This window comes from Microcoleus sp. T2B6, from assembly GCF_036700475.1.
In the GTDB taxonomy this organism is placed as follows: domain Bacteria; phylum Cyanobacteriota; class Cyanobacteriia; order Cyanobacteriales; family Microcoleaceae; genus Microcoleus.
This window is the reverse complement of record NZ_JAUBOZ010000025.1, coordinates 1-84,533: the sequence shown is the minus strand read 5'-3', so window position 1 is coordinate 84,533 and position 84,533 is coordinate 1. Positions and strand designations below refer to the sequence as shown.

Genomic DNA, 84,533 nt, shown 5'->3' with positions numbered 1-84,533 from the left:
TTTAGTAGGCATTGACTTTTTATAAATATCATCATATTATACTATGCAATATGCGTTTTAGATGCTGAACAGCTTATTTTGTTATCTAAAAAGTTATAAAAAATAAGTTATAATCAGTAAAAGTTACCCCAAGCGCGATCTATGGAGCTTAAGGAAGTCTTAAGATTTGCCGATGAAAAAGTTTTTTCTAAAACAGGGAAGCACTTAGACGACCTGCAAGAAGCTATTTTAAAAGAAACGCTCCAAGGTCGAAAATATGCAACAAAAATAGCGCAAGACCGTGATTGTAGTGAAGGTTATGTTAGGGTGGCTGCTTCTGAATTATGGAAGATATTATCAGATGTCTTCGACGAAGACGTTACTAAAGTAAATGTTAGAGCGATACTGGAAAGGGCAAAGTTTTATAATTCTCCATCAGCTATTGGTAGAGATCATGTAACAAATAACGTCAATATTTGTCAAGAAAGGGCGAGAAGTCCAACAGAACCGCAAAATCCCCAACCAACTCCCAAACAACTCCAAATAGACTTAGGCGACGCACCGGAAATATTCACCTTTTTCGATCGCACTTCTGAACTCTCCACCCTCGAAAACTGGATAACACAGGAACACACACGCCTCATCGCACTCCTCGGAATCAGCGGCATCGGCAAAACAACCCTCTCCCTAAGCCTGATCGATCGCATCAAAACCCAATTCGATTACGTCATCTATCGCAGCCTGCGCTTTTCCCCAACCCTCGATGCAACCCTCACCAACCTGCTGCAAATCTTTTCCCAACAATCTGAAATTCCCCAAAACATCGAAACCAAAATTTCCCAAATCCTCGATTATTTGCGAAAAAACCGATGTCTGATTGTCCTTGATGACGTACAGATGCTTTTGGGCAGCGGGCAACTAGCGGGACAATATAAAACTGGATATGAAGATTATCAGTTATTTTTTAAACTAATTGCCGAAGTTTGTCATCAAAGTTGTTTGATATTGAATAGTTGGGAAAAACCCAGAGAAATTGCCAGATTATCAAAAGATAATCATCCCGTGCGATGTTTTGTATTGGGAAGTTTAGGAGTAGCAGCTAAAGAAATTTTGAACTCACAAAAGTTATCCGATGAGGAAACATGGTCAACTTTGATTGATATTTATCAAGGCAATCCTCTGTGGTTGGAGTTCACTGCAACGCTGATTCAAGAGTTGTTTGGGGGGAGAGTTTCTGAGTTTTTGCAGTGCGAGATGCCGATTTTAGATGAAGGGTTGCAATCTGAGTTATCTCAACCTTTTGGGCGTTTGACACAGCCAGAATTGGCAGTGATGACTCACCTAGCTAATCAACCTGAACCCGTTGCTGTGTCGCAAATTTTCAACAAAATACCATTTTCTGCGTCAGAAATAGTCAATGCGGTGCGATCTCTTGGAAATCGGTTTTTATTGGATACGCAGGAACAGGAAAAGATAACTTTGTTTAGTTTAAATCCTGTGCTGAAACAGTATGTAAAAACTCAGTCTTCTTAGTCCGCGTAGGCGGACTTTGTTTGTGTAGACGCGGTTTCAACCGCCGTCTTTATTTTTCCAGACAGGGTTATTCGTGGGGGAGGGCGGGTTTATTTAATCTGTCTGCAAGCTTTCAGGCTATTGGCGAACCCGCCCCTACAGGTTATTAAAAATCGTGCAAAATGTCGAGGTAACAAACCCAGATTTAATTTAAGTGCGATCGCGCCCACTCTCTAAACTCTCTAATTCTCGCATTCTCTCCCTTTTCTGAGTCGAGGTTCATAAACTGTGCGAGTTCTTTGACAGGAAAGGAGGCAAATGCCAAACTGGTTTCGGACTCGACATAACCCGTATCATTTAAAATGTTAATTATTAGTTTCCCCTTCTTCCAAATCCAAACCTCCGGCACTTTAAGTTCCGCATAAACCGCCATTTTATTGATAGATGAGCTAGTCAAATCCATTTCTACAGCTAAGTCTGGCGGCGGGTCATTTTTGAGATCGATAGTTAACTTTCCCCGCATTAAAGCTTCATTTTGGATATAAAAACATTCATCAGCTTCGTTGCCAGCTTTTTTCGGTTCCGAACGCCAAGTAGATGATTTTAATCCGATAATTTCAATTCCAATTTCCTCAGAAAGTGCTACAATTAGTCGTCCGAGAGTCCAGCTATACCTTTCATGTTCTGGTAAAGGTACCATAAGTTCTAACGTTCCTTGGTAGTAAGTCATGCGCGGCGTTGAACGTTCGGCAAATATTTCTAACAAGTGTTCGTAGGTTTCCCAACTGATATCATGTAAAACCAGGTGAGAACCTGTAAGCTCTTCTTTACTGTACGCCAGGGTTTGAACCATTGCAAATACTCCACGAGAACTTTAACTGTATTTTATTTACTCTATTGAACATTGGACAGGTGCGATTCCCTGCGGGATAGCTTCGCACGCGCGTACATTACCAGATTGATTCAAGATTCAAAATAAATCCGGGGAGAACATCTTCACCTGATACAGTGGCTGGAGATTCTAACACTTCAACTTCTCGATCCTGACGATAAATCTCTACTTGCCGTGATTTGCGATTAATCAACCAACCTAAAACAGCACCGTTATCTCGATATTCTTTCATCTTATCCTGAGTGTCTTTCAAACTATCGCTGGGAGACATTAACTCAACGACAAAATCAGGACAAATGGGAGGGAATTTCTTTTGTTGTTCGGAAGTTAGTGCATCCCAGCGTTCTAATTTTACCCAAGAAGCATCAGGCGCTCTATTTGCATTATTAGGAAGTTTGAACCCTGTTGAAGAATCAAAAACTTTACCCAGTTTACTCTGCTGATTCCAAATCCAAATCTGTGCTGTTAATCCTGCATTGCTGCTTCCAGTTTCTCCTCCTGCTGGTGACATGATAATTAATTCTCCTTTCGCTGTGCGTTCCAATCTAATATTTTCATTTTCTTGACAGAGTTCAAAAAACTGATCGTCTGTCAGCTTAATAATTGGGTTGAGGTTGAGGGTGAGGGTAGTCATAGCGGTATTTTATCGTGGCTAAACGACCTTTATTAAGGATTGTAGCATATTGAGTGAGTTGTGAGGGCGATCGCTTCCTACTCATCAAAAACCTCGCAAAAATATAAGGACACAGCAATGCTGTGTCCCTACAGATTAAAGGTGATTCTCCGAAATTGGGATGTTTATTCTACCCCCTCAATCCGGTCTTCCACCTCCTGATAAAGTTCACGCAGACGATCCAAATTGTTCTCCGACGTTTCCCAATAACCCCGGCCATTCACCTCAAGCAAAGTGCTGACAATCTTGCGGAACGAATGAGGATTTAAGTTAAGCAAACGCTTCTGCATCTCCTCATCTTGGATAAACGTAGTGTTGACATCCTCATACACCCAATTATCCACAGCGCCCGCCGTCGCACTCCATCCAGTCGTATTCACCAGACGCTTAGAAATCTCCCGCACGCCTTCATAACCGTGCGACAACATCCCCTCGTACCACTTCGGATTCAGCAGCTTAGTCCGCGAATCTAAACGCACGGTTTCTGATAGAGTCCGCACCTGGGCGTTCGCTGTCGTTGTATCAGCAACAAAGGATGTCGGTTTCTTCCCATCTGCGCGCAAACTGCCGATCAATTTAGTCGGATCGGAGTCGAAATAGTGCGACACGTCGGTTAGGGAAATCTCGGCAGAATCCAAGTTCTGGAAAGTGACTTCCGCAGTTTTCAAGGATGATTCAAAAATCTGCCTGTCTTGTTCCATTGTTCCCGGATTGTCGGAAGAAAAGGCGAAGGATTTGCGAGTTAAGTACATTTCCTGCAACTCGGCTTCGCTTTCCCAAGTGCTGTTTTCCACCGCCAAGTTGATGTTAGATGAATAGGAACCAGAAGCATTGGAAAATACCCGGGTTGCTGCTTGTCGCAGGTTGATTCCCATTTCTTCCGCTTGCTTCAGGGCGTGTTTGCGGACGAAGTTCATCTCTAAGGGTTCGTCGGCTTCCGCTGCCATTTTCACGGCTTTATCTAACAAATTCATTTGGTTGATGAACAAGTCGCGGAATACGCCGGAACAGTTAATTACTACGTCGATCCGAGGGCGTCCCAACTCTTCTAAAGAAAGCAATTCGAGTTTGTTTACCCGGCCCAATGCGTCGGGAACTGGCTTCACTCCCACCATCCACATTACTTGGGCGAGGGATTCGCCGTAAGTCTTGATGTTGTCGGTTCCCCACAACACAACGGCGATGGTTTCTGGATAATTTCCGCCGTTATCAACGCGCTGTCTTTCTAACAGCCGATCGACTACAAGCTTAGCAGACTTAACCGCCCCCGTTGTAGGGATTGACTGCGGGTCTAAAGCGTGCATATTCTTGCCAGTCGGCAAAACATCCGGGTTGCGAATCGGATCGCCACCGGGGCCAGGCAGAACATACTCGCCTTCTAACGCGCGCAACAAAGCGCCTAATTCGTTGTCGGCACAAACTTGCTGCAAGCAGAATTCCAGATACTCAAACAGCGGTTTAATCGGTTCTGGATCGATTTTTTTGTAACCTGCAGCGTGCAAGGCTTCAACCCAAGGTGTTTTCTTGCCCATGTTGAAGAAATTCAACTTAGAAACAAGGGAAACTCGGCCCTCAGCGTCGGTTTGTTCCTTCACCAAAGCGCCCACTGCTTCCCGACAGGCCAAGGTGATGTTTTGCAGCAATTCAACATCTGTTAAAATGCCTTTGTCGCTGTTAGTGTAAATTTCGCCGATATCGCGTCCGAGACTGTTAGCGATAATTCGCGGCAAGCTGATCAGCCCGTCTTCTTCCCGGTCTAAATTGGCGATATTCACCAAAGTTGCGATCGCCTCTTCAGCAGTCGGCGGCTTACCGATCACGTGCAAACCGCAAGGTAACAACCGCGACTCAATCTCCATCAACTTGCGGTAAACCAAGCCAACTAAATTATCCCGTTCCTCGGCAGTCATATCCGCAGCAACCCCTCGTTCTTGTTCGGGAGGTAACGCGATATCCTTATCCAAATTCACCAAACGGCATTTTTCGACGATCGCATCCACAATCGGCACACCGCGCCCAGTCTCTTTCAAAGTTTGATAAGAAGCAATTAACTCGCTGAGTTCCTGCAAACCTTTGTACAAACCAGCATTTTCAGCCGGAGGAGTCAGATAGCTGATTGTTTCAGCATAACTGCGGCGCTTAGCAATTGTTGCCTCGCTGGGATTGTTGGCGGCGTAATAATAGAGGTTAGGAATTTTGCCGATCAAACTGTCGGGATAACAATCCCCAGACATTCCCATCTGCTTACCGGGCATGAATTCTAGCGAACCGTGAGTGCCAAAGTGCAGCACCGCATCCGCACCCCAAATGCGCTCCAAATATGTATAGTAAGCAGCAAAACCGTGGTGCGGGCTGGCGGAACGAGAGAATAACAACCGCATCGGATCGCCTTCGTATCCAAAAGTAGGTTGCACTCCGATAAACACATTGCCGAAATGTTTGCCGAAAATCAGCAAATTTTGTCCGTCGCTGTTCAAATGTCCCGGAGGCGGGCCCCAATTTTCTTGCAAGCGTTCCGAGTAAGGAGTGAATTCTTCGTATTCAGCTACAGACATCCGGTAAGCAACATTTAATTCCGGGCTTTGGTATTGGGCTGTTGCGTCGTGGATGACTTCTTGCATCAGTTTTTCGGCGGAATCCGGCAATTCTGGCAAGTCGTAACCGTTGCCTTTTAAGGCTTTCAATACTTGGTAAATCGAGCCGAAAACGTCCAAATAAGCGGCTGTTCCGACGTTGCCTTTGTCCGGCGGGAAACTGAAAACTGTGATCGCAACTTTTTTATCTAATTTTGGTTTGCGGCGCAGCATTGCCCACTTCATAGCGCGCTGGGAAATTGCTTCGATCCGGTCTTGTAGGGCGATCGCCTTGCCAGTTGCGCCATCACGTCCCGACAATATAATCGGTTCGATCGCGCCATCCAACTCGGGAATGGCAATTTGCAAAGCAACTTGAATCGGGTGCAAGCCTAAATCGCTATTTTCCCACTCTTCCGTCGTTTGGAAAACCAGCGGCAAAGCCACCATGTAAGGGCAATTTAATTTTTTCAAAGTCTCGATCGCCTTTGGGTGATCTTGTTTCGCCGGGCCGCCCACCAGCGCAAAACCAGTCAGAGAAACCACCGCATCAACTATCGGCAGTGGCGCAACACCTTTGGTTCCAACTTCCAAGAAAAAAGTTTCGACTGGTTTCGAGAAGTCCAAACCGCCGGCAAAAATCGGCACCACCCGCGCCCCCATTGCCTCCAATTCCTGCACCATTGCTACATAGTGCGCGTCATCTCCCGTGACTAAGTGAGTCCGCTGCAACACCAAGCCGATGCAAGGTGCGAGGGGGTCTTTGAGGTCTGCGGAAATATCTTTGCGGGCGTTGTACCAGGTGAGATATCCTTTTACATCCTCAAACATCGACGATGCCAAAGGATGCCAAATTCCCATATCCGGGTAGACAACGGGCTCTTGGTATTGTAGGGGCAATCCCCCCGTGGTTGCCCCCTGGCCTTTGAATACATATTTATGTGACAGCATCAGCAAGAAGTTTTCCAAGTTTTCTTGGGAACCGCCCAGCCAATACTGGAAACTCAGCATGAAGTTGCGCGCATCTTGGGCTTTGTCGATGGGCAAATATTTCAGCACTTTCGGCAAAGTTTGCAGCAGTTTCAGCATTCCGTCTTGGAAGGAACTCCCGGATTTTTCCTTCCGTTTTTTCATGAATTCGCCGATCGCACTTTTGCTTTGTCCCAACTGTGCCATCGAGAAACTGCCCATTTTATTGAGTCGCATCACCCCCGGCATCGACGGGAAGACGACGGCGACATCCAAGCTGTCGCGCAGCGGTTCAACTGCCGCTACCACTTTTTCGGCCAAATCTTCGATGAAAATTAGAGAAGCAATAAATACATTGGCATCCGCCACATCCCGCTTGAAGGCCTCGTAATTTTCCGGGCTGCGGAGTTCCTCGATCAGGTAGCCACTGATTTCTATTGCCAAATTCGGATTTTTCTGGTTTATCGATCGAACCGCTGCCGACAGGGCGCTTTGATACTGCGGTTCCAGTACGACATAGACCACCTTCATTAGCGATCGCCCCTGCAAGTTTTCCGGCACGACGTGGCGAATGGTGGGCTTGACGTGAGTGAACATCCGGTTAGGCTCCTTTAAGATGCTGTTTTCGGGAATCGGGAATTTTTTTATCCCATAAGCATTTTTACCAGAAAACGCTTGCCATTAGGCGATTTGAGCCTGCACATGACACAATTCGACAAATTTAGGTCAAATTTTCGTTACATTTTTTTATAAATTCCTTGAGCAAATACTCCAGTTTTTGTTTACAAAAATTTACTTGACATAAAGCTATTTGTATGTAACTAAGTAATAACAGGGAGAAAAATAATTAAAAATTAACCAACGATTGAGAAAGAAATCCTGAAAAAAGTTCCAAGTTTTGTAGAAGTGATCAAACTTGCGATCGCTCAATTAACTGACGAAAAAAAGGCAGAAATTCTGAAGGCAGAATCGAGCCTTCGATAATTGCTGAGTTACCAAAATAGATATGTTCCTAGGAACTTAAAAATATTTCATAACGTCTGTTTTGTGTAAGTTCCTGATTGGCGATCGAGTTCATGGAAAGCTAATTGCTATAAACTATCAAGCTCATCAAAACATTAGGGGGAAAACATGGCTAACTACGCAGTTTTCGACGAACAATTTTACCTTGCCTCATATCCTTGGATCAAACCAGCCATTGATGCAGGAGTCATCAAATCAGGACTAGAACACTTTCAAAAATTCGGTCAAGCCAGCGGTCTAACCAAAGTATCGCGTTATTTTGACGAAAATGCTTACCTTACTGTCAACACAGACCTCAGACCGTTCGTCCGCACTGTCAATCCAAACGCGCCGTTTGCGAGTGGGCTCGATCACTTGATTCAGTTCGGTTACGAAGAAGGACAGCGCCGTAGCGCAGTATCGCCAGAGTACAGCGAAGATTTTTATTTAGCAAATAACTCGGATTTGCGACCGTTTGTCGGCCCCAATGCACCTTTCAAATCGGGATACCAGCATTTCATTCAATTCGGCTCAAAAGAAGGTCGTTTTGGAACTTCATTTTTTGAACCGGAATACTTAAGAGAAAACCCCGACATTGTGCCGTTTATAAACTCTGGAGCCCTGAGAACTGGTCGGGATCACTACTTCAATTTCGGGAAAAACGAGCCAAGCCGCGACGCAACTTTTGTTGGTAGCCGCAGCACCGATATTCTCACTGGTGTTGGTGTGGGGAATACCGAACTGATTGGAGTGGAAGTAGGTATCGATCCCAGGGGCAACCGGCAGTATGAAAGCTTTGGCACCAATGAATTCGATGTCCTGATTGGCAGTCCGGGAGCTGATACATTCGTACTCGGAGTTCCTCCTACAGCGGGGAATGTCACCCCGACCCCGCTGTATTTGGGTAACGGTCAAGCTACGATTCGCAACTTCAACGTAGCAGACGATTTGATCCAACTGCAAGGAAATTCTTTAAACGACGGCTACAGCCTGACTCCCGTTGGCAACAATTTGTCAATCCAACGTTTTGGAGATGTGATCGGCGTGATTGAAGGAGGAGCAAATTTTAATTTGACCTTCCTAGAATCTAACGGGAACGGTACTTTCTCGATTGGATAATCATTGGTCATTAGTCATCAGTCATCAGTCATCAGTCATTAGTTAATACTGAGGATTGATGACTTTTTTATTTGTTGTGGGCTAATGTGCTATGAAAAAGTACGATCGCATTTTACGTTCTTAAAGGAGCAACAATGAATTACGATATCTTCGACGAACAATACTATCTTTCGCAATATCCGTGGCTGAAACCAGCCATTGATGCAGGAATCATCAAATCTGGAAGAGAACACTTTGAAAAATTTGGTCAAGCGGCCGGCCTCACAAAAATATCGCGGTATTTTGACGAAGATACTTACCTTGAGGGAAATCCAGACCTTAAACCCTTTGTCCGCACCCCCAACAACCCAAACGCGCCTTTTGCGACCGGATTAGACCACTTTATCCAATATGGTTACGAAGAAGGTCGCACTCGCGTATCGCCTGAGTATGACGAAGCGTTTTATCTCGCAAATAATCAGCAGTTGCAGCCGTTTATCCAGAATGGAACTTTTAAAAATGGCTACCAGCATTTCGTTCAATTCCGCCTCAAAGAGGATCAGTTTGGGACTTCATTTTTGGAACCACGATACTTAGAGAGCAACCCCGATGTTCGGCGGGTTGTCGAATCGGGAGCCTTGAAAACTGGTCGCGAACACTACTTCAATTTCGGGAAAAACGAGCCAAACAGGTCCGCTACTTTTGTCGGAACTCCCGGCAATGACATCCTCACTGGTGTAGGGGTGGGGGATACCGTATTAATAGGAGTTGAACTAAATGATGTTACAAGAATTAATGGCTTTCCCGACCCCAGGCCATCTTATGGAAGTGACGGCAGCAATGAATTCGATACTCTAACTGGCGGTAGCGGCCGCGATACATTCCTGTTGAGCCGTACATTTTCCAGTATAGGAAGTGGTAGACGGACGTTTACCACGTACCCGTCCTACATCGGGCCGGGTTTTGCTACAATTCGGAACTTTACCCCAGGTCAGGATATCATCAATATAGGGCTTTCCTCAGATGAATTATTGGTATTTCCCATCAACAATAATCGAGATTTAGCTATTCAAAAGAAGGACTTCATCGCCGTTAACAATGGAGTTGCCTTCACCACTCCCCCTGACACGATCGCTGTTATTGAAGGTGGCGGAAATCTCACTTATAATCAACTAATTACAAGGATATAGTGTTATTAGCTCTTTACTTGGGTAGAAATCTCGAAGCTATTCAGGGTTTGCCTTAGTCCATCATGGGGAGACTTATTAATTTAAAAATCGGGAGATACACTTGCCAGAATTCAGGGGGGAGCTAATCTAAATCTGCAATTGATTGGAATTATAAATCTATTTAATCCTCCCGATTTTACCGCTTTTTTTGGTTATAAAGCATAGAGATTAAGTGAGATTTTACAGTGGGGTAAAATCACCCGATCAGGTAATTGTCTCAGTTCTGGATTATTGATAAATTGCATAAATACCTCATTAAAGCCGCAGTAGGAAAACATGGCTAGTTACGCAATTTTTGACGAACAATACTACCTTTCGCAATATCCGTGGCTGAAACCAGCCATTGATGCAGGAATCATCAAATCTGGAAGAGAACACTTTGAAAAATTTGGTCAAGCCGCCGGCCTCACCAAAATATCGCGGTATTTTGACGAAGATACTTACCTTGAGGGAAATCCAGACCTTAAACCCTTTGTCCGCACCCCCAACAACCCTAACGCGCCTTTTGCGACCGGACTAGACCACTTTATCCAATACGGTTACGAAGAGGGTCGCAGCCAAGTATCGCCTGAGTATGACGAAGCGTTTTATCTCGCAACTAACCGAGTTTTGCTGCCGTTTATTCAGAATGGAACGTTTAAAAACGGCTACCAGCATTTCATTGAATTCGGCCTCAAAGAGGAGCAGTTTGGGACTTCATTTTTTGAACCGGGATATTTACAATTCAACCCCGATGTTCGGCTGCTTGTCGAATCGGGAGCCTTGAAAACTGGTCGCGAACACTACTTCAATTTCGGGAAAAACGAGCCAAACCGATCTGCTACTTTTGTCGGAACTTCCGGCCATGACCTCCTCACTGGTGTAGGGGTGGGGAATACCCGATTAATAGGATTTGAAGTAGGTTACACTACAGAAAGTAACGCATTTTTAGCCTCCCCCAGGGAATATTATGAAAGTGACGGCAGCAATGAATTCGATACTCTAACTGGCGGTAGCGGCCGCGATATATTCGTGTTGACCCGTAGAACTCGCACTCTAGCGGGTGGTAGATCGGCGGTTTACACTGACCTGTCCTACATCGGGCCGGGTTTTGCTACAATTCGGAACTTTACGCAAGATCAGGATACGCTCGATATAGGGGTTTTCTCAAATCAATTATTGGTATTTCCCATCAACAATAATCGAGATTTAGCTATTCAAAAGAGGGGCTTATTCGTCGTTAACAATGGAGTTACCGAAACCACTCCCGGTGACACGATCGCTGTTATTGAAGGTGGCGGAAATCTCAGTTTGAATCTACCAGTAGCCTATGGTGGGATCTAGTGTTATTAGCGCTGTATTTGGGTATAAATCTTGCAGATATTCAGGGTTTCCATTAGTCCATCATCGAGAGACTTATTTATTCAATAATCGGCAGATACAATGGCCATAATTCATAGCGTAGCCAATCTAAATATGCAATGGATTGGGATGATAACTCCCTTTAATCGTCCAGTCGGCATCACTTTTATGGGCGATAAAGCATAGAGCTTAAGTGAGATTTTACTCTTGGGTAAAATCACCCGCTCAGGTAATTGTCTCTGTTCTGGATTATTGATAAATTGCATAAACAGCTCATTAAAGCCGCAGTAGGAAAACATGGCTAGTTACGCAATTTTTGACGAAAAATACTACCTTGCTCAATATCCTTGGGTCAAGCCAGCCATTGATGCAGGAGTCATCAAATCTGGAAGAGAACACTTTGAAAAATTCGGTCAAGCCGGCGGCTTAACCAAAGTATCGCGGTATTTTGACGAAGCTACTTACCTTGCTGGCAACCCAGATATCGCTGCCTTAGTCCGCACTCCCAACAACCCAAATGCGGCTTTTGCTACAGGACTAGACCACTTTATCCAGTTCGGTTACGAAGAGGGTCGCACTCGCGTATCGCCTGAGTATGACGAAGCGTTTTATCTCGCAAATAACCGACAGTTGCAGCCGTTTATTCAGAATGGAACTTTTAAAAATGGCTACCAGCATTTCATTGAATTCGGCATCAAAGACGGTCAGTTTGGGACTTCATTTTTTGAAACAGAATACTTACTAAAAAACCCCGACATCGTGCCTTTTGTCAACTCTGGAGCCTTGAAAACAGGTCGCGAACACTACTTCAATTTCGGCAAAAACGAGCCTAACCGCTCTGCGACTTTTATCGGAACTTCCGGGAATGACATTATTACTGGTGCTGGGGTGGGAAATACCGAATTAATTGGAGTTGAAGTAGGTTATGTTACAAACAGTGATGGCTTTACCATCCCCGGCCGAAATTATGAAAGTGAGGGTAGTAATGAATTCGATACTCTCACTGGCGGTAGCGGCCGCGATAAATTCATGCTGGGAGACCTTTTAGTAGGCAGTGGTGGTAAGGGATTCAGTTTCCCAACAAACTTATATATCGGGCCGGGTTTTGCTACAATTCGGAACTTTACCCAAGGGCAGGATAGTATTCAACTAGCAACAAGAGATATCCAACCTTCCTTAGATAAATTCTTGATATTTCCCATCAACAACAATCGAGATTTGGCTATCCAAACGAACGGCTTGTTCGTCTCCCTTGCAGATGGAAGTTCGGGAATTAGTAGATTTGACACGATCGCTGTTATTGAAGGCGGCGGAAATCTCAAGTTGAATCTATTACCAGAATCTAGAGGTTCTCTACCTTTACTTGGCTAGAAATATCGAAGCTATTGGGATTTGGCTGATTGCTGCTGGGAAGTGCGATCGCACATTCACAAAAAGGGCGATCGTACTGTTGTGTTTGCCCTAAAAATAATAAAACAGGCTTAATAATAATTAACTTGACATAGTGAGTTCGTAGAGTTATTTATAGTGGGTCAAGTTTAATCGACAAGTAAGCAGACTAAGCTTAGAGTACAACTTATGACTAATTATGAAATTTTTGACGAACCATACTACCTGGCGCAATATCCTTGGGTGAAACCTGCTATTGATGCAGGAATTATAAAATCCGGCAGAGAACACTTTGAAAACTTCGGTCAAGCCGGCGGCATGACCAAAGTATCGCGTTACTTTGACGAACAAACCTATCTAGCTCAAAATCCAGATATTGCTCCCCTGGTTCGCAGCCCAAACAATCCAAACGCGCCTTTTGCGTCTGGTTTAGACCAATTTATTCAGTTTGGCTACGAAGAAGGCCGCACCCGCGTATCGCCTGAATATAACGAAGATTTTTATTTAGCAAATAACTCAGAGTTGCGATCGTTCGTTCAGAACGGAACTTTCAAATCAGGCTACCAGCATTTCATTCGATTCGGACTCAAAGACGGTCGTTTTGGGACTTCATTTTTTGAACCGGAATACTTAAAAGAAAACCCCGACATTGTGCCGTTTGTCAACTCGGGAGCCTTGAGAACCGGTCGAGAACATTATTTCAAATTTGGGCAATTTGAGCCTAGTCGCTCCGCTACTTTTGTCGGAAGCCGCGGCGATGATACCCTCACTGGTGTAGGGGTAGGGAATGCCGAATTAATTGGAGTTGAAGTAGGTATTGATCCCCAAGGCAATCGGCAGTATGAAAGCTTTGGAAATGAGGAATCTGATGTCCTGATCGGTGGCCCTGGGAGGGATACATTCGTACTCGGAGTTCCTGCTACCTCGGGTAATCCCACATCCCGTCAACTCTATGCGACTACCCCCGGTATAGTTAGAATTCGGAACTTTGATCAAGACAATGACAAGATCCAGTTGGCAGGAAGTCCCGATATCTACACAACAATGGAGGATGCTAACGAGTTCATAATCCTCAGCCCAAGATATGAAACAATTGGTATTATTGAGGGAAAAAATTTATCTTTTTCTACAACTCAGCCACAGGGGGACGGCACTTTCTACCTATTCCTTAAATAACCGGAACCTCGGTTATCTCTTTCTCGGTTAACATGGTAGGTGCGTTAATAACGCACGCTACTTAACTTTACCCAAAGTCAGGATAGCATCCAGCTTGCAGGGACTTTCTGAGAGTTCTTCTTGGTGTTTCCCATTAACAATAATCGACATTTAGCTATCCAAGCTAATGGCTTCTCTGTTGTTAAAAATGGAGGGGTCGAAACCAACCGCGGTGACACGCTCGCTGTTATTGAAGGCGACCGCAATCTCAGTTTGAATTTATTACATAAATCTCTTTCTTTACATCTTTCCTTCGATAGAAATCTCGAAGCAGTTAAGGATTTACCTTTGGCTGCTGGGGAGTGCGATCGCACATTCGCAAAATGGGCGATCGCACTTTTGTGTTTGCCCTAAAAATAATAAAACAGGCTTAACAATAATTAACTTGACATAGTGAGTTAGTAGAGTTAGTTATAGTGGGTCAAGTTTAATCGACAAGTAAGCAGACTAAGCTTGGAGCCAAAATTATGACTAATTATGACATTTTTGACGAACAATACTACCTTTCCCAATATCCTTGGGTGAAACCGGCTATTGATGCAGGAATTATAAAATCTGGGAAAGAACACTTTGAAAAGTTCGGTCAAGCTGGCGGCCTCACAAAAATATCGCGGTACTTTGACGAAGCTACTTACCTTGCCGGCAATCCAGACATCACACCCTTTGTCCGCACTCCCAACAACCCAAACGTGCCTTTTGCGACGGGCTTAGACCACTTTATCCAATACGGTTACGAAGAGGGTCGATCGCGCGTATCGCCAAATTATGACGAAGCATTTTATGTAGCAACTAACCGAGATTCGCGGTCGTTTATTGAGAATAACTTTAAAAGTGGCTACCAGCACTTCATTCAATTCGGCGGCTTCAGCAATGGTACTTCTTTCTATGAAACAGTATACTTAAATAGAAACCGTGATATTGGACCTCTTGTCTACTCTGGAGCTTTGACAACTGGTCGGGAACACTACTTCAATTTCGGAAAAAACGAGCCAAACAGGACTGCTACTTTTATCGGAACTTCCGGCAATGACACCCTCACTGGTATAGGAGTGGGGAATGTCGAATTAGTTGGAGTAACAAGCTCTGCAGGCTTTGGCGCCGGAGTGTCTGGAAGTGACGGCAGCAACGAATTCGATACTCTCATTGGCGGACCCGGCGCCGATACATTCGTGTTAGCGCAGCCTGTATATACCAGTAGAGTGTTTGTGATTGGATATAAATCTTTCTACCTTGGACCGGGTTTTGCTACAATTCAAAACTTTACCCAAGGTCAGGATACGATCCAGCTCGGCTCTACATCATTCGATAAATACATTGTGTTTCCCATCAACAATAATCGAGATTTAGCAATCCAAACAAACGGCTTGCCGTTCTTTACACCAAATGGAGGCGACCAACTTAGTTATGGTGATACGATCGCAGTTATTGAAGGTGGCGGAAATCTAAAGTTGAATTTATTACCTTCAGAATATAGTTGGTCAACTTCTTTAATTGGGTAGAAATCTCGCAGCTATTCAGGATTTGCTTGATCGCTGCTGGGGAGTACGATAATTAATTGTACCATCCAGAAACCGGGTTTCTCGAATAAACCCGGTTTCTAAGTCTTTAATGCCGATCGCGCGCTAGCTTCAAAACCTCAACCGCATCTTTGTGGCCCTCCGAAGACGCCCAAATTAACGCAGTCCAAGTATTATTATCATACGCTTTGATATCAGCTCCTTTATCAATTAAAAATTCCACAACTTGAGTGCGCCCGCTACCTGCAGCACTCATCAAAGCCGTCAAACCAAAATTAGTTTTAGCATTCACATCCGCTCCCGCCTCCAGCAAAAGCTGTACAATCTCGGTATGTCCGGCAGCAGCGGCACTCATTAACGGCGTCCACCCGTCATTATCTTGACTGTTGGGCCCGGCACCTGCAGCCAGCAATTTTTTGACGATCGCCGAATTGCCAGCCTCAGCCGCAGCCGTCAAAGCCGTCCCGCCTTCCTCATCTTTAGCATTGATATCTGCACACTGTTCGATCGCACTTTCTACAGCCGCAACATCACCCGTCTTGACGGCATTAATTAAATCTGTCATAAAATCTCCCTTGCATCCTTTCAAATCTTAAATCCTATGGCAGTAGATATTTTAATCCTCTCCAACGGCCCCGGAGAATTGGCAACTTGGGTGCGTCCCGCCGTGCAAGCTTTGCGTGAGCAATTGGGAAACGCGGGGACTCAAGCCCGAATCTCTGTGGTGCTGTCCCCCTGTCCGCACGCCACCGGGAAAGAAGCAGAAATCGCTTGTTCCTACCCAGAAGTTGACAGAGTGCAGGCGCCGGAGCATTTTTTTCCATTCTTATTGTCGGGCAAAACGGCTGAAAATTGGGATTGGTATGAAACAGGAGTTGTTTTGTTTTTAGGCGGCGATCAATTTTTTACGGTTGTTATTGGCAAAAGGCTAAAATATCGCACTGTTATTTATGCTGAATGGGACGCGCGGTGGTATCGCTGGATTGATAAATTTGCGGCGATGAAACCAGAAGTTTTTGCTAAAATTCCCCAAAAATATGCTAAGAAATTTACAGTTGTCGGAGATTTGATCGCGGAAGTAGGGAACGGGAAATCGGGCAGGGCGGGCACGGGGGCACCGCCCCTACGGAAAATAGAATTAATTGGATTGTTGCCCGGTTCTAAAGCGGCCAAATTAGCTTTAGGTGTACCGTTATGTTTGTCGATCGCCCAATCTATCCATCGCCTCCGCCCTGAAACTCGCTTTGTAATTCCCGTTGCTCCTACCTTAGATGTGCAAACTCTAGCACGTTTTGCCGACCCAAAACACAATCCTTGCCTGCATTTATTTGAGAACGCCAGCGCCGAACTTCATTTAACAGAAACGCCGTTTTTGCAGACAGCAAATAAGTTGCAAGTAGAACTTTGGACGCAGACGCCAGCTTACGATTTGCTATCAGAATGCAGCCTGTGTTTAACTACTGTGGGAGCGAATACTGCCGAATTGGGTTCGTTAGCTGTACCCATGATTGTTTTGATTCCGACGCAGCAATTGGATGCGATGAAAGCTTGGGATGGTTTGCCGGGATTGCTGGCAAATTTGCCGTTAGTCGGTTCAGTTTTTGCGACGGTGATTAATTGGCTTATCTGGCAATTGGGAAAGGGAAAGCTTTATGCTTGGCCGAATATTTGGGCACAGGAGGAGATTGTGCCGGAGTTGATTGGGAAGCTGGAACCAGAAGTAATTGCTCAATTGGCGATCGACTATTTGAGCCATCCTGATAAATTAGCACAAATGGGCGATCGTTTGCGTGCGGTTCGAGGAGAATCGGGGGCGGCGAAAAAAATTGCTGAATTGGTTTGTGAAGAAATTGAGGTGCAATAATCAATAAAACCTCGTAGGGGCGGGTTCACCAACAATCTCTGACTGTAATTCATAATCTAAATAAACCCGCCCCCGCCCAACAGTAAATATCAATCTGCATTATTCCCGTATTTTATAAATAAAATAGGAAATAATTTGATTTGTATCGTAGGGGCGGGTTCACCACAAATCTCTGACGGTAATTCACGATCTAAATAAACCCGCCCCCCCAACTCAATCTGCATTATTCCCGTATTTTATAAATAAAGGTTGATACAGGCTATTAGTTGGGTGGGGGCGGGTTTTTGAGATTGTCGGTTTTTGGCAATTATTGTTGGTGAACCCGCCCCTACAGGAACTTAACCTCGATTTCAATTTAACTTCACTGACTGACAGAGCCTTTCCCGAAAAACTTAGGCGGTGCTGCCATAGTGTAAACTTCGGTTTCAGCGGCAATTACCTGCCGCAAGTGACCGGGAACTTGCATCAATCCCAACAGCGTAATCCCATCCAACATCCGCAACCCGCCAGTTGTTTTCTCGGCGAGTAATTTGTCAGTAACTTCGGGTTCGGGGCGCGTATTTATTTCTTGATTAGAAGCTATGGCGAAACCCCAAGGAGCTCCATAAGTAGAAATAAAGCTGGTGCAGGATTGAACATTGGGGAAAACAGATTTCAGGGTATTTACAATGCGAGCGTGCATTTTCATTTCTGCTGGAGAAACTGGGCCCGCTTGCACTACGAAATATCCGTTAGGTGACATTACCTTGCGAACTTTCTCAAAATACTCTTTGGTAAACAACTGGAAAGATGGGCCTTCTTCAATGGGATCGGACAAGTCAGAAATGACAATATCCCAATCATTGTCAGTGTTATCTAAATAGTCCAAAGCATCGCCGATTACTACTTCGCAGCGGGGGTCGTCAAAGGCATTTTGGTGCATTTCGGGCAGGTGTTCGCGGCAAGCTTCTACTACTTCGCCGTCAATGTCGATCATCACGACTTTTTCAACTGTTTTCCAGCGCAGCACTTCTCTAATTGTAGCTCCTTCTCCGCCGCCGAGAACGAGGACTTTTTTGGGTGAACCGTGACAAATCATCGCTGGGTGCACCAGGGGTTCGTGGTACAGAAACTCGTCGCCTGTACAAGATTGCCACTTACCGTCTAAAACTAAGCCTTTCCCGTAGGTACCGGTTTGAACTACGTACATTTCTTGATAGGCAGTTTTTTTGTAAGCGAGCACGGCGATGACGCCGTGAACGTAAATATCCCAAGGGGTAATGTACTCGCTCATCCAAAAGTCTGCACGAACTTCGCTACCTGACATCAATTACTCTCCAAATATAAACTGCTGTGTCGATGTTGTCACAAGTAGTAGTTATTAGCACAAAATGGTGCGGGTGTGTGAGTACGATCGACACACTAAAGTGAGATTTCTCAGCAATGGTATAGTGTGATTGCGTTCTGGGATAGAGCAAGTGGCTTGGTACTTGAGATTGCTTGTGGGATCTCGCGCCCAGTCGAGATCACTTTTCCCGTCGCCCCCACTCGATCGCACTCACATTTAATATTTTCGCTTTGCCTTGCCGGCGGGTTTTGTACAAAGGTTGTCTGAATCGGGCAATTTTTCGCGCTGGGCCCGCCTTTATAAGTTTGCGATCGACCTGCTTATTTATCAACAATCGGATGAAAACCCCGCAAATGCGAGAGGGGGAATAAAAGTAGCGATCGGTTTTAACCAGACTTGTTATTAATATCTTGACATTGAGAATCTATATTAGATAAGATTTTTAGACCTAGCAAAATAAAGGAAGTGTTAAATTCTTCTGACCAAATTGCCGAGGCGATGTGCGACGAAATTATCACTAGGTAAAGGGTGCAACTAAATTTCCTAATAAAACTGTTATGACACTATTTTTAGGTTCAAAATAATAGCCGATGGAACCAACAGACTGGGAAAACAGAATCAAAGAGCTGGAAAAGGAAAATCGAATCCTGCGGGAAAAACTTGAAACTTCGGAAACCGAACGCAGCCAATTACAAGCCCTTAATCAAAAAAAAGAATCTTTGCTAAAAAAGCTCACGCAGGAATTTAGAGATTCCGAAAATATTTTAAAAGCCAAAATGTCTACACTAGAAAAAGCTCTGGAAAACCAGCAAACAATGCAGCTCAAATTGATCGAAGCCGAAAAAATGTCGGCTTTGGGCATTTTGGTAGCTGGTATTGCCCACGAAATCAACAATCCCGTCAACTTCATCTACGGCAATATTACCTATGTCAATGACTACGCTGGCGACATTTTAACATTGCTAGCAATGTACCAGGATAGGTATCCCGAAACAGATGCAGAGATTGAAGCTTTTCTGGAAAAAATTGACATCGACTTTTTGCGCGAAGATTTGTTGAAAACTCTTTCGTCAATGAAAGTGGGTTCCGAGCGCATCCGCGAAATAGTGCTGACTTTACGCAACTTTGCGCGGGTAGATGAAGGTGAAAAAAAACCAGTTAACATTCACGAAGGAATTGACAGCACATTGTTAATTTTGCAGCATTTAACTAAAGAAAAGCCCGGTCATGCCGCTATTAGTGTTATTAAAGATTATGGAGATTTGCCCAAGGTCGAGTGTTATGCTGGGCAATTAAATCAGGTGTTTATGAACATCATTAATAATGCTGTTGATGCCCTGCGAGAGCGAGAGCAAAAGTCTTCACAGGAGGAGATAGAATCCAACCCTATCCAGATGAGCATTACTACTTCTATTATTTCCGGAAAATGGGCAAGAATTAGCATCAAAGATAATGGTATGGGAATGAATGAATCTGTAAAAGCGAAAATTTTCGATCCGTTTTTCACCACCAAACAAGTTGGTCACGGGACGGGTTTGGGATTGTCAATTAGCTATCAGATTGTTGTGGACAAACACGGCGGGAGGTTGGAGTGCATATCCGCAATTGGAGAAGGGACTGAATTCGCGATCGAGATTCCGATCGCCAATTCCCGCAGCTAAGAGCGATCGATCGAGCTAAACTGAGGGATAATGAAAACTCCCTTTGACCGCGGCTCCTCCTAGTTTGATGTGCAACCTTATGTCTACTGTCACTTTTGGTTTGTCAACCCCTATAGCGGCAGAAGCCGGGGCATCCTACGGCAGCAGCGAACAGCCACAGCGCCCCACCGTGCGGGTAGAGTGGATCGAGGTATTGGTGGACTCTCCTTTCAGGGTGGCGGGGGACTCCCCAGGGGAGGAAAACAAGTTATTTACCTATCGTTTACCTGCGGAACTTACCGTGCAACCAGGGGATATCTTGAGTGTACCCTTTGGCAGTCAACAGGTAGGGGCGATCGCAATTCGGTTCATTTCTCAACTGCCGCCCGACTTAGATCCGGCGCGGGTTAAAGATGTCGAAGATGTTGTCAGTGCGGGTTTTTTCCCGCCTAATTACTGGGAATTGCTCGATCGCACTGCCACCTATTATTGCACACCTTTAATTCAAGTAATTAGAGCCTCACTGCCGCCCGGTTTGTTAAGCCGTTCCGTGCGCCGAATTCGCTTAATTAAGGACGCTATTTCTCCGAATGCCGAAACATTTCTCAATCCCGCAGCCCGTCAAATTTTGCAATTGCTGCAAGCTCAAAAAAACGGCGATTACACTTGGCAATACCTCCAGCGACAAGTCAAGGGTGCTGACAGGGGATTGCGAGATTTATTAAAACGGGGTTGGGTAGAAAATTATTTAGAACCTCCCAATCCTTCCAAACAAAAACTCCAATTGGCAGTAACATTAATTGTAGGTGATTTTGTGACCGATTTAACTGATCGGCAGCAAGAAGTATTGGCAGCTTTGCGGCGCGGTGGCGGTGAAATGTGGCTGAGCGATTTACTAAAAATTTGCAGTGCGAGTTCCTACGTTGTCAAAGTTTTAGAACAGAAAGGTACCGTTGTGATCGATAAAAGGGAAGTGCTCAGGGGCGATCGCGGAATTTCTCAATTGCCCGATGCACCGAAAACTTTAACTCATTTTCAAGCTCAAGCCTTAGCGTTTATTAACTCTTTTTCGGGATTCCGTCAAGTGCTGCTGCACGGCGTTACAGGTTCCGGGAAAACCGAAGTATATTTGCAGGCGATCGCCCCCATCTTAGCCAGCGGCAAATCCGCCCTCGTACTCGTTCCCGAAATCGGCCTCACACCGCAACTTACCGATCGATTCCGCGCCCGTTTTGGCGAGCAAATTTGCGTCTACCACAGCGCCCTATCCGACGGCGAACGTTACGATACATGGCGTCAGATGCTGACTGGAACCCCGCAAATTGTCATCGGCACGCGATCGGCTATTTTTGCGCCTTTACCTCACCTCGGCTTAATTATCCTCGATGAAGAACACGACAGCAGCTTCAAACAAGACCAACCAGCCCCCTGCTACCATGCCCGCACCGTTGCCAAATGGCGCGCCGAATTAGAAAATTGTCCCTTAATTTTAGGTTCCGCAACGCCAGCTTTAGAGACTTTTGTCGGGACGCGCCGAGATTATTACTCATTACCAACTATCCATTATTTATCCTTGCCCGATCGCATTTATTCCCGCCCCATGCCGCCTGTGGAAATAGTCGATATGCGCCAAGAATTGCGGCAAGGAAACCGCTCAATTTTCAGCGCTTCCCTGCAAAACGCGCTGGAACAATTGCAAGCAAGACAACAGCAAGGTATCCTGTTTATTCACAGAAGAGGACACAGTACCTTTGTCTCTTGTCGAAGTTGCGGCTATGTGATGGAATGCCCTAATTGCGATGTTTCCCTGTCTTATCACCACGTCGGCGAAGGGACAGCAGAAGTGTTGCGGTGTCACTACTGCAATCACACGGAACGACACCCTCAAAACTGCCCGGAATGCAGTTCTCCTTACTTCAAAAACTTTGGCAGCGGCACTCAGCGAGTCGAACAGGAATTAACGAGATTGTTTCCAGAATTGCGGGCTATTCGGTTTGACAGCGATACGACTAGAAATAAGGGCGACCACCGCAGATTGTTAACGCAATTTGCCAATGGGGAAGCTGACATTTTGTTGGGTACGCAAATGCTGACGAAAGGGTTAGATTTAGCTGGAGTCACATTGGTGGGAGTTGTGTCTGCTGATGGGTTGCTGAACTTATCAGATTATCGGGCAAGCGAACGAGCGTTTCAAACTTTAACTCAAGTCGCGGGCCGTGCGGGCAGAGGCGACGATCCGGGGCGGGTAATTATTCAAACTTACACTCCAGAACATCGGGTTATTCAAGCAGTTAGGCGGCACGAATATGCGGATTTTGTGGAAACAGAATTAGCAGAAAGAGCAGCGCTGAATTATCCACCTTCGGGGCGGCTGATTTTGTTGCGTTTGAGCAGTGTAGATGCGGCGGAAGTTGCGGTGACGGCGGTACAATTGGCGTCGGTTTGTCAGGAGTATATTGAGCGATTGTCTGTACCGGGGTGTGAGTTGTTGGGGCCTGCACCTGCGGCGATTATGCGGGTGGCAAATCGCTATCGGTGGCAGATTTTGCTGAAGTTGCCTTTTGATGAGTCGGTGGATTTGTCGGATTTGATCGGATTGCGCGATCGCACGCCGCGTTCTGTTAGTTTAACTATTGATGTCGATCCGTTGAATTTTGGTTGATTGGTGGGGCTACAGGCCGTTGTAGGGGCGGGTTTCACCAACAATCTATGTCGGAAACCAACAATATAATAAACCCGCCCCCACGAACACGACAAATCCGAATCTACATTTTTTGAATTCGATCGAACATCAGGTTAATCTGGGTTATGGGTTGGTGGGGGCGGGTTTTTATAGATTGTTTGTCAGCTTCAAATATTGTTGGTAAAACCCGCCCCTACAGCCCATCGTAGGGGCGGGTTTTACCAACCATTTATGTCATAAATCAACAATATAATAAACCCGCCCCCACCGAACGAACAACTGTTTTATGGAAACAAAATTATGAAATACGATCGTAACAAACACCACCGCCGCTCAATTCGCCTGCCAGGATATGATTATAGGACTCCCGGTGCGTATTTTATCACTATTTGCAGTTGGCAGCGCGAATGTTTATTCGGCGACGTTATTAATGATCAAATGCAATTGAGTCCCTATGGGAAAACTGTTTTATTCAATTGGAGCATTCTTCCCAAACGTTACCCAAACGTAGCATTAGACAATTTTATTGTGATGCCAAATCACGTTCATGGAATTATTGTTTTGAAAGGCAGCCCCGAAATAAATTCTACAGAATCCGATAAATTTGGCCTGATAAAATCAAAAATCCATCCTTTGTCGGAAATTGTGCGGGGTTTAAAAACATCTTCGGCGCGGCGAATTAACCAAATGCGATATTTGACAAGCATATCGGTGTGGCAGCGGGGTTATTACGAACATATCATCCGCAATGAAGAATCATTAGTTGCCATTCGTGAATATATTGTTAATAATCCTTTATTGTGGGGAAAAGATGAATTGTATCCTCATAATTCAGTCAAAATTAATGAATCTAGTCCGCTGGCGATCGAATGGAATGGTAAATCTTATATACAGTCGATCGTCCTCTAATATTATGCCGATCGATTTGTAGGGGCGGGTTTCACCAACCATCTCTGCCATAAACCAACAATATAACAAACCCGCCACCCCCAACGAGAAATCCAAATGAACCGATTCGTAGGGGCGGGTTTCACCAACCATCTCTGTCATAAACCCACAATATAATAAACCCGCCCCCCCAACGAGAAATCCAAATGAACCGATTCGTAGGGGCGGGTTTCACCAACCATCTCTGTCATAAACCCACAATATAAGAAACCCGCCCCCTACCTTTTTGGGCTGCTCTCAAACATCACGTTAATCTGGGTTATTTGTTGGGTGGGGGCGGGTTTTTATAGATTGTTTGTGAGCCTCAAATATTGTTGGTAAAACCCGCCCCTACAGGCCTAATAAATTATCGGAATTTATTCACGAAAATCATCCCAAATCGAGAGATTTGTAGGGGCTGGTTTCACCAATAATAATTGCCTAAAATCCATAATCTCGTAAACCCGCCCCCACCCAAAGGTAAATCGCAATCTACCTCTTTCAAGGTACAAAGGGCGGGTTTACAATATTTTTGGTTTTTAAATCAAAATATTGTAAACCCGCCCTTACGGGCCTAATAAATTATCGGAAATCAAACAATCTCGATCGACTCACACCTACCAACTAAGGCAAATCAGTGCTCCCCATCAGATAAAGGTCGCACTCCCGGGCCACGCCGCGCCCTTCATTAATCGCCCAAACCACCAAACTTTGTCCCCGGCGACAGTCCCCAGCCGCAAAAACTCCCGGAATGCTGGTTGTATATTTTTCGTGCTCGGCTTTCACGTTGCTGCGCGCGTCGCGTTCCAATCCCAGCGCATCCAGCAAGGGCTGTTCGGGGCCCAGGAAGCCCATCGCTAGCAACACAAGCTGTGCGGGCAACACTTTTTCGGTGCCGGGGATGTGGTTCGGAATGAACTGCCCTTTCTCGTTTTTCGCCCACTCCACCTCAACGGTGTGCACAGCTTTGACATTGCCGTTTTCGTCGCCCTCGAACTTTGTCGCCGTGGTGAGATAGCCGCGGGGGTCGTCGCCGAATTTGGCTGCGGCTTCTTCTTGGCCGTAGTCGAGGCGGTAGACTTTCGGCCATTCGGGCCAGGGATTGTTGGCCGCGCGTTCCGATGGCGGTTTGGGCAGGATTTCTAGCTGTACCAGGCTTTTGCAGCCGTGGCGGATGGAGGTGCCCACGCAGTCGGTGCCGGTGTCGCCACCGCCGATGATCACGATATCTTTGCCTTCGGCGGAGATGAAGTTATCGTTGGTGCTCTTGTCTAAAACTGCTTTGGTGTTTGCTGTCAGGAAGTCCATTGCGAAGTGGATGCCTTTTAATTCCCGGCCGGGGATGCCTAAGTCGCGGGGTTTGGTGGCGCCGGTACAGAGCACAACTGAGTCGTATTCTTTTAGCAGTTGTTCTGCTGGTAAGTCTTTGCCGACTTCGGTGTTGCAGACAAATGTCACGCCTTCGTCTTCGAGGACTTTGAGGCGGCGCATTACGACTTGTTCTTTGTCTAGCTTCATGTTGGGGATGCCATACATTAGCAGGCCGCCAGGTCGATCGGCTCTTTCGTATACTGTTACCCAATGACCGGCTTTATTTAGTTGCGCGGCGGCGGACAAACCTGCGGGCCCGGAACCGATGACGGCGATTTTTTTGCCGGTGCGTTTGGCGGGTGGTTCGGCAGTAACCCAGCCTTCATCCCAGCCTTTGTCGATAATTGCGGCTTCGATGTTTTTAATCGTCACCGGCGGGTTGTTGATGCCGAGCACGCAAGCGCCTTCGCAGGGTGCGGGACAGACGCGGCCGGTGAATTCGGGGAAGTTGTTAGTTTTGTGGAGTCTGTCGAGGGCTTCTTTCCAGAGTCCGCGATATACTAGGTCGTTCCATTCGGGGATGAGGTTGTTAATCGGGCAACCGCTGGCCATGCCACTGATAATTGTCCCCGTGTGGCAAAACGGAATGCCGCAATCCATGCAGCGCGCGCCTTGGGTGCGGAGTTTGTCCTCATCCATCGGTAGGTGAAATTCGTCCCAGTTGTGGACTCTCTCGACTGGTGAGAGTTCGGAGGGCAATTCGCGCAAGAATTCGATAAAGCCTGTTGGTTTTCCCATAGTGGTGTTCTGGTTAGAATTTACTATTCTGGTAGTTTGTCAAAGCTGAAGCCTGTATGCTTATGAACTAACTATTGTCATATAAATTGTGGGCGATCGCACCTCAGATTGAGCAATTTGTACATGAAATCTTTAATATCGCCGGGAGTCGGGGAATTGTTGGCTGCGGTAAAATATAGATACATCGACAGCAAAGAAACCGGGTTTTTTACGGAGATTAAAGGTTTTAAAGGTGATGATGCAGTATTTTCGTCCATCGGGAGCATCTCACCTTTGCAGCCCTCCGCTAGAAATTGGAGTTTTGAGGCAGGAGGCAGGAGGCAGGAGGCAGAAGGAAAGAGGCAGAAGGAAGGAGCCAGAAGGAAGGAGCCAGAAGAAGTATTTTTACAAATATGAGATGCTCCCCGTCCATCAAACCCGGTTTCTACGTAATTTCCGCATGGCTTATTCTCCGACGATCGCATTTACCGATAATCCCACATCTGGAAACCCTCGCGGGTTAACTCGGACGGCCCGCCAGCGTCAACTTTCAAGCGCCGTTCCCATCAGGAGGGCTCGAAATACAATACAAAAAGTTACAGGCCTTGCCAAATATTAATTTCAGGATATACTACTGTAAATCGGTCAGATATATGGAGTTAATACCGTCAACTCCTAAAATAGGTACACAAAGTCATGAGCATTACAATTGAGAACGTATCGAAACACTTCGGCTCCTTCCACGCCATTGACAACGTGAGTTTGAAAATAAACAACGGCTCTCTAGTCGCGCTTTTAGGGCCTTCCGGTTCGGGGAAATCGACTCTGCTGAGGATGATTGCGGGACTCGAACCGCCAGACAGCGGTCATATTTACTTGATCGGCGAGGATGCTACTCAGCAGTCGGTGCAGGAACGGCATATCGGTTTTGTGTTTCAGCACTACGCTTTGTTCAAACACATGAGTATTCGGAAAAATATTGCTTTTGCAATGGAAATTCGCAAAGTTCCTAAAAACTCTATTAGCAAGCGGGTTGATGAACTTTTGGATTTAGTGCAGTTGACAGGTTTGGGCGATCGCTATCCTTCGCAACTTTCCGGCGGCCAGCGGCAGCGGGTGGCTTTGGCGAGAGCTCTAGCAGTTCAACCAAAAGTGCTGCTGCTAGACGAACCTTTTGGAGCATTAGATGCTAAAGTCCGCAAAGAATTGCGATCGTGGCTGCACAACCTTCACAAAGAAGTTAACATCACCACAGTTTTTGTGACTCACGACCAAGAAGAAGCTATGGAAGTAGCCGATGAAATTGTGGTAATGAACAAAGGTAGAGTCGAACAAGTTGGCACTCCTGCTGAAATTTACGACAAACCGGCATCAGCTTTTGTGATGAGTTTTATTGGGCCGGTCAATGTGCTGTCGAATGCTGCAGGTTTGTTCGCCAGCAACGCCACAACGGCTCGCAATAATGGAGCCGCTCATTCGGACGTAGTGTTTTTGCGCCCCCACGACGTGGAAATTAAAACTAAGCCAGAGTCGGGTTTTTCATTAGCAAAAGTCAGTCGCATCATTCATTTAGGGCGGGAAATACAAACCGAGTTAGTGTTAGAATCCGAGCAGGTAGTAACAGCTTACGTGAGTCGCGAGCGCTTCGATTCTCTACAGTTAAAGCGAGATCAGCAAGTTTACGTCAAGCCCAAACACGCGATGACTTTCCCTGCTTATTCAATTTAAATCAGCGGCTGCATCTTACTCAAAATACTATTGGGGAGCTTCTACAAAACACTGCTGCCACATCGTTACCAGGCTCGTGCCTGGTAATGCTGTCTCGTGGCTCTCCATCGGAGGCAGAGCCTCCTGAAATTCATTCCCAGGCAGAGCCTGGGAACGAGAAAATGGGCAGAGCCTGAGAACCAGAAAACGAGAAAAACGAGAAATCTCAGGCAGAGCCTGGGACGGAGAACTAGAAACAAGATAGGTGAAGAATATGACTGCTAACAACTTCTTGAATTTAGCAACTAGCACTTTACTTAGTTATCGCCGTTACATCCAGGCAGGATTAACACTTTGTGCAGGATTAGGGCTGTCTGCGATCGCTTCTTCAGTCGCGTACAATTGGGAATATAAATCCATGCAAGCCGAACTGCAAGACCGCCTGGACAAAATAGCTACAGACATTCAGAAAGATGTTAGCGGTAATTTAGAAATCATTCGGGCTGCGGGAGCATTTTACAGCGTATTTGACGGCGTTAAAAAACCCGAAATGAAGACATTTGTTGGTTCTGCCCTCTACCGCCATCCGAGCCTGAAGGCGATCGCTTGGCTGCCGCGTTTTTCAGGCTCTCCGCAATTTATGACAGAGGAAATAGCTTTAAGCTTAGATTTAACTGCCAACCGGCTAGCGTTAGAAAACGCCACAAAAAGACAAGAAATTATCGCGACAGATCGCCAAAAATTGCCCTCAGAAAATCACCCTGGCGTCTTCGTCTTCCTGCCAATTTTTAGTCCAACTTATCCGGGCGATACCGCCGACTTCCCGGAAAATTTAGCTGCTACAGAACCAGAAAATTTGAAAGGTTTTGCTTTCGGAATTTTGCTCGTTGATGCTATTGTTAAATCCGCTTTGCAGGAAAATCAGCTCAACTTTGTTAATGTGTATCTTCAAGATGCTATGGCTCCTGAATCAGAAAAATTTCTTGCCTTTTACGAAGCGAAGACAAAAAGGATAATTACCGACGAAAATATCAAAAATCAACTCCAGCTTGGGGAAAGAGCTTACTGCCCAGACGGCAGCAGTTGCACCCGCATTATCAATATTGAAAATCGCAGGTGGTTGCTGCAACTACGGCTAACGCCAGAGTACATTAATCCTCTTAATTTTGGGCGTTCTTTGACTGTTTTAATTTTTGGGATAGTCTTGACTTTTGCGGCGACCATTTATCTAATGTGCTTGTTAGATTATACCGAAAAAATTGAAAAAGTAGCCGGAGAACGCACGGCTAAATCTCAAGAGCTAGAGCAAACTTTGCAAGAGTTGCAGCAAACTCAAGCTCAACTGATTCAGCAGGAAAAAATGTCTAGTTTGGGTTTATTAGTTGCTGGTGTAGCCCACGAAGTTAACAATCCTATTAATTTTATTTACGGCAATATCCACCACGCCCGCGAATATACTAGGGATTTGTTGGAGTTAATAGAACTCTACCAAAAACACTATTTATACCCTCCCTTGGAAATTTCACAGCATTTACGAAATATTGAGTTTGACTTTCTGTGCGATGATTTGCCGGAAGTGCTGTCATCGATGAAAATAGGAGCCGAGCGCATTGTTCAAATCGTCCAATCTTTGCGGAATTTCTCTCGCTTAGACGAAAGCGAAATGAAACCTGTCAACATCCATGAAGGCATTGACAGCACTCTGCTAATTCTGCAAAGTCGCCTGAAAGCTACAGCCGATCGCCCGCCGATCGAGATTGTTAAAAACTACAGCAATTTACCTTTAGTAGAGTGCTATGCCGGACAATTAAATCAGGTGTTCATGAATATTCTGGCTAATGCGATCGACGCCCTTGAGAGTTACAACCTCGATCGCGGGCCCAAAGCAGCGAAAGCTAATCCGATCGCGATCGCCATAACCACAGAATATTCCATCCCGGATAAAATAATTGTGCGGATATCTGACAACGGCCCCGGTATGGCAGAAAATGTCAAAAAACGGCTGTTTGACCCGTTTTTTACTACTAAACCTGTGGGAAAAGGGACAGGATTGGGACTGTCAATCAGCTATAAAATTGTCGTAGAAAAGCACAAGGGTATGCTGCGCTGCGATTCGACACCGGGATTGGGGACGGAATTCTCGATCGAGATTCCGCTGCGGCAAGAAGTCAGACAAGCTGTACCGTTTGTTTCGCGGAAAATATCCGAGGCAGCTTAGAAAGGGCTGGGGAAAGAAAAATTTTTTTCTCATTAACTACTGTAATTCGGTCGGATTATAGTATTATAAGTAAGAATGCCACAACCAATACTGCTTTATGCAGCTTAAACCGTCGGCACTGCCGATACTGTATAACCGAAACACGGCGGGACTAAATATGTTCAGTGACTTGCAAATTATTTACGAACGTGACCCCGCGGCGCGCAACTGGCTGGAAGTATTATTTTGCTATCCCGGACTGCAAGCACTTTTTTTGCACCGGATAGCACACTGGCTTTATTCCGCTGGCCTGCCGTTTGTACCGCGCTTGATTTCCCAACTGAGTCGCTTTTTAACAGGTATTGAGATCCACCCAGGAGCGACAATTGGTAGGGGGGTGTTTATCGACCACGGCATGGGGGTGGTAATTGGCGAAACTGCGATCGTTGGAGATTATGCTGTAATTTATCAAGGAGCGACCATTGGCGGCACGGGTAAAGAAATAGGAAAACGGCATCCGACGCTGGGAGAAAATGTAATCGTGGGAGCCGGTGCTAAAGTTTTAGGCAATATTCAAATTGGCAATAATGTTCGGATTGGTGCGGGTTCGGTAGTGCTGCGGGATGTCCCTAGCGATTGCACAGTTGTGGGAATTCCCGGCCGCATCATCTCTCGGAAAAAGCAGGTGGAAGATGCTCAAAATTCTCAAGGTCTACCGGATTTGGAAGCTCAAGCGATTCGAGCTTTGTTCGATAGAATTAAGGATTTAGAAGAGCAAGTTAATTTCTTAAAATCTCAATTATCTCCGATCAAAACACATCAATCAGAGCAAGCAGAGGTCGAAAAACATGAATTATTTCAGTCTTCGGATTTATTCATTACACAGTTTTTAGACGGTGCAGGAATCTAGTAAAGCTTTAATTTATCTAGAGTTTGGCCAGCCACACTATCCTGCTGCCATTGGACAAGCTAACTTTTATTCTTTCAGTAACTGGCTATGACTATTGCTTCTCTTTCCACTAAAACTTTTGATGAAACGAGCCGCCATATATTTCCTCGCCGCTCGCACTTGCCCAACAGAAGCAATGCTCTGTGGCGGATTGAAACTGGAGTAGTGCGAACTGTAACGTGGCTTGAAGATGGCACAATTATTACCTTGGGATTGTGGGGGCCTGGTGATACGATCGGCAAACCAATCTCAAAATGCGATCCTTTTCAAATTGAATGCCTTACTAAAGTCGAGGCAATTTTACTATCGGGCGATCGCTGGCTAAATAGAGATATTTTGCTCAATCACATTCAGCAGGCTGAAGAGTTTATGGTAATGCGAGGTTACAAAAGAGTTGATTTTATGCTCTATCAACTATTAACCTGGCTGGCTAAGAGGTTTGGTTCTGAGGTAGAGCAAGGACATCTAATCGATATGATTTTAACCCATCAGGACATTGCAGAAATTATCGGTACAAGTCGCGTAACTGTCACTCGTACCCTCGGTCATTTTGAGCAGCAAGGCTTGATCGATCGTCTGCCGCTCCACCGGATTATTCTGCAACCTTCTGAGGTGTGGCACTACGAAATCTAAGGGTAGAATCAATGTCTCGCACGCGCGTGCGAAGCTATCCCGGAGGGAATCGCCCCAAAATTCCTGTATCCTTCGCTACTAAAAAAAACTATTGACTTTCTGAGACTGTCTGTGCAACAATCAACAGCTATACCTATAATATACGGTAAATCGATCGAGTTTAAGATGATTGCTAGAGAGCGATCGGCTCTCTAGCAGCGAGGAGCTTTTTGTGCTTTTCGACAGAGACAATGCAAGAGGAAAGAAAATGAAAACTAAATGGCTGAAAGCTCGATTCAAAAGAAACAAAATAGGGGCATTAATTGCCGTCCTAGCGGTGCTGGCGATCGCAATTCCTCTGTTCCCATTTTTCCCAACCCAAGCAGCGGAATCAAAAACTAAAATTCAATTCGTTTCCCCCGCGTGGGTTGCCCAAAACGCCAGCGACAAAAACCTGCGAATTCTCGATGTCCGCACCAATCCAATGGACTACTTTATCGGGCATCTTCCCAACGCAGTCAACATCGCCGACAACACCTTGCGCGGGCCGGACAGCGGTTTGCCAGTACAGTATCTAACGCCGGATAAACTGGGGCAATTACTATCGCGGGCAGGAGTAACAGACAACAGCCGCGTCGCAGTTTATTCCGACGGCAGAGACATTCTCGGCGCGACAATGGTTGCTTACGTATTGGAGCGATTGGGACACTCGGACATAGCAGTTATCGACGGAGGTTATGCGGGTTACAAAGCAGCTCAAACTGTGACGAAAGAGTTTCCCAAATACGCGGCAGGTACACTGACTGTGCGAGACAACAAATCAATTCGTGTCACCCTGGATGAAGTCAAAAATTTAATTGGCAAAGCAGGCGTCACATTCATCGATCCCAGACCGGAAAAACTATTTCAAGGGGAAGAAAAAATCTGGACGCGCAACGGACACATTCCCGGCGCTCGCAACATTCCCTGGCCGACTTTTACCGATGCTGAAAACCCGCACAAGTTGAAGTCTCTCGACGAAATCAAGCAGATTTTGGCAGCTAAAAAGATCGATCGCAACAGCGACATCATCGTTACTTGCAGTACGGGGCGGGAAGCAACGCTGCAATATGTAGTTTTGAAACACTTGCTGAACTATCCGAAAGTCAGAATCTACGAAGGTTCTTGGACTGAATACAGTCAGACTAATTTACCTGTAGAAACTGGTCCGGAACAAGCAGTGTAGAAAACAAATCTGTAGTTAACAGCAATTTTGGCTAAAAATTGACCGAAGAGGTAGAATGAAAACAGTAATTATCTCGATATCAATGCTCGGAATAATCAGCTCGATTGGCTTTGGTTTATCAACAATAGCTGAGCACCGACAAGCAGATAATTCCGTTGCTTGCACTCCTAGCGAACAACCCGAGGAAAAATCGGAGACTTCCCCGCGAAAAACTTAGCGCTAAAATGGAGGCTCTGCCTCGCTTTACAGTTGTTTCTGGAGTCAAGTATTTTATTGTGAATAACACCGCAGAAATTGCTTTTTCACCGCTGACAAAAACTTCGCCGCCCCGATCGCAGCGTCCGATTTTAGCTCTGATACTGACGCTATTTGCTGCTGGTGCGGCCGGTTTGAGCGCCTACGGCTGGCGGCAGAGCGTTTTATTTCTGATTGGAGGCTTGCTGGGCGCGAGTTTGTATCATGCAAGTTTTGGCTTTGCTTCTGCTTACCGCAAATTATTTGCCGATCGCGATATTACAGGTGTTTTAGCGCACTTGTTGATGTTAGGAATTGCTACTGTACTTTTTGCTCCCGTACTTGCATCAGGAGAGGCATTCGGACACAAAATAGCCGGGGCTGTTGCGCCTGTGGGCTGGCAAAATGCGATCGGCGCTTTTATATTCGGAATTGGAATGCAATTGGGCAGCGGCTGCGCTTGCGGCACGCTTTGGACAATTGGCGGCGGCAGCGCGTCAATGCTATTAACGCTGCTGACTTTTTGCATCGGTTCTTTTGCAGGAAGTTTGACCAGACACCTGTGGCATTTGCCCTCGCTGCCACCGATATCTTTAGGAAAAACTTTGGGATGGATGCCCGCAGTCATCTTGCAGCTAAGCGTATTTCTGTTAATTGCGATCGCCCTCTGGCAGTGGAATCGCACCAACGGCAAGCAACCCGTAACTGCAGATTCTCTCCTCAAAAATCCCCAATCCCACATCAAAAATCGATGGCTTTACGGCCCTTGGCCTCTGGCTGCCGGAGCTTTTGCCCTTGCCTTTCTCAACTGGGTAAAACTGTTAATTGACGGCCGGCCTTGGGGAGTGACTTGGGGGTTTACTTTGTGGGCGGCAGAACTTGCTACCGCTTTCGGTTGGAATCCCACAACTAACCCGTTTTGGAATACTCCAGACAAATTGGAATCCCTGCAAAAAGGCATCTTTGCTGATGTTACTTCCGTGATGAATTTTGGCATTGTTTTGGGTGCAATTTTAGCAGCGGCCTTGGCTGGCAAGTTCGCCGTCAAAACAAACCTGTCGTTACCCAAAGTTGCAGCCGTTTTGAGCGGCGGTTTCCTGATGGGTTACGGAGCGTTGCTGGCTTTTGGCTGCAATGTCGGCGCTTTTTTTAGCGGTATTGCTTCTACCAGTTTGCACGGTTGGCTGTGGATTGCGACTGCTTTGTTGGGCAGCGTTGCGGGAATTAAATTGCGATCGCTCTTGCGACTTGAGAATTAATTTCCAGCATTCATGGGCGATCGACCTCTGTAGGGACAAAGGCAAAGCCTTTGTCCCTACCCGCAGGTCGCGTTTTCCCGCCAAGCGCGCCTAAAACAACAAACTACTGTTTATCTGTAGACATTAAGTATTTAATAGTTTAATGTATTAGATTAAGTAGAGAGAGGTGGCGATCGCACCCAAAGATAGAGGGAGCATCTCATATTTGTAAAAATACTTCTTCTGGCTCCTTCCTTCTTCTGGCTCCTTCCTTCTTCTTCTTTCCTTCTGCCTCTTTCCTTCTGCCTCCTGCCTCCTGCCTCCTGCCTCAAAACTCCAATTTCTAGCGGAGGGCTGCAAAGGTGAGATGCTCCCAAGATAGATCGCCAAACTGCTAGCAAAACAGTCTCTCAATCTTGCCACTGTTGCCATTAATAAGAATTGCCACATCAGCGAAATCTTATAGATTATCCGGGCAAATCTCATCAGGCTGCATTTGCCCTATATCACAATACGGTTCAGTTAACACTGCTAATCCCCCGGAGATCCCCCTAAATCCCCCTTAAGAAGGGGGACGCAAGAGCAACCTCTTGTCCCCCCCTTCTTAAGGGGGGCTAGGGGGGATCAGTCTTATCTGATAAGAAGGGGGACGCAAGAGCAACCTCTTGTCCCCCCTTTCTTAAGGGGGGCTAGGGGGGGATCGGTCTTATCTGATAAGAAGGGGGACGCAAGAGCAACCTCTTGTCCCCCCCTTTTTAAGGGGGGCTAGGGGGGATCGGTCTTATCTGATAAGAAGGGGGACGCAAGAGCAACCTCTTGTCCCCCCCTTCTTAAGGGGGGCTAGGGGGGATCAGTCTTATCTGAACCGTATTGCCCTATATCAAGCGCATTAAACTTAATTATGCGCTCAATCGACCTGAGAAAAACAAGAGGAACTAACAAGCATCAATGCGGAATCATCATCTCGCAGATATTGTCTTGCAGCCATTTAAGAAAAAAACAGGTTTGCCAGTATTTTCTCTTAAATCAGCCGCTCTGTTAAAATCGTGCCTGTTCAAAGGTGACGGTGCAATCTTCGATCAAATTCAGAATGGTCTGGGCAACAGATAATTTGTATCGAATTTGCGTTAATTAAATTTAATCATCGACTCGTCAATAAGTTCAAAAGCAAGGGCAACAATCGCACTTGTTTTTTTCTTTGTGTTGATTTCTGTCTTCTCACTGCCAACAGATGCGATATCTCGCACCTGTTGACTACCCTTAAGAAGGTGAGTATGAAGAAACTTAACGATGACACAGTATATATCCGCCTACCTACTTAGCCCTTACTTTAAGGCGGCGGTATTGCCTGTAAAATACTCGCTCCCTGCAACATTTGAGACTCTCCTGCTCTACCCGCTTCGGGGTATTCCCAAGACGGTGCAAAGGGCCGAACCAAGAAGGGGCAAGCTTTCCACCCACCCTGTACCCCCACGCCGAGCATCAGGCAGTTTCCGCCCCTGTGCCCGTGCTGCTCGTAATACCGACAGTGCCGACAGCTTAAACCTAAATTTACGTTGCTCACGGGGTTTCTCCAACCGTTTTTGTAATAAAGATATATTAACACCTGTACACCTACCGGAATTGTGTACTATGATATAATGTACAATTTAAACTCGATCGCCAGTGGGGAATGTGGAACTATCTTCTAGAGTACAATATGCCCTGTTAGCGCTCTTGGAATTGGCGAGCCACTACCCCAAGGATTCGCCCCTAACAGTAAGCGAACTTACTGCTTCTGGTGAGATACCCGAACGCTATCTAGACCAAATTCTTGCCGTGCTGCGGCGTGCAAGTATTGTCCAGAGTCTGCGGGGTGCCAAAGGCGGTTATTTGCTCGCGAAAGAGCCTTGGCAGATTACTTTGCTAGAGGTGTTTTCGACACTCGAAGGATCCGGCAGTGGCCCGACCCAAAAAGTTTCGGAATCTGTAACAATAGAAAAAACTGCGGTGCTAGAAATCTGGCAGGAAGCTCAACAGGCATCTTGGTCTGTTTTGGGGAAATACACATTACAAGATTTGTGCGAACAGCGGGATGTTCGCAAACAAGCACATCCCATGTACTACATTTAAAGGGAGAGAAATTAAGCCATGAGAATTGCTAAGGATGTTACAGGAATAATTGGTAGAACTCCTTTAGTTCAGCTCAATAAAATTCCCCAAGCCGAAGGAGTAGTTGCTCGAATTGTGGCAAAATTGGAAGGGATGAATCCGGCTGCTTCGGTGAAAGATCGGATTGCGGCAAGCATGATTCAGGCGGCAGAAGATGCGGGGTTAATTCAACCGGGAAAAACTATTTTAGTTGAACCGACTTCAGGCAATACTGGAATAGCTTTGGCAATGATTGCGGCGGCGAAAGGCTACAGTCTGATTTTAACGATGCCGGATACGATGAGCACGGAACGCCGATCGATGCTGAAAGCTTACGGAGCTCAGTTGGAATTAACTCCGGGACATGAAGGGATGTTAAGCGCGATCGCCCGTGCGGAAGAAATTGTAGAAGAAACGCCCGATGCTTTCATGCTGCAACAGTTTCGCAACCCCGCTAATCCAAAAATTCATCGGGAGACAACGGCCGAGGAAATTTGGGAAGATACAGAGGGTAAAGTAGATTTTTTAGTTGCTGGAGTTGGCACCGGCGGTACGATTACTGGAGTTGCTGAAGTAATTAAACCGCGAAAGTCTAGTTTTAGGGTAATTGCAGTTGAACCAGCCAGCAGCCCTGTACTTTCTGGAGGCAAATCTGGTGCTCACAAAATTCAAGGGATTGGTGCAGGATTCATCCCGGAAGTGTTGAAACCAGAGTTAATTGATGAAACAATTGCAGTTAGCGACGCAGATGCGATCGCCTACAGCCGCCGACTAGCCAGAGAAGAAGGATTATTGTCAGGAATCTCAGCAGGCGCTGCTTTGTTTGCTGCAATTGAAGTCGGCAAGCGTCCCGAAAATGCAGGAAAATTGATAGTTTTTGTGCAGCCTTCTTATGGCGAACGCTACCTCAGTACAGCCTTGTTCAAAGATTTAGAATTACCGACTGTCAGCGAACTCGAAGCATTAGTCAGCAAGTATTAAATTGTAGGTTGGGCGATCGCCCCTCCTGCGGCATTGATATCAGCTTAACCCGAAAGACCGCCAGGGAATTAATTCCCTGGCTCAAAGCGAAAGTCCTCGCTATGAGGACTCATGAGTTAATAGTCCTCATAGCGAGGACTTCAGCTTTGAGGCAGGGGTTTAAACCCCTGCCGGACTGCAGCGAAAGCGCATATTTGTTGACAGCAATACTCCTGACCTTACCCTACGTTTCAGACTTGATACAACTTCCAACTAGCCATCGCCAACATTCCGTAAATAACAAACTTTAGCGGGCGTTGAGGCATAATTTGGCATAATTTAGCACCTACTAAAACTCCCGGCACCGAACCCAACCAAATGGGCAAAACTAAACTCCAGTCTACCGTTCCGAGGCTGAGGTGTCCCAGAGATGTAAACATCAACAAAATTGCCGCCTGCGAAATATCTGTACCCACCAATTTAGAAGTATCCAGGCGGAAAAAAGCAATCAGCAACAGTGCAAACATCGCACCGGAAGACACGCTAGTGATTCCCACTATGCAGCCTAAAATTGCTGCCGCACTCACTGTACAAATACGGCCATAATTAGTATTTAAGTCCCATTTAGCGGGGGAAGGCAATTTAAAACTAGGGAAAAATGTTTTGACCACTAATTTGGTCAGCGATAAAGCGACAATTAGTGCGATCCCTACTCCGAGACAGCGCAGCAATATGCTGTCTAAGTCCTGACTTCCGCTGGATTTGATGCAGTGTAAAATCCACACGCCAGTCAGCGAACCGGGCACGCTGCCCAAAGCCAGCCACTTAACTATTTGCAAGTCGAGGGTCTTTTGCTGCCAGTGTTTGAAGCCGCCAACAACTTTCATCAGTGTGGCAGCTACGACATCCGAACTAATAGCAATTGATGCTGGAATTTGGAAAACAAAAATTAACATTGGGGTGATGAGCGACGCTCCGCCAACTCCGGTCAAACCAACGATAATGCCCACGAAAAAGCTGAGAAACGATAGTAATAAGTAGTTCACGGTTATGCCCAAAAACTGTGTATTTAAGCGCTGCCAACCAACAAATAGATAACTTGGGTGGCTAGAACAACACAGCTACACAGGCTAAATATCGCTTGCATTTCAATATGCGTTGCCAGGAATTTTGCTTTTAAACGCTTGAGATTTCTCGCGTCTTAAGCTACAAAAATCTTGGTTAAAGTAAGTAAATGCAAATCAACAAAACTACAAAAAATGTAGTGTAAAAGCTCCCTGATTTTCTTATAGGTACCTGTGTAACTGATGAAAAACCCTGGATTTATTTATGGGGTTTATATTCGGCTTTCTACCTTGAAGTGACGAGCGTCACAGGTAAAGCATAGCTGAGGTTAACCGAGTCCTTGCCGGAAAAGAAATCGGGAGTTTCGAGAACATTAAAATGAATCAATGCCACAATGACAACAGTGAAGGCGGTTGATGATACTAAACCCGTCAATAACTCTTTTTTGAGGTTTTTTTCCTTGGGTTTGTCGGCAAAAACATCTAAAGTTCCTAGCTGCATCAACAGAATTCCCACAATATTGGAAAGCCAGTAGCCGACAATTGTGCAAGGAAACAGTAAATCTGGGGAAAGCCAGCTACAGATATACCCAAAGGCGTAGGCAATTGGCAGATTGAAAAATATGTCGTTCCACCAACACAGGGGTGATAGCAAATATCCAATTGCCAGAAGCAACCCGCCTCTGATCTTTTTAAACCAGACTTCGTTAAAGCCCTTAGCTTCGGGCAACTGTTGGCTTAGTTGTCCTGCAAGCTGGTACTCTTCAATGACTTTTTTAGCGTTTTCCACGTTAATAGCTCATTACTCGATCGACTTACCGTAGTTTAACAGCACAAATCAGTTATGTCTAGTAAGTCAATCTAGTTACCGTATTTTGTGGAATCGGCTAAATATACTTTGTTTGCGGTACTAAAATATCTATCCGAGAGAGGTTGTTGAGAATGCTGGCTGGTGATAATTTAGGCGCCGATCGACAAATTGAAAGTTTCCGGCAAATGCTTGACTGTTTGCCAAAGATATGCGGTGTCGATTCCCCAGTAAAATTGCAGGTAAACGAGCAAAAGCCCGATCGCGACTGTCACGCCCAGCAATTTCGGGACTATTTTCGCGACTGTCTCAAGCACTACGAATGCTGCCCAGATAGCAGCAGCTAAGATGAGAATGGAAGCGATCGTGGCAACTGTATCGCTGTTCATGATTAACTCCTGTTGACAATCAATCGGGTATTACAAAACTACTTGGGCTCAGGGCGGTTGCCAAAATTGAATAAATTACTCCAATCCCCAATAAGCCCACAGCGGAACTGAAAAATAAAACCATGCCGTCTGGGGGATTGTAGGTATCGTGGTCAATTTGGTGGCGAACAGTGAAGTAGTGCTTAGTTGAGATTAAGACTGTCACCCAACCTATTAGAGAGAAAATTAAACCCAACTTCCACCCCATCGCCTGACGGTAATGTACGGGCATTTGCACCACGCGAAGTCGGATGATGACGACGCCAAAACCCATGAGTGCGATCGCAGCCCGCATCCATGCTAAGAAGGTGCGCTCATTTGCCGATCGATCGATCGCCCGCGACAGATTTTGCAGGTTTGGTTTCTCATCATCTACTTGCATCGGTGGGAGCTCACATCTTGCACCATTCTCGATAAGCCTTTTTTGGGCGGGCAGGATGCCCAACCCCCTACTCCCCACAAGAAAATGCACTTTTTGTGGAACAGGCCGGAAAGCCTGTTCTTGACAATGGTGCAACATCTCAGTTGGAACGATAATTGCACGCGATCGAACTCTTTAATATTCATATTAAACCGCCACCATTATTCAGGTGCCATCAAACCAAATGAGCTAGAAGGAACGGTGAACATATAATAAATTACCCCAGCCCCTAGGAGGGCGATCGCGAGGCTGAAAAGAATTACCCAGCGATCGGTAGGTTCATAAGTATCGTAATCGATATCGTGACGGACGCCAAAGTAGTGCTTAGTTGAGAATAACACCGTCAGCAAACCCACTGCTGAAAAAAGCAAACCCAACTTCCAGCCATTGCCGGGAGTTGGGAGTAGAGGGGGATGAAAGGTGCGAAGGCGCACGATAACTACGCCAAAACCCATCAGCGATATTGCTGTCCGCATCCATGCTAAATAAGTGCGCTCGTTTGCCAAGTGATCCCGCACCCGCGACGGATTTGGTCGCTTAATTTTTTCTGTATTTACTTTTGTGGATTTCCAATTTAATAGCATAGATAAACCTTTTAATTTTAACGGGAAATGAGAAGGTAAACCGATATATTTGCGCTGGGATGATTATCCGCCGGGGATTGCTCCCCGGCGGGATTTTGCGTTGCAACGGGCTTTAAACAGCCGATCGCATTACAACTTCACCAAAACTAATCATTTTCCTCAGTAGGTGCGTTGGGAACTTGCGTATCTATGTAAGCCTGAGTCACATCAGGAACAAACCAATTCGCATCCCCAGGCTGGAAAACCTTAGCAGTAGGAACGTTGAATTCTACAGCCCCCGTATCGGGATTAGCTCTGGCTACAACTTGAGTTCCGTCAACTATCTTAACAGCTAGACCGCCCGTCAATTCTTCTGAAGGTTGATCGGTCGTTCTTAAATCGGTTGCTTTGACATCGCTGGCTAGATAAATTCCATCGCAATCCCATTTATGTTCAGTTGTTTGGCCGTCAGCTAGAAAATAAAGGGCATTCTCGTAAGAAGACTCCGCTGCTTTTTTGCGTTTCGGGCCGTAGACAGCCAGGGTTTTTCCTGTCTCGTTGCGGCACTGACCCCAAGGTTTTCCCGTTTCTAAAGTGTATTTTTGAAACTCCAATTGAGAGATTTTTTTCTGGAGTTCTTCAGGGGTATAATTCTGGGCGATATTGGGTGCGTCTTTCGCTGCCTTGAGAGTGTTCAGAGCTTGAGTCACCTCTATGTAGTCGGGATTGCTTGCATATTTCGGCGTTTTTGGAGCGTCGGCCCAGGATGGGGGAACAAATAGTAAATTGGCGGCCATTACCAAGAGCACTAAAACAAATTTGAAGATTTTCACAATTTTTCTCCTTTTCTCGATTGTCAGGTTTTTTCCAACTTTCTTTTTGCTTGCTATTTTAGGACTTAGGCAAAAACGATATCTCTTTAACTGGTTTGCCTGAAAAACCAAATTTTGCCGAAGCGAAAAATCTGTTTTTTTAGCATTATACCTATTGTCAAAGTCGCTCGGCGTGGGGTAGTGGCGAAGCGAGCGGGCGAGCGTTTAGGGATTAATCCTCAATTTTTTAGCTCGGTTTGATTCACCACTACAGGATTTCTTGAGACAAGAGGTATATTGTTGCCTAAGTCTGGCAATTGGCTAGCTCAAAAGATGGTTTCAAGTTTCGTGACTACTTGAGGCTAAATTAGTTTGAAGCTGGTTTTAGCTTGGTCACTCACTTCATTATTAACTTAGCATATTTGTTGATAAATTTCAAGCGATTTAGCGCAACTTTTTAGCAAACAATTGTTAAGGGAAAAGTGATGAGTTAGGACTTATGACTTATGGCAAATTATCTACCTATAGAGGGATGAAACTAGCGGAACCTTGGCTGATTATTAGTTAGATTAAAATGGCGGGATCAGCCGATAACTACCACTTTCAATCAGGATGAATATTCCCAAACCAATCAATACAAAAGGGACAGCAGCCTTGGTATAGCGAGTCAAAATATGGGCGATCGCCCTTTGGCGAGTTAACCGGTAAGCGACATAAGACCAAACACCTACCATCACCGAGAAAACCGCCAAAATCACCAGCAAGCTCGGCAAATCGCTGCTAGCAAACAGCGGCAAGTAAATACCGATGTTGTCACCCCCGTTAGCCACTGTTACCGCAGCCACATTCAAAGTTTGGGGGTTGAAAAGATTTACTAGCTTTGACACAGGTGAATTAGATTTCCGGTTAAATTCGCCCGATACTGCTTGTACTTCATCTTCATCATTTTCTCTCTTGACCAAGTGACTGATGCCGATCGCGATCGGAACCAAACCCAGCAAACCAATCCAAGCTTTCGGCACAATTAACCCACCAAAAAAACCGGGCAAACTAGCAGCGATGAGTGCTGCAAATCCGAGGTACTTACCGACAAAGATATGCCGGGGGCGGAAAGTATCATTTACTTGGGCGAAGAACAGCATCGAAAGCACCATATCGTCGATATTGGTTGCGGCAAAAGATGTAATCCCGGCAATAATCGCTGCTGCAATCCAATTCATGTGCTGTCCCTGCAATTTTTCTAAACTTCAGTTCCGCTGGCGTTACTTCTGCTCATCGTTATCAAACAGAAACCGCAACCCACTAAAGATATTATACTTAAAGTTGGGCTTGCCAGAGTGCCGCTTTTAACCAGAATCGCCATTCCCAATCCGATTAAAACAAAAGGCACAAGCTGATTGCCGTAGCGAGTCAAAGTATCTGCGATCGCCCGCATCTGAATTAACCGATAAGCAGCGTAGCACCAAACGCCCACCATCGCGAAGAATACGCCGAGAATCACCGCCAAACTTTCTAAAGTATTGCTAGCAAAAAGCGGCACATATATCCCGATATTGTCGCCGCCATTGGCCACCGTCACCGCTGCTACGCTGTAAGTTTGAGGAGACAGAAAACTGCTAAAAAAAGATTTCTCAGATTGCTCTAATTCTGCCTCAACTTCCGAATCGTCAGTTTCGGAATTCAGCAAGCGGCTAAGCCCGATCGCAATTGGCAGCAAACCCAGCATTCCGATCCAATCTGGGGGAAAGATTAAGCGGCCAAAAAACCCCGGAAGGCTAACAAAAACCAGTGCAGTAAAGCCCAGAAACTGACCGAACACGATATGCCTGCGCCGAAATACTGCATTCACCTGCGAAAAAAACAGCAGCAGAATCAGAATATCGTCCAGATTCGTAGCCGTAAAAGCTGTCATTCCCGTCGAAATAGCTGTTAGTAATTCATTCATTTCTGTGTCTCCTCAGATTTTTTATTTGGTTGTACTCGCTGGGATCGTATCTTCGGAACGGGCAAGATGCCCGTTCCACAAAAATTAAATTTTATTGTGGGTTCTTGATTCTAGCCCGCCATTGAAATGCTGATTGACAATGCTGCAATATCTCAGTAAAAACCCAGTTGCTAAAAACTATTAGTCCTGACTGTGAACTGGTAACTGTTAATCAAAAACGATCACTGTCAAAGGGAACTGCTTTCAATCGAACACCACCGTAAATTGCATTTTCTTCCTCGAATCTGGCATGAATTGCGTCAATACCCTGCTCCATCGAACCCACAAGTCCCGGAGAACGCAGCCGTTGCCAGAAAAACCATCCGCAAGTAGCCACCAAGTACATCAAGAACAAGTAAGGAAAGGCATTGTAAGGAGCTTCTGGAGGTGGGAACATAGTGCTGCCTGGAATGCCCACGCTGCCCGCAATCGGAATCATCATAAATGCGATCGCCGCCACCGAGAACACCACATCCCGCACGCGCAATTTACCAATTTTGTGCAGGTACATCGGTGCGGCGATCGAAATTAAGACGTACACGGTTAAAAATCCGTAGCTGCAAATTGCCCCCAAATAACCCATACAATCGAACAGTTTGATGTTAAACATAGACATCACAGCAGGCACCAAAAATGTCATAAATGTACACATCGTTACTGCAACGTGGGGAGTTCTATTAGACGAATGCGCTACACCTAATGAAGAGTGAAACAAACCGTGCCGCGCCATCATAAAAAACACTCTCGCGGCTGGATTGATGCTGCCGAGCACGCAAGCAAAAAAGCTAAATAAAGCGCCGAAAGCCACTAACTCTCCCAGCCAACCCATGCCCACTTGTTGCGCCAGAAAAGTCAGAGGTTCTTCACTATTAGTAATAGAAACTCCTGTACCGCTAAAACCCAAAACCTCAATATAGGTCATCAAAATGAAGAATAAGCCTGCCATGACAGCACTGCCCATGACAGCCCTGGGGATATTTTTTAAGGGTTTTTTCGCTTCGTCGCCCAGAGATGTAGCGCTTTCAAAACCAGAGAAACCAAACATGACTAATACAAGTCCCGTCGCTATATTGCCGGGAGTTACGCCTTCCAAAGTTAATTGCGACATATCCAGGGCAAAACCTTTGTGCGCCCAGATGATCATTCCCAAGATAAAAATCGCTGCCACTGATGCCCCCTCCAGCCACAGCATCGCCATAGCTGAGAGTTGGATATCTTTATAACCTGCATACCAAGCAACGCCGGCCCCGATCGCTAACAGCGTAATCGGTGACGGATGGATGCCTAAATGACCGATGAAAGTACCAGTAAAGTTGGCAAAACCACACAAAACGGCCATCGCAGTAAATAGATAAGCCAGTACCAAACTCCAGCCGCAAATTACGCCGGCAGTCGGGCCTAGTCCTTTAACAATATAAGAATAAAGAGAACCGGCAGAAGCCGATCGACTTGCAAATTGGTTGATATTGATGCTGACAAATACTAGGCCTATCAAGCCGATGAGAAAGCTCAGCCAAGCCCCGTTACCCGAAAGAGCGACGATTAACCCTATATTAGATGCTGGTATCGTTGTAGGTGCAATGACGGCAAAGGATTGAGCTAAAACCTCTCCAAACGAGAGGCAGTCCGGCTTTAAGCCGTGGGGACTGTGATTTTTTGGCGTTTTCTTAGTCATTTATCTTCTCTCTTGTTGCCGATCGACTTTTGGCGATCGGCTTAAACTTGTCGGTGCTGCTTCAGCATCGGGCCCTGCGTTAGAAGCTTAAGTATCACCTTAAGGCTCTTGACAGGTAGAATCAAATGGTATTTTTTATCGAATTAATAAATACAAGTGATGCAATGCTGCAGCCAAAGAACTGTTGGAAGACGACACCTATCTGTCGCCACCAGCCCAAACCCTTGATATTAAAAGGAAAATTTAAATAGCGGCTGGCAACCGTCCTTTTTTGGTAATTCCAACCTGTACCAGAGACTCGATCGAAAAGTTCACGTCAAAGCTTAGCCGCAAGAGATTTTAATCTCAAAAAATAACTGTATTTAGTAAAGGAACCCTCAGCATGGCCGGAATGACGCTTGACCAACTGCGAGTTTTTCTAGCTGTCGCGGAACATCTGCACTTCAGCCGCGCAGCGGAGGAACTTTACATCACCCAACCCGCTGTCAGTGCGACAATCCAAAGCTTAGAGGCGCAATACGGAGTAAAACTATTCCACCGCATCGGCCGCCGCATCGAAATCACAGATGCTGGGAAGTTGCTGCAAGTTGAAACGCAGAAAATTCTAGACCAAGTTGCTTTGACAGAGAGAGGTTTGCGGGAGTTGAACGACTTGCAGCGAGGCGAATTAAACTTGGGTTGCAGTCTGACCATTGGCAATTATTGGTTGCCTGATAAACTTAGCAAGTTCAAACAAAAATATCCTGGTATTTGCGTGAATTGTACTCTGGCAAATGCCGAAGAAATTTGTGCGGGGACGGCGACGGGAACATTTGATTTGGGTTTAGTGACGGGAGATATTAAAGCTTCACTTAAGAGCACTCTGGAGGAAGAAGTTGTAGGCAGCGAACGCTTGCTGATTGTAGTTGGCAAATCTCACCCTTGGTTTGAACGTGCAGAGGTGAGTTTAACGGAAATTGCGAAAACGGATTGGGTGATGCGAGAAGCTGGTTCTGGAGTTCAGCAAATGTTGGAACAAGCTTTGCAAAGTTGGGGCATTAATCCCCAGGAATTGAATGTAACTTTAGTTTTGAACAGCAGTGAAATGGTAAAAGCAGTGGTGGAAAGCGGCACAGGTGCAGCGGCTATTCCTGAATTGATGGTAAAAAAAGAATTGCAGCTATCTACACTGCGAGCAATAAAAATTTCAGCTAGCGAACCGAGTTCAAATGTATCTTTTGAAATAATTAAACCTGTTTTGAAACTGAAACACCGACAGCGCTTTCAAACGGGAATTGCTAAAGCCTTTGAACAGATATTAACTTAAGGTGCTGGTAATATCATGTCTGATCGATCGCCCATAATACATAAGCCAGGGCGGGTTTGTGAGATTGTCCGTTAGGGGCAAATATTATTGGTGAACCCGCCCCTACAAGAATCATGGTAATCGACCGGACATGATATAATTGGTAATTCAGGACTTATACCAATTTAATGTGAAGTTGCACATATCTCGATCCCCCTCGCATACCCCCTACTCCCCCTGGTTGTTGGGGAGTAGGGGTTGACTTTGAGAAGAATCTTGTCCCCCCCTTAGTAGGGGCGGTGCGACCCCTACTCCCCGTGCCCGCCCTCTTGGCTAGGGGGGATCGGATTCTATGCAACCTCATAAAAAATTGGTATTACGCACCAATACTCAAGAAACCGGGTTTTTTACCGACATAAAAAGCTAAATTCCCTGTATTTTTGTACGGGACTTGTGCACCGATAGTCAGAAACCGGGTTTTTTTCCGAAAATCCTTCGTTGTAGGTCACAGATTAGGTAAAAAACCCGGTTTCTTTGGGCTGATGCGTCCAGGGCTGTTATCTCTCAACCAATTTCCTCAAGTCCAATAAATTTTTCCCCCCATCACCAACAATCAGCGGCAATTTCCCATCCCATTTTTCTATAGCCTGCCTTTCCAAAAGTTCGGGAGTCAAATTGTCCCGCAGCAACCTTTGCACTTCGGCTTCTCCCTTGGCTAAATTCACCTTAGCCTCGGCCTGTTTTACTGCCTTCAGCGCTAAAAACTCCCCTCTTTTTGCCTCCTGTTCGGCAATTTGTTTCGCCTCCACCGCCTCGCTAAACCGCTCAGAAAAGTGAACGTGTACTAAAGAAATATCGTCTACTGCAATGTGATATGTAACCAGCCTCAAGGTCAAAGAATCATCAACTGCGGCTTTAACTTCTCCCCGTTTAGTAATTATTTCTTCAGCCGTGTATTTGGCCATAACTGCTTTTAATACTTCTTCAACTGCCGGATCGATAATGCGAGCCACGACTTCTTTTTCGTCACCTATTTGTTGAAAAATAGCATTTGCTTCTTCTGGGATAATGTGCCAATTGAGCGCTACATCCGTGAAAACATCTTGCAAATCTTTTGAGGAAGCTTCAGCGGAACTTTCCTGTTTTTGTACCCTGACGCTCAACTTTTTTACAGTATAAACTGTGGGAACTATTACGTGAATTCCTTCTCCTAGTACCTGTTCTTGCACTTTGCCAAACTGCATCAGCACGCCCCGTTCTCCAGCGTTGACTATGATAAAAAATTTGGACAAAATAGCTAGAAATACTATTACTATAGCTAGTTGAACAGCTAGGTAAAACTCTTTATTTTTTTTATTGCTGGATTTGAGTGAGTCAACGTTACTGCTGGATTCTAAAACCATATTCCACCCCGATCGCACTTAATTCAATGACCAATATTGATTTAACCAATCTTCTATTTTCCTGCCATCAACAACTGTTCAAAATCCGCTGCCGCCAAAGGAGGACTGAACAAATATCCTTGCATTATATCGCACTTATAGCGCCAGAGAAAATCTTTTTCGGCTTCTGTTTCAACTCCTTCGGCAATTACCTCAAGACAGAGACTGTGCGCCATTTCAATAATAGCTTTGACAATCGCTGCATTTGTGCAACCATCGGTGATATTGCTGATAAAACAGCGGTCTATTTTTAAAGTATCGAAGGGGTATTGCGTCAGATAGCTTAAAGAAGAATACCCAGTTCCGAAATCGTCAAGAGATATACAAACTCCCAAATTTTTCAAATGTTGCAAAGTCGCGATCGCACTTTCCGCATCTTCTACCATCAAACTTTCTGTCAGCTCTAATTCTAAACTGCTCGCTTGCAAACCAGTCTCTGCTAAAATTTGGGCAACTCTGGTGCTGAGATCCGGTTGGTGAAATTGGCGTGGCGACAGATTCACCGCTACCCGCAGCCCCGAAAAACCAGCATTTTCCCAAACTTGCATTTGCCTGCAAGCTGTCTGCAAAACCCACTCCCCTAACTGTACAATGAAGCCAGTTGCTTCGGCATGGGGAATAAATTCTGCGGGCGAAATCAGCCCTTTTTCTGGATGCAGCCAGCGCACTAAAGCTTCGGCGCTGATAATTTTACCCGTGTGGACATTGACCTGCGGCTGATAATAAACTTGGAATTCTTCTCGTTCCAGTGCGTCGCACAAACTTGTTTTTATCCGCTCTAATTTGTCGGCGGCATCTTGGATCAATTCGCTGCTTTGCGATCGCAAAGTATTGTACTGTTCGGCGACAGCTTCTTGTTTTTTCAAGCGGCTCGATATCGCCCCCACAAGCTCAGCTTTACTAAAAGGTTTAGTCAGGTAATCATCGGCGCCCAATTCCATACCTTGCCGCATTTCAGAGCGATCGGCTTTACCGGTGAGAAAAACAAAAGGTACTGTAGCAGTAACAGGATTAGATCGCAAGGCCACCAGCACCCCATACCCGTCAAGTTCTGGCATCATCACGTCGCAAATAATCACGTCGGGAACATTTGACACCGCCGCATATAAACCTTGCGATCCATTTTCTGCACCCGTCACGTCGAAACCTTCAGCTTTAAGAAGTTTGAGAATATTCTCGCGAATTACTTGCTCGTCCTCAATCACTAGAATCTTTTTCATACGTCATTCCCTGAAAGCGGTATAATTGATAGGCGTTACTGAACGCGATCAGCGTCCCAATAACTGAGAACGCACAGCTCGATCGACCAAACAGCGGAATATTTTCCGACACAAATAGCAAACACCTGAAAAACGCTAATTTTTCAAGCACAACTAGATTAATGTTTCTGTGCTTACTCAGTGCCGTCCGTATTATTACGAGGTTAATTGATAATCTCTCAACTAATTCTAGGCGATCGACAGTTAGCAGCGCCTTAAATAACTGCTAAACTAATTGTGCCGCCTGAACGATTGTCTGCAAACAATCTCAGCCTATTTATAGCAGTTGCCAAAAACCATGCAACTGTAAGCAAGTTCCAAACCCTTGCAGAGTCAGTCTTTCCCCCTTCTTGAATGTAAAATCTCAACTTTTAAATCTCAAATGGTATTACCTACTGGATTCCCTGAACCCGCACAGATTGGGGTGATAGAAGTTAAGCAATATCCTCAGTACCGCGCTGTCACCTACACCCACGCGGGCGATTTGCGACAAGCAACTGGCATCGCCTTCAATCCCTTATTTCAACACATCAGCAACAACCAAATTGCGATGACAACACCAGTAGAAGCGCGCTACACGGAAACTTCCGGGCAAATCGATGCAGTTCCCCAAGCAGAAGTTTCGTTCCTCTATCCCGCACCAAATATCGCCCCCAGTAGCGTTAACTCCGCTGTAGAAATCACGGATACTTCGCCGATGACGGTTGTCAGCATCGGCGTGCGCGGGGCCTACACTTGGGAAAGCTACGAAAATAACCTCCAGAAACTTAAAGATTGGCTTCAAGAACATCCCGAATATGAAATAGTCGGGCCGCCGCGTCGCTTTTTTTACAATTCCCCGATGACGCCGGAAGCAACTAAAATCAGCGAGGTACAAATTCCGATCAAGTGCCGCTGACGTGAACAACTAATTCGCGAATGTGACCCCGCTGGCGGTGTTCCCACAGGTAAATTCCCTGCCAAGTTCCTAACAGCAACCTGCCGCGATCGATCGGGATTTGTTCAGAAGTATGAGTCAGCGCCGTGCGAATGTGCGCCGGCATATCGTCTGGGCCTTCGGCATCGTGAATGTAGCGATCGTCCTCCGGTACCAGTTTAGCCAAAAAGTTAGCCAAATCCTTAAGTACATCCGGGTCAGCATTTTCTTGAATCACCAAACTAGCAGAAGTGTGACGCAAAAACAAGCTACAAAGTCCTGTTTTAATACCTGAATTCGCCACCGCATCTTCTATCTTAGGAGTGATTTTGGACAGAGATTTCCCGGTAGTTTGAATCTTGAGTATCTGTTGATAGTGATTCATTCGATTGTAGATTGTAGATTTTAGATTTTAGATTTTGGATGAGACTGATGCCAAACTCTTCTGTTGGCGGAGGTAGACTTTGTTTGTATAAGATCGATTTCTAATCGCACTTATGAAAAATAGTCTACAACAGCTTGGGCGATATCCTCCGTACCATTTTTATCCAATTTATCCGACAAACAGGGCGGATGCAGCGGTTGTCGCAAAAACTCCCAATCCCCCTCAAAAAACTCCGTCGCCGTCAAAATTTGATGTTCCGCATAATTTTGAATCCCTTCCAGCAACACCGCAGCTTCTGCAAAACCTTCTCTCCTTATAGAAACAACAGGTATTTCCAAACGCAAAGCTTCCGCAAAAGTGCTGTATCCCGGTTTAGAAACTAAGCGCCCGCAGACAGGCATAATATCAACCGGACGCGGTAAAATCGGGAAAGATTGTGCAAACTCCTGATTTTTGACTTTAATCAAATTCGGCAAATCGGGAGATCCAGCATCAAAAGTAATAAATTGCCAGTCGCTAAATTGCTGTAAATTTTGATAAGGAATTTCCTCTAAACCCAATCCGCCGAAAGTCAGCAATACAGTTTTTTCCAGCGGTGTTTCGATGCCGAATACTTCCCGAATTTTTTCGTTAGTGTAGCGAGGATTACCGCCAGTCAAGCCCACATCTTGAATATTTGGGAAAGCTGGCATCGGTTCGTGCAAAGGAAGACGAAAAAGTCGATCGCACATTCCGAAACATTCACCAATCCAATCTGCCATTTCTACAAATTCCCCGCCCCAATCGCGATAGATAAAATCCCACCCAAAATTGCTCATCATCCAGCAGGGAACCCCAGCCGCTGCCGCCATTCGCGTTGCCAAAGGAGGAATATCTGCCAGCACCAAACCCACCCGATTTTGCTTGATAAAAGTAACTTCGCTGGCGATTAGGGAATTTTGCTTTTTCCGAATTTCCCGCAATTTTTCCAGCGTCGCATCTTTATCCATATTCAAACTGTCAGCTTGCACGACTCCGACATCAAAAGCGCGGGGACGGTGGATAAAGTCGCCCGTAATATAAGATTCTAGCAGCCAGCGAGGTGCTGTTGTTGTGATAATTAGTAAGATATCTGGATTTAATTCTTGAATTTTTGCAGCTACGGAGGAGACTCGGACAGCGTGCCCGAATCCGTGATTTGTGATGGCAATATATAATGTTGGTCGAGACATTGATAATAGGGAATTAGGAATTGGGAATTGGGAATTGGGCATCGGGCATCGGGCATCGGGCATCGGGAATTGGAGGTAGAGACGGGAAGGCAACAAGGCCAAGCTTCAAGGGACGCACAACCAACAATGACACAATTAATAACTAATGACTATCGAATATGCAAGAACCCATCAATCGGACGCACCCTCAGACCAAACAGGCAATTGATTAATCTTGTCGAGGGTTATATCTACATACTTTTTACCGTCCGCTGCTAGATTTTCCCCAAAATATCCCTCATCGCCGTCGTGCTTGTGAGGGCCGCTCAAAGCTGCTGCATAGCGGCCTTGCAAACGAGCTTGGTTGAAAGGAGAAGTCGCGTACCAGTACCAGCGACTCGGAAAAACTATGCCGCCAATATCCTCAATTGAATCGCGGGTGCCGCGAAAGTGGAAAATGCGATCGGCCTCTGCAAAACCATTTTCTCCCGAAAAGACGCCCCCAACCGAAACAACCGTAATTTCTGCCTTCAGCCATTCTTTAAGATAGCGAGTAGCACCCAAAGCAACTTGTGCGCCGCCGCTAGTGCCAATTAAAATAACTTTCAAAGGCTTTTGAGGATTAACTGAAATGGGAGATTGAGCATTCATGCGCTCTATAATTGCCTTAGCCATTCCCTGATTGTATGCAAATCCGTAGCGATAATCTAGAGAAATTGCAAACCTCCAGAGATTGCGAATTTTGATGAATATATCCCCCGCAATCGGCCCGCTTTTTGCCTGTTCTGCAAACCGCCAAAAAGGAGCTAGCCACCGCTCTCCTCCTAAACTTTTGTTAGACGCTGAATAAGGAAAAACATCGCCCACTGCTACGCACTGCGGGTGACTTTTAACTAAACGCTTGAGAAAAAACTCTTCACCAGGGGTTAATTCATCCCCCGAAAAATCGCCAACTCCCGGTAAAAAGATGATATAACAATTGATCTGCGAAGACTTGCGGGCTTCTAAATTGCCCTTGTTTGAGGGCAATATCTCCGGCGGATTTTTCTTGATACCAAACGTTTCGGCACTTTGATTCAGCCACCATATAACAGTTCCCACCGGCGAAAGAATGCCCCAAACTAACAGGATTACACCTGCGATGAGCAACAAATTTAAACTTCCCCCGCGCAGCCATGCAAGTATCCGTAAAATCAATCTTAGCATTTAATAAAATCTGGTAGAATGCCAATTAATTACCTAATTATCTAGAAATAGTTCGGTGATTCTGCTGTATTAGAGCTTATTTTGTAAAAGTTGTCAACTATCTTGAGGAGCAGGAGTTCAACGTGAAGGGAGAAGATTCAATTGCAGGCTTGGGGGCAACCCTTTGGAACGCACTTTCTTTGAATGGCAATTTTTACGAAAAAACTCCCTACACTCGCAGAACTAAGCGGATAGCTTTAACAATTGTAATTTTAGCTGCGCTGTCCCGCGTGTTGGGCAGCGCTGTCATTTTGTTAATCAATCGAACTGAGCTATCAGTGTTATTTTTAGCACTTTGGATAGATGGTTTGGCAATCGCGGGGGGTTATTATTTTTGGACTTTCACTATCTTTAAAATCGGAGAGTGGCTGAAGCAGGGGCACGTAACTTATGGGGAGTTGTTGGTTCCGATCGGCTTTGCTTACGCGCCACAAGTGCTGAATTTTTTAACGCTAATTCCCTTGCTGGGAGAAGGAATTGAGCGGATATTAGCTGTGTGGAGTTTGCTAGCTGTAATTGTGGCGGTTCGCCAAGGTTTGGATATTCAAACTCGCTGGGCGGTGTTAATTTGTTTTGTGGGTTGGCCGTTGATTCAAATTGCGATCGGCTTTGTGAAAGTAGTTGAACAGTTGCTTTCACGATGGCTTTAATTCATCAATACGGAAGGAAAATACTAACCTCGCTTCCCTCTCCGGGTTCCGACTTGCAAATTAGCTTTCCTCCATGTTGTTCTACCACAATTTGATAACTGATAGACAATCCCAAACCCGTCCCCTTACCTACCTCTTTAGTAGTAAAAAACGGGTCAAATATTTTACCCAATACCTCCGAACTCATCCCCACACCATTATCTACAATGCGAATTGCTACTTGATTTCCTTCGGCGACTTCAGTGCAAATCTGAATTGTCGAGTCAACTTCCCTCCCTCTTTTTTCGCGAGACAAAGCATCAATAGCATTAGTCAGTACATTCATAAAAACCTGATTAATTTCTCCCGGATAGCAGTTCACTAAAGGCAAATTGCCGTACTCCTTGAGCACTTGAATATCAATTAATTTGTGATCCAAAATCATCAACGTGCTGTCGATACCTTCGTGGAGATTAACCCATTTTCTATCTGATTCATCTAGCCGAGAAAAGTTTCGCAGCGACAGCACGATATCGCGAACTCTCGCAGCACCAACTCTCATTGAATCTATCATTTTAGTGAAATCAGTCATCAAAAAATCTAAATCTATTTGCTCTGTTTCATTGACTATTTCTTGCACGGGATTTGGGTAATGATTTTGGTATAAACGTAGTAAATCTAGTAAGTTTTCAGCGTATTCATTGGTGTAATGTAAATTTCCATAAATAAAATTAATCGGGTTATTAATTTCGTGAGCAATTCCCCCGACGACTTGCCCTAAACTGGACATTTTTTCACTTTGAATTAGCTGCAATTGAGTGTGGCGGAGTTCTTCCAATGCAGTTTGCAATTTCTCAGTTCTTTGCGCTACTCGCGTTTCCAGAATAGTATAAAAACGGGCATTTTCTAGAGAAATAGCTGCTTGTGCAGACAATATTCCCAAAATTTCTAGCCTGTCGCTAGTAAAAGCACCTTTTGTTAAATTATTTTCTAAATAAAAAATTCCCGTAAGGTTGCCTTGATGGATAATCGGCAATACCAGGATAGATAGGGGTTTATTGGTGGCAATATACGGGTCAAATTGGAATTGATCGGATCGGGTAGCATCGTCTAAAACCAAGTATTGTTGGGTTCTTTCTACATAGTTAATTAAGGAAATGGGCAGAATCTCGGATTCGGCAATCGGGATAGATTGTAACAGAGTTACATCATTTAACTCACCTGTAACTCCAGCTTCTATGAATAATTGATTACCTGTCTTGGCAAGAAATAATACTTTTTGAGCGCCTGCGTTTTCCTTCACAAGCTGTACGAGTTTCTCTAGCAAACGGCTGAGGATAATTTCGCTCGAAACAGCTTGAGATGCTTTGACAACTGTTGGTAAATCCAGCATCAAGCTATTGTCAACAGTAGTGGTAGCAGTCATGAGATCAACATTTTTAGATATTGCTCCTTGATTGCGATCGACTAAATAATGATAACGGGATTCTAAGTATTTAACTTTTGCTATAGCTCCCCAGCGGATGTAGGCATAATAAGCTTTGGTCAGATAAGAGCGAGAAATTATCTCTTTATCCAAAGATTGATAAAACTCTCCAGCTAATTCATATGCTAATGCTTCTTCTTGGATGTAACCGTTAGCAGCAGCTCCTTTAATAGCGAAGTCATAATAATCCATTGCTGCAAGTTTATCGCTAAAAATTCTAGCTTTCTCAGCTTCAACTAAGTCGTACTTGTGCTGATAATTCATGGGTGCATGGTAGGCCCACTTTTTCATGATTTGCTGATTATAGTTAACAATAGCTAAGTCTGCTTCTTGATTGTCACTGTCAGGATAGTTAGCCAGGAGGGCCAGCGAATAGTAGAAATTGTGTACCCCAACAGTGATTAAGCCGATCGCCCCATCTGCGTATTCTGCCGCTAATTTACCGCTGGCAACAGCCCCAGCATAATCTTTAAGTAAATAAAGCAGCATCAATTTAGCAACATAAGCTGCAAACAGCGACATTCGATTATTTTCTTTGTGCCAACGCGACATCACAGCAGGTTCATCCAACCTGTCGCTAACTAACCGTACTTGCTCTGATGTTTTGCTTCTTAAGCTTGAAGCAATTACTTGCCAAATTTTAGCATAACCTATGGCAAATTCGTGTCTATTTTTTAGCAGAAAGTCCATATAAAAGGTTTGCTTTTCTTTGACCGACTCTAGCGGTTCTCCCACCAAAAATAAATTGGTAATATAGTGCATAGAATTATAAACTGCCCATTCTAAATCCCCAGTCTCGACACCAACTTTCATTCCTTCTATAAAGGAAGTAAGTGTATTTTTAGTAGACTCTTTCCAGATTCTTATATGAGCATTAAATATTACATAAACCTTAGCTTTTTGTTGGCTAGCATTAAATTGTTCTAGCAGCTTTAAAGCGATTAATCCAGCGTAGTAGCCAGCTTCGATGTCGCCTTCGACGCCGCACAGCATCATTCCATAAAGAGTATAGGGAAAAGTAGCTAATGCTGAATGACCGCGTTCGATACAAAGATTGACCATAGTCAAGACGAGGGAGGAGACAATTTCTGGTTTGGCAATATAAGCAGGAGGATAGAGGGCTGTCAGGATTTCCATAGCTGCCAGTTGATAAGGATCTGTCATAACTGGCAGGTTCTCTAATTCCTCAATTCGCGGCAATTTTGGCACTGCAATAGTTGGGCTGTCTAAGAGGTTTATTCCCAGCATTTTCAGCACTTCTAGACCAGTTTCAACAGCTTGTAGCATCTGGCTTTGAGCCTGATAAAATATGATTTTTAGCTGATACACTTTTATTATGTCAAGCTGGTTTTTAGCCGATCGCAAAATCACTGCCGCCAAATTTTCTGCTTGCTCGAAATTGGTGTTTAAATATTCCGCTTCCAGCGTCTCTACATACAACCGCAGCGTCATGCTATAGCTGCAATCCCAGCTATCCGGTGCTAATAAGGAAATTCCCACATTCAAATACTTAACAGCGGGTTCATAAGCGTTAGCTGCTTTTGCCTTATGTCCAGCAATTAAATTTAATCCTGCTAACTCATCTTTTTCTGATTGCAGGTTGAGACAATCAATGCCTACATTCAACTGGTTGATAATATCAAAAATTTTCTCTTCTACTTTATCGGGTGGCGTATTTTCCAACAGCAATTTACCGATGCTAAGATGAGTGGTTTTCTTTTGATCATCAGGAATCAGCGAATATGCAGCTTGCTGGACACGATCGTGCAAAAATTTATAGCTGATTCGCGAAGAATCGAAAGTTAAATTAAATCCGGCTTCTCCATCTAAAAATAAAGGAATGAGGTAACTCTCATTCAATGGAAGTATTAACCCCGCTTGCAAAGCATCCCAGAGTTCAGTCGCAGTGACTGACGGAGATTTTTCGTTGACAGTAGATAGAACATCTAAAGTGAATTTGTCCCCAACACAAGCCGCCAATTTCAAAACTTGTTGTGTAGTCTCTGGCAACTGTTGAATCCGACTGGCTACCAGTTCAACTACACTCTTATCTATGATGCCAATAGCGTGAATATCCTCAATGTTCCACTGCCACTGCCCTTTTATTCCGGGAGACAGCAGCCCGGTAAAGTCAAATCTCAAAAGTTTTTCTTGATAAAGAGTGTTGAGCAATTGCGTCAAGAAAAAAGGATTGCCACCACTCTTATTCCAAATTAACTCCGCTAAAGGTTGAATTCTTTCTGAGTCATTCAATGTCTCAGAAATCAACTCAGTCACCTGGGCTAAAGAAAGAGGTTCCAGAACTAAATTGTTGAGAATAATCCCCGTTTCTTGAAGGTACTCTACTGTTTGCATTAAAGGATGTGTAGAGCTAACTTCATGGTCTCGATAGGCTCCAATTAATAGTAAATATTTGCTATCTGGGTCAGTCGCCAGCAATTCCATTAATTTCAATGTCGCTGAATCTGACCACTGCAAGTCATCGATAAATATGACTAAGGGATGCTCTTTTCGCGCGAATACGTGGATAAATTCTTTGAATAGCCTGTTAAAGCGGTTTTGTGCTTCTGTGGGGGGAAGTTCCGCAACCGCAGGCTGTTTGCCAATTACCAATTCTAGTTCGGGAATCACGTCAATAATTACTTGTCCGGCATCGCCTAGTGCGGCTAAAAGTTTATCTTGCCAATCTTGTAATTTTTTGATATTTTCCGTAAGTAACTGCTGGATCAAAGATTGAAAAGCTTGAATTAAAGATGCGTAAGGTATATTCCGCTGGAATTGGTCAAATTTACCTGAAATAAAATAACCCCGCTGTCTGGTGATGGGTTTTTGAATTTCGCTAACTACGGCCGATTTCCCTATACCTGCATAACCAGAAACTAGAATCACTTCAATTTGGGAAGGGGAAGAATCTTCGTCGCAAGGATTAGCTACACGTTCAAATGCTGCCAATAGTTCGCTGACTTGTGTTTCCCGCCCGTACAATTTTTGAGGAATCAACAACTGACTCAATATATCTAAGTTTCCTGGCGTAAAATCGACTATCTTCCCTGTAGTTTCTAACTGATATAAACACATTTCTAAATCGGCTAACAAGCCGCCGGCTGTTTGATATCTATTTTCGGCATTTTTAGCCATTAACTTCATCACAATTTGTGAAATTGCTGGTGGAATGTCGGAATTAATTTGCTCCGGCAAAATTGCTTGAGAAGCGATGTGACTGTAAACTATTTCTAAAGGGTCGTTGCTCATAAATGGCAATTGACCTGTCAGCATTTCATATAAAGTGATTCCTAGAGAATAAAAGTCGGTGCGGTAGTCGAGGGTGCGGTTCATTCTCCCGGTTTGTTCGGGAGACATATAAGCAAAAGTACCGACTATAGAGTTAATATTATTTATTTGGGGATTTTCTTTGGACAAGCGTGAAGCAATCCCGAAATCTGTCAGTTTAATAATTCCTGTTGCGCTGTGTATGATGATATTGCTTGGCTTAATATCTTTGTGAATAATTTTTTGAAGGTGCAGATATTCTAAGGCTTTTATGAGTTGGATGCCAAACGTCAAACAGGTGATGACTTCGAGCTTTTGTCTCGACAGGAGGCGATCGAGAGATTCGCCCTCAAAGTCTTCTAAAAGCAAGCCGAGACGGTTGTCAAAGGTTTCTAGGCTAAGGACTTTAACTAGGCCCGGATGGTCTAAATGTTGGCGAATGCGATACTCATGCTTGATCCGGGTAATTGCATCAAGGGTGGGATATTCAGCTTTCAGGATTTTGAGTACGGTTGTATCCTGGTGGGTGGGGATTTTTCCTCGATAAATAATTGTTTCGATACCTTCGTGGAGAGTGGAGTGGATTTGGTATTGCGAGAGAAATTGCATGGAGTTCTGCAGAGAGTTGAAAATATATGTGATTCTAGTCTGTGTTCGCTGTTGACTGTGGGCTGTTGGCTGACGGCACTACCACCCTCAACCGTCAAAAGTCTTGACATGGCAACTGTTATATGCTTCATTCAACCATGTACTTAGGCAAACAAAAATCAAGCTTAATTTACTGGAACAAGAATATGATTTATACATAACAATGATATTATTCATGCAATCAAGCCATTTTGCTACTATTATTCTCAATTAATATCCGATCGACAGCGGACGGCAACCACACCCCTACTATTCGGGTCTCCCCACTGTCCCTACCTCCTTAGCAAGATACATTGTTAAAGAAGGAAATACACAAAAATTTACATCTATAATTTGTGTAGTGTTCCAAATCGCTCCTCACCAGCAGCGATACAGCCCTCGCCAAGACAGTAGGATAGAAAAAATATGTTTGAACGCTTTACAGAACAAGCCATTAAAGCAATCATGCTAGCCCAAGAGGAAGCGCGACGCCTCGGTCACAATTTTGTAGGCACCGAGCAAATCCTCCTGGGACTCGTCGGCGAAGGCACTGGCATCGCTGCAAAAGTATTACTGGATATGGGCCTCAACTTGAAAGAGGCGCGCAATGAAATTGAAAATATCATCGGTAGAGGTTCCGGGTTCCTCCCGCCGGAAATTCCTTTTACACCCCGCGTCAAGCGCATTTTTGAGACGGCCCTCAACGAAGCGCGGCAGTTAGGGCACAATTACATCGGCACCGAGCACATCCTGCTAGGGCTGATTCAGGACGATGAAGGGGTGGCGGCGAAGGTGCTGCAAAACTTGGGAATCGATCGCCAGAGAGTCCGCACCCAGGTAATTCGTGCCGTGGGAGAAGTCGCGGCGGTACCCGGAGGTAGGGGAGATAGCGGCGATCGCAAAATCCCGACTTTAGAAGAATTCGGCACAAACCTCACCAAGTTAGCAGCAGCCGGCAAACTCGATCCCGTAGTGGGCCGCGAAAATGAAATCGAGCGCGTGATCCAAGTGCTCGGCCGCCGCACGAAGAACAATCCAGTGTTAGTCGGCGAACCGGGAGTCGGCAAAACCGCCCTCGCCGAAGGCTTAGCCCAGCGGATTGTTAATAGAAACGTCCCGGAAATTTTAGAAGACAAACAAGTAATCAGCCTCGATATGGGTTCGCTGATTGCTGGTACAAAGTTCCGAGGCGAATTTGAAGAACGGCTGACGAAAATCATGGCCGAAATTCGTGCTGCCGGCAACATCATTCTGGTAATCGATGAAATTCACACCTTAGTCGGTGCAGGCGCAATTCAAGGTAGCATGGACGCTTCCAATATGCTCAAACCAGCCCTTGCTAGAGGCGAATTGCAGTGTGTCGGCGCAACTACCCTGGACGAATATCGCAAACACATCGAGCGCGACGCTGCCTTAGAACGGCGCTTCCAACCGATCAAAGTCGGTGAACCGAGCGTGGCTGAAACAATAGAAATATTGTACGGGTTGCGATCGGCTTACGAACAGCATCACAGACTGACAATTTCCGACGCAGCTTTAGAAGCAGCGGCCACACTGTCAGACAGATACATTAACGATCGGTTTTTGCCAGACAAGGCGATCGACTTAATTGACGAAGCAGGTTCCCGCGTCCGCGTGATGAATTCACAAACCCCGCCCGAAGTTAAAGAGCTCAAAAAGCAACTGCCTGCAGTAACAAAAGAAAAAGATGCAGCAGTGCGCGAGCAAGACTTCGACAAAGCTGGAAAATTGCGCGATCGCGAATTAGAAATTGAAGCCGAAATCGCCGAAGCTACGATCAACAAAAGCCAACTCAAAACTTCTCCCATCGTCACCGAAGAAGACATCGCCCACATCGTGGCTAATTGGACGGGAGTACCAGTCAGCAAGCTGACAGAATCCGAATCGGAATTGCTGCTGCACATGGAAGACACTTTGCACCAGCGCTTGATCGGTCAAGAAGAAGCTGTCAGCGCAGTTTCTAGGGCTATCCGCCGCGCGCGGGTAGGCTTGAAAAATCCCAATCGCCCGATCGCCAGTTTCATCTTTTCCGGCCCCACAGGCGTCGGCAAAACGGAACTTACAAAAGCCCTAGCAACATATTTCTTCGGTTCCGAAGAAGCCATGATTCGGTTAGATATGTCCGAATTCATGGAACGCCACACGGTTTCCAAACTCATCGGTTCGCCTCCGGGTTACGTCGGCTACGACGAAGGCGGCCAACTAACAGAAGCAGTCCGGCGCCGTCCTTACACAGTCATCTTGTTCGACGAAATCGAAAAAGCTCACCCAGATGTCTTCAACATGATGCTGCAAATCTTGGAAGACGGTCGCTTAACTGATGCTAAAGGTCGGACAGTAGACTTTAAGAATACACTGCTGATCATGACATCAAACATCGGTTCGCGAGTAATTGAAAAAGGCGGCGGCGGTCTCGGTTTCGAGTTTGCTGACAGTGCCACAGACGTTCAGTACAACCGCGTTCGCAGCTTGGTAAACGAAGAACTGAAACAGTTTTTCCGTCCCGAATTTATCAACCGCTTGGATGAGATTATCGTCTTCCGCCAGTTGAACAGGGAAGAAGTCAAGCAGATTGCGGACATTATGTTGCAGCAAGTCTTCAGCCGCTTAACCGAACAGGGTATTACTTTGTCGGTGACAGACCGGTTCAAGGACTTGTTAGTTACAGAAGGCTACAATCCCAGCTACGGTGCTCGACCTTTGCGCCGCGCAATCATGCGGTTGTTGGAAGATGTACTGGCTGAGGAAATGCTGTCTGGGAAGCTAAAAGACGGCCAAAAGGCGATCGTTGATGTGGATGAAAACGGTCAGGTTAAGGTAGTACCCGATGGTTCATCTGAGCCGAAATTGCCCGAATTCGCATTAAGCCATTAATGCACTCTAAAAACGGATAAATACTGTTGATTAAAAACCCGGTTTCTCGGAGAAGCCGGGTTTTTAATTAAATGAAACCCGTTTAAAAAAAGCAACTTTAGGCAAGCTCCAAATCCTTATATAATCAGTCATATCAAATTCGGTAGCATCGGAATTATTCCTCTCTGTATTCTCTCCCTCTGCGTTCTCTGCGCCCTCTGCGGTTAAATCATTCAGATACAACCGATATCTTGCACCCTTCTCAAGTAGCCATTTATGAACAGGCCATATGCCTGTTCCACAAGAACATTGAATTTTTGTGGAACAGGCATCTTGCCTGTTCTTGAGAATGGTGCAAGATATGAGATACAACCGGAAACGATATCATTCCCAATTATAAAATCTAAAATGGTATGAGTTATGACTCTGTTATCCCAACACATTATCTACAGCAATTTCTACATCTGGAAAAGCTAGAATTGATAAAACCTGACCCCGCTGAAATCTTTGAATATTTTGATATCCCAAGGGAGAAGGTTCGCGATAAACTACTACACATTGCTCGTTAATATCTACCAGCCAAACTTCTACAGTATTGTCTTCCGCATAAAGAGGAATTTTGATAATTCTGTCAGTTTCAGCGGTTGCATCCGCTACTTCCACAATTAGTAAAATATCCTCAGACTGAGGATGTCCCGATTCGTAAAAATCATCGCGCCGCCGCAGTAAAGAAATATCCGGTTCAGGTTCCGAGCGATCGTCCAATTCTACCGGATCTTGAACTCCAATGGTTACTCTCGATAATAAGCAGATATAGAATAACTCTGTCAGACGCTTGACATGAGATGTATGCCTTCTACCGACGGCGGCCATTTGAACAATTTCTCCTCGAATCAATTCAACTTTATCATCTTTTGTCAAGATGCCAGATTCAATCATCTGATGATATTCTTTTACTGTGAACAGGCGCTTCATAAACTGAGTTGTCATAATTTATTTATTTGGCGCTCCTTTTAGTTGCCCTTTTTCTGTTTCATCGCCTTTGCTGCTTTCACAATCTCAAATCGCGGCGCAAAAAAAGGAATTTTTACCTATTGATCTTAGTTTGCTTTTAAGGTATATTTTAGATAATGGGAGTAGTAACTTAATTTTTAAAATTGCCACTATTTCCATTATTAAATAATACAGTGTCAAGCTAACAGTGTCAAGCTTTTTACCCAAAAAAAAAGGGCGATTTTTCAAAAGTTCATCAACAAATAATCATAGGGTTAGGGTTTTGGTAAACCCACCCTAACCACCCAACAAAAGTTGATTAAGGGAAAATTTAATCCCACGATTGCAATTGTACAACCCAATGCTGCACGACAGCAGAAATGCGATCGCGCCGCGTTTCAAAAGTAGCAGCAATCCAGATAAACGCAATGCCAAAAGCCAAACCCATTGCCCATTTAATCAGCGGATAATCGAAGATTAGAACCACCAACTGATAGAAAACATTGATTAAAAAAATTCCCGTTCCCACAAACAAAAACGCCCGAACTCGCAGCGCCAAACCCGCTGCAATAGCCGCCAAACTAAAAGCCCCCGCAACTAAACCGTGGTTTTGCTGAGTAAAAAGAGGCATCCCGCAAATCAGCGCAGTGGCGAGCATTCGCAGAGTGTGGCGCAGCGGTTTTTCTGCTGGTAATTTGAGAGTGCCATCGAACTGAGCAATGTAAAGTAAAGAAAGTCCTAAAGGAGTAACATAAAACTCTGGCTGAGTCAATCCTATTTGCCAGAACCACCGCAGCAATATCCAGTCAATTATTGCCACACTCACATAGGTAAAACGGGATTCTTCCCTTTCCCAAGCCAGGAAAAAATAGAAGGTAGCAGCTATCAGCAAGCTAATCGGATAAAACTTAGCCGGACTTTCCAAAATAGTAACTATTGGAATCAGCGAAGCAATTACCTGCCAAGGTTTTTTTGACCAACCCCAGTTGTCCCAAGGCAAAATGTAAATGAAATAGGCAAATAGAGAAGCGAGGGCAACTTTCCAAGGCCCCAGCGGCCCGGAAATATACTTAACTAAAGGCGTATTGATCCAATAAAGCCGGATGCCAAAGGCTTCTAGCCAGCCCAAGTAAATCCAAATTTCTGCCCATTGGCGATCGAGATTATTTCGCCCTTGCAAGAAAGCATATTGAACTAATAAAGCACCAGTGACTAATCCTAAACTTAAGCCGGATTTAATATCATTCACAGAAGCCCAAATCAGCAGCAAACTGCTCAAAACCCAGTGCAGGTGAGCAAATATTTTTAACTCTGCATTAGTTAAATGTAAATAATTGCTGAGCCAAGGAGATAAAATGCGATAGATATATGTTAAAGTTGTGCCGAGAGTTGCCAGGACAATTAAGCCATCTCCAAGAGTTCCTCCTGGTGTTTGAAAAAGTCTATAGAGTAGCGATTCGTAAGCAGCAACGGAGACGCCAATTAATCCCAAATAAACCAAAGGTTTGAATTCTGGTTCCCGCCTACCAATGCCGATCGCAATTAAAGACGCACCCAACACAGTTAAACCAGTCCAATTCGCAAAACTGTGCGATCGGAAAGTTAAACCCAATACGCCGTAAACCAAAGGTATAAAATGAATGCTAGGTAAAATTGTTCGATCGCGGTGGCGGCGCCGCCACACATCACCCAATAATTGAGTAAACAATCCGAGAGCGATATTAGCAACTGCCAAATTAATCGTAGTGCGATCGACAAAACTCAAACCCACTGCTGTCAATAACTCCAAACTCCAAGCCAAAGCATAAATTGCCAGAGGGGAAAGTTGCCGTAAACTTCGGAAAATAATCGCAGCCATTATCACCAAAATAGCAGCCAAAACTTCAGTAGAGGGCGGGAAAGTCAAGCTACTGGCTGCGTAGAGTTCATAGGAATAAAAAGTAATAGTTGTTAACAGTAAGCCGGCGAGTAAGATGGCCCACCCATCTAAAGCTCGATCGTAAATTTCAGCTAATTGAGAAGACTCAGGTAAACGGCTGGAAAAACGAACAATCATGCTGCGAAGCAACCACAGACACAAAAGAGCGATCGCCCCGGCAATTCCCCAATCCCAACCCGACACAAAACCTAATTGATCGATCGCCGCAGCTACGAAACTCAAGCCAAACCCCACTCCAATCGCAGCCGCTGGTATCTCGACTAAATAGTAAGTATTGACCAACATTAATCCGGCCGCAAAACCCAAACCAATTAACCGATATCCCGGAAAAGTAAAAATTAGAACTTGTGCAAATATTAGGGCGATCGTACTAAAGGTACTGGCAACTTTTTTGTGAGGAACCTCAGTATATTTAGCAACAGTAGTCAAAGCCAAAGGAGTCGCCAGCCAGAGCAACCTCCACTGAGGGCGATAAGTGGCAGTACCCGCAATCACATAATTTTGCAACAAGATAAAGCTAAATCCTGCTAATACTAAGCCCAGATACCAGGAACTTTGGAACCATGCAGGATGCCAGCGAAAAAAGGCAGAGCTTTCTCGGAAATTGGCCGCTTTCATACCGACAAAAAATACCCATTCACTCGCCATGAATATTAATAATATTGCAGACCAAATATTTGGTGTCAGGTTTGGGAAAAATAAGTCAATTGCCGATGCGATCGCACCTAAACCCATAATGTGAGTTAGGGGAACCAAAATTGCCGGATTTTCCGGTTGTTCAGCAGCAGAAGCCGGCCTCGAAACACGCCGGGAATTATCGGAAATTACGTATTTCCAAGTGATCCAACCTAAAATTAAAGTAGAGACTAATAAATTGAGCGATCGCCAAAACGGATTTACAAAACTAATAACAGTTAAAACACTCCCCAAACCGAGAGCAAGGTTTTCCCCAAAACTGGCAAGTTGAAACTTTCGCTTGCGGTAGAGCCACTGCGCCACACTTACCATTAAAATTAAATAAGGCAACAGCAGAAAACTCCAAAAAGCCCAAGGAGTTTCCTGAGAGTTTGTAAGCTGAGTTAAAAATGCCACAACTTGTGTTTTAATCCCTAAAGGAAGCACTCGCCAAAACAGCCAAATACTCTGAAGTCCCACCGCCTCCAGCATTACCAAATCAAACTCTTGCCAAAACCGCACTAAACGGTTATAAAAAAACCAAACAGCCAATCCGCTAACTGCGATCGCCTGTAGCGGAATGTCGCGAAAACAAACCAGGTATCCCAAACCCAACAAACCCATTCCCGCTAATTGCCATTTAAAAAAGTTGCTGGGATTTGGCTGGTCGGATATATTGTTTTCAATAGTCCCAGATGTGAGGGGGTGCTGCCAATCCAGCCATGCTAAAAGTACGCCACAAATCGCCAAAGCTAAACCCATTTCAGCGAGATTTACATCCTTGATAAATATCGCTCGACCCAGTAAAATTCCTAACGAATAAGCTACTAAAGCTGCTTTTTTGTAAGTCAGAAAATCTCTGCTCAAACTGAAAGCAGCGGGGAATGTTTCAGTATTTCCCCCACGTTGGATAGATTGCAATCGTTGTTGCTGAATTTGATAAACTGTAGCAGCAGCAGTTCCCACTGTACCCACATAAACCGCAGTAAGGGCAAAGCCGGCCAAGGCCCACCAAGAGTGCAAATAACTCAATCCCAAGTGATTTAGGGCGATCGATCGAGCGATGTTTGTTCCTGAAAAGCTTTGATATTGATATTTGATAATCCGGGCAGTTATCCAAGTCAAAATAAGTGCCGCTGCGATTGCTACCGCCCAATCCCAAGGATACCGCCACAATCCAAAAGTATCCATTGCCCAAAAATTGATCGGCACTAGCAACAGCGTCACTTCTTGCAAAGTTTGAGCAGTCAAGTGCAAATTGTGCTGTCTGTTTGCCCAACTGCTAATCGCCCAAAAGGTTAAAGTATAAGCTAATAAAACTCCATATTGTCCGGCGGCAGGAAATCTTTCCCACTGACTGGCAGCTAAGACTCCAGAGGAGACAACTACCATGAACACTCCTAAAAACAACAGCCACACCACGCTAATTTCTGCCATTAGTGAGTGCAAAATTTGAGCGATAAAATTAGGGGTTTGAGTAGTTTCTGTGGGCCTAGCAACGCTTTCTCGGCTGCTAGGTACTGCTTTTTGCGTTGATAAGGCAGGTACTTTTTGCTCGGCAATAGGATCTCGCGGGTTTTCAATTTCAGAAAAATCTACAGCGGGATCTCTGAGTGGGCAGACTAAATACTGTCGGCACAATTCCTCAACCTCAGCGGGCGAAAGTAAACCTAGCCGCAGCCACGCATCTAAACCTGTCAACAACTCAGGATGCGACGCTAAGACGCTCAATTCAATTTTGCTCGATCGACCTTTGGGAGACGACATTGGCTTAAACTTGTACTAGCTACCTTCAAGCTATAGCCTAGATTAATGTCGAGCTAATTTGACAACATTCCGCCATCGAAAGTGGCACAATAAGTATTTATAACTAAAGAACTGTCGCAGCCAGTGTCAACCGGTGAAAAAATCCCGCTGATGGGCCTAAAGCAGCGTGCCTCAGCGGTGAAAAACTCCAAATTAGGACACAGCAGCGGTTTCCTTACCGATCGACATATTGCAGCAAAGTGTCTACACTAGCATTGTGGTCTATGAAAGAAAACAAATGTTTGAAGAGGAGTTTTCCATCTGCATCCAAAACAAACTGAGCAGGCAAAGGAGCACCTAAAGCCTGACCGACTTGATAAGCCCGAAAAAGTTGACAGCCTGGATCAGAAAGCAGAGGCATTTTCAAGCCTAAATCTCTAACCACTATTTGGCTTTGGCGATCGTCGGTACTGGCAACCATCAATAATTCTATATTGCGATCGGCAAATTTTTCCCAGTTTTCATTCAAAGCTTTAATGTGAGGAAAACAGAAAGGGCAATATTGCTTTTCTGTAAAAATCCGCGTAAAAGCCAGGACTACCGGCTTATCGCCCCGATAATTCGACAGCCGCACCAATTTGCCATTATTAATATCCGGCAATTCAAAATCTGGCGTCCTCTGTCCCAGCTTCAGAACATTACTCGCGGGAACAGGCAATAAATTTTGGAAAAACCGCTCATTTAACAAGCCGCTAAAATTAGTAGAAGTCAGCATATTTCCTAATTGGGTAATTGCTAATTGCTAATTGGTAATTAAAAATCCGCTTAAATAAATGCCTCTGCGGGTAGGGACACGGCAGCGCCGTGTCCGTACAAATATAATCTGCTTAAACCGCAGCAAAGAATACCTTAGACTTGACCGGATCGGGAGTCATGGTCTTGTCACCGGGCTGCCAGCCGGCGGGACAAACTTCATCGGGATGAGACTGGACGTGTTGGATAGCTTGCAGAGTTCGGAGAGTTTCGTCCACGTTGCGGCCGAAGGCAAGATTGTTGATAGTAGAGTGTTGGATGATGCCTTCTTTGTCGATGATGAACAGACCTCTGAGGGCAATGCCTGCTTCTGGGTCGAGGACGTTGTAGGCCGAACTAATTGTTTTTTTGAGGTCAGCAACTAAGGGATAGTTGAGGTCGCCAACACCGCCAGATTTGCGGTCTGTTTGTATCCAAGCGAGGTGAGAGAATTCACTGTCAACGGATACGCCGAGGATTTCGGTATCGATTTTTTTGAAGTCCTCGAAGCGATCGCTAAATGCTGTAATCTCAGTTGGGCACACAAAGGTGAAGTCCAAGGGGTAGAAGAACAGGACTACATACTTTTTGCCTTTATAGTCGGACAGTTTAACTGTCTTGAATTCCTGATCCACTACGGCTGTCGCTGCGAAATCGGGTGCAGCTTGACCAACCCGGAGGCATTCACTGGTCATAGATTTTGTTTCCTTTTTTACGAACTGTTACAAATATATCATACTCATAACGACTACAAGTATCTTCTCGAGCGATCAAAAAAATACGCTCTCAAATTTGAGAGCGCAGTTTTTTTGATTAAATAATGGCTCAGGCGGGATTTGAACCTGCGACCTTGGGCTTATGAGTCCCCTGCGCTAACCACTGCGCCACTGAGCCAAATCTACTTCACGATTTACTATCGTAGCACGGTAGGGCTAGCTATGTCTTGTTTTCACACAACACTATTTCTAATGACTTCAAGTAAAAGTTATGAGTTTTGGTAATCATTCAAAACCCATAACTTCCGACCAGTCGTTACCGAGAAGCGCTGGACGCATCGTCTGGCAGAAAAGCCATAGGGTTGATAGCACCCTGTCCGGCGGGATGAATTTCAAAGTGCAAGTGCGGCCCGGTACTAAAGCCGGTGCTGCCCATTTCTGAAATCTGTTCGCCTTGAGCGACTCTCTGACCCTTTTGCACCAAAATTCGGCTGTTGTGGGCATAGACCGTCTCAGTGCCGTCAGGATGGGTAATTTCCACCAGATACCCGTAGCCGCCGTCGTTCCACTGAGCATAGGTAACCACCCCGTCTGATGCTGCCACAATTGGCGTGCCGATCGGCCCTGCAATATCAATTCCTTTGTGCATCCGTCCCCAGCGCCAGCCGTAGCCAGAAGTCAGAACGCCCTTAGACGGCCAAATAAACCGGTTAGCCGACTGTTGTTTGCCGTTAGGCAGATAAGTATCAGGGTTCGACAGCGGAGGCAGTTCTGGAGAAACCATGCGTCCCAAAGACGGGTTGCTTAGGGGATCGTAACCGTCTGCTCCCAAAGGAGCAGTTGCTACCACAGGCCCCTGCCCAGCAGAGGTCGGCGTAAGGTTGATCGGTTGCAGTTCCGCTGCGCGAGCGGGATCTAAACGCTCTTGCTGCTGCTTCTGAACCTGCTCAGACCAGGCTCTCGATGGCGGTCTGCTGATTTCATTCTGCACCGGCTCAGTATAGTCGGGGGTGTAGAGATATGGATTGACACTTGGCATATCCTCAGACGGGTTGACCGAGGGCCCGTCATTAGGAGCCAGGGACACCGCATTGGCGCCGATCGAATTGCGCGAGGCACGATATTCCTCTCGCAGCCTGACCACTTCTGCCCTCAAGCGTTCGGAATAAGGGTTGAGAGCTTCTGCGGTGGGGAGAGCCTCCGAATTCGACTCTGGTAAAGCGCTATTTGGATCGGCATTTGAACCCTGGGCGCTAGTATTTGCCACGAAGCTGATCGGCTGCGGGTATTCTCCCGTAGCGATGGCGGTAGCAGTGGCACTGGCTGGTCCAGGCAGGGAACTGGTGTCAACTGCACCTGTAAATGTTGGTTCGCCTTGAAGATCCAGCTTCCGTGGATCGCTAATGGTTTGGGAAACTTGAGTCAGCGGAATGCTGTTAATTTGGGGAACCATCGGCGCTGAAATGTTGTTCAGGCCTTCCAGGTTCTCCAGGGGAGAGACAACAGGCACTTTGGGCGCGGGGGCTGCAACGCCAGCACCGGCTATTTCCGAGGTAGACGAGCTGGGGTTCAAAGATGCGGGAACCGAACTCGCCGCCCAGACAGATGTAGAGTTGGAGGCAGAATAAGAGGCTGCCGCCTGCACCCCTGGATTTTTCAACCCCACTTGGGGAATTTTGAGCCGTTGATTGACATTCAGCAAGTTGGGGTTGCCGAGCTTGTTGACGGAGATCAGGTCTTTGGGCGATACGCCGTGACCTTTGGCGATCGCATCTACCGTATCTCCCGGACGCACGCTGTAGAGAACCTCAGCCGGCGCGGCGGTACTTCCTGCAGGGGGGACTAGCACAGCCGAGGGCAAACTGGGTGTTGCCACAGACTGTTCAATTGACTCGAATGCTCGATCGGGCGATGCTGCTTGACCTCCCCCGGAATTGGGAAGTACAGGTGTGGCATCGAGGTCAGGAATAGTTGTCCCAGTTGCATATCCGGGGGAGGTCAGCGTCGGTGCTGACTCCGGCAAAAATGCCGCAGGTGTAGATAAATTTGCTCCCCCCTCCGACCCGAACATCGTTCGACCCGATTCTGTGGTGCGGTTTTCCTGTTTTTTCAAACTGTCGATCGCCCCGTCTGCATTCGGGATATCGATCGAACTTTGTTCCGGTACCATCGTGACCCGCGGGGTCGCTGCGGTTGATGGCAGCGCTGTCATTGCTGCACTATCAAATGGCTCGGAGCCAGTCAGATTTAACTCTTGTTCGGGATTGACCGTCGCTGCGCGATCTAGCGAAGCCGATGTGCTATAGCCGGCGTTCTGTTGTGGTGTGGCTTCCGTCGCAGTCGGAATTCTGAGCTGTTGGCCAACTTGGAGTATGGTATCGGGTTTGATGTCGTTGGCCGTTGCTAGTACCAACGGTTCAACTTGATAATCCCGAGAAAGCTCCCAAAGGCTTTGCCCCTCCTGCACCTTAACCGTCGCCGGCTCAGAAGGTGCTCCGGGCTGTTCGGCCCTGGAACCGTCAACTTGTGCGGACGTAGCGGGCCCGTTGGCCGATACTGGCTGTACTTCAGCGGTGGATTCCGATGTCGGTGCGAGTTCAGACGCGCGAGCGCTGTCTCCATTTCTCGGTAACAGGATGCCAGAAGCACCTACCGATATTGCCAGCCCGATCGTGGCGAGAGAGCGAACTCTGCCTGTGCTGAGCGTTGTCTGTTTGGATGGTTCCGCAGAACCGTCTCTGTCGATTTCACTAGCCTGAACAGGCTTAATTTGGGGATATGTTCGTTTCAAAAAAACGACCTCCTACTGAGAAGCGCTAACTGTCCTTGGAAACACTCAAGGGGATCGCATGACGCTGAATTTAAATCAACAAGCAAAAATATTCTGATTGTTGACAGCTATCATGCTTAGGCCAGATTACCTTGCTTTTTTAATTTAGACAAGCTCAAACCGTCAGAAATTTTAAAATTCTCGGTCAAACCTGCTGCAATTAACCCCAAAAGCCTTACACCGCAAGAGCTGGAACGAATACATAAAATCTTCATTCCCGTAAGGCTCTGAACTCTTACCTATTATCCGACTTTAGGCTAATTTCCGGACAGGCTACAACCGTATATTTACTAGATATAGTGTTCAGACCTAAGCTGGTGCTCGCTGACGCCCTAAATCGCTAAAATTATTTATTTTTGTTGCTGAATCCTCTTGTAGTCATTTGGTGTTGCTGATAACAATCTGTTTTTGAATGAATAAAATATATTAATGTCGGCTATCTAGATTTTCACCCCTTTGATACAAATTTCTTATATTTAAATGGAGATTTTGCCGCCTCCGGCAGCTATTAAATCTCTATATATTTATGTGTTGATAATGATTTATCCCAGCTCGCCCAACTGTCGTTTAGCCTCAAATAAACCCACAGCGGCGCTGACGGAGAGGTTCAAACTCCTGACTCCAGGCTGGCTCATCGGAATAAAAACTGTGGCGTCGCAGGCATCCAAGACGAATTGGGGAATGCCTACAGTTTCCGAGCCAAACATCAGCCAGTCGCTGGGCTGAAATTGGAATTGCGCGTAATTGCATCGCCCGCCAGTGCTGAATCCGATCGCTCGTCCCCCGCGCTGCTGCCGACAAGCCAGAAAAGCCGCTAAGTCTTCGTGGCAGTGGAGATTGACGTAGGGCCAGTAATCTAAGCCTGCCCGTTTCAGGTAGCGATCGCTAATTTCAAACCCCAGCGGGCCGACTAAATGCAGTTCCGTGCCTGTGGCAGCGCAAGTGCGGGCGATATTGCCAGTATTCGGGGGGATTTGCGGGTGAATCAAGACAAGTTGGGGCATGAAGCTAATTAAAAGCCTAAAATACAGCTATTGGGAAATTTATAAAACTACCCCAAGGTATATATACCTTATAGCTTTTATTTATAACCTTTGTCGAGCTCCATTGATTAAATATTCTGATTTGTTTTTGGGCGTCCCTCTGCAACTTTTTCGGAGGAGGTTCCGGCTATTTGTATTATTGGCTGAGTACGCATAGCCAGGGGGCTAGTGAAAGCCCCCGTTATAATAACGGCCGATACTTCAGGCAACTAACTGGGCGCACAAGTTGTCTTCTAGCTCCCATTCTTGGTGAGCCATCCCCTGAATCCCTTGCAGAATAATACTGCGGGTGTCCGAACCGCCCTCGTGTAGCTTCAACCACTGCTGGGCCGTGTTGCCTTCCCGGAGAATCTTTTTCAGTGGCGATAGAAAGCAACTAAAGCCGCGTTTTTTGGCTATAGGCCACACTTCGCGGTAAATTTCCTCAATCCAATCTCGTGCCAGAATAGTTCTGCCGTCTTGCCAGTGGGTAAGTTCGGCATCCAAACTTTGCCGGGATGCAGCAATTTCGTTGGCGTCTGTGAGGGCAACTAAGTCTTCGTTGCGGGTGGCCGCCGACAAGGTGCTGAGTTCTAAAGGGTCTAAGCTGGGGTCTTCCATCATCTGCCAAATGCGAGCTTCTAGCAAGGCAGTGATGGCTAACAAAGCCAGAGGATTGACCTCGAGGTCGCAAATTCTCAGCTCGAGGCGGTTGAGACAGTAGGGGCGACGATCGCCATTTGGTCGCACGGCAGACCACAAATGGCGGACGTTTTGCATGGTGCCGAGTTCTAGCTGTTCTTCAGTCCACTGAATGTAATGCTTGTGACTTTCAAACAGGGGGACGATGGCGGGAGTTTTGGGAAACAAACCCCACCGAGTCGAATGATAGCCCGTGACTTCGCCGTCGAGGAAGGGGGAAGAGGCGCTCAAGGCAAGGTATAGCGGTGCTTCGACGCGGGCGAGGCGGATGGCGCGCATCAGCATTTCTGGTTGGGAGATGCCGATGTTGATGTGAATGCTGGCGGTGACGACTTTTGTGCCGTAGGTTTGCTCGATGTAGGTGTGGTAGGGGTTGTTGGGATCGGATCTGTAAAATCGATCGCTCCCTCCGAGAGACAAGGTACTTCCCGGCAGCAAGGTATAGTCGCCCAATTGTTTGAGATACTCGCGCAGCCGGACTCGCGGCTTGACTAAGGCGCACAGCAGGCGATCGTAGCTGCACAGCGGGGCGGTCGTGTACTCCACATTGCGGCTATCAGGCTCCCGCACAAATCCCTCTAGATCGGCAACTATGCGATCGGAGAGACCGACAACCTCACCTTCGGGAGTGCCGGTATACATTTCTACTTCAAAGCCTTTTGATAGCAGCACGTTTGTTCCTCAGCTAAGTTGAGTGCTAGTTTCTAGTATCCCAAAAATTGACCTGTTCATCACAAATTTGGGTAGAAACCCGGTCCTTTTAGGACGGATTTATATTAGAATGTAATTGGTCAACGACCCACCCGAGACGATGGATCAAACAGCCTATACGAGCGAAGTTCAGCCCGAGGTGCTGGCGGCGAAGCAAAATCGGTAGACCGGTTCAAGAGGATAGGGCAATGGAAGTCTAACCCTAGAATCAAACCTACGAAGAATTCCGTTTGGTATTCGACACGTAAAAACCGCAGGGCTTGCGGGGTTAGTCTGTGGAGCGAACATAAGACCAAAACTCTTTGAGGGTGGAGGCAGTTGCCAAGAAGCAGAAACTTAAGTCGCGAGGCTTAAGAATCACCGTACCTTCACGTCGGTGAGTATGTCAAACTATCTTCCACGGAGCAGAGTTGAAATTTTTCGCCACTGGCACGGAAACCGGGTTTTTCGGCGCCAGCTTTGTTTGAGCTTTTGTTTCCTAGTTGGGGGCCTGCCAGGACAAATACTCCCCTGGCAAAGAGTTTCCGAGGCGGTTTTAGAGTCAGAAAGGCTGTTTGTTCGATCGCGCTTGTGTTTGATTCGGTATTGGGGGCGATCGAATCAAACTTATGGTAAATAGAACCAACCCCTGCCTCCGTTCGACATCTGTTTTCTGCCTTGAGGGGGATAGCCGCAGATATATGTTGGGTGCCATTCTAAAAGAGGGCTCTGCAATATTTTTGAGCTATAGTATTAACCCCTAAAAATCCCTGTGAAAGAGCAAGAAAGAACCCCTCCCAATTTTTGGAATATGCTAAGCAATTTAGCCTTAGTCCGGTTTTTGCTTTTATTTGCTTCTGGTTGGGCTGGACTGCAACTTTTAGCTTACTTTGAAACAGCAGTCGCGGTTTTCACTATTGCGGCACTCGTGGCTTTTTTGCTTAACTATCCGGTGCGAACTCTCCAGAGATTTTTACCGCGAAGTTTAGCTGTCGCCTTCGTTGTCTTGCTCACCATTTTAGTTTTTGGCGGTCTCACCGTCACCGTAGGCGTCACTCTTTTATCTCAAGGACAGCAATTAATTGACAGCATGACTGAATTTGTGAATGCTTTAGCGCCTCTGTCCGAGCGCATCGAAGCATTTTTGCGGGCAAGAAACCTGCAAGTTAACCTGCGAGTTATTGAGGAACAACTACGAAATCAAGCTTTGGCGGGAGTTGTTTCGAGTATTGCTTTTTTACAAGTATTTTTAACCAATTTATTGAATTTAATATTAATTATGGTAGTGGCTTCTTTCATGTTACTTGATGGAGAGAGGCTGTGGCTGTTAGTTCTCAAATTTATACCTCGACACCTGCACAGGCGTTTAAGTGTAACAATAGAGAAAAACTTTTTAGGATTTTTTCAGGCACAAATCCTGTTAATGTTATTTTTGACAACAGCAAGTTTTTTGATTTTTCTGCTGTTAGATGTGAGATTTCCTTTAATTTTAGCCTTTATTATCGGATTGTTTGATTTAGTTCCAGGGATCGGAGCGACGCTGGGGATTAGCTTAGTTTGTTTTATTGTATTGTCTCAAAATGTGTGGCTAGCTTTAAAAGTATTGGCAGCTTGCATTGTTTTGCAGCAAGTTCAAGACAACTTTATTCATCCGAGACTCATGCAAAATTCTCTTAACCTCAATCCGGTAGTGGTATTTTTTGCACTGTTAGTCGGAGCAAGATCAGCAGGACTTTTAGGCATATTTCTCGCTATTCCGCTAGCGGGAGTGATAGTTAGCTGGTTTGACATTGAAGAAATGCAAGCGGAAGGTTAATTGATGGAGCCATCCCATTTTATATCTAATCAGGCTGACAAATTCAGTTTTAACTTACCGACTAGAAGTCCCATGCTTCAAAAACTCTCCTGTGTCCAACGAGAAACTAAAAGTAAAAAGAAAAAAGCAATGTATGGTACGCCTTACTGCGTACAGTTAATGAATAAATTGCAAGTCAGTAGGAAATCTTTCTTCTTCTGGTTCTGGATCATAAATGTAATCGCAGTCAAAACGCAGAGCTTGAGAGTGGCGGCTGATAGAAAATCCGCAATTACTCAGCATTTCTGTAGTAAAAGTTGCCATGACTAACTCAATGAGCCTTCTGTAGGAAATGTTAGGTAGTTGAACGTAATAGGTGCGTCTGGCAAAAAAGATTCTCTCATCTTTCGGTAGAATTATGCCATTAATTCTGTGTGCGTGTTGAATCGGCTTGATATAGGTTTCAATAAACTGCGACTGATTTTTTTGGAGTCTCGCTAATCTTTCGTGTTGCAACCAGCTCATTTGAAACACAATTTTAATAAATTCAAAGCCCAAAATGTAGTTAAAAACATTATTGCGTTCTTCTGTACTCAAGACGAAGCGGAGTGCAGATTCTAAATATTGGTCAGTTTCTCGGCGCGATTGTTGAGCTGAGTGGATATAAAATTGTTTGATGTAGCTTCTTAAATCTGATTCGTTTAATTGTTTTTTGACCTGGAATCTGATTAAATACTCTTTGACTCGGTGTAGAGTATCTACATCTTCAAACATTTTTGAGACTAAACCGTCTGCTGTATAATTATCTAAAAATTCTGCTTGCAAGTCAGGAGTAGATGCACACAATATGTAGCAGAGGGACAAGACATAGCGCCGTTGGTTCCAAGGCAAGCTTTGGGCCCATTCTTTAACTTCTACAGGGAGTTTTTGGAGCACGGTATCTGTGTGGGGGAGTTGAGCAAGGTCGGCATATTTATGTTTTTGTTTAATCATTGCCTGAAACCTTATATTCGTAAGTATACAGAGTCGTCGATCGCAGATGATGGGAGAAAGGATCTGCGAGGGAGGGCTGCCATTTATTCTGTCTTATTTTCTTGCCATCTATCTAAATATACATTCTGGAGGGAACAGAGGGCGTGATCTGTCTCACACTTTAGCGAGTTTTAAATCACAAATGCTAGCTCTTCGCATCACATTTTGCGACTGTGAGTGTCACCCATAAAACTTATTCACGTCACCGGAGCAAGAGTGGGTTTCGTTGAGGATTAAGTGGGGTGATTCATCAGTTTTTGTTAGTAATGATTACTGAGATCAATCATGAACTTGACTACCAGTATTTTCCCGGGAAATCAGTGCAAAGACTTAACTTTTTGCAATGCTATTGTGCAACCAGTACGACAGTGGCTCGATAGCATTGCAGTGGGGGAGGCATCAGTAACTCAGTGGTGTGCCAACTTATACTCGCACGGTGTTCTTGTGAGAGAGATATTCAGTTATGGGGACACGATCTTTTCTACATACCGCCTATGTACAAGCTTAATCCTGTGTATGAGGAATTCATGGGGTTACGCTTTCGCTCTCGTTTTTGGGCGGGGTCAGCCAGAACAGATACAAGTTTCCCACAAGAGTAGTGAGAACCCAAAATTTTAGATCCTAGTTCCAACTCCCAGATGTATCTGTGGAGTAAATCTAAAATCGACTGAGGTATGCGGCGAAGATGTAACACCGTAATGCTGATTGAGGGGTGTCATACCTCGATCGCCCATTGATATCAATTATTTATGGGGTCTATCGATCTGGTAGTTGCGAGAGCCATAATTTAAGCCATAATTGTTGATAATATCAATGGATGCCTCTCGATAGGAGTGGGTATCCATCGTGGCGCTTCAGCCAAAAATAACATCAAACGGTAGCAGCAAAAACAATAACTATAAAAATAATTTAATAATCTAGGTGGGATGAGGGAAGTCAATATGTTTAACGCAACTGAACTGCTTATTAAGGCTTTTGTCAATCGGCTGATTGAAGGCTACCGCCACACTTACGGCGGGTTTAAATCTGACTATGGCGAGATTATTGCTTGGGTGGCGAGTATGGCTTTAGAAAATATTGCTAATAGCGATGCTCTTTACCATAATGTCGAACACACTATTTTAGTGACATTGGTGGGACAAGCAATTCTGGGGGGGAAGCACATCCGCGAAGGGGGTGTTTCCTGCGAAGATTGGTTGCACTTCCACATTGCTTTGCTATGTCACGATATCGGGTATGTTAAAGGTGTTTGCCGACAAGATAGAACAGATTTAGGACTGTATGCGACGGGAATAGGTGACATGAAATTAACGCTGCCTCCGGGGGCCACGGATGCTAGTTTGATGCTTTATCATGTCGATCGCGGAAAAATGTTTATTGACGAGCGTTTTGGCGGGCACAAACTGATTGACGCTGAGCTGGTTAAGCATAATATTGAGCTGACTCGTTTCCCAGTTCCTACAGATGAAGATTATCAAGATACTGTAAATTATCCGGGTTTAGTTCGGGCTGCTGATTTAATTGGTCAGTTGAGCGATCCGCGATATTTGCAAAAGATTGCGGCGCTGTTTTACGAGTTTGAGGAGACTGGGCAAAATCGGGTTTTGGGCTATCAGAATCCGGGGGAGTTGCGGGATGGTTATCCGAAGTTTTATTGGAATGTGGTTTATCGGTATGTGAAGGATGCGATCGGCTATTTGGAACTGACGCAGCAGGGGAAACAAGTTGTTGCTAATCTGAGCGCCAATGTGTTCCGGGTGGAGCATTCTCAGGTGCCAGAGTCTGCGGTGGCTGTAGTTAGCTAGGGTTGGGGTGGATGTCGGGCGATCGTTCTTTTTTGGGATAAGTAAGTCGCTCTAATTAAAAGTAAAACGCTCTTCTTTTATATCGCCGCAGCACTTAAAGAAGTCGTGGTTCTGGATATTCTTTTTTTTTAGCTGGGCTTGCTTAAATCTGATCTTCACCCTGCAAATATACTTACACAGGCTCAAAAGCCTCTCATCACAAAGGTTTCAATTGTTAAGTAAAAAATTGTGTACCCATGTAGATGATTGATATCTGTTTGCGATCGGCAATTATATTGAATATACAACAATTGAGGGCGATCGCCTGCGTCAGCTATTGCTGATCAATGGGTACAGATTTTCAGAGCAACAGTTGCATCCTTTGTAGAGTAAGAGTTTTAGGACTGTTAGTACATTTGTATGGGCGAAGTCCAGTTTAATCGGATCGCTGAATGTCTGCACATCGCAGGAAGAGTCGCCTGAGTTTTTGCGGGGAAAGCGGCAGGCGAAAATGGAGGCTATCCAACGCTTGCAAGCAATAGGATTGAGCGATGAGCAAATCGCGCAATGTTTGGATCTGACGCTAGAAGAGATTCGACAAGTCGATTTGACAGAATAGAAGATAGAGCAAGCGCTAATGGCTGATGGACTTCATTATCGATCGGCTCAAGCTTGGATAGAGCATCCGATATCTAGTTTTGGTAACTCGCCCAATCCATTTTCCCACTGGGTTAAAATAATAGGTAAGTCATTTTAAAAGAGATTGGTCATGACATTCATTAACCCCAAAACCGATTTTGCCTTCAAAAAAATATTCGGTTCCAACGAAAGCAAACCAATTTTAATCAGCTTTCTCAATGCCATGATTTATGATGGCAACCCCACCATCGCCGACCTAGAAATTATCGACCCGTATTTAGCATCGAGAGTTCCGTATCTCAAAGACTCTTACCTGGATGTCAAAGCCAGGCTTGCAGGAGGCGCAACTGTAATTATCGAAATGCAAGTTTTAAATGTAGCATCTTTTGCGAAACGGGTGGTTTACAATGCTGCGAAAACTTACTCTACTCAACTGATTCGCGGTGAAGGTTACTTTAAGTTAAAACCTGTAATTGCTTTGACAATTACTGATTTTGAAATGTTTGACAATGACCGAGAAGTAATTTCTCACTTTGTCTTCAAGGAGAAAAAACGTTTATTTGATTATGTCGATCCAGAGATCGAACTGATTTTTATCGAATTGCCGAAATTCAACAAACAATTGGATGAGTTAGAAACTTTGACTGACAAGTGGGTTTATTTTATGAAAAATGCTCCCAGTTTGGAAGTGGTACCGTCAACAATGGAAACAGTCTCGGAAATACAGCAAGCCTTTGCTATTGCTAATGAAACTAACTTGAATCCCGAAGAGTTGGCAGATTTAGAAGCACGCGAAAGGTATATTCTGGATCAGCAGGGAATCTTGCGAAAGGGAATTGAAGAAGGACTCGCACAAGGCAGAGAAGAAGGCAGAGAAGAAGGCATCGCAGAAGGTAGAGAAGAAGGAGTCGCGCTAGGAATGAGAGAAAAGGCTCTAGAAATTGCTAGGCAACTTCTCAATGTCCTTGACAATCAAACCATTAGTCAAACTACTGGTTTGAGCGTTGAAGATATCCAAAAGTTGCGGGAGGAATAGAAGGGAAGGGAAAAAGTCCGATCGCACAATTAGTACACCTTTTCTCGCTACTAGGATCAGCCTGGTAGCGTAGGTTTTTGAGGTTCTGCCTCTTGGATTGAGAATGACGCTAAATATTAACTCTCATCCACTTAATACTCAAGGATGAGTCTGCCCTCTGTCTAAAGGAAGATTTCATTAAACGAGTAAATTCCGTATGATGCTGTAAAAGTCAGTCAGAGGGGAAAGCTATCTCCGACTCTAGCTCCGCATAACTGACAAATCTTACTATAATCAAAAAATACATCTCATGACATCAGTCACTCCCAATCAAACTTCGTCTCAATACGAAGTTACAGAATCAGAAGAAAAAATTGAGTCTCTGGTAGCAGAAGTTAAGCCAGAAAGCGAAATCGATTTAGAATTCCTCTACACGAGAGACATTGAATTCCGACAAGAAACAATTTATTTCATTGTAGTCGATCGCTTTTACGACGGCGACCCCGAAAATAACGAAGGCCCAAACCCAGAACTTTACGATCCAGAAGGGAAAGATTGGGGCAAATATTGGGGCGGCGACTTGCAGGGAGTTATCGACAAACTCGATTACTTAAAAGATATGGGAGTTACCGCCGTTTGGCTGACTCCACTGTTCGAGCAAGTTGAAGCATTATTTGTCGAACAAGCTGCAATTCACGGCTACTGGACTAAAGATTTCAAGCGACTAAATCCCCGCTTTATTGCCACAGGCGACAATCCTTCTATTAACCAAACACAAGAAAGTAAAGATACGGTATTTGACAAATTAGTACACGAGTTGCACCAGCGAAACATGAAACTCGTGCTCGATATTGTCTGCAATCATAGCAACCCTGATTTTAGCGGGAAAAAAGGAGAACTCTACGACGACGGCGTAAAAATAGCTGACTTTAACGACGATGAAGATAACTGGTATCACCACTACGGCGAAGTCAAAAACTGGGAAGATGAATGGCAAGTCCAAAACTGCGAACTGTCGGGTTTAGCAACTTTCAACGAAAACAATATTGCCTACCGCAATTACATTAAGTCAGCAATTAAACAATGGCTGGACAGAGGTGTTGATGCTTTGCGGGTTGATACAGTCAAGCATATGCCTATTTGGTTTTGGCAGGAATTTAATGCTGACATTTTAACACACAGACCTGATGTTTTCATTTTTGGCGAATGGATTTACAGCGACCCTAGAAACGATCGTTCTGTGGAATTTGTCAACGAGTCGGGGATGACTATTTTAGATTTTGGTCTGTGCGTGGCAATTCGAGAAGTATTGGGGAAGGGTGCGGAGGCGGGATTTAAGTTAGTCCAAGATGTCCTGAATTTGGATCACCGCTACTACGGGGCGACGGAGTTGATTACTTTTATTGACAACCACGATATGCCGAGGTTTCAGTCGTTGAATCCCGATCCAGAAATGCTGCTGTTGGCGATAGGTTTAATTATGACGACTCGCGGCATTCCCTGCATTTATTACGGCACCGAACAGTATCTGCACGATGATACAGATGGGGGAAATGACCCCTACAACCGCCCGATGATGGAAAAGTGGGATACTGATTCGCCGATTTACCGAGCTGTGCGATTGCTGTCGGGATTGCGGCGGCTGAATCCAGCTATTTCGATGGGGAGTCAGTGGCAAAAATATCTAACTCCTGATGTTTATTGTTACGTGCGCCGCTATCGCGATTCCGTGGTGTTTGTAGCGATGAATCGTGGCAGTTCTGTTACAACAATTGAAGAGGTTGATACTGAGCTGCCTGATGGAGAGCATACGGAGGTTTTATCGCGCCGCAAGTTTGAAGTTAAAGATGGGATGCTGTACAACTTAGAGTTGGGTTCGCAGGAAGTAATGATTTTTAGCCGCGTCGGAGAGCGAGTTAAGGCGAAAACTATTGTGCGGGCGCAGCTTAACAGCGTTCAAACTCAGCCTGGGGAAAGAATTGTGGTAATTGGAGATTGTCCTGAATTGGGGAATTGGGATATTAGTAAGGGCTACCCGTTGGAGTATATCAATACTAATACTTGGTTTGGGGAAATTCCTTTTAATGAAAGTGCCGGGAAGTTGATTTCTTATAAGTATGCGCTGCTACGGGAAGGACTGTCGCCGCTGCGAGAAAATCTGGTTTGTCGCCGCTGGGTTTTAGTTTCGGAAGGGACTGTGAAATGGCGGGATAAATGGGCGAGTGGACGGGAGTCGTGATTTTTAATCAACAGGCTTTCCGGCCTGTTTTACCAGTTTTTAATGAACAGGCAAGATGCCTGTTCCACAACCAAGTTTCTGTTTTGTGGAACGGGCATCTTGCCCGTTGCTGATATTACGAGTTTAAAGCGATCGCAGCTTCTGGGCTAAAATATCGACATAAGGTTCGCTGCTGTGCTGGTTCACAACCATTTCGTACCCCCGCTGCGCTTGAGATTCAGCTTCTTGAGGATTTTTTAGCAAATGGACGATCGCCTCGCGCAAACCTGCTGCATCTGGCACATTTACCACTTTAGCAATATCCGGGGCCGCTAAATAATCGACCATACCTTGAGTCCGAGTAATGACAACGGGTCACTTGCAAGCCATTGCTTCCAGTAAAGCCGTACCTCCAGCAGCATATTTATTGTCCATCAAACAAACTGCAATTACGTCTGCATCGCGGTAAAGCTGCACTAAATCTGGCCATTCATAGAATTTGCGCGACATATTTTCTGGCATAGTATCGGGGAAAGCTTGCGATAAAGCCTTAGCATCTTTAGAAAAACCGCTAATTTTTACCGAAAACGCTGCTGATGGTTAGGAAACCGCGTTGATCGACACCTGCGCGCAAATCCTGTACGAATCAAAAACAGTGACACACGCCGATCGATTGCAAGGACTTAACTACCAGCCGAGAAGTCCCTCGGTATATTTAGAGGGGATTAATCTGAGCGCTGCGCGAAGTACCCCGTTGGGAATTACCGCAGGGATGTCCAGAAGCGTCGGGTGTAGGTACCCAAAGCGACAATTAGACATTGCGAGTACCTTTAACTTTGATGTACTTTCTAAACATTAAATCAAAAGAAATGGTACATTAAGGTAGGTCGAAAAAAAGAAGTTAAAAAATGCAACTCACGTACAAATACCGCCTCAAACCCACGAAAGCCCAACTAACAACTATTGTGGCTCATTTAGAACTCTGCCGTCGGCAGTACAACTACCGACTCGGCGAAAGATTTAGGTGGTGGGAAGCCACGAGAACACCTATCAACGCCTGTCCCTTGATTGTTTCGATAGTCCCGATTGAGGAAATTTATCAAAATATTCCCTTGACTAGAGTGCAAACCAGGGACGGCCGAAAAAAGGATGAGTCAGGCAATCCTTTGACCAGGAAAGGTGATGTTTTCTCAAACATTGAAGGCGGATATGTACAGTGGCAGACAATACAACTGGCTGATCTGAAAAACACTAAAAAGCTATTTCCTGATTACAAAGTGCTGGATTCTCAGGTTTTGCAAGATGTCGTCAACCGAGTTGAAACTTCCTTTTCAAATTTCACCACCCCCGACAAAAACGGCACTCGTCGAGGGAGGCCCAGATTCAAAGGGCTTCACTACTACAAATCTTTCACTTATCCTCAATTAGACAACTTAGATATTGTCAAGGACGAGCAAGATAGGATTTGTATTAGCCTCGCCAAAATAGGTAAGCGTGCCTATGGTTTTCCACCGTCCAATACCAACAAAGTTCAAAGTTAAGACGGGCACAGTTATCAAAGAAGCGGATGGGTGGTATATTTCCCTGACGCTAGAAGATAAAAGGGTTCCCGTAACGGTTGCAGAAATTCAACCGACGGTCGAAAATACTATTGGTATCGACTTGGGAGTCACTAATTACGTTTATCTTTCCAGTGGCAAAAGGGTAGAAAATCCTAGATTCTTGAGGAAGTCGGCCCAGAAATTAGCAAGACTTCAAGCAAAGTTAGCTAATAGAGTTAAGGGTTCTAAGCCTTGGAAAGTTATCAAGGACAAGATTTCCAAACTCCATCAGTTTGTAGCGAGAGCTAGATTAGATTTTCAATTCAAAACTGCACATGAGCTATTCGGTAAATGTGATGTTTTAGTTGTTGAAGATTTGAGCGTCAAAAATCTGACTAGACGTGCCAAGCCCAAGACTGGTATTGAGAATGGTAATTTGGTTTATTTACCGAACAGCCAGTCAGCAAAAAGTGGCTTGAATAAATCCATTCTTGATGCGGCTCATGGACAATTCGCCAGCGTTCTCAAATATGTTGCTTGGAAGTTAGGTAAAACTGTTCTATTTGTTGACCCCAAAGGAACTTCTCAACATTGCTGGAACTGCCTCAAAAAAGTGCCGAAAGAATTATCAGAGCGGTGGCATTGTTGTCAGTGTGGAGAATCCTTGGAGCGAGATAAAAATTCAGCCAAACTCATAAAGAAGATTGGATTGAGTTACGAAAGTGGCGGGGGAACTCCGTCACTCAAAAAAGCCTTTGAAAAAAAGGAAAAAGAAGCCTGCGGTCTAACGGTACGTGCGATTCGTTTAACCTAAAGTAGGTTGAAAGGCTTACGGGACGGTTAACCCAGTTGATAAGACTGGTGATAACTG

Annotated in this window: 65 protein-coding genes and 1 tRNA gene; 32 read left to right on the top strand and 34 right to left on the bottom strand. The window is 45.3% G+C overall.

The features are described 5' to 3' along the window. Nucleotides 1-141 precede the first annotated feature (141 nt). Complete coding sequence (locus tag QUA00_RS13955; RefSeq protein WP_333409991.1) at nt 142-1,512, top strand: ATP-binding protein; 1,371 nt, start codon at nt 142-144, stop codon at nt 1,510-1,512. A 184-nt stretch (nt 1,513-1,696) separates the two neighbouring features. On the opposite strand, the gene QUA00_RS13950 is transcribed toward QUA00_RS13955, so the two are convergent. The 3 genes from QUA00_RS13950 to QUA00_RS13940 all read right to left on the bottom strand — a co-directional run bounded on the left by QUA00_RS13950 (nt 1,697) and on the right by QUA00_RS13940 (nt 7,195). Then, nucleotides 1,697-2,344 carry a Uma2 family endonuclease gene (locus QUA00_RS13950; protein WP_333409990.1) on the bottom strand — a complete coding sequence of 216 codons (648 nt, stop codon included), beginning with the start codon at nt 2,342-2,344 and terminating at the stop codon, nt 1,697-1,699. A 97-nt stretch (nt 2,345-2,441) separates the two neighbouring features. Continuing rightward, the gene (locus QUA00_RS13945) at nt 2,442-3,017 is read right to left on the bottom strand and encodes a Uma2 family endonuclease (protein ID WP_333284794.1); all 576 of its coding nucleotides are present in this window, start codon (nt 3,015-3,017) and stop codon (nt 2,442-2,444) included. 164 nt (nt 3,018-3,181) lie between these two features. Then, nucleotides 3,182-7,195 carry a magnesium chelatase subunit H gene (locus QUA00_RS13940; RefSeq protein ID WP_333409989.1) on the bottom strand — a complete coding sequence of 1,338 codons (4,014 nt, stop codon included), beginning with the start codon at nt 7,193-7,195 and terminating at the stop codon, nt 3,182-3,184. A gap of 534 nt (nt 7,196-7,729) precedes the next feature. Between QUA00_RS13940 and QUA00_RS13935 the strand changes: the two genes are divergently transcribed. The 7 genes from QUA00_RS13935 (at nt 7,730) to QUA00_RS13905 (ending at nt 15,371) form a co-directional block, all read left to right on the top strand. Then, nucleotides 7,730-8,719: a calcium-binding protein gene (locus QUA00_RS13935; RefSeq protein WP_333143111.1), complete on the top strand. Its 990-nt coding sequence runs from the start codon at nt 7,730-7,732 to the stop codon at nt 8,717-8,719. 134 nt (nt 8,720-8,853) lie between these two features. After that, complete coding sequence (locus tag QUA00_RS13930; RefSeq protein WP_333310577.1) at nt 8,854-9,888, top strand: calcium-binding protein; 1,035 nt, start codon at nt 8,854-8,856, stop codon at nt 9,886-9,888. 315 nt (nt 9,889-10,203) lie between these two features. Next, nucleotides 10,204-11,250: a calcium-binding protein gene (locus QUA00_RS13925; RefSeq protein WP_333284801.1), complete on the top strand. Its 1,047-nt coding sequence runs from the start codon at nt 10,204-10,206 to the stop codon at nt 11,248-11,250. Nucleotides 11,251-11,565: 315 nt separating this feature from the next. Continuing rightward, on the top strand, nt 11,566-12,639 hold the full coding sequence (locus QUA00_RS13920; protein WP_333310574.1) for a calcium-binding protein: 1,074 nt from the start codon (nt 11,566-11,568) through the stop codon (nt 12,637-12,639). 207 nt (nt 12,640-12,846) lie between these two features. After that, complete coding sequence (locus QUA00_RS13915; RefSeq protein WP_333143107.1) at nt 12,847-13,833, top strand: calcium-binding protein; 987 nt, start codon at nt 12,847-12,849, stop codon at nt 13,831-13,833. A gap of 120 nt (nt 13,834-13,953) precedes the next feature. Next, nucleotides 13,954-14,226 carry a hypothetical protein gene (locus QUA00_RS13910; protein ID WP_333409988.1) on the top strand — a complete coding sequence of 91 codons (273 nt, stop codon included), beginning with the start codon at nt 13,954-13,956 and terminating at the stop codon, nt 14,224-14,226. 113 nt (nt 14,227-14,339) lie between these two features. Continuing rightward, nucleotides 14,340-15,371, top strand: coding sequence for a calcium-binding protein (locus QUA00_RS13905; protein ID WP_333409987.1), 1,032 nt, complete (start codon nt 14,340-14,342; stop codon nt 15,369-15,371). A gap of 106 nt (nt 15,372-15,477) precedes the next feature. Here QUA00_RS13905 and QUA00_RS13900 read toward each other — a convergent pair whose 3' ends face one another. After that, complete coding sequence (locus QUA00_RS13900; RefSeq protein ID WP_333409986.1) at nt 15,478-15,954, bottom strand: ankyrin repeat domain-containing protein; 477 nt, start codon at nt 15,952-15,954, stop codon at nt 15,478-15,480. Between the two features lie 36 nt (nt 15,955-15,990). Between QUA00_RS13900 and QUA00_RS13895 the strand changes: the two genes are divergently transcribed. Further along, nucleotides 15,991-17,253 (top strand): lipid-A-disaccharide synthase, encoded by a 1,263-nt coding sequence (locus QUA00_RS13895; protein ID WP_333409985.1) that lies wholly within the window; start codon nt 15,991-15,993, stop codon nt 17,251-17,253. A gap of 361 nt (nt 17,254-17,614) precedes the next feature. Here the strand turns inward: QUA00_RS13895 and QUA00_RS13890 are convergent, their stop codons facing one another. After that, the gene (locus QUA00_RS13890) at nt 17,615-18,559 is read right to left on the bottom strand and encodes a fused MFS/spermidine synthase (RefSeq protein ID WP_333143103.1); all 945 of its coding nucleotides are present in this window, start codon (nt 18,557-18,559) and stop codon (nt 17,615-17,617) included. A 611-nt stretch (nt 18,560-19,170) separates the two neighbouring features. On the opposite strand from QUA00_RS13890, the gene QUA00_RS13885 reads away from it, so the two are divergent. The 3 genes from QUA00_RS13885 to QUA00_RS13875 all read left to right on the top strand — a co-directional run bounded on the left by QUA00_RS13885 (nt 19,171) and on the right by QUA00_RS13875 (nt 23,812). Then, nucleotides 19,171-20,241: an ATP-binding protein gene (locus QUA00_RS13885; RefSeq protein ID WP_333143101.1), complete on the top strand. Its 1,071-nt coding sequence runs from the start codon at nt 19,171-19,173 to the stop codon at nt 20,239-20,241. A gap of 79 nt (nt 20,242-20,320) precedes the next feature. Beyond that, entirely contained in the window at nt 20,321-22,882 is a 2,562-nt protein-coding gene (gene priA / locus QUA00_RS13880; RefSeq protein WP_333409984.1) for a primosomal protein N', read from the top strand. A gap of 321 nt (nt 22,883-23,203) precedes the next feature. Then, nucleotides 23,204-23,812: a transposase gene (locus tag QUA00_RS13875; protein WP_333409983.1), complete on the top strand. Its 609-nt coding sequence runs from the start codon at nt 23,204-23,206 to the stop codon at nt 23,810-23,812. Between the two features lie 642 nt (nt 23,813-24,454). Here QUA00_RS13875 and gltD read toward each other — a convergent pair. Beyond that, nucleotides 24,455-25,939 carry a glutamate synthase small subunit gene (gene gltD / locus QUA00_RS13870; protein WP_333143098.1) on the bottom strand — a complete coding sequence of 495 codons (1,485 nt, stop codon included), beginning with the start codon at nt 25,937-25,939 and terminating at the stop codon, nt 24,455-24,457. A gap of 123 nt (nt 25,940-26,062) precedes the next feature. On the opposite strand from gltD, the gene QUA00_RS13865 reads away from it, so the two are divergent. The 7 genes from QUA00_RS13865 (at nt 26,063) to QUA00_RS13835 (ending at nt 34,101) form a co-directional block, all read left to right on the top strand. Then, nucleotides 26,063-26,335: a hypothetical protein gene (locus QUA00_RS13865; RefSeq protein WP_333102726.1), complete on the top strand. Its 273-nt coding sequence runs from the start codon at nt 26,063-26,065 to the stop codon at nt 26,333-26,335. Nucleotides 26,336-26,614: 279 nt separating this feature from the next. After that, nucleotides 26,615-27,646, top strand: coding sequence for a sulfate/molybdate ABC transporter ATP-binding protein (locus QUA00_RS13860; protein WP_333102724.1), 1,032 nt, complete (start codon nt 26,615-26,617; stop codon nt 27,644-27,646). Between the two features lie 253 nt (nt 27,647-27,899). Continuing rightward, on the top strand, nt 27,900-29,843 hold the full coding sequence (locus QUA00_RS13855; protein ID WP_333307955.1) for an ATP-binding protein: 1,944 nt from the start codon (nt 27,900-27,902) through the stop codon (nt 29,841-29,843). Between the two features lie 157 nt (nt 29,844-30,000). Beyond that, complete coding sequence (gene cysE, locus QUA00_RS13850) at nt 30,001-30,732, top strand: serine O-acetyltransferase (RefSeq protein WP_445252004.1); 732 nt, start codon at nt 30,001-30,003, stop codon at nt 30,730-30,732. Nucleotides 30,733-30,819: 87 nt separating this feature from the next. Beyond that, nucleotides 30,820-31,404, top strand: coding sequence for a Crp/Fnr family transcriptional regulator (locus QUA00_RS13845; protein WP_333409982.1), 585 nt, complete (start codon nt 30,820-30,822; stop codon nt 31,402-31,404). 247 nt (nt 31,405-31,651) lie between these two features. Continuing rightward, nucleotides 31,652-32,608 (top strand): sulfurtransferase, encoded by a 957-nt coding sequence (locus tag QUA00_RS13840; protein WP_333143092.1) that lies wholly within the window; start codon nt 31,652-31,654, stop codon nt 32,606-32,608. 224 nt (nt 32,609-32,832) lie between these two features. Further along, nucleotides 32,833-34,101, top strand: a complete 1,269-nt coding sequence (locus QUA00_RS13835) for a YeeE/YedE family protein (RefSeq protein WP_333143091.1) — start codon at nt 32,833-32,835, stop codon at nt 34,099-34,101. Nucleotides 34,102-34,248: 147 nt separating this feature from the next. Here the strand turns inward: QUA00_RS13835 and QUA00_RS13830 are convergent, their stop codons facing one another. Further along, nucleotides 34,249-34,530 (bottom strand): hypothetical protein, encoded by a 282-nt coding sequence (locus QUA00_RS13830; protein ID WP_333409981.1) that lies wholly within the window; start codon nt 34,528-34,530, stop codon nt 34,249-34,251. 880 nt (nt 34,531-35,410) lie between these two features. Further along, nucleotides 35,411-35,644, bottom strand: coding sequence for a hypothetical protein (locus QUA00_RS13825; RefSeq protein WP_333307953.1), 234 nt, complete (start codon nt 35,642-35,644; stop codon nt 35,411-35,413). A gap of 110 nt (nt 35,645-35,754) precedes the next feature. On the opposite strand from QUA00_RS13825, the gene QUA00_RS13820 reads away from it, so the two are divergent. Then, on the top strand, nt 35,755-36,192 hold the full coding sequence (locus QUA00_RS13820) for an Rrf2 family transcriptional regulator (protein ID WP_333284842.1): 438 nt from the start codon (nt 35,755-35,757) through the stop codon (nt 36,190-36,192). 18 nt (nt 36,193-36,210) lie between these two features. Continuing rightward, on the top strand, nt 36,211-37,191 hold the full coding sequence (cysK, locus tag QUA00_RS13815; RefSeq protein ID WP_333409980.1) for a cysteine synthase A: 981 nt from the start codon (nt 36,211-36,213) through the stop codon (nt 37,189-37,191). A gap of 230 nt (nt 37,192-37,421) precedes the next feature. Here the strand turns inward: cysK and QUA00_RS13810 are convergent, their stop codons facing one another. The 9 genes from QUA00_RS13810 to QUA00_RS13770 form a co-directional block, all read right to left on the bottom strand. After that, a complete protein-coding gene (locus QUA00_RS13810; RefSeq protein WP_333409979.1) occupies nt 37,422-38,216 on the bottom strand; it encodes a sulfite exporter TauE/SafE family protein in 795 nt (264 codons plus the stop codon). A gap of 304 nt (nt 38,217-38,520) precedes the next feature. After that, a complete protein-coding gene (locus tag QUA00_RS13805) occupies nt 38,521-39,024 on the bottom strand; it encodes a hypothetical protein (protein ID WP_333409978.1) in 504 nt (167 codons plus the stop codon). Nucleotides 39,025-39,194: 170 nt separating this feature from the next. After that, nucleotides 39,195-39,431, bottom strand: coding sequence for a hypothetical protein (locus tag QUA00_RS13800; RefSeq protein WP_333146427.1), 237 nt, complete (start codon nt 39,429-39,431; stop codon nt 39,195-39,197). Nucleotides 39,432-39,450: 19 nt separating this feature from the next. After that, on the bottom strand, nt 39,451-39,852 hold the full coding sequence (locus QUA00_RS13795) for a DUF202 domain-containing protein (RefSeq protein WP_333409977.1): 402 nt from the start codon (nt 39,850-39,852) through the stop codon (nt 39,451-39,453). A 200-nt stretch (nt 39,853-40,052) separates the two neighbouring features. Further along, entirely contained in the window at nt 40,053-40,475 is a 423-nt protein-coding gene (locus QUA00_RS13790; protein ID WP_333284850.1) for a DUF202 domain-containing protein, read from the bottom strand. 146 nt (nt 40,476-40,621) lie between these two features. Then, nucleotides 40,622-41,287: a hypothetical protein gene (locus tag QUA00_RS13785; protein WP_333409976.1), complete on the bottom strand. Its 666-nt coding sequence runs from the start codon at nt 41,285-41,287 to the stop codon at nt 40,622-40,624. Nucleotides 41,288-41,835: 548 nt separating this feature from the next. Beyond that, entirely contained in the window at nt 41,836-42,486 is a 651-nt protein-coding gene (locus QUA00_RS13780; RefSeq protein ID WP_333409975.1) for a cadmium resistance transporter, read from the bottom strand. Between the two features lie 20 nt (nt 42,487-42,506). Further along, nucleotides 42,507-43,211, bottom strand: a complete 705-nt coding sequence (locus tag QUA00_RS13775; RefSeq protein WP_333409974.1) for a cadmium resistance transporter — start codon at nt 43,209-43,211, stop codon at nt 42,507-42,509. Nucleotides 43,212-43,422: 211 nt separating this feature from the next. Continuing rightward, on the bottom strand, nt 43,423-44,925 hold the full coding sequence (locus QUA00_RS13770) for an APC family permease (protein ID WP_333409973.1): 1,503 nt from the start codon (nt 44,923-44,925) through the stop codon (nt 43,423-43,425). A gap of 391 nt (nt 44,926-45,316) precedes the next feature. On the opposite strand from QUA00_RS13770, the gene QUA00_RS13765 reads away from it, so the two are divergent. Beyond that, nucleotides 45,317-46,231 carry a LysR family transcriptional regulator gene (locus tag QUA00_RS13765; RefSeq protein WP_333409972.1) on the top strand — a complete coding sequence of 305 codons (915 nt, stop codon included), beginning with the start codon at nt 45,317-45,319 and terminating at the stop codon, nt 46,229-46,231. Nucleotides 46,232-46,767: 536 nt separating this feature from the next. Here QUA00_RS13765 and QUA00_RS13760 read toward each other — a convergent pair. Next, nucleotides 46,768-47,613 carry a prohibitin family protein gene (locus tag QUA00_RS13760; RefSeq protein ID WP_333146409.1) on the bottom strand — a complete coding sequence of 282 codons (846 nt, stop codon included), beginning with the start codon at nt 47,611-47,613 and terminating at the stop codon, nt 46,768-46,770. A 53-nt stretch (nt 47,614-47,666) separates the two neighbouring features. Then, entirely contained in the window at nt 47,667-48,872 is a 1,206-nt protein-coding gene (locus QUA00_RS13755) for an EAL domain-containing response regulator (protein WP_333409971.1), read from the bottom strand. A gap of 421 nt (nt 48,873-49,293) precedes the next feature. Here QUA00_RS13755 and QUA00_RS13750 point away from each other — a divergent pair, with 421 nt between their 5' ends. Next, the gene (locus tag QUA00_RS13750) at nt 49,294-49,809 is read left to right on the top strand and encodes a heme-binding protein (RefSeq protein WP_333102701.1); all 516 of its coding nucleotides are present in this window, start codon (nt 49,294-49,296) and stop codon (nt 49,807-49,809) included. Here the strand turns inward: QUA00_RS13750 and QUA00_RS13745 are convergent. The 3 genes from QUA00_RS13745 to QUA00_RS13735 all read right to left on the bottom strand — a co-directional run bounded on the left by QUA00_RS13745 (nt 49,796) and on the right by QUA00_RS13735 (nt 52,608). Then, a complete protein-coding gene (locus QUA00_RS13745; RefSeq protein ID WP_006631723.1) occupies nt 49,796-50,212 on the bottom strand; it encodes a secondary thiamine-phosphate synthase enzyme YjbQ in 417 nt (138 codons plus the stop codon). The genes QUA00_RS13750 and QUA00_RS13745 overlap by 14 nt on opposite strands. A 110-nt stretch (nt 50,213-50,322) precedes the next feature. After that, the gene (locus tag QUA00_RS13740) at nt 50,323-51,423 is read right to left on the bottom strand and encodes a glycosyl transferase (protein WP_333409970.1); all 1,101 of its coding nucleotides are present in this window, start codon (nt 51,421-51,423) and stop codon (nt 50,323-50,325) included. 171 nt (nt 51,424-51,594) lie between these two features. Further along, complete coding sequence (locus tag QUA00_RS13735) at nt 51,595-52,608, bottom strand: hypothetical protein (RefSeq protein WP_333409969.1); 1,014 nt, start codon at nt 52,606-52,608, stop codon at nt 51,595-51,597. A gap of 122 nt (nt 52,609-52,730) precedes the next feature. Between QUA00_RS13735 and QUA00_RS13730 the strand changes: the two genes are divergently transcribed. Continuing rightward, nucleotides 52,731-53,297, top strand: a complete 567-nt coding sequence (locus QUA00_RS13730; RefSeq protein ID WP_333146397.1) for a hypothetical protein — start codon at nt 52,731-52,733, stop codon at nt 53,295-53,297. Between the two features lie 4 nt (nt 53,298-53,301). On the opposite strand, the gene QUA00_RS13725 is transcribed toward QUA00_RS13730, so the two are convergent. Then, complete coding sequence (locus QUA00_RS13725) at nt 53,302-58,641, bottom strand: AAA family ATPase (RefSeq protein ID WP_333409968.1); 5,340 nt, start codon at nt 58,639-58,641, stop codon at nt 53,302-53,304. Nucleotides 58,642-59,085: 444 nt separating this feature from the next. Between QUA00_RS13725 and QUA00_RS13720 the strand changes: the two genes are divergently transcribed. Next, nucleotides 59,086-61,554: an ATP-dependent Clp protease ATP-binding subunit gene (locus tag QUA00_RS13720; RefSeq protein ID WP_333409967.1), complete on the top strand. Its 2,469-nt coding sequence runs from the start codon at nt 59,086-59,088 to the stop codon at nt 61,552-61,554. A 408-nt stretch (nt 61,555-61,962) separates the two neighbouring features. On the opposite strand, the gene QUA00_RS13715 is transcribed toward QUA00_RS13720, so the two are convergent. The 8 genes from QUA00_RS13715 to gshA form a co-directional block, all read right to left on the bottom strand. After that, on the bottom strand, nt 61,963-62,523 hold the full coding sequence (locus QUA00_RS13715; protein ID WP_333307930.1) for a Uma2 family endonuclease: 561 nt from the start codon (nt 62,521-62,523) through the stop codon (nt 61,963-61,965). 334 nt (nt 62,524-62,857) lie between these two features. Beyond that, nucleotides 62,858-66,907 carry a hypothetical protein gene (locus QUA00_RS13710; protein WP_333409966.1) on the bottom strand — a complete coding sequence of 1,350 codons (4,050 nt, stop codon included), beginning with the start codon at nt 66,905-66,907 and terminating at the stop codon, nt 62,858-62,860. A gap of 214 nt (nt 66,908-67,121) precedes the next feature. Next, a complete protein-coding gene (locus tag QUA00_RS13705; RefSeq protein ID WP_333409965.1) occupies nt 67,122-67,661 on the bottom strand; it encodes a redoxin domain-containing protein in 540 nt (179 codons plus the stop codon). 112 nt (nt 67,662-67,773) lie between these two features. Further along, nucleotides 67,774-68,373, bottom strand: a complete 600-nt coding sequence (locus tag QUA00_RS13700) for a peroxiredoxin (protein ID WP_015178160.1) — start codon at nt 68,371-68,373, stop codon at nt 67,774-67,776. Between the two features lie 126 nt (nt 68,374-68,499). Further along, a tRNA-Met gene (locus QUA00_RS13695) sits at nt 68,500-68,572 on the bottom strand. 138 nt (nt 68,573-68,710) lie between these two features. Continuing rightward, nucleotides 68,711-71,185 carry a peptidoglycan DD-metalloendopeptidase family protein gene (locus tag QUA00_RS13690; RefSeq protein ID WP_333409964.1) on the bottom strand — a complete coding sequence of 825 codons (2,475 nt, stop codon included), beginning with the start codon at nt 71,183-71,185 and terminating at the stop codon, nt 68,711-68,713. A gap of 581 nt (nt 71,186-71,766) precedes the next feature. Continuing rightward, on the bottom strand, nt 71,767-72,228 hold the full coding sequence (locus QUA00_RS13685; RefSeq protein ID WP_333143020.1) for a tRNA (cytidine(34)-2'-O)-methyltransferase: 462 nt from the start codon (nt 72,226-72,228) through the stop codon (nt 71,767-71,769). A 240-nt stretch (nt 72,229-72,468) separates the two neighbouring features. Continuing rightward, nucleotides 72,469-73,620: a glutamate--cysteine ligase gene (gene gshA / locus QUA00_RS13680; protein ID WP_333143019.1), complete on the bottom strand. Its 1,152-nt coding sequence runs from the start codon at nt 73,618-73,620 to the stop codon at nt 72,469-72,471. 790 nt (nt 73,621-74,410) lie between these two features. On the opposite strand from gshA, the gene QUA00_RS13675 reads away from it, so the two are divergent. After that, on the top strand, nt 74,411-75,454 hold the full coding sequence (locus tag QUA00_RS13675) for an AI-2E family transporter (RefSeq protein WP_333409963.1): 1,044 nt from the start codon (nt 74,411-74,413) through the stop codon (nt 75,452-75,454). 156 nt (nt 75,455-75,610) lie between these two features. On the opposite strand, the gene QUA00_RS13670 is transcribed toward QUA00_RS13675, so the two are convergent. After that, on the bottom strand, nt 75,611-76,426 hold the full coding sequence (locus QUA00_RS13670) for a cobyrinic acid a,c-diamide synthase (protein ID WP_333104568.1): 816 nt from the start codon (nt 76,424-76,426) through the stop codon (nt 75,611-75,613). Between the two features lie 449 nt (nt 76,427-76,875). Between QUA00_RS13670 and QUA00_RS36825 the strand changes: the two genes are divergently transcribed. The 4 genes from QUA00_RS36825 (at nt 76,876) to QUA00_RS13655 (ending at nt 82,142) form a co-directional block, all read left to right on the top strand. Continuing rightward, a complete protein-coding gene (locus tag QUA00_RS36825; RefSeq protein ID WP_445305744.1) occupies nt 76,876-77,064 on the top strand; it encodes a Mo-dependent nitrogenase C-terminal domain-containing protein in 189 nt (62 codons plus the stop codon). Nucleotides 77,065-77,406: 342 nt separating this feature from the next. Beyond that, nucleotides 77,407-78,270 carry an Npun_R2479 family HD domain-containing metalloprotein gene (locus QUA00_RS13665; protein ID WP_333409962.1) on the top strand — a complete coding sequence of 288 codons (864 nt, stop codon included), beginning with the start codon at nt 77,407-77,409 and terminating at the stop codon, nt 78,268-78,270. 748 nt (nt 78,271-79,018) lie between these two features. Then, nucleotides 79,019-79,924 carry an Rpn family recombination-promoting nuclease/putative transposase gene (locus QUA00_RS13660; RefSeq protein ID WP_333409961.1) on the top strand — a complete coding sequence of 302 codons (906 nt, stop codon included), beginning with the start codon at nt 79,019-79,021 and terminating at the stop codon, nt 79,922-79,924. A 289-nt stretch (nt 79,925-80,213) separates the two neighbouring features. Next, nucleotides 80,214-82,142: an alpha-amylase family glycosyl hydrolase gene (locus QUA00_RS13655; RefSeq protein ID WP_333409960.1), complete on the top strand. Its 1,929-nt coding sequence runs from the start codon at nt 80,214-80,216 to the stop codon at nt 82,140-82,142. 123 nt (nt 82,143-82,265) lie between these two features. Here QUA00_RS13655 and QUA00_RS13650 read toward each other — a convergent pair whose 3' ends face one another. Both QUA00_RS13650 and QUA00_RS13645 read right to left on the bottom strand, forming a co-directional pair. Further along, entirely contained in the window at nt 82,266-82,469 is a 204-nt protein-coding gene (locus QUA00_RS13650; RefSeq protein ID WP_445305743.1) for a glycosyltransferase, read from the bottom strand. A gap of 27 nt (nt 82,470-82,496) precedes the next feature. Continuing rightward, nucleotides 82,497-82,631: a hypothetical protein gene (locus tag QUA00_RS13645; protein ID WP_333143011.1), complete on the bottom strand. Its 135-nt coding sequence runs from the start codon at nt 82,629-82,631 to the stop codon at nt 82,497-82,499. Between the two features lie 398 nt (nt 82,632-83,029). On the opposite strand from QUA00_RS13645, the gene QUA00_RS13640 reads away from it, so the two are divergent. Both QUA00_RS13640 and QUA00_RS13635 read left to right on the top strand, forming a co-directional pair. Further along, a complete protein-coding gene (locus QUA00_RS13640) occupies nt 83,030-83,662 on the top strand; it encodes a helix-turn-helix domain-containing protein (RefSeq protein WP_333409959.1) in 633 nt (210 codons plus the stop codon). Then, nucleotides 83,622-84,476 (top strand): transposase, encoded by an 855-nt coding sequence (locus tag QUA00_RS13635; RefSeq protein WP_333409958.1) that lies wholly within the window; start codon nt 83,622-83,624, stop codon nt 84,474-84,476. The genes QUA00_RS13640 and QUA00_RS13635 overlap by 41 nt, the downstream gene beginning before the upstream one ends. Nucleotides 84,477-84,533 lie beyond the last annotated feature (57 nt).

Bases quoted from the DNA above. Each gene is read 5' to 3' on its own strand.
- QUA00_RS13945 (WP_333284794.1), bottom strand. From the start codon at position 3,017: ATGACTACCCTCACCCTCAACCTCAACCCAATTATTAAGCTGACAGAC.
- QUA00_RS13670 (WP_333104568.1), bottom strand. From the start codon at position 76,426: ATGATTAAACAAAAACATAAATATGCCGACCTTGCTCAACTCCCCCAC.
- QUA00_RS13740 (WP_333409970.1), bottom strand. From the start codon at position 51,423: ATGTCTCGACCAACATTATATATTGCCATCACAAATCACGGATTCGGG.
- QUA00_RS13795 (WP_333409977.1), bottom strand. From the start codon at position 39,852: ATGCAAGTAGATGATGAGAAACCAAACCTGCAAAATCTGTCGCGGGCG.
- QUA00_RS13790 (WP_333284850.1), bottom strand. From the start codon at position 40,475: ATGCTATTAAATTGGAAATCCACAAAAGTAAATACAGAAAAAATTAAG.
- QUA00_RS13800 (WP_333146427.1), bottom strand. From the start codon at position 39,431: ATGAACAGCGATACAGTTGCCACGATCGCTTCCATTCTCATCTTAGCT.
- QUA00_RS13860 (WP_333102724.1), top strand. From the start codon at position 26,615: ATGAGCATTACAATTGAGAACGTATCGAAACACTTCGGCTCCTTCCAC.
- QUA00_RS13720 (WP_333409967.1), top strand. From the start codon at position 59,086: ATGTTTGAACGCTTTACAGAACAAGCCATTAAAGCAATCATGCTAGCC.
- QUA00_RS13655 (WP_333409960.1), top strand. From the start codon at position 80,214: ATGACATCAGTCACTCCCAATCAAACTTCGTCTCAATACGAAGTTACA.
- gltD (WP_333143098.1), bottom strand. From the start codon at position 25,939: ATGGGAAAACCAACAGGCTTTATCGAATTCTTGCGCGAATTGCCCTCC.
- QUA00_RS13635 (WP_333409958.1), top strand. From the start codon at position 83,622: ATGGTTTTCCACCGTCCAATACCAACAAAGTTCAAAGTTAAGACGGGC.
- QUA00_RS13845 (WP_333409982.1), top strand. From the start codon at position 30,820: ATGACTATTGCTTCTCTTTCCACTAAAACTTTTGATGAAACGAGCCGC.
- QUA00_RS13950 (WP_333409990.1), bottom strand. From the start codon at position 2,344: ATGGTTCAAACCCTGGCGTACAGTAAAGAAGAGCTTACAGGTTCTCAC.
- QUA00_RS13750 (WP_333102701.1), top strand. From the start codon at position 49,294: ATGGTATTACCTACTGGATTCCCTGAACCCGCACAGATTGGGGTGATA.
- QUA00_RS13640 (WP_333409959.1), top strand. From the start codon at position 83,030: ATGCAACTCACGTACAAATACCGCCTCAAACCCACGAAAGCCCAACTA.
- QUA00_RS13760 (WP_333146409.1), bottom strand. From the start codon at position 47,613: ATGGTTTTAGAATCCAGCAGTAACGTTGACTCACTCAAATCCAGCAAT.
- QUA00_RS13885 (WP_333143101.1), top strand. From the start codon at position 19,171: ATGGAACCAACAGACTGGGAAAACAGAATCAAAGAGCTGGAAAAGGAA.
- QUA00_RS13745 (WP_006631723.1), bottom strand. From the start codon at position 50,212: ATGAATCACTATCAACAGATACTCAAGATTCAAACTACCGGGAAATCT.
- QUA00_RS13735 (WP_333409969.1), bottom strand. From the start codon at position 52,608: ATGCTAAGATTGATTTTACGGATACTTGCATGGCTGCGCGGGGGAAGT.
- QUA00_RS13905 (WP_333409987.1), top strand. From the start codon at position 14,340: ATGACTAATTATGACATTTTTGACGAACAATACTACCTTTCCCAATAT.
- QUA00_RS13765 (WP_333409972.1), top strand. From the start codon at position 45,317: ATGACGCTTGACCAACTGCGAGTTTTTCTAGCTGTCGCGGAACATCTG.
- QUA00_RS13855 (WP_333307955.1), top strand. From the start codon at position 27,900: ATGACTGCTAACAACTTCTTGAATTTAGCAACTAGCACTTTACTTAGT.
- QUA00_RS13835 (WP_333143091.1), top strand. From the start codon at position 32,833: ATGGAGGCTCTGCCTCGCTTTACAGTTGTTTCTGGAGTCAAGTATTTT.
- QUA00_RS13700 (WP_015178160.1), bottom strand. From the start codon at position 68,373: ATGACCAGTGAATGCCTCCGGGTTGGTCAAGCTGCACCCGATTTCGCA.
- QUA00_RS13775 (WP_333409974.1), bottom strand. From the start codon at position 43,211: ATGAATGAATTACTAACAGCTATTTCGACGGGAATGACAGCTTTTACG.
- QUA00_RS13930 (WP_333310577.1), top strand. From the start codon at position 8,854: ATGAATTACGATATCTTCGACGAACAATACTATCTTTCGCAATATCCG.
- priA (WP_333409984.1), top strand. From the start codon at position 20,321: ATGTCTACTGTCACTTTTGGTTTGTCAACCCCTATAGCGGCAGAAGCC.
- QUA00_RS13715 (WP_333307930.1), bottom strand. From the start codon at position 62,523: ATGACAACTCAGTTTATGAAGCGCCTGTTCACAGTAAAAGAATATCAT.
- QUA00_RS13895 (WP_333409985.1), top strand. From the start codon at position 15,991: ATGGCAGTAGATATTTTAATCCTCTCCAACGGCCCCGGAGAATTGGCA.
- QUA00_RS13940 (WP_333409989.1), bottom strand. From the start codon at position 7,195: ATGTTCACTCACGTCAAGCCCACCATTCGCCACGTCGTGCCGGAAAAC.
- cysE (WP_445252004.1), top strand. From the start codon at position 30,001: ATGTTCAGTGACTTGCAAATTATTTACGAACGTGACCCCGCGGCGCGC.
- QUA00_RS13665 (WP_333409962.1), top strand. From the start codon at position 77,407: ATGTTTAACGCAACTGAACTGCTTATTAAGGCTTTTGTCAATCGGCTG.
- QUA00_RS13875 (WP_333409983.1), top strand. From the start codon at position 23,204: ATGAAATACGATCGTAACAAACACCACCGCCGCTCAATTCGCCTGCCA.
- QUA00_RS13645 (WP_333143011.1), bottom strand. From the start codon at position 82,631: ATGTCGCGCAAATTCTATGAATGGCCAGATTTAGTGCAGCTTTACCGC.
- QUA00_RS13915 (WP_333143107.1), top strand. From the start codon at position 12,847: ATGACTAATTATGAAATTTTTGACGAACCATACTACCTGGCGCAATAT.
- QUA00_RS13935 (WP_333143111.1), top strand. From the start codon at position 7,730: ATGGCTAACTACGCAGTTTTCGACGAACAATTTTACCTTGCCTCATAT.
- QUA00_RS13955 (WP_333409991.1), top strand. From the start codon at position 142: ATGGAGCTTAAGGAAGTCTTAAGATTTGCCGATGAAAAAGTTTTTTCT.
- QUA00_RS13925 (WP_333284801.1), top strand. From the start codon at position 10,204: ATGGCTAGTTACGCAATTTTTGACGAACAATACTACCTTTCGCAATAT.
- QUA00_RS13705 (WP_333409965.1), bottom strand. From the start codon at position 67,661: ATGCTGACTTCTACTAATTTTAGCGGCTTGTTAAATGAGCGGTTTTTC.
- QUA00_RS13920 (WP_333310574.1), top strand. From the start codon at position 11,566: ATGGCTAGTTACGCAATTTTTGACGAAAAATACTACCTTGCTCAATAT.
- QUA00_RS13890 (WP_333143103.1), bottom strand. From the start codon at position 18,559: ATGTCAGGTAGCGAAGTTCGTGCAGACTTTTGGATGAGCGAGTACATT.
- QUA00_RS13830 (WP_333409981.1), bottom strand. From the start codon at position 34,530: ATGTGGCAATTCTTATTAATGGCAACAGTGGCAAGATTGAGAGACTGT.
- QUA00_RS13840 (WP_333143092.1), top strand. From the start codon at position 31,652: ATGAAAACTAAATGGCTGAAAGCTCGATTCAAAAGAAACAAAATAGGG.
- QUA00_RS13725 (WP_333409968.1), bottom strand. From the start codon at position 58,641: ATGCAATTTCTCTCGCAATACCAAATCCACTCCACTCTCCACGAAGGT.
- QUA00_RS13755 (WP_333409971.1), bottom strand. From the start codon at position 48,872: ATGAAAAAGATTCTAGTGATTGAGGACGAGCAAGTAATTCGCGAGAAT.
- QUA00_RS13780 (WP_333409975.1), bottom strand. From the start codon at position 42,486: ATGAATTGGATTGCAGCAGCGATTATTGCCGGGATTACATCTTTTGCC.
- QUA00_RS13685 (WP_333143020.1), bottom strand. From the start codon at position 72,228: ATGCCCCAACTTGTCTTGATTCACCCGCAAATCCCCCCGAATACTGGC.
- QUA00_RS13770 (WP_333409973.1), bottom strand. From the start codon at position 44,925: ATGACTAAGAAAACGCCAAAAAATCACAGTCCCCACGGCTTAAAGCCG.
- QUA00_RS13710 (WP_333409966.1), bottom strand. From the start codon at position 66,907: ATGTCGTCTCCCAAAGGTCGATCGAGCAAAATTGAATTGAGCGTCTTA.
- QUA00_RS13650 (WP_445305743.1), bottom strand. From the start codon at position 82,469: ATGGTCGATTATTTAGCGGCCCCGGATATTGCTAAAGTGGTAAATGTG.
- QUA00_RS13865 (WP_333102726.1), top strand. From the start codon at position 26,063: ATGAAATCTTTAATATCGCCGGGAGTCGGGGAATTGTTGGCTGCGGTA.
- QUA00_RS13660 (WP_333409961.1), top strand. From the start codon at position 79,019: ATGACATTCATTAACCCCAAAACCGATTTTGCCTTCAAAAAAATATTC.
- cysK (WP_333409980.1), top strand. From the start codon at position 36,211: ATGAGAATTGCTAAGGATGTTACAGGAATAATTGGTAGAACTCCTTTA.
- QUA00_RS13900 (WP_333409986.1), bottom strand. From the start codon at position 15,954: ATGACAGATTTAATTAATGCCGTCAAGACGGGTGATGTTGCGGCTGTA.